93 protein-coding genes (1 of these 93 cut by a window edge) are annotated in these 97,166 nt (G+C 72.0%); 74 read left to right on the top strand and 19 right to left on the bottom strand.

Annotation, left to right across the window (positions count from 1 at the left end):
• Positions 1-607 precede the first annotated feature (607 nt).
• The 3 genes from BM051_RS25585 to BM051_RS25575 are packed head-to-tail and all read left to right on the top strand — an operon-like array spanning position 608 to position 1,924.
• Positions 608-1,132, top strand: coding sequence for a hypothetical protein (locus BM051_RS25585; protein WP_092535704.1), 525 nt, complete (start codon positions 608-610; stop codon positions 1,130-1,132).
• Positions 1,129-1,584 (top strand): DUF3093 family protein, encoded by a 456-nt coding sequence (locus tag BM051_RS25580; protein WP_092535701.1) that lies wholly within the window; start codon positions 1,129-1,131, stop codon positions 1,582-1,584. The genes BM051_RS25585 and BM051_RS25580 overlap by 4 nt, the downstream gene beginning before the upstream one ends.
• The gene (locus tag BM051_RS25575) at positions 1,577-1,924 is read left to right on the top strand and encodes a hypothetical protein (protein WP_092535698.1); all 348 of its coding nucleotides are present in this window, start codon (positions 1,577-1,579) and stop codon (positions 1,922-1,924) included. The genes BM051_RS25580 and BM051_RS25575 overlap by 8 nt, the downstream gene beginning before the upstream one ends.
• On the opposite strand, the gene BM051_RS25570 is transcribed toward BM051_RS25575, so the two are convergent.
• A complete protein-coding gene (locus BM051_RS25570) occupies positions 1,908-2,813 on the bottom strand; it encodes a LysR family transcriptional regulator (RefSeq protein ID WP_092535694.1) in 906 nt (301 codons plus the stop codon). The two genes, BM051_RS25575 and BM051_RS25570, sit on opposite strands and share 17 nt — an antisense overlap.
• A 107-nt stretch (positions 2,814-2,920) precedes the next feature.
• Between BM051_RS25570 and BM051_RS25565 the strand changes: the two genes are divergently transcribed.
• Positions 2,921-3,271: a DoxX family protein gene (locus BM051_RS25565; RefSeq protein WP_092535691.1), complete on the top strand. Its 351-nt coding sequence runs from the start codon at positions 2,921-2,923 to the stop codon at positions 3,269-3,271.
• 30 nt (positions 3,272-3,301) lie between these two features.
• Here the strand turns inward: BM051_RS25565 and BM051_RS25560 are convergent, their stop codons facing one another.
• From BM051_RS25560 to BM051_RS25550, 3 genes are read right to left on the bottom strand one after another with little or no spacing between them, the layout of a single operon-like run.
• Positions 3,302-3,667 carry an SDR family oxidoreductase gene (locus tag BM051_RS25560; protein ID WP_092535688.1) on the bottom strand — a complete coding sequence of 122 codons (366 nt, stop codon included), beginning with the start codon at positions 3,665-3,667 and terminating at the stop codon, positions 3,302-3,304.
• Position 3,668: 1 nt separating this feature from the next.
• Positions 3,669-4,487: an SRPBCC family protein gene (locus BM051_RS25555; RefSeq protein WP_092535685.1), complete on the bottom strand. Its 819-nt coding sequence runs from the start codon at positions 4,485-4,487 to the stop codon at positions 3,669-3,671.
• Positions 4,484-5,107, bottom strand: a complete 624-nt coding sequence (locus BM051_RS25550; RefSeq protein ID WP_092535682.1) for a winged helix-turn-helix domain-containing protein — start codon at positions 5,105-5,107, stop codon at positions 4,484-4,486. The genes BM051_RS25555 and BM051_RS25550 overlap by 4 nt, the downstream gene beginning before the upstream one ends.
• Before the next feature lie 137 nt (positions 5,108-5,244).
• On the opposite strand from BM051_RS25550, the gene hemL reads away from it, so the two are divergent.
• The 8 genes from hemL (at position 5,245) to BM051_RS25510 (ending at position 13,278) form a co-directional block, all read left to right on the top strand.
• The gene (gene hemL, locus BM051_RS25545) at positions 5,245-6,552 is read left to right on the top strand and encodes a glutamate-1-semialdehyde 2,1-aminomutase (RefSeq protein WP_092535679.1); all 1,308 of its coding nucleotides are present in this window, start codon (positions 5,245-5,247) and stop codon (positions 6,550-6,552) included.
• Complete coding sequence (locus BM051_RS25540) at positions 6,549-7,181, top strand: histidine phosphatase family protein (protein WP_092535676.1); 633 nt, start codon at positions 6,549-6,551, stop codon at positions 7,179-7,181. Before hemL ends, BM051_RS25540 begins: the two co-directional genes overlap by 4 nt.
• A complete protein-coding gene (locus BM051_RS25535) occupies positions 7,178-7,753 on the top strand; it encodes a TlpA family protein disulfide reductase (RefSeq protein WP_092535673.1) in 576 nt (191 codons plus the stop codon). The genes BM051_RS25540 and BM051_RS25535 overlap by 4 nt, the downstream gene beginning before the upstream one ends.
• Before the next feature lie 84 nt (positions 7,754-7,837).
• Positions 7,838-8,245 carry a DUF2267 domain-containing protein gene (locus BM051_RS25530; protein WP_092535670.1) on the top strand — a complete coding sequence of 136 codons (408 nt, stop codon included), beginning with the start codon at positions 7,838-7,840 and terminating at the stop codon, positions 8,243-8,245.
• A 202-nt stretch (positions 8,246-8,447) separates the two neighbouring features.
• Positions 8,448-9,221 (top strand): cytochrome c biogenesis CcdA family protein, encoded by a 774-nt coding sequence (locus BM051_RS25525; protein WP_092535667.1) that lies wholly within the window; start codon positions 8,448-8,450, stop codon positions 9,219-9,221.
• Positions 9,218-10,834, top strand: coding sequence for a cytochrome c biogenesis protein ResB (gene resB, locus BM051_RS25520; protein ID WP_243859799.1), 1,617 nt, complete (start codon positions 9,218-9,220; stop codon positions 10,832-10,834). The genes BM051_RS25525 and resB overlap by 4 nt, the downstream gene beginning before the upstream one ends.
• The gene (ccsB, locus tag BM051_RS25515; protein ID WP_092535664.1) at positions 10,834-11,826 is read left to right on the top strand and encodes a c-type cytochrome biogenesis protein CcsB; all 993 of its coding nucleotides are present in this window, start codon (positions 10,834-10,836) and stop codon (positions 11,824-11,826) included. The genes resB and ccsB overlap by 1 nt, the downstream gene beginning before the upstream one ends.
• 69 nt (positions 11,827-11,895) lie before the next feature.
• Positions 11,896-13,278, top strand: a complete 1,383-nt coding sequence (locus BM051_RS25510) for a MinD/ParA family ATP-binding protein (protein ID WP_092535661.1) — start codon at positions 11,896-11,898, stop codon at positions 13,276-13,278.
• Between the two features lie 28 nt (positions 13,279-13,306).
• Here BM051_RS25510 and BM051_RS25505 read toward each other — a convergent pair whose 3' ends face one another.
• Both BM051_RS25505 and BM051_RS25500 read right to left on the bottom strand, forming a co-directional pair.
• On the bottom strand, positions 13,307-13,489 hold the full coding sequence (locus BM051_RS25505; RefSeq protein ID WP_092535658.1) for a hypothetical protein: 183 nt from the start codon (positions 13,487-13,489) through the stop codon (positions 13,307-13,309).
• 199 nt (positions 13,490-13,688) lie between these two features.
• The gene (locus tag BM051_RS25500) at positions 13,689-13,898 is read right to left on the bottom strand and encodes a BldC family transcriptional regulator (protein ID WP_092535655.1); all 210 of its coding nucleotides are present in this window, start codon (positions 13,896-13,898) and stop codon (positions 13,689-13,691) included.
• Positions 13,899-14,179: 281 nt separating this feature from the next.
• Here BM051_RS25500 and BM051_RS25495 point away from each other — a divergent pair, with 281 nt between their 5' ends.
• From BM051_RS25495 to cds1, 3 genes are all read left to right on the top strand, one after another.
• Entirely contained in the window at positions 14,180-14,662 is a 483-nt protein-coding gene (locus BM051_RS25495) for an Lrp/AsnC family transcriptional regulator (protein ID WP_092535652.1), read from the top strand.
• 106 nt (positions 14,663-14,768) lie between these two features.
• The gene (locus BM051_RS25490) at positions 14,769-15,290 is read left to right on the top strand and encodes a DUF4229 domain-containing protein (RefSeq protein WP_092535649.1); all 522 of its coding nucleotides are present in this window, start codon (positions 14,769-14,771) and stop codon (positions 15,288-15,290) included.
• Positions 15,287-16,360, top strand: a complete 1,074-nt coding sequence (gene cds1 / locus BM051_RS25485) for an L-cysteine desulfhydrase Cds1 (protein WP_092535646.1) — start codon at positions 15,287-15,289, stop codon at positions 16,358-16,360. Before BM051_RS25490 ends, cds1 begins: the two co-directional genes overlap by 4 nt.
• 21 nt (positions 16,361-16,381) lie before the next feature.
• Here the strand turns inward: cds1 and BM051_RS25480 are convergent, their stop codons facing one another.
• On the bottom strand, positions 16,382-17,269 hold the full coding sequence (locus tag BM051_RS25480) for a 1,4-dihydroxy-2-naphthoate polyprenyltransferase (RefSeq protein WP_092535752.1): 888 nt from the start codon (positions 17,267-17,269) through the stop codon (positions 16,382-16,384).
• A 120-nt stretch (positions 17,270-17,389) separates the two neighbouring features.
• Between BM051_RS25480 and BM051_RS25475 the strand changes: the two genes are divergently transcribed.
• Complete coding sequence (locus BM051_RS25475) at positions 17,390-17,665, top strand: hypothetical protein (RefSeq protein ID WP_092535643.1); 276 nt, start codon at positions 17,390-17,392, stop codon at positions 17,663-17,665.
• Here the strand turns inward: BM051_RS25475 and BM051_RS25470 are convergent.
• Positions 17,623-19,203 carry an FAD-dependent oxidoreductase gene (locus BM051_RS25470; protein WP_092535640.1) on the bottom strand — a complete coding sequence of 527 codons (1,581 nt, stop codon included), beginning with the start codon at positions 19,201-19,203 and terminating at the stop codon, positions 17,623-17,625. The genes BM051_RS25475 and BM051_RS25470 overlap by 43 nt on opposite strands.
• 137 nt (positions 19,204-19,340) lie before the next feature.
• Here BM051_RS25470 and BM051_RS25465 point away from each other — a divergent pair, with 137 nt between their 5' ends.
• Genes BM051_RS25465 through BM051_RS25415 form a run of 11 tightly spaced genes read left to right on the top strand, consistent with a single transcriptional unit; the run spans position 19,341 to position 33,638 of the window.
• A complete protein-coding gene (locus BM051_RS25465) occupies positions 19,341-20,831 on the top strand; it encodes a peptide MFS transporter (protein WP_092535637.1) in 1,491 nt (496 codons plus the stop codon).
• A gap of 22 nt (positions 20,832-20,853) precedes the next feature.
• A complete protein-coding gene (locus tag BM051_RS25460) occupies positions 20,854-21,780 on the top strand; it encodes an NAD(P)-dependent oxidoreductase (RefSeq protein WP_243859801.1) in 927 nt (308 codons plus the stop codon).
• A gap of 53 nt (positions 21,781-21,833) precedes the next feature.
• Positions 21,834-23,696: an asparagine synthase (glutamine-hydrolyzing) gene (gene asnB, locus BM051_RS25455; protein WP_092535634.1), complete on the top strand. Its 1,863-nt coding sequence runs from the start codon at positions 21,834-21,836 to the stop codon at positions 23,694-23,696.
• Positions 23,696-24,448, top strand: a complete 753-nt coding sequence (locus BM051_RS25450) for an SDR family NAD(P)-dependent oxidoreductase (protein ID WP_092535631.1) — start codon at positions 23,696-23,698, stop codon at positions 24,446-24,448. The genes asnB and BM051_RS25450 overlap by 1 nt, the downstream gene beginning before the upstream one ends.
• Positions 24,449-24,472: 24 nt before the next feature.
• Positions 24,473-24,862: a SchA/CurD-like domain-containing protein gene (locus BM051_RS25445; RefSeq protein WP_092535628.1), complete on the top strand. Its 390-nt coding sequence runs from the start codon at positions 24,473-24,475 to the stop codon at positions 24,860-24,862.
• 53 nt (positions 24,863-24,915) lie between these two features.
• The gene (locus tag BM051_RS25440) at positions 24,916-27,066 is read left to right on the top strand and encodes a multicopper oxidase family protein (protein WP_243859821.1); all 2,151 of its coding nucleotides are present in this window, start codon (positions 24,916-24,918) and stop codon (positions 27,064-27,066) included.
• Between the two features lie 6 nt (positions 27,067-27,072).
• Positions 27,073-28,614, top strand: a complete 1,542-nt coding sequence (locus tag BM051_RS25435) for an MFS transporter (RefSeq protein WP_092535622.1) — start codon at positions 27,073-27,075, stop codon at positions 28,612-28,614.
• A gap of 32 nt (positions 28,615-28,646) precedes the next feature.
• Positions 28,647-30,494, top strand: coding sequence for an asparagine synthetase B family protein (locus BM051_RS25430; RefSeq protein WP_092535619.1), 1,848 nt, complete (start codon positions 28,647-28,649; stop codon positions 30,492-30,494).
• 33 nt (positions 30,495-30,527) lie between these two features.
• The gene (locus BM051_RS25425; RefSeq protein ID WP_092535616.1) at positions 30,528-31,592 is read left to right on the top strand and encodes a PLP-dependent cysteine synthase family protein; all 1,065 of its coding nucleotides are present in this window, start codon (positions 30,528-30,530) and stop codon (positions 31,590-31,592) included.
• A gap of 26 nt (positions 31,593-31,618) precedes the next feature.
• Positions 31,619-32,821 (top strand): M24 family metallopeptidase, encoded by a 1,203-nt coding sequence (locus BM051_RS25420; RefSeq protein ID WP_092535613.1) that lies wholly within the window; start codon positions 31,619-31,621, stop codon positions 32,819-32,821.
• Between the two features lie 4 nt (positions 32,822-32,825).
• Positions 32,826-33,638 carry a putative hydro-lyase gene (locus BM051_RS25415; protein ID WP_092535610.1) on the top strand — a complete coding sequence of 271 codons (813 nt, stop codon included), beginning with the start codon at positions 32,826-32,828 and terminating at the stop codon, positions 33,636-33,638.
• Positions 33,639-33,740: 102 nt separating this feature from the next.
• Here the strand turns inward: BM051_RS25415 and BM051_RS25410 are convergent, their stop codons facing one another.
• Complete coding sequence (locus BM051_RS25410) at positions 33,741-35,180, bottom strand: multicopper oxidase family protein (RefSeq protein WP_243859806.1); 1,440 nt, start codon at positions 35,178-35,180, stop codon at positions 33,741-33,743.
• Between the two features lie 795 nt (positions 35,181-35,975).
• Here BM051_RS25410 and BM051_RS25405 point away from each other — a divergent pair.
• The 15 genes from BM051_RS25405 to BM051_RS25335 all read left to right on the top strand — a co-directional run bounded on the left by BM051_RS25405 (position 35,976) and on the right by BM051_RS25335 (position 50,410).
• Positions 35,976-36,758 (top strand): hypothetical protein, encoded by a 783-nt coding sequence (locus BM051_RS25405; protein ID WP_134046358.1) that lies wholly within the window; start codon positions 35,976-35,978, stop codon positions 36,756-36,758.
• A 173-nt stretch (positions 36,759-36,931) separates the two neighbouring features.
• Positions 36,932-37,927 (top strand): acetylserotonin O-methyltransferase, encoded by a 996-nt coding sequence (locus BM051_RS25400; protein WP_243859807.1) that lies wholly within the window; start codon positions 36,932-36,934, stop codon positions 37,925-37,927.
• A 310-nt stretch (positions 37,928-38,237) separates the two neighbouring features.
• Complete coding sequence (locus tag BM051_RS25395; RefSeq protein ID WP_092535601.1) at positions 38,238-40,184, top strand: AfsR/SARP family transcriptional regulator; 1,947 nt, start codon at positions 38,238-38,240, stop codon at positions 40,182-40,184.
• 323 nt (positions 40,185-40,507) lie between these two features.
• The gene (locus BM051_RS25390; protein ID WP_092535598.1) at positions 40,508-40,876 is read left to right on the top strand and encodes a TcmI family type II polyketide cyclase; all 369 of its coding nucleotides are present in this window, start codon (positions 40,508-40,510) and stop codon (positions 40,874-40,876) included.
• Between the two features lie 7 nt (positions 40,877-40,883).
• Positions 40,884-41,348: a cupin domain-containing protein gene (locus BM051_RS25385; protein WP_092535595.1), complete on the top strand. Its 465-nt coding sequence runs from the start codon at positions 40,884-40,886 to the stop codon at positions 41,346-41,348.
• On the top strand, positions 41,345-42,610 hold the full coding sequence (locus BM051_RS25380) for a beta-ketoacyl-[acyl-carrier-protein] synthase family protein (protein ID WP_092535592.1): 1,266 nt from the start codon (positions 41,345-41,347) through the stop codon (positions 42,608-42,610). The genes BM051_RS25385 and BM051_RS25380 overlap by 4 nt, the downstream gene beginning before the upstream one ends.
• A 61-nt stretch (positions 42,611-42,671) precedes the next feature.
• The gene (locus BM051_RS25375; RefSeq protein WP_092535589.1) at positions 42,672-43,973 is read left to right on the top strand and encodes a ketosynthase chain-length factor; all 1,302 of its coding nucleotides are present in this window, start codon (positions 42,672-42,674) and stop codon (positions 43,971-43,973) included.
• Entirely contained in the window at positions 43,970-44,230 is a 261-nt protein-coding gene (locus BM051_RS25370) for an acyl carrier protein (RefSeq protein WP_092535586.1), read from the top strand. Before BM051_RS25375 ends, BM051_RS25370 begins: the two co-directional genes overlap by 4 nt.
• A gap of 1 nt (position 44,231) precedes the next feature.
• Positions 44,232-44,699, top strand: a complete 468-nt coding sequence (locus tag BM051_RS25365) for an SRPBCC family protein (RefSeq protein WP_092535583.1) — start codon at positions 44,232-44,234, stop codon at positions 44,697-44,699.
• 53 nt (positions 44,700-44,752) lie between these two features.
• On the top strand, positions 44,753-45,217 hold the full coding sequence (locus tag BM051_RS25360; protein WP_092535743.1) for an anthrone oxygenase family protein: 465 nt from the start codon (positions 44,753-44,755) through the stop codon (positions 45,215-45,217).
• A 22-nt stretch (positions 45,218-45,239) separates the two neighbouring features.
• The gene (locus BM051_RS25355) at positions 45,240-46,004 is read left to right on the top strand and encodes an SDR family NAD(P)-dependent oxidoreductase (RefSeq protein WP_424923311.1); all 765 of its coding nucleotides are present in this window, start codon (positions 45,240-45,242) and stop codon (positions 46,002-46,004) included.
• Entirely contained in the window at positions 46,001-46,627 is a 627-nt protein-coding gene (locus BM051_RS30090; RefSeq protein ID WP_243859809.1) for an antibiotic biosynthesis monooxygenase family protein, read from the top strand. Before BM051_RS25355 ends, BM051_RS30090 begins: the two co-directional genes overlap by 4 nt.
• Before the next feature lie 136 nt (positions 46,628-46,763).
• Positions 46,764-48,500, top strand: a complete 1,737-nt coding sequence (gene accD / locus BM051_RS25345; RefSeq protein ID WP_092535577.1) for an acetyl-CoA carboxylase, carboxyltransferase subunit beta — start codon at positions 46,764-46,766, stop codon at positions 48,498-48,500.
• Complete coding sequence (gene accB, locus BM051_RS25340; RefSeq protein ID WP_208326022.1) at positions 48,497-49,030, top strand: acetyl-CoA carboxylase biotin carboxyl carrier protein; 534 nt, start codon at positions 48,497-48,499, stop codon at positions 49,028-49,030. The genes accD and accB overlap by 4 nt, the downstream gene beginning before the upstream one ends.
• Before the next feature lie 6 nt (positions 49,031-49,036).
• Positions 49,037-50,410, top strand: a complete 1,374-nt coding sequence (locus tag BM051_RS25335) for an acetyl-CoA carboxylase biotin carboxylase subunit (RefSeq protein ID WP_092535573.1) — start codon at positions 49,037-49,039, stop codon at positions 50,408-50,410.
• A 144-nt stretch (positions 50,411-50,554) separates the two neighbouring features.
• Here BM051_RS25335 and BM051_RS25330 read toward each other — a convergent pair whose 3' ends face one another.
• Both BM051_RS25330 and BM051_RS25325 read right to left on the bottom strand, forming a co-directional pair.
• The gene (locus BM051_RS25330; RefSeq protein WP_092535570.1) at positions 50,555-52,099 is read right to left on the bottom strand and encodes a multicopper oxidase family protein; all 1,545 of its coding nucleotides are present in this window, start codon (positions 52,097-52,099) and stop codon (positions 50,555-50,557) included.
• 2 nt (positions 52,100-52,101) lie between these two features.
• Positions 52,102-52,500, bottom strand: a complete 399-nt coding sequence (locus BM051_RS25325) for a hypothetical protein (RefSeq protein ID WP_092535567.1) — start codon at positions 52,498-52,500, stop codon at positions 52,102-52,104.
• A 220-nt stretch (positions 52,501-52,720) separates the two neighbouring features.
• On the opposite strand from BM051_RS25325, the gene BM051_RS25320 reads away from it, so the two are divergent.
• Positions 52,721-53,905, top strand: a complete 1,185-nt coding sequence (locus BM051_RS25320; RefSeq protein ID WP_134046360.1) for a sensor histidine kinase — start codon at positions 52,721-52,723, stop codon at positions 53,903-53,905.
• Complete coding sequence (locus tag BM051_RS25315) at positions 53,902-54,570, top strand: response regulator (protein WP_092535561.1); 669 nt, start codon at positions 53,902-53,904, stop codon at positions 54,568-54,570. The genes BM051_RS25320 and BM051_RS25315 overlap by 4 nt, the downstream gene beginning before the upstream one ends.
• Before the next feature lie 66 nt (positions 54,571-54,636).
• Here the strand turns inward: BM051_RS25315 and BM051_RS29250 are convergent, their stop codons facing one another.
• Together BM051_RS29250 and BM051_RS29245 are read right to left on the bottom strand one after the other, a co-directional pair.
• The gene (locus BM051_RS29250; protein WP_166677844.1) at positions 54,637-55,500 is read right to left on the bottom strand and encodes an NAD(P)-dependent oxidoreductase; all 864 of its coding nucleotides are present in this window, start codon (positions 55,498-55,500) and stop codon (positions 54,637-54,639) included.
• Positions 55,501-55,535: 35 nt separating this feature from the next.
• A complete protein-coding gene (locus BM051_RS29245) occupies positions 55,536-56,423 on the bottom strand; it encodes a DUF6410 domain-containing protein (RefSeq protein ID WP_166677845.1) in 888 nt (295 codons plus the stop codon).
• 223 nt (positions 56,424-56,646) lie between these two features.
• Between BM051_RS29245 and BM051_RS25300 the strand changes: the two genes are divergently transcribed.
• Genes BM051_RS25300 through BM051_RS25290 form a run of 3 tightly spaced genes read left to right on the top strand, consistent with a single transcriptional unit; the run spans position 56,647 to position 58,732 of the window.
• Positions 56,647-57,009, top strand: a complete 363-nt coding sequence (locus tag BM051_RS25300) for a SchA/CurD-like domain-containing protein (protein ID WP_092535555.1) — start codon at positions 56,647-56,649, stop codon at positions 57,007-57,009.
• A gap of 3 nt (positions 57,010-57,012) precedes the next feature.
• Positions 57,013-57,468 carry an anthrone oxygenase family protein gene (locus tag BM051_RS25295; RefSeq protein ID WP_243859811.1) on the top strand — a complete coding sequence of 152 codons (456 nt, stop codon included), beginning with the start codon at positions 57,013-57,015 and terminating at the stop codon, positions 57,466-57,468.
• Between the two features lie 40 nt (positions 57,469-57,508).
• The gene (locus BM051_RS25290) at positions 57,509-58,732 is read left to right on the top strand and encodes a cytochrome P450 (RefSeq protein ID WP_092535552.1); all 1,224 of its coding nucleotides are present in this window, start codon (positions 57,509-57,511) and stop codon (positions 58,730-58,732) included.
• 95 nt (positions 58,733-58,827) lie between these two features.
• Here BM051_RS25290 and BM051_RS25285 read toward each other — a convergent pair whose 3' ends face one another.
• The 3 genes from BM051_RS25285 to BM051_RS25275 form a co-directional block, all read right to left on the bottom strand.
• On the bottom strand, positions 58,828-60,021 hold the full coding sequence (locus tag BM051_RS25285) for a hypothetical protein (protein WP_092535549.1): 1,194 nt from the start codon (positions 60,019-60,021) through the stop codon (positions 58,828-58,830).
• 202 nt (positions 60,022-60,223) lie between these two features.
• Positions 60,224-61,501 carry an AMP-binding protein gene (locus BM051_RS25280; protein WP_092535546.1) on the bottom strand — a complete coding sequence of 426 codons (1,278 nt, stop codon included), beginning with the start codon at positions 61,499-61,501 and terminating at the stop codon, positions 60,224-60,226.
• A 24-nt stretch (positions 61,502-61,525) separates the two neighbouring features.
• Positions 61,526-62,449, bottom strand: coding sequence for a 1,4-dihydroxy-2-naphthoyl-CoA synthase (locus tag BM051_RS25275; RefSeq protein WP_092535543.1), 924 nt, complete (start codon positions 62,447-62,449; stop codon positions 61,526-61,528).
• 114 nt (positions 62,450-62,563) lie between these two features.
• On the opposite strand from BM051_RS25275, the gene menD reads away from it, so the two are divergent.
• The 3 genes from menD (at position 62,564) to BM051_RS25260 (ending at position 66,866) form a co-directional block, all read left to right on the top strand.
• A complete protein-coding gene (menD, locus tag BM051_RS25270) occupies positions 62,564-64,234 on the top strand; it encodes a 2-succinyl-5-enolpyruvyl-6-hydroxy-3-cyclohexene-1-carboxylic-acid synthase (RefSeq protein ID WP_092535540.1) in 1,671 nt (556 codons plus the stop codon).
• A gap of 91 nt (positions 64,235-64,325) precedes the next feature.
• Positions 64,326-65,864 carry a M1 family metallopeptidase gene (locus tag BM051_RS25265; protein ID WP_092535537.1) on the top strand — a complete coding sequence of 513 codons (1,539 nt, stop codon included), beginning with the start codon at positions 64,326-64,328 and terminating at the stop codon, positions 65,862-65,864.
• A 477-nt stretch (positions 65,865-66,341) separates the two neighbouring features.
• On the top strand, positions 66,342-66,866 hold the full coding sequence (locus tag BM051_RS25260; RefSeq protein WP_243859824.1) for a DUF3592 domain-containing protein: 525 nt from the start codon (positions 66,342-66,344) through the stop codon (positions 66,864-66,866).
• Positions 66,867-67,898: 1,032 nt separating this feature from the next.
• Here the strand turns inward: BM051_RS25260 and BM051_RS25255 are convergent.
• Positions 67,899-68,735, bottom strand: a complete 837-nt coding sequence (locus BM051_RS25255) for an inositol monophosphatase family protein (protein WP_092535534.1) — start codon at positions 68,733-68,735, stop codon at positions 67,899-67,901.
• Between the two features lie 214 nt (positions 68,736-68,949).
• On the opposite strand from BM051_RS25255, the gene BM051_RS25250 reads away from it, so the two are divergent.
• From BM051_RS25250 to BM051_RS25240, 3 genes are read left to right on the top strand one after another with little or no spacing between them, the layout of a single operon-like run.
• Entirely contained in the window at positions 68,950-70,068 is a 1,119-nt protein-coding gene (locus BM051_RS25250) for a glycosyltransferase family 4 protein (RefSeq protein WP_177217003.1), read from the top strand.
• Positions 70,069-70,071: 3 nt separating this feature from the next.
• A complete protein-coding gene (locus BM051_RS25245) occupies positions 70,072-71,223 on the top strand; it encodes a glycosyltransferase (protein ID WP_092535529.1) in 1,152 nt (383 codons plus the stop codon).
• Between the two features lie 35 nt (positions 71,224-71,258).
• Complete coding sequence (locus BM051_RS25240; RefSeq protein WP_092535526.1) at positions 71,259-72,500, top strand: PucR family transcriptional regulator; 1,242 nt, start codon at positions 71,259-71,261, stop codon at positions 72,498-72,500.
• A 57-nt stretch (positions 72,501-72,557) separates the two neighbouring features.
• On the opposite strand, the gene BM051_RS25235 is transcribed toward BM051_RS25240, so the two are convergent.
• Together BM051_RS25235 and BM051_RS25230 are read right to left on the bottom strand one after the other, a co-directional pair.
• Complete coding sequence (locus tag BM051_RS25235; RefSeq protein WP_092535523.1) at positions 72,558-73,796, bottom strand: YncE family protein; 1,239 nt, start codon at positions 73,794-73,796, stop codon at positions 72,558-72,560.
• A gap of 142 nt (positions 73,797-73,938) precedes the next feature.
• Complete coding sequence (locus BM051_RS25230) at positions 73,939-74,610, bottom strand: GntR family transcriptional regulator (RefSeq protein WP_092535520.1); 672 nt, start codon at positions 74,608-74,610, stop codon at positions 73,939-73,941.
• Positions 74,611-74,655: 45 nt separating this feature from the next.
• On the opposite strand from BM051_RS25230, the gene BM051_RS25225 reads away from it, so the two are divergent.
• From BM051_RS25225 to BM051_RS25120, 21 genes are all read left to right on the top strand, one after another.
• Positions 74,656-75,609 carry a threonine ammonia-lyase gene (locus tag BM051_RS25225; protein WP_092535517.1) on the top strand — a complete coding sequence of 318 codons (954 nt, stop codon included), beginning with the start codon at positions 74,656-74,658 and terminating at the stop codon, positions 75,607-75,609.
• A 57-nt stretch (positions 75,610-75,666) separates the two neighbouring features.
• Positions 75,667-76,359 (top strand): demethylmenaquinone methyltransferase, encoded by a 693-nt coding sequence (locus tag BM051_RS25220; protein ID WP_092535514.1) that lies wholly within the window; start codon positions 75,667-75,669, stop codon positions 76,357-76,359.
• Between the two features lie 143 nt (positions 76,360-76,502).
• On the top strand, positions 76,503-77,792 hold the full coding sequence (locus tag BM051_RS25215; protein WP_092535511.1) for a geranylgeranyl reductase family protein: 1,290 nt from the start codon (positions 76,503-76,505) through the stop codon (positions 77,790-77,792).
• A gap of 555 nt (positions 77,793-78,347) precedes the next feature.
• Entirely contained in the window at positions 78,348-78,761 is a 414-nt protein-coding gene (locus BM051_RS25210; protein ID WP_092535731.1) for an NADH-quinone oxidoreductase subunit A, read from the top strand.
• A gap of 16 nt (positions 78,762-78,777) precedes the next feature.
• Positions 78,778-79,329, top strand: a complete 552-nt coding sequence (locus BM051_RS25205; protein ID WP_092535508.1) for a NuoB/complex I 20 kDa subunit family protein — start codon at positions 78,778-78,780, stop codon at positions 79,327-79,329.
• A gap of 6 nt (positions 79,330-79,335) precedes the next feature.
• Positions 79,336-80,097 carry an NADH-quinone oxidoreductase subunit C gene (locus tag BM051_RS25200; protein ID WP_092535505.1) on the top strand — a complete coding sequence of 254 codons (762 nt, stop codon included), beginning with the start codon at positions 79,336-79,338 and terminating at the stop codon, positions 80,095-80,097.
• Positions 80,094-81,476 (top strand): NADH-quinone oxidoreductase subunit D, encoded by a 1,383-nt coding sequence (locus tag BM051_RS25195; RefSeq protein ID WP_092535502.1) that lies wholly within the window; start codon positions 80,094-80,096, stop codon positions 81,474-81,476. The genes BM051_RS25200 and BM051_RS25195 overlap by 4 nt, the downstream gene beginning before the upstream one ends.
• Complete coding sequence (gene nuoE, locus BM051_RS25190) at positions 81,473-82,348, top strand: NADH-quinone oxidoreductase subunit NuoE (RefSeq protein ID WP_092535499.1); 876 nt, start codon at positions 81,473-81,475, stop codon at positions 82,346-82,348. Before BM051_RS25195 ends, nuoE begins: the two co-directional genes overlap by 4 nt.
• Position 82,349: 1 nt before the next feature.
• Positions 82,350-83,651, top strand: a complete 1,302-nt coding sequence (gene nuoF, locus BM051_RS25185; protein WP_092535496.1) for an NADH-quinone oxidoreductase subunit NuoF — start codon at positions 82,350-82,352, stop codon at positions 83,649-83,651.
• Positions 83,648-86,146, top strand: a complete 2,499-nt coding sequence (locus BM051_RS25180) for an NADH-quinone oxidoreductase subunit G (protein WP_092535493.1) — start codon at positions 83,648-83,650, stop codon at positions 86,144-86,146. The genes nuoF and BM051_RS25180 overlap by 4 nt, the downstream gene beginning before the upstream one ends.
• Before the next feature lie 29 nt (positions 86,147-86,175).
• Positions 86,176-87,504 carry an NADH-quinone oxidoreductase subunit NuoH gene (nuoH, locus tag BM051_RS25175; RefSeq protein ID WP_092535728.1) on the top strand — a complete coding sequence of 443 codons (1,329 nt, stop codon included), beginning with the start codon at positions 86,176-86,178 and terminating at the stop codon, positions 87,502-87,504.
• A 44-nt stretch (positions 87,505-87,548) separates the two neighbouring features.
• Positions 87,549-88,187, top strand: a complete 639-nt coding sequence (gene nuoI, locus BM051_RS25170) for an NADH-quinone oxidoreductase subunit NuoI (RefSeq protein WP_243859813.1) — start codon at positions 87,549-87,551, stop codon at positions 88,185-88,187.
• Complete coding sequence (locus BM051_RS25165) at positions 88,184-89,041, top strand: NADH-quinone oxidoreductase subunit J (RefSeq protein WP_092535490.1); 858 nt, start codon at positions 88,184-88,186, stop codon at positions 89,039-89,041. The genes nuoI and BM051_RS25165 overlap by 4 nt, the downstream gene beginning before the upstream one ends.
• Positions 89,038-89,337: an NADH-quinone oxidoreductase subunit NuoK gene (gene nuoK / locus BM051_RS25160; RefSeq protein WP_092535487.1), complete on the top strand. Its 300-nt coding sequence runs from the start codon at positions 89,038-89,040 to the stop codon at positions 89,335-89,337. The genes BM051_RS25165 and nuoK overlap by 4 nt, the downstream gene beginning before the upstream one ends.
• A 20-nt stretch (positions 89,338-89,357) precedes the next feature.
• Positions 89,358-91,253 carry an NADH-quinone oxidoreductase subunit L gene (gene nuoL, locus BM051_RS25155; RefSeq protein ID WP_092535484.1) on the top strand — a complete coding sequence of 632 codons (1,896 nt, stop codon included), beginning with the start codon at positions 89,358-89,360 and terminating at the stop codon, positions 91,251-91,253.
• Complete coding sequence (locus BM051_RS25150; RefSeq protein ID WP_092535481.1) at positions 91,254-92,804, top strand: NADH-quinone oxidoreductase subunit M; 1,551 nt, start codon at positions 91,254-91,256, stop codon at positions 92,802-92,804. It begins immediately after the preceding gene.
• A gap of 4 nt (positions 92,805-92,808) precedes the next feature.
• Positions 92,809-94,377 (top strand): NADH-quinone oxidoreductase subunit NuoN, encoded by a 1,569-nt coding sequence (gene nuoN / locus BM051_RS25145; RefSeq protein ID WP_092535478.1) that lies wholly within the window; start codon positions 92,809-92,811, stop codon positions 94,375-94,377.
• Between the two features lie 181 nt (positions 94,378-94,558).
• A complete protein-coding gene (locus tag BM051_RS28720) occupies positions 94,559-94,873 on the top strand; it encodes a hypothetical protein (protein WP_134046363.1) in 315 nt (104 codons plus the stop codon).
• Entirely contained in the window at positions 94,873-96,171 is a 1,299-nt protein-coding gene (locus BM051_RS28715) for a methyl-accepting chemotaxis protein (protein ID WP_134046365.1), read from the top strand. The genes BM051_RS28720 and BM051_RS28715 overlap by 1 nt, the downstream gene beginning before the upstream one ends.
• Before the next feature lie 157 nt (positions 96,172-96,328).
• Positions 96,329-96,724 carry a hypothetical protein gene (locus BM051_RS25125; protein WP_134046367.1) on the top strand — a complete coding sequence of 132 codons (396 nt, stop codon included), beginning with the start codon at positions 96,329-96,331 and terminating at the stop codon, positions 96,722-96,724.
• Between the two features lie 235 nt (positions 96,725-96,959).
• A protein-coding gene (locus BM051_RS25120) for a polyprenyl synthetase family protein (RefSeq protein WP_092535725.1) crosses the window boundary here: on the top strand, positions 96,960-97,166 show its 5' portion. The gene runs 792 nt beyond the window's last position; only the first 207 of its 999 coding nucleotides appear in the window; the start codon lies at positions 96,960-96,962; its stop codon lies beyond the right edge, outside the window.

The raw sequence follows: 97,166 nt of genomic DNA, 5'->3' as shown, positions 1-97,166 counted from the left end.
CCCCGCCCACCCCGGGGGTCGCCGAGCCGCTCCAGCGTATCGCCGCCCGGGAAGTTGGGACGGTGCGCGCGAAATCTGTGGATCCCTTTCGGGGGATGGGAACAACTCGACGGGTGCACGGCGCCGGGTGTCGCGCCGCGGGCACATCTCGCATCCCCGCTGCGGGTGCATCCCGTGCCGGGGTTACCGCGTCATCGGGTGTTGCGGTCCGCACCTCGTCCCAGGTGTGGTCCCCACCCCGAAGCCTGATTGTGTTGACGGTCGTCGGCACCGTGTCAAGGCGGGAAAGCGTGCCTTGACACGGCACCGCCGACCGCACAGCGGCTTCGGATCGGGGTGGGGAGAGGGAGTGGCTGCAGCCTGCAACCCGTGGGGTGGGGGCGTGCCCCGACCCGGGTGGGAACAGCGGGTGCCTCCGCGCCTCATAGCGTGCCTCGACCCGGGTGGGAACGACGGATGGTGCCCCGCGCTGGGTGAGGCGCGCCTCGTCGAGGTGTTCCTCCGGAGCGGCCTCGCGTCCTGTCGGGAACCTCCGCGGGTGACGGCCGCGCCTCGGTGGAACGCGGGGTGGGTCGGTGGTGTTGCGGTCGCCGGTAGGCTCCCGCGGGTGAGCACACCCGAGGAGTCCGACGACGAGCGCCGCGCGCGGGGCCGCGCGCCCGAGCCACGGCTGCCCGGTGACCCGCCCGCCACGGTCGACCCGCCCACGCCGGTCAACGTCGCGTTCGGCCTGTGGATCGCGTCCGGGCTGGTGATGGTCATCGGCTACCTGGTGGTGCTGATGAACAAGGAAGCGGTGATCGCCGAGCTGGTCCGGCAGACCCGGGACGCGCGGATCACCGAGGAGCAGATCGCCTCCGGCACCACGACCTTCCTCTGGGCGATCTTCATCGGGGCCATGGCGTTCGCCGGGCTGTTCGCGCTGTTCGGCTACAAGGCGCGCGAGGGCACCCGCTCCGCCCGGACCGTCCTCACCGTGCTCGCCGCGGTGACGATCGTCTTCCAGTTCACCCTTTTCGGGCACCGGCTGATCGCTTCGCTGTCGGCGCTGCTGGCGATCATCGCGCTGGTGCTGATGTACCTGCCGAGCGTCCGCGACTACTTCCCCAAGGTGCCGAAGTCGCTGCCGTGAGCGAGACCGTGCTGTACGACGAGCCGGGGTCCGGCGGCGCGCCGCTGCTGTGGGGACCCGGCTTCGCGCTGGCCGGCTTCCTGCTCGAGCTGGCCCTCGGCGGGCCGACGCACGTGGTGGCGTGGGCCGTCATCGGGGTGGGCTTGTTCCTGGCCAGCGCGCTGTGGGTGTACGCCCGGCGGCGGTTCCTCTCCGTGCGGGTGACGGACATGGTCCTGTGGCAGGGGCGCGAGGCGTTGCCGGTGGAACGGATCGCCGAGGTGCGCGACGGGGACCCGCCCGCTCGGGCGAAGCCGCTCGGCGGCGGCTACACCGTGCCGCGCAAGTACCAGGAGGTCCCGCTCACCCTGGACGACGGCCGGGCGGTGCTGGCCTGGGCCCGCGACGCCGAGGCGTTGCGCGCCGCGCTCCGCCGGGCGCTGGACGCGTGGGAAAATCGCCGGCATGAGTGACGTCGCGGGGGCACCCGCCTGGCCAGGGGCCGCGCCCAACCGGGACCGGCTGCACCAGCCGTGGCGGTCGGCCGTCGCGCTGGTGGAGGTCGTGCTCGCCGCGGGGGCCGGGTGGCTGGCCACGGTGTCCTGGTCGACCGCCGTCACCCCGGTGGTCACGCGGCTCGCCGACGGCACCGAGTTGGCGTCCACCCACTACGCGGGCAACTGGGTGGCCATGGCCATCGGCCTGGGCACCCTCGCCGGCCTGCTCGTCATCGACGCCGTGCGGCAGCTCCTGCTCGCCGTCCGCGCGCCGCGCCGCTCGCGGCGCCGGCGCCACCTCAAGAAGAGGGACTGAGCCGCGTCGCCGCCAGACAGCAGCGGACGAAGTCCCGGACCGCCGGGTTCGCGTCGGCGTCCGGTGGCCACGCGACGCCGACCCTGCTGGGGCTGATGCCGGTGACCGGCCGGTAGGCGACGCCGGGCCGGGCGTAGAACCGCGCCGCGGATGCGGGGGCGAGCGCGACGCCGTAGCCGTTGGCGATGGCCTGGAGCCAGGCGTCCGGCTGGTCGGTGACCGCGCCGATCCGCGGCGGGCGGCCGTCGCGCTCGTCGGTGCCCAGCCAGTAGTCGCGCCACCAGCCGGTCTCCGCCGGCGCGGCCACGAACGGCTCGTCCGCCAGCTCCCGAAAGGCGATCTCGGCGCGGGCCGCGAGCGGGTGGGTGGCGGGCAGCGCCACCCACCGCGGCTCGGTGAGCAGCTCCTCGACGCGCAGGGTGTCCTGGCCGGGGAACGGCAACCGCAGCAGCGCGGCGTCGACCTCCCCTTCGGTCAGCCCGGCGGTCGGGTCGGACCACGTCGCCTGCCGCATGTCCACCCGCCAGCCCGGCCGGGCACGGCCGAACCTGGCGATGATGTCGGGGGTCGCCTCGTTGGCCGCGCTGGCGAGGAACCCGACGCGCAGCACCCGCGCCGCCCGGCTCGCCGCGCTCTTCGCCTTCCGCAACGCCTGGTCGCAGATCGCCAGCGGGCCCGGTGCCCGCTCGGCCAGCGCCCGCCCCGCCGCGGTGGGCGCCATTCCAGCGCGGGACCGGGTGAACAGGCGCACCCCGAGCTGGGTCTCCAGGCGGTGGATCTGCTTGGTCAGCGCCGGTTGGGAGACGAAGAGGCGCTGGGCGGCGCGGGTGAGGCTGCCCTCGTCGGCGACCGCGAGGAAGTAGCGCACCAGCCGGGTGTCGACATCCATTCCCCGAGGTTATAGGCGCAGGTATTGGACGCCAGCCGGCCGCTCGGTCAGGGTTGGGTCGTCGATCGTTCGGGCCGAGCTCGGGCCGGGTCGGAAGGGAGCGTCCGGTGTTCGCCGCCTATGTCGTCGTCACGGTGCTGACCGCGGTGGCCAATCTCGCGGCCGCCGTCGCCGACTTCGTCCGTGTCCAGTGGATCCTCGACAACATGTCCCGGTACGGGATCCCGCACTCGTGGATCCTTCCGCTGGGCGTGGCGAAGGCGGTGGGCGCGCTCGGCCTACTGGTGGGCTTCGCCGTCCCGGCGATCGGGGTCGCGGCCGCGGTGGGCCTCGTCGGGTACTTCGTCCGCGCCGTCGGCTCCGTCACGCGCGCTCGCTGCTACGCCGACCTGCGCTACCCGGCGTCGTTCCTCGTGCTGGCCGTCGCCGCGCTCGCCCTGCGCCTCGCCACGCTGTGAACCCGCGGGGCGGCCGGTGATGGCGCCGGTTCAGTCCATGATCGCGCCGCAGGTGATGTTCATCTCCGCGCCGGTGATCGACGCGGCCCGGTCCGAAGCGGCGAACGCGGTGACGTTCCCGACGTCCTCGAGGGTCGCCGCCCTGCCGAGCATGGTCGGCTCCACGAGCATCTCCACGAGCGCGTCCCGGCCCGCGAAGTCCTCGGGAACGCTCTCGGGCACGCCGCCGGTCTTCACCCCGACGACCCGGATGCCGTGCGGGCCGAGCGCGTCCATGCGCTCGGGACCACGGCTCGCCAGGTGCACCTTCGCGCCCTCGCGGGCGAAGCCGAGCGCGACCGCCCGCCCGATCGCACCGGCGCCGTACACGATCGCGTTCTTGTTCCGCAGCAGCATCTCATCCTCCCAGGTCGAGTTCTCGCCGGAACCCGGCGAGCCAGGTTCGCCACGTCGCCTGCTCCCGCGCGGCGGCCCCCGCCGGCGCTCCGTACAACCGGGCCAGCACGTTCGCCGACAGCGGTGCGCCGTCGGCCATCGGGAAGCACGAGATCGCGTACAACCCGGGGCACGGCTCGGCGGCGCGCAGCAGCACGTAGCCCTCGCTGACGTGCTCGGCCGTCCCGGCGAGGTCGGGCGCGCCCGCCGCCGTGCGGAACGCGTCCCCGGGCGCCAGTCCGGCCAGGCCGAGCGAGCCGAGCAGGACGGCGGCCGCCCGAGCCCGGTCCGGCGCGGCAAGGCCGAGGTCGACGCTCGCGTCGAGGTTCGCCACCGGCCGCCCGGCGAAGTGCCGCAGGTACGCCCGCAGGACGGTCAACGACATCCGCCAGCCTTCGGCGGCACCCTCGACGAGGTCCTCCCAGCCGTCGCCGCCGTCCCGGAAGCCGCAGACGACGCGGACGACGCAGTGGCCGCCGCGCTTCGCCTCCACGAGGAACTCGGTCGTCAGCGGCCCGGTGGCCGGCTCGACCGGCTCGTCGTAGGCGAACCGGCGCGGTGGTTCCCATGCCGTCACGACGGCGGTCACGTCGTGGCCGTAGGGCTCGCGGTGGATCACCACCGCGCCGCCCTCGCCCGGTTCGATGTCGGCCGGGAACAGCCAGGCCGCGTGCCCGGGGCCGGTGGCGATCGTGCGCCACACCGCGTCGGGCGTGCCCGGGACCTCGATCTCGTTGTTCCGGAACCGGGTGGACGGATCGGGGGATTCGGCGTCGCTCATCGGAACTCCCCACCGTCCTCTCGTGGCGCACCGGGATCGACACCCTTGGGCACGGGATGGACCGAGAGCGTCAACCGTTGCCAGCGGCCGTCCGGTGCGCGCTCGTCGTGGTACTTCGAGACCAGCCGGTTCACCGCGGTGGTGAGCTCGTCGGCGAACGCGGCCCGGTCGGCCGGCGAGCCGAACCGGATCGCGGCGTCCAACCCGAAGACCGGCAGCCGGGTGCGCCGGCGCGCGGCGTTGCGGGCCATTCCGCCGACCTCGGCGACCACGCGGGCGGCGAGTGCGACGACGTACGCGGCCGACATTCGGTCGGCCGACGGCCGCGGCGTGCTGGCCGCGGCGCCGAGCGCCTCGGGCGAGACGACGTACCCGGCGGCGGTGGCGACCAGTTGGCGTTCGGTCAGCCCGCCCCAGGCGCGGGTGGCCGCGACCTCCACCAGCCCGTGCTTCTCCAGCAGGCGCAGGTGGTAGTTGATCCGCTGCCGGGGCACGCCGAGCCGGCTCGCCAGCGCGGACGCGGAGGCCGGCTCGCGCAGCTCGGCCAGCAGCCTGGCGCGCACCGGGTCCAGCGCGGCCGCGGCCGAAGCCGGGTCCGCGATCACGTCGACGTCTCGCATGCGGTCGAGCGAACCATTGACAAATTAATTTGTCAATCGCCTCGTGCGGTGGCGCCATGGCGCGAGGCCGGCCCGGCTTTCCGCTCCGGGCCGGCCCGTGCCCGGCAGGGGTGGGCCGGTTTGCCAGACTGGAGGTCGTGACACAGCGAGTCGAGCAGTCCCAGGCATGGTTCGAGCGGGCGACCACGGTCACCCCCGGAGGGGTGAACTCGCCGGTGCGCGCCTTCAGCGCGGTGGGGGGCACGCCGCGGTTCATGGTGCGTGGCGAGGGCGCCTACCTGACCGACGCCGACGGCAGTCGCTATGTCGACCTCGTGTCGTCCTGGGGGCCGATGATCCTCGGTCACGCCCACCCGGACGTCGTCGCGGCCGTGCGCGAGGCGGCCACCTCCGGCCTGTCCTTCGGCACCCCCACCACCGGCGAGGTCGAGCTCGCCGAGGAGATCATCGCCAGGGTCGAGCCGGTGGAGCAGATCCGCCTGGTCAACTCCGGCACCGAGGCCACGATGAGCGCCATCCGCCTCGCCCGGGGCCACACCGGTCGCGGCAAGATCATCAAGTTCGCCGGCTGCTACCACGGCCACGTCGACGCCCTGCTCGCCCAGGCCGGCTCCGGCGTCGCCACCCTCGGCCTGCCCACCTCGCCCGGTGTGACCGGCGCGCAGGCCGCCGACACCATCGTCCTGCCCTACAACGACCTCGACGCCGTGCGGCGGGCCTTCGCCGAGAACCCCGACTCCATCGCCGCGATCATCACCGAGGCCGCCCCCGGCAACATGGGCGCCATCCCGCCGCGCCAGGACTTCAACGCCGGCCTGCGCGACCTCGCCCACGAGCACGGCGCCCTGCTGATCGTCGACGAGGTGATGACCGGCTTCCGCGTCTCCGCCAGCGGCTGGTTCGGCGTCGAGGCGGTGCCCGGCGACCTCTACACCTTCGGCAAGGTCATGTCCGGTGGCCTGCCCGCCGCCGCGTTCGGCGGGCGCGCCGAGGTGATGGCCCGGCTCGCCCCGAACGGCCCCGTCTACCAGGCCGGCACGCTCTCCGGCAACCCCGTCGCGGTCGCCGCCGGGCTGGCCACCCTCCGCGCCGCCGACGACGCGGTGTACCGCGCCCTCGACGCCAACTCCCAGCGACTCGGCGCGCTGCTCGGCGAGGCGCTGACCGCCGCCGGCGTCGCGCACACCGTGTCCTACGCCGGCAACCTGCTCAGCGTCTTCTTCACCGAGGCGCCGGTGCACGACTACGCCGGCGCCACCGCCGCCGAGTCCTGGCGGTTCCCCGCGTTCTTCCACGCCCTGCTCGACCACGGCGTCTACGCCCCGCCGAGCGCGTTCGAGGCGTGGTTCGTCAACGCGGCGATGGACGACGCCGCGTTCGAGACCATCGAGGCCGCCCTGCCGCACGCGGCTCGGGCGGCCGCCGCGGCGGAGAGGCCGGCGTGACCACTCGCACCATCGTTCACCTGCTCCGGCACGGCGAGGTGCACAACCCGGACGGTGTGCTCTACGGCCGGCTCGACGGCTACGGCCTGTCCGAGCGCGGCCGGCGGCAGGCACTCACCGTCGCCGAGGCCCTCGCCGGCCACGCGGTCGTGCACGTCGTCGCCTCGCCGCTGCAGCGCGCCCAGGAGACCGCCGCGCCCATCGCCGCGGCCCACCGGCTCGACGTCGCCACCGACGAGCGGCTGATCGAGGCCGCCAACGCGTTCGAGGGGCTGCGGGTCAGCGTCGGCGACGGCGCGCTGCGCCAACCCCGGCACTGGCCGAAGCTGCGCAACCCGCTGCGGCCGTCGTGGGGCGAGCCCTACGTCGAGCTCGCGCACCGGATGCTCGCCGCCGTGCACCGTGCGCGCGAGCGGGCCGCCGGCTACGAGGCGGTGTGCGTCTCGCATCAGCTGCCGATCTGGACGCTGCGCCGCTTCCTCGAGGGCCGCCGGCTGTGGCACCACCCGCGCCGCCGGCAGTGCTCGCTGGCGTCACTGACCAGCCTGGTCTTCGCCGACGAGGAGCTGGTCGACCTCGTCTACTGCGAGCCGGCCGGCGCGACGGACCCGATGGTGACCGGCGCATGAGGCGGGCTCTCGGGCTGGTGCTGGCCGTGCTGCTCGCCGGCACCGCGTGCACCACCGGCGACGACGCGGTGGCCACGGGCAGCAGCTTCGAGTTCGTCTCACCCAACGGCCAGAGCGACATCTACTACGAGGGCGCGGACCGCCAGCCGATCCCCGAGCTGGCCGGCCCTGACCTCTTCGACGAGTCCAAGCGCATCTCGGTGGCCGACTTCGCCGGCAAGGTCGTCGTGATCAACCTCTGGGGCCAGTGGTGCGGTCCGTGCCGCGCCGAGGTGCCGGAGCTGCAGGAGGTGCAGGACCGGCACGGCGACGACGTGCAGGTGCTCGGCATCGACGTCCGCGAGCCGAACCGCCAGCTGCCGCAGGACTTCCTGCGGGCCCGCGGCATCACCTACCCGTCGATCTACGACGAGTCGGGGCGGGTGTTGCTGCCCCTGTCCGGCTACCCGCGCAACATCGTGCCGTCGACGATCGTGGTGGACGAGCGGCAGCGGGTGGCCGCGGTGTTCCTGCGCCCGTTGCTGGCCGAGGACCTCGACCCGCTGATCGAGCGGCTGAAGGCCGAGTCGTAGCGTCCTTCCCGTCCCCACCGACGGTTGCGGTGGCGCGAACCCGGGTAGTGCAGGACCCAGGGACCGACAACGACAGGAGGGGCGATGAAGGAGCACGACATCGTGGCGAAGGTCCGCGAGATCGCCGGCCTGGAGGACAACGACCACGCCGCCGCCGCGACCCGCGCCACCCTGGAGGTTCTCGCCCAGCGACTGGCCGGGCGGGAACCCCACGACCTGGCCGCACAGCTGCCTCCCGCCATCGCCGAGGCGCTCCCGGACACCGGTAGTGGCGAGGAGTTCGGACTCGGGGAGTTCTACCGGCGGGTGGCCGCCGCCGAAGGTCGGGACTGCACCCTCGACGGTGCCCGAGAGCACGCGCGCGCCGTCGTCGCCGTCATCCGGCAGACCGTGACCGAGGGCGAGCTCGACGACCTGGTCGCCCAACTGCCCCAGGAGTACCGCCACGACCTGCTCGCCACCGCCCCGGTCCACGAGCAACGACGAACCTGACCGGAGCCACCGGCGCACGGAGTGCGCCCCGATCAGGCCCGCCACCGTGGTGACGGTCGGGGCACGGTGAGCCGCGTGTCTGGTCGCCGGCGACGGCTCCACGGGCACGAGGCGGCTGGCGGGGTGAGCCGCGCCACTCGCACGTCGCGGTCCTCCGGCGGCCGGTCGACTTGACGAGAACCTCATTCCTTACCCTGATCGGGTGGACACCGTGACCGAGCTGGCGACCTCAGGGCCGCTGTTGCTCGCGGCGGGGGTGGCCCTGCTGGCCGGGGCGATCTCGTTCGCCTCGCCGTGCGTGGTGCCGCTGGTTCCCGGCTACCTCGCCTACCTCGCGGCGCTGGTCGGCGCCGACGCGCCGGCCGTCGACGCCGGCGAGGAGCGCAAGAAGGGCCGCTTCGCCATGGCGGGCGCGGCCGGGCTGTTCGTGCTCGGCTTCACCGTCGTGTTCGTCGCCGGGCTGGGCAGCCTCGTCTGGCTCGCCGATGCCCTGCTCCTCAACGAGGAGTTGCTGCAACGGATCGGCGGGGTGGTCACCATCGCCATGGCGCTGGTCTTCCTCGGCTGGTTCCCGTTCCTGCAGCGGGAGGTCCGCCTCCACCGGGTGCCGCGGCACGGGCTGTGGGGCGCCCCGCTGCTCGGCGCGGTCTTCGGGCTCGGCTGGACCCCGTGCCTCGGCCCGACCCTGGCCGGGGTGATCACCCTCGCCACCGCCAGCGGCGGCAGCGCGGCCCGTGGCTTCCTGCTCCTGCTCGTCTACAGCGTCGGCCTCGGCGTGCCGTTCCTGCTGCTCGCGTTCGGCGCGGGGTGGGCGGTGCGGGCCACCGGCTGGCTGCGCCGCAACGGCGGGAAGGTGCGGATCGCCGGCGGCGCGCTGCTGCTCGTCGTCGGGGTGCTGCTGGTCACCGGCGTGTGGGGCGACTTCGTGGGCTGGCTGCGCAACGGCGTGGTCGCGGACACGGAACTGCCGCTGTGAGCACCACCTACCGCGTCACGCCGGTGCGCAGGGCGCTCGCCTTCGCCCGCAACACCTGGCGCGGACTGACCTCGATGCGCACCGCGCTCATCCTGCTGTTCCTGCTCGCGCTGGCCGCGCTGCCCGGTGCGCTGCTGCCGCAGCGGCAGCTGAACCCGCCCAAGACCGAGGAGTACATCGCCGCGCACGGCTGGTGGGGCCGGCTGCTCGACCGCCTGCAGTTCTTCGACGTCTACTCCAGCGTCTGGTTCTCCGCGATCTACCTGCTGCTGATGGTGTCGCTGGTCGGCTGCCTGACCCCGCGCACGTTCGAGTACGTCCGCGCGATGCGGGCCCGGCCGGTGCTCACCCCGCGCAACCTGTCCCGGATGCCGCACCACCGGCGGGCGATCGCCGACTCGGATCCCGACGCGGTGCTGGCCTCGACCCGGCAGCGGCTGCGCGGCTGGCGGGTGGAGCGGCGGATCGAGCCGGACGGCGCGGTCAGCCTCAGCGCCGAGCGCGGCTACCTGCGGGAGACCGGCAACCTGGTGTTCCACTTCGCCATGCTCGGGCTGATCGTGGCGTTCGCGCTGGGCAAGCTGTACTCCTACGAGGGCCAGGTCATCGTCCGCGCCGACGGGCAGGCCTTCTGCAACGCGGGGATCTACAACTACGACTCCTTCGACCCCGGGCTGCGGGTGGACGGCACCGGGCTGAACCCGTTCTGCGTCCGGGTCAACGGCTTCCGCGCCGAGTTCAGCGAGACCAACCAGCCAGTGCACTACGAGGCCGACCTGGAGTACCAGTCCGGAGCCGACCTGGAGACCGGCACCTGGCGGCCCTACGAGCTCAGGGTCAACGAGCCGCTGCGCACCGCGGGCGACCGGGTCTACCTGCTCGGGCACGGCTACGCGCCGACGTTCACGGTCACCTTCCCGGACGGCAGCGTGCGCACGCAGACGATCCAGTGGCGGCCGACGGACCAGACCACGCTGTTGTCCGAGGGGGCGACGAAGTTCGAGCCGCCGGGGATCACCGACTCGGCGGAGCGGCGGACCCGGCAGCTGGCGATCACCGGGCTGTTCGCGCCGACCAAGTTCCTGCACGGCAGCGTGCTCAGCTCGGCGGGACCCGAGCTGGCCGACCCGGCGGTGGCGGTCGACGTCCTGCGCGGGGACCTCGGCGTCGACTCCGGCCGCGGCCAGTCCATCTTCACCGTCGACCGGTCCATGGTGGACAGTGGCAGGCTGGTCCGGGTGGCCAGGGAGAACCTCGACCTCGGCGAGTCACTGACCCTCGACGACGGCACGAAGGTCGAGTTCTCCGGTGTGGAGCGGTTCGTGTCGCTGCAGGTGTCGCACGACCCCACGCAGGGCTGGGTGCTCGGCTTCGCCGTCGCGATGATGGTCGGTCTGGTGGGGTCGCTGCTGGTCAAGCGGCGCCGGCTGTGGGTACGGGTGCGTCCCGAGGCCGGTTCCGCTAATCTACGACCCGTTGTAGTAGAAGTGGCCGGTCTGGCCCGCACCGACCAGGCCGGATACGGCGAGGAGTTCACCCGACTCGCCGACCAGATCCTCGGCGCCGCGGGCACGCAGGAGAAGGTGGAGATCACCGAGAAAGGGCGCACCTGATGCCGGTCAACGAGACGCTGTCGCAGTACAGCGACTGGTCCTACACCACGGCCGTGGCCATCTACGTGGCTGCGATGGTCTTCTTCCTGGTGGAGCAGTCCTTCGGGCGCAAGGGCCGGCAGGCGGCCCAGCGGACCCGGGAGCGCAGCCGCGAGCTGGTCGGCGCGGGGGCCCCGGTGGAGACCTCGGCGACCGCGCCGGCCGGCCCGCCCCCGGCCACGCCGGCCCGCCCGATCGGCAGGGCCGAGCGGATCGGGCGGATGGGCGTGGCGCTGACCGTGCTGGCCGCGCTGCTGCACCTCGCCTCGCTCGTGCTGCGCGGGTTGGCCACCAGCCGGGTGCCGTGGGGCAACATGTACGAGTACATCTCGGCGGTCTGCCTGGTCGCGGTGGTCACCTGGCTGGTCGTGCTGCGCCGCTCGCCGGTGCGCCACCTCTCGGCGTTCGTGCTGCTGCCGGTGGTGATCCTGATGTTCGTCGGCGGCACGATGCTCTACACCGCGGCCGCACCGGTGCAGCCGGCCCTGCAGTCGTACTGGCTGGTCATCCACGTCTCGGCCGCGGCGGGGGCGTCCGGGATCTTCCTCGTGCCCGGCGTGGCCAGCATCCTGTACCTGGTCCGCACCAGCCACGACAACGACCCGGCGCGCTTCGCCCGGCTCGGTCACCGGCTCCCCGCGGCCGACGTGCTCGACCGAATCGCCTACCGCACCACCGTGTTCGCGTTCCCGGTGTTCACCTTCGGCGTGCTCTGCGGCGCGATCTGGGCGGAGTCGGCGTGGGGCCGGTTCTGGGGCTGGGACCCGAAGGAGACGGTCGCGTTCATCGCGTGGGTCATCTACGCGGCGTATCTGCACTCCCGGGCGACCGCCGGCTGGCGGGGTCGCCGGGCGGCGACCATCAACGTCCTCGGGTTCGCCGCGACCGTGTTCAACCTGTTCTTCGTCAACCTGGTCACCGTCGGGTTGCACTCCTACGCCGGGGTGGGCTGAGTTCGACCCGCGCCGCCGGTGCGGCTACCGTCGGCGGATGACGGGGAGGCGATCGGAGGAGCTGAGAGCGTGACCGGACCCAACGAGGAACCGGCTCCCGGCCACGGCGAGCACCACGAGGACCTGGCGGCCGAGGCGCCCACGCAGTGGCAGCCGGCGCCCGCCGAGGGCCCTCCTCCCGCCGAGCAGCCGGCGCTGTACACCGAGCGGAGCACCGACTCGACACCGCACCCGGCGACGAACCCGCCCCCGCCTCCGGCGACCCAGCCGGGCCGGCACGCCCCACCGGGCCCCGCCGGGCCGTACCCGGGACAGCACCCAGGACAGCAGTACGCCCCGCCCCACTACACCGAGACCACGCCGACCGGCGGGCAGTACCAGGCCGGCTACGACCCCAACCTGCCGCCGCTGGCGCCGCAGCCCGGCGCACCACAGCACGGCATGCCGCAGGGCCAGCCGTACCCGCCGCCACCGCCGATGCCCCAGCCGGGCCAGCAGCCCTACGGCCGGCACGCGCTCACCGGTGGTGCCGACCTGACCTCGGCGCACCTGGTGAAGCGGATGAAGCGGCGGCCGCAGTCCGGGTGGCGCAAGGCGGTGTACACCGTCAGCGGCGGGTTGATCAACCCGGGGGAGAGCCCCGTCGACCGGCGGCGCCGCGAGCTGATCTCCCGGGTGAACCAGCCGCTGCGCGGGTGCTACAAGATCGCGATGCTGAGCCTGAAGGGCGGTGTCGGCAAGACCACGACCACCACCACGCTCGGGTCGACGTTCGCGTCGTTGCGCGGCGACCGGGTGGTGGCCGTCGACGCCAACCCCGACCGCGGCACGCTGTCGCAGAAGATCCCGATCGAGACGACCGCCACCGTGCGGCACCTGCTGCGGGACGCGGACAAGATCACCCGCTACAGCGATGTCCGGTCCTACACGTCACAGGGGGCGAGCCGGCTGGAGATCCTCGCCAGCGAGCAGGACCCGGCGGTGTCCGAGGCGTTCTCCGAGGACGACTACCGGCGCACCATCACCCTGCTGGAGCACTTCTACAACATCGTGCTCACCGACTGCGGGACCGGGCTCATGCACTCGGCCATGAAGGGCGTGCTGGACATCGCCGACGCCCTCGTGGTGGTGTCGTCGGCGTCGGTGGACGGGGCCCGCAGCGCGTCGGCCACGTTGGACTGGCTGGACGCGCACGGCTACGGCGACCTGGTGAAACGCTCGGTAGCGGTGATCAACTCGGTGCGCCCGAAGGCCGGCTCGGTGGACCTGGACAAGCTGGCCGCGCACTTCGCGGCCCGGACCAGCGGCGTCTGCCGGATCCCGTTCGACCCGCACCTCGAGGAGGGCGCGGAGATCGAGCTGGAGCGGCTGCACCCGGACACCCGGCTGGCGCTGCTGGAGCTGGCCGCCACGGTCGCCGACGGCTTCCCGAACGACCGCCCGCTGCGCTGACGGCCCTGCCGGGGAGTGCGCGGAGGGGCTAACCGTCCTCGTTCTTCTTCCGCTTGCGCTGTTCCTCGGCGAGCTTGCGCAGGAAGTCGGGGTCGTCGTCGGGGGCGATCGGGGCCTGCCGGGAGGCCACGCCCACCCGCTCGGATCCGAACGCCCTCCACAACAGCACGGCGATGGTCAACGCGCCGATCGCGGCGAGCAAGTACAGCATGCCCGCTCCCTTCCGTCGTGGTGGGCGTTGCGTCGTACCACTGAGGTTAACCTTTTTGCCGGGATTTGGGAGCCACCGGGTCCCGGTGACACGAGTGGATACGAGTTGACACGAACGGGTCGAGCGTCCGGGCGGTCTCGCCCGTCCACTCGACCCGTCACGCTGTCGCTGCTGATCCGCTGCTGTGCCTGCAGTGTCGCTAGTGCTGCTTCGGCTCGTTCGCGTCGCTGGTGAGCTCGGCGAGGAGCTGGTTGACCTCGGCCTCGCGGAACCGGCGGTGCCCGCCCGGTGTGCGAATGGAGCCGATCCGGCCCGCGGTGGCCCAGCGGGTCACGGTCTTCGGGTCGACTCGGAACAACGCGGCGACCTCACCCGGTGTGAGCAGCCGTCCTCCCACGGTCGCTGACACTTTCCGCCTCCTTCACGGCCGAACTGGTGAACCGGGCTGGCCCAGCGCTGGGTGGCGGGCGTGCCCCCGGTGTCCAACGGCGCAATCGTGGCATCTCACCCGCCGGGTACTCGAACGGTTGTCAGAGAGTAAAGAGGTAGTAATGGGACAAACCGGGCCACTTCCCCGACCCCGGTGAACGCCATGAAGGTGGCCTTCATGGCACCCGACGCGAACATGGTGGCCTTCATGGCGTGGCTGTGGTGGGGCGGGTGGCGGGCGGGGCTCGTAGGGTTGCTCGAATGGACCACCTCGATCGCAAGATCATCGCCGAGCTGCGGGTGAACGGCAGGGCCACCTACGCCGAGCTGGGCCGGCTGGTCGGGTTGTCGCCGTCGTCGGTGCACGAGCGGGTCGGCAAGCTCGAGGCGGCCGGCGTGATCACCGGCTACCACGCGGTGGTCGACCCGCGGTCGGTCGGCCTCGGGGTCACCGCGCTCGTCGGCATCCTGCCCTCCGACACCGCGGACGACGACGAGGTCGCCGACTCCCTCGCCGAGCTGCCCGAGGTGGAGAGCTGCTACGGCGTGGCCGGCGACGACGCGTTCGTGGTGAAGGTCCGCGTTCCCACGGTCGACGAGCTCGAGCTCACCCTCGGCCGGCTGCGCCGCATCCCCGGGGTGGCGCGGACGCACACCACGGTCGTGCTGTCCACCCGGTTCGAGGGCCGGCCGAATAACAACCGGCTCGACCTGCCCGCCGGCGACCGGCGCGGCGGCGCATAGCCTTGTACCAGCCGCACCCGCCGCGCGAGGAAGGAGCGCGGCCGAACGATACGGTGGAGGGAGTGCGCGCGTGGCGCGCGGAGGAGAACGAGGCAGGTCCGACACCGTGAGTGACGCTCCGGAGAACCGCACGACGCTCGCCCGCGACCTCACGCTGTACCTGCTGGCCCGGTTCGCGCTGGTCGCCGTGGTCGCCGCCGGGCTCGTGCTGGTGAAGGTGCCGCTACTGGTCGCGCTGGCCATCGGGCTCGTCGTCGGGCTGCCGCTGGGGCTGCTGCTCCTGCGCGGCCTCAACGCCAGGGTCACCGCCGGCCTGGCGGCCCGGTTCGAGCGGAGGGCTCGGGAGCGGGCCCGGCTGCGCGCCCAGCTCCGCGGCGACGAGGTCACCACCGAGGACACCGAAGACACAGTCGACAGCGCCGACAGCGCCGACTCCGGCGACACGGCCGATTCCGGCGACACGGGCGTTTCCGGTGATGCGGGCGTTTCCGGTGATGCGGGCGATTCCGGTGATGCGGGCGATTCCGGTGATACGGGCGATTCCGGCGAGGCGGGCGATTCCGACCGCACGGCCGGCTCCGACCACACGGCCGACTCCGGCGACGTCGGGCGTGGCGGCTCGCGGTGAGCCGGCACGACGAGTGGGTCCGGGAGGCGATCCGCCGGCTCGAGGCCGACGCCAACCGCAGCGCCGACACCCACCTGCACGTCTTCCCGCTGCCCGAGGACTGGGGCATCGACCTGTACCTGAAGGACGAGTCGGTGCACCCCACCGGCTCGCTCAAGCACCGGCTGGCCCGCTCGCTGCTGCTCTACGGGCTGGTGAACGGGCAGATCGGCCCGGACACCGTGCTGATCGAGGCGTCCAGCGGGTCCACCGCGGTGTCGGAGGCGTACTTCGCGCGAATGCTGGGTCTGCGGTTCGTCACGGTGGTACCACGCACGACCAGCCCGGAGAAGATCGAGCTGATCGAGTTCTACGGCGGGCGGTGCCACTTCGTCGATCGGCCGCCGGACATGTACACCGAGGCCGAGCGTCTCGCCGCCGAATGCAACGGGCACTTCCTCGACCAGTTCACCTATGCCGAACGCGCCACCGACTGGCGGGGCAACAACAACATCGCGGAGTCGGTGTTCACCCAGATGCGCTCCGAGCGGCACCCGGTGCCCGCGTGGATCGTGGTGGGCGCCGGCACCGGCGGCACGAGCGCGACGTTCGGCCGGTACGTGCGGTACCGCCGGCACCGAACCAGGATCGCGGTGGTGGACCCGGAGAACTCGTCGTTCTACGGCGCGTGGCGGACCGGGGCGCTCGACTACACGACGGGGATGCCGTCGCGAATCGAGGGGATCGGCCGGCCGCGGGTGGAGCCGTCGTTCGTGCCGGGGGTGATCGACGAGATGTTCCAGGTGCCCGACGCGGCGTCGCTGGCGGCGATCCGGCTGCTGCGGGAGCGCACCGGACACTGGGCGGGCGGATCCACCGGCACCAACCTCTACGGCGCGTTCCGACTCGTCGCGCGGATGCGGGCGACGGGAGAGACCGGGAGCGTGGTCACCCTGGTCTGCGACGGCGGTGAGCGGTACGCGCACACCTACTACGACGACGGGTGGATCGCCGAGCGGGGGCTGAACCTCGCGCCATACCGGGCGGTGATGGAGGAGTTCCTGGCGACCGGGGACTGGCCGGAGGGCTAGGAGCGTTCCCCGGTTCCGGGCTCAGCCCTGGAGGAGTGCCGTCGCGGTGAGGGCCGCCGTGACCAGCGCCGACCACGCGAGCATGGCCATGCCGGTGTCCCGCAGCACCGGGACGAGCGCGGGCCCGGCGCCGCCGCCGATGACGGTACGCACCGGGCGGGGCAGCAGTGCCGCGGCGAGCAGGGCGAGCAGCACCGGCGGGGTGGCCACGGCCATGGCGAGCGTGACGGCGAACGGGACGGTCACCAGCGCGAGGTAGAGGCGGCGGGTGCCGGCGTCGCCGAGGCGGACCGCGAGGGTGCGCTTGCCGGCGGCGCGGTCGGTGGGGATGTCGCGCAGGTTGTTGGCGGTGAGCACGGCCGTGGAGAAGGAGCCGACCGCGACGGCGCAGCCCAGCGCCGTGGCGTTGACCGTCCCGGCCTGGACGTAGACGGTGCCGAGCACCGCGACCAGGCCGAAGAAGACGAAGACGGCGACCTCGCCGAGTCCGGCGTAGCCGTAGGGGCGGCGGCCACCGGTGTAGAACCAGGCGGCGGCGAGGCAGGCGGCGCCGGCGGCGAGCAGCCACCAGTGCCCGGTGCTGGCGACCAGGGCGAGGCCGAACAGGGCGGCGGTCCCGAGCGCGGTGAACGCGGCCGCGCGGACCGCGCCGGGGGCGGCGGCGCCGGAGCCGACCAGCCGCAGCGGGCCGACGCGGTCGGTGTCGGTGCCGCGGATGCCGTCGGAGTAGTCGTTGGCGTAGTTCACCCCGACGATCAGCGCGAGGGCGAGCAGCAGCGCGAGGAGCCACCGCCACCAGGAGAACGCGCCCAGCTGCACCGCGACGCCCGCGCCGGCGAGCACCGGCGCGACGGCGTTGGGCAGCGTGCGCGGGCGGGCACCCTCGATCCACTGCGCGACCGTCGCCATGACGATCATTCTCCGCCATGGCCGAACACCACCGACACGCGGACGGCTGGTCGTGGTTGGGCCGGGGCGGCGGGCCGCCACCCGCGCCCGGGGCGGGGTGGCGGCCGGGCCGGGAGGCCGATGGGCGGCATGGCACCGGCCGCCGGCGGGGGCGGTAAGGACAGCGACTCCGACCACCAGCGCAAGTACGTCCAGCCCAGCGACGAGCACTTCGTCCTGGTCACCGACGGCGAGAAGCCGCGCGACCCGGAGACCGGCATGGCCGTCACCCCACCCACCCTCGGCCGGCCGGGACCGGCGCCCTCCCCGACATGCGATAGCGGGACCGATCGGGCGACGGAGATCGACACCCGTCATTCCCGGGCCAGCGCCGTGCGGAGCACGGTGGCGAGGTGATCCCCGTTGCCGTCGAGCCCGCGATCCCACCGGGCGCTGACGAACCCGTCGGGTCGGCTGAGGATGGCCCCCTCGGGACCGAGGCCGGTGGCCTTCTCCCAGCGTCCGTCCACATCGGCCGGCCCGGCGACGCCGTCCAGCACGTGTGCGTGGACGGGCAGGTTCAGCCGGGTGGCCGCCGCCCGCGCCGCCCCGGCCCACGCCGTGCCGCCCGGGCCGGCGACGACCGTCCAGGCTCCGTCGACGAGGTCGACGGTGGAGCGCTCGCCCGAGCGTTCGCCCACCCACAGGTGCGGCAGCCGCACGCCGGGCTCGGCGACGAGGTCCGCGGGGTCGGCGAACAGCGGGGCCGGCGAGTCGTCAACCGGGTAGCGGTAGCCCAGCGTCACGTGCGTGGTCTCCAGCAGCGCCGCCTTCTGCTCCGGAGTGGCATAGCCCGCGCGCACGGCCAGGCGCATCGTTGCCTGCTCGACCACGCCCTGGGCCACCGGCCTGCGCTCGTGCTCATAGGTGTCCAACAGCGCCGGCCCCGCCTGGTCGGAGAGCACCGCGGCGAGCTTCCAGGCGAGGTTGTGCGCGTCCTGCACGCCGGTGTTGGCGCCGTACCCGCCCACCGGTGGGATCACGTGTGCCGCGTCGCCGACGAAGAACACCCGGCCCGCGCGGTAGCGCTCGGCCACGGTGGCTCCCATCTCCCAGGGCAGCACGCTCCGGATCGTCACCGGCACATCCGTGGTGCCCAGTGCGGCGGTCGCCAGCCGCGCGCAGCGCTCGTGGTCGTAGTCGGCCGGCGTCTCGCCCCGGTCCGGGTGGTAGGTCACGATCAGCGTGGCCTGGCCGAGGGTGTCGTCGTGGCCGAGTACGCCGCTCACCTCGGGGTTCTCGATCTGACAGATGGCGAAGCGGCGGCCGCCCAGCACCGTGGCCAGATCGGCGTTGAACAGGATGCTGAGTTGGTGTCGCAGTGCCTCCCGGCCCACCACCCCGACCGCGAGCCGGGCGCGTAGCGGGCTGCGGGCACCGTCGGCGGCGACGACGTAGTCCGCCGTGAGTGTCGTTGTCGTACCGCTGGTGCGGTCCAGGAGCACGGCACGCGCTCCGTCCTCGACCTCCGCCAGGTCGACCAGCTCGGTGGAGAAGCGTAGGTCGGCGCCCTCGTCGGCGGCCGCGGCCCGCACGATCGGCTCCAGCCGGTCCTGGCTCAACGAGATCTGCGGTGACGGGCTGAGGTGCCCGAGGTCCTCGCCGGCGGGCGACACCGTCGAGTGCAACACCTCTCCGGAGAGCGAGGTGACCTTCGCGATCAGGTTGTGGTCGGCGAAGCCGGCCGCTTCGGCCAGTACGGCGTCCTCGATGCCGAGTTCACGCCACAGCTCCATCGTGCGTGGGTACCACCCCCACGCGCGCGGGTGCACCGAGGTGCCGGGGTGCCGCTCGACGAGCGTCACCGGCACCCCGTGCCTGGCGAGGAACGCGGCCGCGGTGAGTCCGACAATCCCGCCGCCCACCACGAGCACCGAGGTTCGTGCGTCGTCCATGACCTTCCCTCCGCGAAGTCGGTTGGTCACGAGAGTCGCCGATCGTGGTGGAGACACGCTTGAAGGTCGCGCCGGTGCGCGCGCCCCAGCCGTCCTCCAGCCTTTCTCGTCTTCCGCCGCACACGCTGGACCGCGTGATGACAACGACCCGGGCGGCCGGCGATCCGATGGGACGAACCTTCTTGGGGCGCCCCCGATGGTTCGCGACCCTGTTCATGGTCGACATCTGGGAGCGGTTCAGCTTCTACGGAATGACGGCGATCCTCTACCTGTACCTCGCCGCACCCACCGAGGGCGGCGGGTTCGGCATGGACGGTGGCGCCGCGGCGGCGGTCTTCGGCCTCTACATGGCGTCGATGTTCCTCGCCGCGCTGCCCGGCGGATGGCTGGCCGACCGGGTGCTCGGCCCGCGACGTGCGGTGGCCGTCGGCGCGGTGACGATCGCGCTGGGCCACTACGCCATGGCGGTCCCGGCGCGTCCGTTCCTGTTCGTCGGGCTGGTGCTGGTCGTCACGGGCACCGGACTGGTGAAACCGGCGATCTCCTGGCTGGTGAGCCAACCCGACCGCGGCGACGCGGAACGGCGTGAGGCGACGTTCTCGCTGTTCTACATGAGCATCCAGGTCAGCGCACTGATCGCGCCGCTGGTCACCGGGTTCCTCGGCGAGCGGGTGAACTGGCACCTCGGCTTCGGAGCCGCGGCGTTGGGCATGACCTTCGGTGTGGCGCAGTACCTGGCGGGCGCGCGCCGGATGGGCGACCTGGGCGTGGCCCCGCCCGACCCGGTGGATCCGCTCGTGCTGCGGCGCGTGCTGCGGCGCACCGCGCTCTGGACCGGCGTCCCGGTCGCGTTGGTGGCGGTCGACGTGCTGAGCGGGCTGTTCGTGCCCCAGCACCTGCTGATGCTGCTCGGCCTCGCGCTGGTCGCGGTACCGGTCGTGGCCGTGTTCCGGCTGCGCCGCAACCCGGCCCTGGATGCCGGCGACCGGCGCCGGCTGCGCACCTTCGTCTGGTTGATGCTCGCCTCCGCGGTGTTCTGGGCGCTGTACGCGCAGAGCGGCTCGGTGCTCAGCGGCTTCGCCAGGGACGACATCGACAGGGTCGTGTTCGGCCTGGAAGTGCCGGCCAGCTGGTTCCAGTCCACGCACCCGCTGTTCGTGCTGTTCCTGGCACCAGTGTTCGCCTGGCTGTGGCCGCGGCTGGGCGAACGTGCCTCCGCGCCGGTGAAGTTCGGTGGTGCGCTGGTCGTCGGCGGGATCAGCTGGCTGATCCTCGGATCGGCGGTGGCCGCCGAGGTCGACCGCGTCCACATGGGCTGGTTGCTGCTGGCCTACGCGTTGCTGGCGATGGGGGAGCTGACGATCGGCCCGGTCGGGCTGGCACTGGCCGCGCGGGTGGCCCCCGAGGGCATGACCAACCGGTACCTGGGTCTGTTCTGGGTGTTCGCCGCGGTCGGGGCCGGCCTGGGTGGGCAACTCGCCCAGGCCGCCTCGGCGCTGCCCCTCGCGCAGTACTTCCTGCTGGTGGGCGTCGCCGTCGGCGCCGTGGGTTGCGTGCTGCTGGCCGTCGCGCGGTCGCTGCGCGCTGGTCTCCACGCGCCCAACAGAAGAACCGCCACTGTCCGATGAGGACCGACGAGAGGATCCTGCCGTGAACGTGACCCGACCGGTGGCGTGCCTGGGCCTGGGTGGCATGGGCGCCGGCCTCGCCGGCCTGCTCCGCGACCGTGGCGCCCCACTCACCGTCTACAACCGCACGGTGGAGCGGGTCGCACCGCTGGTCGCGCAGGGGGCGAGATCGGCGGCGACGCCGTTCGCCGCCGTCGCGGACGCCGAGGTCGTTCTGATGAGCCTGGCCGACGAGACCGCGGTCGAGGCGGTGCTGTTCGGTCCCGCCGGGGCGGCGGGCGGCATCGGTCCTGACGCCGTGCTGGTGGACACCTCGACGGTGTCGCCCAGTTACTCCCGCGACCTCAGCGCGCGACTCGCCGCCTACGGGGTACGGCGCGTGGAGGCGTGTCTGGTCGGCAACCCGTCGCAGGCCCGCACGGGGTGGCTGCAGGTGCTCGCCGCGGGCCCCGGGCCCGCCCTGGACGAGGTCGCCGACGTGCTCGCCGTGATCGGGCAGCGCGAGATCGTCCGGCTGGGCGAGATCGGCGAGGCCAGCACGATGAAGCTCGCGCTCAACACACTGCTCGGTGCCCAGCTCGTCTCCCTGGCCGAGGCCGTCAGCTACGGCGTGCGGGCCGGGATCGACCGCGACCTCATGCTCGCGACGATCGAGGGCAGCGGCTTCAGCTCACTGGTCATGGCCTTCCGCTGCGCGCTCATGCGGGAACGGCGGTACGAGCCGGCCGCGTTCCGGTCGGTGCTGATGGAGAAGGACCTCCGACTCGCCGTGCACGAGGCGAAGGAGCACGGCGTCGACATCCCGGTGACCGAGGCGGCGGCCGGGCGGTTCACCGAGCTGGTCCGCACCGGCGCCGCCGACCTCGACGCCGCCGCTGTGCTCGAACTGCAGACGCGGGACCTGGGCGGCGAGCCGGACAGCCGGTTGGTCGGCTGGCGGACGCGCTGACGAGGGCCGGGACATGGATTGCCGGGATTGTCGAACACGAAAGGGGGCACACGGTGTCCGGTGTAGTGGGCTGGGTTGACTTCTCCCGCGACCTCACGGGGTGGCGGTCGGCGGTCACCACCATGACAGGAGCACTCGCGACTCGCGGCCCGGATGGCGAAACGATGTGGGTGTCGGCGAAGGCCGCACTGGGCCACCGCCGGTTCGCGGTGCCGTCGGGCGGCGAGGAGGCCATCGCCGTGCTGGAGCGTGGCGGCGAGCCCGTGGCCGCCGCCGTCACCGGCTTCCTCACCGAGCGCGACGCGCTACGGGAGGCCCTGCGCGTGGCGGGCAGCCCCGCACCGGCCGACGCCGCCGACGCCACCCTCGTGGCACTGGCCCACCTCGCGTGGGGCCCCGACGCCGCGAGCAGGCTGGAGGGTGGCTTCGCCGCGGCCGTGTGGGACGGACGCACCGAGGAACTGGTGCTGCTGCGGGACCGGCTGGGGAACCAACCGCTGTACTACCACCAGCCCGCCGGGGGCGGGCTGCTGTTCGGCTCCGAGCGCAAGGCACTGCTGGCTCACCCGCTCGTCGACGCGCGGGTGGACGCCGACGGCCTGCGCGAGCTGTTCACCTACGCCGGAACCCCGGGGCACGGCATCCTGGTCGGCGTCCACCAGGTGCGGCCGGGGCACGTGCTGCGCTTCGGGCGCGGCGGGGTCACCGAGCAGGAGTACTGGGGGCTGCGCACCGCCGCGCACACCGACGACCTGGAGACCACCGTCGCCACGGTCCGCGAGCTGCTGGCGCGCAGTGTGCGGTCGCAGCTCGACGACGGCGACTCGGTGTGCGCGCTGCTCTCCGGCGGCATCGACTCCTCGGCGGTGGTCGCACTCGCCGGGCAGGCCCTCGCCGAGCGGGGTGCCGACCCGCTGATGACGTTCACGGTCTCGTTCCGGAACGAACGCGAGTTCCGCCCGGACGAGGTGTGGGGCACCGAGGACGCCCCGTTCGTCGCCGACGTGGTGGCCCACGTCGGTACCGAGCACAAGGACCTCGTGCTCGACACGGCGGCGATCATGGACCCGGTCGCGCGGGCGATGGCGCTGCGTGCCAAGGACGTGCCGAGCCCGCTAGGCAACATGAACACCTCACTGCTCCTGCTGTGCAGCGAGGTCGGCAGGTACGCCCGGGTGGCGCTGCTCGGCGAGATCGCCGACGCCGTCTTCGGCGGGTTCAACTGGGTGCACAACCCGGAGCTGGCGCGGGCCAGGACGTTGCCGTGGCTGGCGATGGCCCGCCACGGCGGCGGCGAGCACGGCATGGGCGGCGACCTGCTCGACCGCGACCTGCTCACCAAGCTCGACCTCAACGGCTACGCGCACGCGCAGTACGCGAACTCGATCGCCGAGGTGGAACACCTGCCCGGCGAGGACGAGCAGGAGCGGCTGATGCGCCGCATCACCTACCTGCACCTCACCCGCTGGCTGGAGACCCTGCTCCCGCACGACGAGCAGATCGGGCTGGTCGGCGGCCTGCAGACGCGGATGCCGTTCTGCGACCACCGGCTCGTGCAGTACGTCTACAACGTCCCGTGGTCGATGAAGACGTTCGACGGCAGGGAGAAGAGCCTGCTGCGCGCCGCGGTCGCCGACCTGCTGCCCGAGTCGGTCGTCAACCGGGCCAAGAGCCCCTACCCGGTGACGCAGGACCCGGCGTACGGCCACGCGCTGTGCGACGCGCTCGGTGCGCTCGTCGCCGATCCGGCCGCGCCCGCGCACGACCTCGTCGACAAGCGCGCGGTGCGGGCGCTGCTCGACGACCGGTCGGTTCTCGACAGCGGTCCGCGTGCCTGGGTGGCGCGGGCGAACGTGGAGATCGTGCTCGGCCTGGATCGCTGGCTGCGCGAGTACGGCGTTCGGACGGTGCTGTGATGAGCGACGTTCGGCAACCGGTCCTCGAACCCGGCCTCGCCGGGGCCCGCGTCCTCGTCACCGGTGGCAGCCGGGGCATCGGGCGCGCGATCTGCCGGCGCTTCGCCGCGGCCGGCGCCACGGTGGTGACCACCTACCGCGTCGACGACGACGCCGCGCGGCGGCTGCGCGGCGAGCTGGGTGAGAGCTGCCACGTGCTGCGCGCCGACGTCACTCGGCGCGCGGACCTCGACGCGCTGATGGAGCGGGTCGGTGATCTGCTCGGCGGGCTCGACGTGCTGGTCAACAACGTCGGGGTGGACGGCCACGCCCCACTCGCCGCGCTCGACACCGACGAGTGGGACCGGGTGCTCGACACCAACCTGACCGGCGCCTTCGACGTGACCAGGGCCGCCGCGCCGCTGCTGGTCGACGGCGCGTCCGTGGTCAACATCGGGGCGTCCGTCGTCATCCGCGGGCTGCCCGGCAAGGCGCACTACTGCGCGTCCAAGGCCGGGTTGACCGGGATGGGCCGCTCGCTGGCCAAGGAGCTCGGCGGGCGCGCGATCCGGGTCAACACCGTCGCGCCCGGCGTGGTGGAGACCGAGCCGGGCGCGGGCCTGCCCCCGGTGCTCTACGAGCGGCTCACCGCCTCGACCGCGCTGGGCAGGCTCGCCGACCCCGACGACGTCGCGTGCGTCGTCACCTACCTCGCGGGGCCCGCCGCCTCGTACGTGACCGGCGCGACCGTCCGGGTCGACGGCGGAATCTGATCACCCACAGGGAAAGGAAGCGACATGCCGTACGCGGCCATCACCTATCAGGTCAAGCCCGGCCACGAGGAGGAGATCGCCGACATCTTCGCCCGCTTCAAGCGCGTCGACTCGCCGATCCTGCGGGACTCCGAGGGCAACGAAGTCGGCAAGCTGCTGGGCACGGCAGTGTTCATCCACGGCGAGGTCATGGTCCGGGTCATTCACTTCGAGGGCGACGACTTCTCCGCCGTCGGCAGACACATGGCCACCCAGCAGGGCGTGCACAACGTCGAGGCCGAGCTGGCGCCGTACCTGAAGACGCCGCGCGACACGTCCACCGTGGAGGCGTTCGAGGCACACATGCGCCGCAGCGTCATGCGCTGCGTCTCCCAGCTCTCGCTCGCCGACCTGCCCGCCTCGCCCGGTTCGTGACCAGCACGCGGTCCGCCCGACGGCACCGATGAGGAGGAACCGACGTGTACGAGATGGGACTCAATCTGGACATCGTGGTGTCCGCGCTGCTGGCGATCGTGTGGACGCTGGTCGCGGTCGCGGTCACCGGGCTGGTCCACGCCACCCGGCGCCCCCGTAGGCTCCGCCGCCGATCCCGATCCGGGCTGGCGCTGGTCGCGCTGGGCACGCTCGTGGTGCTGGCGAAGCTCGGCACCACCGCGGCGCTGGGCAGCGCCGGCTGGGAGTACATGGCGGACCGGGTGCTGGTGGTGCTGCCGCCGGTCCTGCTGATCCTGGTCGCCGTCCTGCGGTCGACGGTGCCCGCGTTGCGGCGCGGCGCTCGCACGCCACGCGCGGACAGCGGGCCGATACCGGGGCACGTCGGCTACCTGCGGCCCGCCGTGGTGCTGCCGCCGTCGCTACTGGCCGTCGCGGGGCTGCTGGCGTTCTGGGCCTCCTTCGTCGCGCCCCCCGTCCCGCCCTACAGCGGCGAGTTGCTGGTGGTCTGGGGTGTGCTGGCGCTGTGGGCGATGGTGCACGCCCTGCTGCTGGCTCGCCGGAGCTCGGCATGGGCCGCGGCGCCGCCGGCGCGGGCGTGGCCGCGCCGGCTCCGCACCACCTCCGCGGTCGCCACCGCGATCGCGCTGTTCGCCGGCGTCGTCGTGGTCGCCCAGAGCTCCAGCGTGCTGCCCGGCAGCTACTCCATGCTCGACCACGGCGAGGAGATGGCCGCGGGCGCTGGCCACCACGCCGGCGGCGGGCACGGTGCGGTCGCCGTGGCGTCCGCGCGGCCCCAGCGGCAGATCAGCGTCACCGAGCTGACCGGGCCGCGCGACGAGCCACCCGACGTGCGGTACACACTGACCGCCTCGCGGACGCGCGTCCCACTCGCCTCCGGTGAGGTGTCCGAGGCCTGGACGTTCAACGGGCAGGCCCCCGGTCCGCTGCTGCGCGCGACCCAGGGCGAGCTGGTCGAGGTGACGGTGGTGAACCAGGACATCGAGGCCGGGATCACCGTGCACTGGCACGGCATCGACGTGCCCAACGCCGAGGACGGCGTGCCGGGCATGACCCAGAACGCGGTCGCTCCCGGGCAGTCGCATGTCTACCGCTTCCGGCCGCCGGACGCGGGCACGTTCTGGTACCACTCCCACCAGGTGTCGTCCGAACAGGTCGAGCGCGGCCTGTTCGGGATGTTCATCATCGACCCAGCCGACCCAGCTGACCCAGCCGACCCAGCCGACCCAGCCGACCCAGCCGACCCAGCCGGCACAGCCGAGCCGGCCGACCCGGGCGACCCGGGCGTCGTCGACATCCCGGTGATCCAGCACAGCTGGCCGGTCGGCGACCGCGCCGTGCGCGCGTTCGGTGTCGACGACAGGCTGACGCGGACGGCCGTCGCGCCCGGCACGCCGGTGCGCCTCCGGCTGCTCAACACCGACTCCGCCGCGCGCAGCTTCGCCGTGACCGGTACCCCGTTCCGGGTGACCGCCATCGACGGCACCGCGGTGAACGGGCCGTCCGAGATCCGCGACCAGTTGCTCTACCTGGGCGGCGGTGCCCGCCACCTCGTCGAGTTCACCATGCCCGACGGGCCGGTCCGCATCACCGAGACCCAGCGGCCCGACGCCGGGATGCTGCTGAGCCCGGACGGCACCGGCGAGCTCGAGCCACGGATCGACACACCGGAGTTCGACCTGTCCTCCTACGGCGAGCCCGCCCCGACCCCGTTCGGTCCCGACAGCGACTTCACCCAGAGCCACACCTACTACCTGGACAACCGGCTCGGCTTCTTCGACGGGTCCCTCGGTCTGCTGTGGACGATGAACGGAGACGTCTTCCCGCACATCCCCCCGATCACCGTCCGGGAGGGCGACACGGTACGGGTTCGCTTCGTCAACCGCAGCCACCAGGAACACCCCATGCACCTGCACGGCCACCACGCGCTCCTGCTCTCCCGCAACGGCGAGCCGGTCACCGGCAGTCCGGTGTGGCTGGATACGGTGACCGTGCCCCAAGGGGAGGACTGGGTGATCGGTTTCGTCGCCGACAACCCCGGGCTGTGGATGGACCACTGCCACAACCTCGACCACGCGGCGATCGGCATGGTCATGCACCTCACCTACGAGGGGGTGACCACCCCGTACATGGCGGGTGAGGACACTCCGAACCAACCGGAGTGACGGCACGTGACCGAGGTCGCGGGGGCCGCGGCACGGGGCGGTCACGTCGGAGGGGACCAGCGGGAGCGGGTCCCCCGGCGCGCCTGGGGCGCGCTGGCCGCGGTGCTGCTGGCCTGCTTCCTGCACCAGTTCGACCTGACGGTGATCAGCGTGGCGGTGCCGTCGCTGCAGGCGGACCTGGCCGCGTCGCCGTCGTCGGTGCAGTGGCTGGTGGCCGGCTACACACTGACGTTCGCGGTGCTGCTGGTACCCGCCGGGCGCCTCGGCGACGCGGTGGGCAGGCGGGTCCTGGTGATCGCCGGCGTCGTCGGGTTCACCCTGGCCTCGCTGGCCTGCGCGCTCGCGCCGAACGAGGGCGTGCTGGTGGCGGCCAGGGTGGCGCAGGGCGGCTCGGCGGCCCTGCTCGCGCCGCAGGTGATGCCGGTGGTCATGCTGATGTTCCCGGCCGCCCGCCGCGGCGCGGCCATGGGCGCCTTCGCCGCCTCGGTGGCGCTGGCCACCACCAGTGGCCCCCTGCTGGGCGGGCTGCTGGTCGGCGCCGACCTGTTCGGCCTCGGCTGGCGGGCGATCTTCGTGGTGAACGTGCCGGTCGGTGCGGCGGCGCTGGTGCTCGCGCTGGCCTGCCTGCCCCGCGCCGAGAACACCGGCAGGGCGGCCGACCCGGCGCTGAACGGCTGGCGGCGGGCCCGGATCGACGTGTTCAGTGTCGCGCTGGCCCTCGTCGGCCTGTTGCTGCTCATCGCGCCGCTCGTGCAGGGCCGGGAGCTGGGCTGGCCATGGTGGGCGATCGTGCTGCCGGTGGCGTCCGTGCCGGTGCTCGCCGCGCTGGTCCCGGCGCAGCGCCGCACGCTCCGCGCCGGTGGCCTGCCGTTGATCGCGCCGGAACTGTTCCAGCAGCGTGCCTACCTGGCGGGTGCCGCGGTGAACTTCCTCGTCGTCGGTGGGGTGACGGCGTTCTTCCTGGTGTTCGTGGTGTACCTGCAGGTGCCCCTCGGCCGCTCGCCCGCGGCCACCGGGCTGACGGTGGCGCCGTGGGCGCTGGCCTCGGCCGTGGCGTCGGCCGCGGCGATCCCGCTGGCCGGCCGGTTCGGCCGCCGAATGCTGGAGACCGGGGCGGTGCTCATGGTCGCGGGCATGGTGCTGCTGCTGGGTTTCGTCGTGGCGCAGGGCACGGCGCTGGACACGGCGGCCGTCGTGGTCAGCCTCGTCATCGTCGGCGTCGGCATGGGAATGCTCAGTCCGCCGCTCTACTCGATCACCCTGATGTCGATGTCACGCCAGGACATCGGCTCGGCCAGCGGCGTGTTCTCCGCGGTCGGGCAGGCGGGCGGCGCGTTCGGCGTCGCGACGGGCGGAACGATCTTCTACGGCGTCGTGGCCGGTGGCGGGCCCGACGTGGCACCCGGCGGGTGGACCGCGGCGATCGGCTGGGCACTGGTCCACCAGGTGGTCGTGTACGTGGTGGCCGTGGTGGTGCTGCGACGGTGCCTGCCCGCGGCGGGGTCAAGTGGTCCTCCACGCGCTCCCGAGCCGGGTCGATCACCGTAGGCATGAGCAGTCCGGAGTGGAGGGATGAGGAGATGTCAGGAGTCGTCGGCTGGATCGACTTCACCAGGGACCTGGTCAGGGACCGGGGCACCCTGCTCGACCTGACGGCCACACTGGCCCGCCGCGGCCCTGACGCCGAGGCGCTGTGGATCGGCGGTCCGGCCGCGCTCGGTGTTCGTGCCGTGCGGACCGGCCGCGCCGAGAGCGCGCAGCCGTTCGCGCTGACACCGGACGGTCCGGGCACACCACCCGTCGTCGCCGTGGTGGTCGGCTGGCCGCTGGGCCTTGCCGCGCTGCGCGGCCGGCTGCGCTCCGCCGGGGTCGCGGTCGCGCCCGACGCCGGTGCCGCCGAGCTCGCCGCCCGTGCCTACGTGCGGTGGGGCGCGGAGTTCGTGCCGGAGCTGGCGGGCTCGTTCGCGGTGGTGGTGTGGGACGGACGCCACCAGGAACTGCTGCTGGCCCGTGACCAGACCGGTGCGGGGCAGAACTTGTTCTACGCGCACACCGCGAGCGGGATGGTCTTCGCCTCGGAGCGCAAGACGTTGCTGGCGCATCCGGAGATCTCCGCCGTGCTCGACGTCTCCGGGCTGCGGGAGGCGATCTCCCACGCGTTGCCCGCCGGCCCGCTGTTCGCCGGGTTCTCCCAGATAGAGCCCGCGGAGATCGCCCGCTACGGCCGGTCCGGCTGGGCACGGCACCGCTACTGGCAGCTGGAGACCCGCCCGCACACCGACGATCTGGACACCACCGTCGCCACCGTGCGGGGGATCCTCGAGGACAGCGTCCGTGAGCACTTGCCCGAGGACACCAGCTCGTTGATCGTCACGCTGTCGGGCGGCATCGACTCCTCCGCCGTCGCGGCGCTGACCGCCGCCGAGATGGCCCGCCAGGGCCGCGGCGCGCTGCGTACGTTCACCGTCGACTTCGTGGACACCGAGTTCCAGGCCGATGTCATGCGGGGCAGCAAGGACGAGCCGTACGCGCGGGCGGTGGCCGAGCGGATCGGTGCCGACTACGGCCTCGTGACGCTGGAGCCCACCGACATCCTCGACCCCGTGGTGCGGGTGGGCATGCTGCGCTCGAAGGACTACCCGACCCGAATCTACGACATGGACAGCTCGCAGTACCTGTTCCTCGCGGAGGCCGCCGCCCAGGGCGGCAAGCTGGTGCTCGGCGGCGGTGCGGGAGATCAGGTGTTCCTGGGCAACAAGTTTTGCACCGATCAGGGCCTGGTGCGCTCGGGCACGTTTCCCTGGATCGCGCTGGCGCAGCGCTTCGGCGCGACCAACGGGTTCGGTACCGGGCTGCTGAGCCAGGACCTGCTGCGTGAGCTGGACTTCCCGACCTACTACCGGGACACCTACGCGACGGTGGTCGCCGGCGTGGAGCATCTACCCGAGGACGACGAGGAACGCCGCCGTGCCCGGATCAGCTCGCACCTGATGCTCAACTACTTCCGGGTGGACGGTGGCGCGTTCACCGCGGCGGGCCTCGTCGCGGGGTCGCCGATCAACCACCACCGGCTGCTGCAATACGCCTACAACATCCCGCCGGAGTTGCACACCCACGGCGGCGTCGAGAAGGGCCTGCTGCGCTCCGCCGTGGCCGACCTGCTGCCCGAGCAGGTGCTCGCGCGCAGGCAGAGCGCGACACCGGTGAGCCATCATCCGCAGTACCCGCAACGCCTGGGGGTCGAGCTGAAGGCGGTGCTGGCCAACTCGCGCTCCCCGGTACTGCCGCTCATCGACGTCTCCGCGGCCGCCGAGCTCGCGGCACAACCAGACCGGCTGGTCAGTGACCGGTTGGCCAGGGCGGACGCCGAGATGGTCCTGCAGCTCGACCTGTGGTTCGACCGGTACGGCATCACGCCCGCCTGGTGATCAGGGCCGACATTCACCCCGAAGGGCGAGACGTTGATTCACGACACGATTCTCGACACCATTGGCCGGACCCCCGTGGTCCGACTCCACCACGTCAGGGCGGCCAGCGACTCGGAGATCCTGGTCAAGTTGGAGTCGTTCAACCCCGGCGGCAGCATCAAGGACCGTGCGGCCTACGCCATGGTGCGTCAGGCCGAGCGCGACGGCGCGCTCCGGCCCGGCGGCACGATCATCGAGTCGACCTCCGGCAACCTCGGCAAGTCGCTCGCGCTGATCGGGGCCACTCGTGGCTACCGGGTCATTCTGGTGATCGACCCGAAGGCGCCTCGATCCATGGTCGAGTTCGTCACCGCGCTCGGCGCGGAGATCGACATGGTGGACACGCCCGACGAGGACGGCGGCTACCAGCGTCCTCGGGTCAACCGGGTGCGGCACCTGCTCGAGGTGATGCCGGACGCCTTCTCACCGGACCAGTACAACAACCCGGCCAACCCGCGCACGCACGCCGAGGTCACCGCCCGCGAGCTGCTCGACGACGTGCCCGAGTTCGATGTGCTGGTCACCGCGGTGAGCACGGGTGGCCACGCCAGCGGGCTCGCGCGCACGGTGAAGCAGGTACTGCCACGGGTCACGACAGTGGGAGTGGACGCACTGGGCTCCGGCGCCTTCGGCTTCCCGTTCACCGGCTACGCGATGCGCGGGCTCGGGCTGGCCTGGCCGCCGGGAAACCTGGACCAGAGCCTGGTGGACAGGGTGCATCTGGTGGCCGACCACGAGGGCATCGCGACCGCGCACCTGCTCGCCCGCCACGAAGGCGTGCTGGTCGGCGAGTCATCAGGGGCGGCGGTGTTCGCCGCGCTGCACCACGCCCACCACCACCGCGGCCGCCGGATCGTGGTCGTCGCGGCCGACGGAGGGGTGAACTATCTCGGGGAGTCCTTCGATCCGGAGTGGATGCGCGCTCGGGGCCTCACCGAGCTGATCGAGGCGGCCGGTATCACCACGCTGTACGGCCTCATCGAGGCGGCCGCCAACCCGGCCCACTCCGCCGTCGCCGTCTCCGGTTCCGCCGCGGACAGCAGGTTGGTTTCGCACTAGGTCCATCCACCCAGGGAGGACGGCCGATGACGGCCCATTTCGGACGGTTGCGCAGTCGCATGGCATCCCTCGACGTCGACGGCCTGGTGGCCACGACGATCGAGAACATCCGCTATCTCACCGGGATTTCCAGCGTGGCGCTGGAGATGTTCCCGCACACCGGCCAGTGTTTCGCGGTGGTGACCAGGGATCGGCCGGACAACCCGTGGTTCGTCTCGTCGCGCTGCGAGGCCGACCAGTTCCTCGACGCGGGTCCCGAGCTGGCCGGGGTGACCGCCTACGGCACCTTCTTCCGAGAGCCGGCCGTGGAGGGGGTCGCACTGACCCCGGCCGAGGAGCGGCTGCGCGCGGTCAACGGCGACGGGATCTCCCCGGCCACCGCGGCGGAGGCGTTGGTCGCCACGGTGCGCGCGGCCGGCTTGGCCGAGAGCCGCATCGGCGTCGACGAGGACGGGCTGCGGCCCGACGTGCTGGAGGCGCTTCGCGCCGCGCTGCCCCGCGCGGCGTTCCTCCCCGCGGCGGGGGCGATCCGGCAGGTCCGCAAGGTCAAGACCGACGCCGAGCTGGAGCTGGTGGCCCGCTCGGCCGCGGTGATGGAGACGGCGATCCGGGCCACGGTGAGCATCGCTCGCCCCGGTGTCACCGAGCGGCAGCTGGTACGCGAGTTCGAGCGAACGGTGGCCGGTGCGGGCGGGCGCTCCCGGTTCACCCTGATCAAGATCGGGCGCTCGGCCGTGGCGGGCCAGTCCGCGCCCTCCGACGAGCCGCTGCGTCGTGGCGACGCGATCTGGTTCGACGTGGGCGGCACGGTGGACGGCTACTGGTCCGACATCGCCCGGGTGCACTGTGTGGGAGAGCCTTCGCCACGGCTCGAGAAGTACTACAACGCGATGCTCGCCGGCGAGGACGCGGCGCTGGCCGCGGCCCGGCCGGGCATGACCGGCCGGGAACTGTTCGAGATCACCGTGAACGCGGTCCGCGCGGCCGGCGTGCCGCACTACCGGCGCCAGCACGTGGGGCACGGCATCGGCGTCGAGGTCTACGATCCGGTGCTGATCACCCCGGACAGCGAGGACGTCATCGAGGACGGCACGGTGGTGAACATCGAGACGCCGTACTACGAGTTCGGTCTCGGCGCCGTTCACGTGGAGGATCCGTTCGTGGTGCGAGCGGGCGGCAACGCCCTGCTCACCACTCTCGACCGTGACCTCGGCGTCGGCGAGGGGTGATCGCATGGCAACCATCGAGGAGATCCCGGCCGTTCCCCCCACCGACCCCGGCGCCCTCTCCGGAAGGCGTGCCCGCGGCCTGTTCCGAGCCGGTCTACGGGCCCACACCGCGGGCTGGGCCGCGGGCTACGCACAGGCAAACCTGGTGGCCGTGCCCCGCGAGGTGGCCTACGACCTGCTGCTGTTCGCCCAGCGTAACCCGAAAGCGGTGCCGGTCCTCGACGTCGGCGATCCGGGCGGGGTGACCACCACGCTGGCCCCGGACGCCGACCTGCGTACCGACCTGCCCGCCTACCAGGTCTGGCGCGACGGCGAGCCGGTCGACGAGATCACCGATGCCACCCCACACTGGCGCGACGACCTGGTGGCCTTCCTCGTCGGGTGCAGCTTCACCTTCGAACGCGGCCTGCTCGAGGCCGGCGTGCCCGTGCGGCACCTGGAGGAAGGCGTCAACGACCCGATGTACGTCACCACCGTGCCGTGCCGGCCGGCCGGGCGGCTGGCCGGCCCACTGGTGGTCTCCATGCGCCCCGTCCCCGCCCCGCTGGTGGCCAGGGCCGTGCAGATCACCGCGCGCTTCCCGGCGGTGCACGGCGCCCCGGTGCATGTCGGTGATCCGGCGGCGCTGGGCATTTCCGACCTCGCCGTACCCGACTTCGGCGACGCGGTCACCGTCGGCTCCGACGTGCCGATGTTCTGGGCCTGCGGGGTCACGGTCCAGGCCGTCGTCCGTGCGTCGCGACTGGAGTTCGCCATCACCCACTCACCGGGCCACATGTTCGTCACCGACACGCCCGACGCCACCTTCCAAACCTGACTCCGAAACCTGACTCCGGGCCCGCTTCGACGGGACGCGGACCCGGAGCCGCTCGCCGGTGTGGGCGCTCGCCCTCCCCGACCGAGCCCGGTCGGGGAGGGCTCACGGGCGCAGCATGTAGTTCGCCATCATCGCCACGTCCTCGTGCTCGAGGTTGTGGCAGTGGAAGACATACTTTCCGGGGTAACCGTCGAAGCGGACCAGCACCCGTGCCACGTCCCCGGGGGCGAGGTCGACCGTGTCCTTCCAACCGATGTCGGTGGGTCGTAGATCCTCCGGCTCCGGCAGCCCGATCACCTGGAACATCACCTCGTGGATGTGGATGGGGTGGTGCACGTCGCCGGAGAACTGCCACATCTCGATGTCGCCGATCTTCGGGTCGGCGTGGATGTAGTCCACCTCGAAGGGGTGATTCTCGACCAGCCAGACCATCCTGCCCTCGTCGTTGCGGTCGCCCTGGAACGAGAACTTGCGCTTGCGCACGGCCGCGTTCGGGTCGAGCTGCTCGAAGTCGCTGAGGCGCTCGGGGATCTTCGGGCTGTCCTGCGCCTGCCCGGTGACGCGAAACTCCATGACGTCGGCCATCGCGCCCTCGCCGGCATCGTTGCGCATTCGCACCGTGGTGCCCGGCGCGAAGCCGCTGAAGTCGATGACCACGTCGAAGCGCTCGGCGGGCGAGATCGCGATCTTCTCCTGCCGAACCGGCTTTCCGAGCAGCCCGCCCTCACTGCCGATCTGGATGAACGGGCCGTCGTCGGGTGCCGGGTCGAGCGAGAGCAGGTAGCGCCGCGCGTTGCACGCGTTGAGCAGTCGGAACCGGTACTTCACCGGCGCCACCTCGAGGTAGGGCCACGGGGTGCCGTTGACGAGCGTGACGTCACCGAGCACGCCTTCGGTGAACTCCTCGGTGACACCTCGCTCGCCGCGCAGTTGGGGGTCCCGGGAGGGGTACTGAAGGCTGCCGTCCTCGGCGAACGACCGGTCGGCGATCATCAGTGGGATCTCGCGATCACCGCTCGGCAACGGCAGCGCGGCTTCCTCCTCGTCGCTGTGGAGGTGCATTCCGGCGAGGCCACGCCACACGGCCGGGCCGGTGAAGTCCATCCGGTGGTCGTGGTACCAGAGCGTGGCGGCCCGCTGGTCGAGCGGGTAGTGGTACTCGAACACCTGGTCGTAGCGCGCGCCGGGATGCTCGTGCGGTGACGACCAGCCCCCCGCCGGCAGGATCATGTCGGTCGGGTAGCCGTCGAACTCGGGGGGCGTGCGGCCGCCGTGCAGGTGCGTCACGATCGGCACCGGGAGCTCGTTACGGTAACGCACCCGCACCTTGCGCCCCCGGGTGGAACGGATCGTCGGCCCGGGAAACGTCCCGTTGTAGCCCCAGATCTGGGTGCGCAGCCCCGGAAGAATCCGCGCGCTGGCGACCGAGGCGGTCACCTCGTAGAAGTCGGTGTCGCCCTCGGTCGAGTACGGCGACAGCACTTCGGGTACGGCCAGCGGGTTGGTGAACGGCTGGGGCAGCGGTGCCGTGCTGGGCAGCACCCTCCCGGTGAGGTCTTCGTTGAAATGGCCCTCATGGCCGTTCGCGTCCGATCCGGATTCCCCGTCCCCGGATCCGCCGTCTCCGGATCCGCCGTCGCAGGCGGCGAGGGCCAGGCCCGCTCCGCCGACGGTGACAAGGAAACGGCGACGCGAGTATGGCGTCGATGACCGTGAGATCCCCAATTCGTCCCTCCAGAGCACGCCCCCAGCGAGCGCGCCGATCGTAGAAAAACTTTTCCGATTGACGACTCGAACTCGGCCCACCTTACTCGTTCCGCGTGGGGCCGGCAAAGCTCGTACCGTTCATGTCCGAACTCGGGTCGTCGCGCCGATGCCCTTGCCCGCCACCGGACCCGTCCGCTACCCCTACCAGCGCGGTTTCACTACGTGTTCACCTCCAGGAGAGCCAGCACTCACCTGATCACCGAGTCGTGTTCGCGTCAAGCCACCGCGGCCCCGTGCCGGACTCTTGATCCGTTCCATTTTATGGGTCGCCGTGGTATGTTTCGAGACGATTCTCCGCATCGTCGCTTAAGTGGCCTTCTAGGTGGGCTCTAGTGCGGGCCACCAGCATGGGAGGGGAAGACCGGTCCGAAAAGCACCGGTCCGTGCCGAGAAAGGTTGACTGGGGTGCAGGCCACTAAGCGATTAATCCGTTCTGCTTTGCCCATCACATTCGCGGTAGCGATCGCGGTACCGCTGATCGCCTCGTGCTCGAGTCCGGCGCCGGCCGCGTCCGACGCCGCGGCGACGTCCTCCCGAGGTCCCGACGCGGCGGCGCGGCACGCCATCACGGTGGAGGCAGGCCAGGGCGGCCTGGACGTCACCGGCGCCGACGCGCTCACCGCGGGCCCGGCGACGTTCCAGGTCTCGACTCCGGACGAGAGGTCGCGCTGGGTGGGCTTGGTGGACCTCTCGCCGGAGGTCGACCTCGCCACGTTCCTCGCGGAGATGGGCAAGGTCTTCGTCGAGGATCCGGAGGTCTCCGTTCCCGCCGGCCAGAAGGTCACCAACATGGCGACGCTGCGCGGCGGTGTCTCGGTGAACAAGACGACACCGCTGGGCTTCTCGGTGCACCTCGCTCAAGGTACCTACCACCTGGTCGACTACTCCACCCTCGGCGAGCCGGACGCGCTCGACCGGGTACGGACGATCGAGGTGGGGCGGGCCGAGGGCGCCCCTACCGGGGCCCCGCGCGTGGACGGCGTGGTCGCCCAGTTCGGCCAGGGTGCCGAGCAGCGCTTCCTGGCGCCGGACACCGTCGCGCCGGACGCGCAACTGCTGGTGAGCAACGCGACCGGGCAGAACAACGAGGCGATCATCGCTCCGGTCAAGCCGGGTGTCACCGACGAGCAGGTGCAGGCATTCTTCGACTCGTTCGGCGGCGGGCAGCCCGCTGAGAGCCCGTTCGCCAGCGAGGAGACCTACGGACTGCTGCCCCTGGGACCTGGCCAGTCCGCGGTGCTGCGGCTGAACCTGCAGCCGGGCCGGTACGTGCTCATGTCCTGGGTCGGCGAGTACGAGACAGGGAAGTCCAACGTTCAGAACGGCATGCACCACGTGTTCACCGTGGCCTGACGAGACGTCAGGGCCACTGTCCGACTCGTCAGCGTGGATCCGAGCTCGGACAGATCAGGTTTCGCCGCCGCGGCCACCCTGCTGTGCGGTGGTGGTGTGCGGATCAGGGTCTCGGGTGCTCGTTGTGGTGCTCGCGGGACCGTTTCCTCTGGGAGGGGATCACGATGACAACCATGTCATATCGCACGATCCAGGAAGTCCTGCGGCTGGGATCGGCGTTCTGGGAAGCGAAGACGCTCCTGACGGCGGTGCAGTTGGACGTGTTCACGTCGTTGGCCGCCCAGCCGGCCACCGAAGCGGAACTGGTCGCTCGCCTGGGGCTGGCCCGGCAGGCCGGAAGCCATTTCGTGAACGGTTTGTGCCATATGGGCCTGCTCGAACGGGACGGCGAGGTACTGCGCAACTCCGCCGTCGCGGAGACCTACCTGGATTCCGCGAAGCCGAGCTTTCGCGGCGGCTGGTTCCAGATGATGAACTGGCAGTTCAACCTGTGGACGCGACTGGAGGACCTGCTGCGCTCCGGGGACCGGCAGACCCCGGAGCAGAGCGAGTTCGACTTCTACTCCGATGTGGAGGCCGTCGAGCGGTTCATGGCCTGGATGGACGCCGCGAACGCGGCGCTCGGCCCCGCACTGGCGCGCGTCCTCGACTGGTCGCGGCACCGCTCGTTCGTCGACCTCGGCGGGGCGCGCGGCAACGTCTCGGCCGAGCTGGTGAAGGCGCACCGCCACCTGCGCGGACACGTCTTCGACCTGCCCGCCGTTCGCCCCGCGTTCGACCGGCACATGGAGCGGCTCGGAATGGCCGACAAGGTGACCTTCCACGCCGGCGACTTCTTCACCGACGAGCTACCGCCCGCCGACGCCTACATCTTCGGCCACGTCCTGCACGACTGGGACTCCGAACGGTGCGGCACGCTCGTGCGGCGGGCGGCGGACGCGCTCCGACCCGGTGGCTCGCTGCTCGTCTACGACGCCATGATCGACGAATCGCGTCCCGAGACGGGGCGCAACTGGTTGCTCAGCCTGAACATGCAGCTCATCACGCCCGGTGGACGGGAGTACCCGGCGAGCGAGTGTGTGGAGTGGATGGAGCGTGCCGGCCTGACCGAGATCAGTGTGCTGCCGCTGGCGGACATGGACTCGGTCGTGACCGGCAGGAAGGCCTAGAGCCCTTCCGATACTCCAAGGTTCGCGCAGACGGCTTTCGGCACAGGGAAGAACGCCCGGTGGGAGCTCGTCGACCGGTTACGTGAACGGCCGGCCGAGCGCGGCGTGCCGTCCCCCACGTGCCTTCCGCGTGGTTGCCGCTCGTACCGGCTGAACGGTTCCCGAGCGGCCGCGTCACCAGCCACGGGGCCGCGGCGACGGATCTTCGGTCCGCGGACGGTGCTGCCCTCCAGCAGGTCAACGAGAACATCGTCCTCGGCGAGCGCGGGGTGTGAGACGGGTCAGTTCACATGGGAGAGGTAAATTCGGGATGAGGTTCAGGCTACTCGGTCCGTTCGACGTCACAGTGGGGCTAGCGTCGATAGCCCCTTCCGCACCCAAACTCAGACAGGTCCTCGCGTTGCTGGTTCTCCAGGCCGACGCCGTCACCCACGTCGACCAGTTGGTGGAGGAGCTCTGGGGCGACGCTCCACCCCGCAGCGCGTTGACCACCCTGCAGACCTACATCCACCAACTGCGCCGGCTCCTCAAGGCGTCCGAGACGTCCGACCTGCCGGGGCAGCAGGACATGTCCGACATGGACCCCGCGTCCCTGCTGGTCACCCGGGCCGGGGGCTACCTGCTCCGGCCGGGGCCCAACGACACGATCGACGTCCGCGAGTTCGAGCAGTTGGTCGCCCGTGGCCGGGAGCAGCTGGCGAACGGCGACACCGAGTCCGCGGCGGGGACACTGCGCCAGGCGCTGTCGCTCAGGCAGGGCATCGCGCTCGGCGGCGTCGTCTCCGGCAGGCACCTCTACGTGCACCTGACACGGTTGGAGGAGATGCACCGCAGCGCGCTGAGCCTGCGCATCGACACCGACATGCAGCTCGGCCGTCACCGCGAGCTGGCCAGCGAGCTGGCCGGCCTGGTCACCCAGGACCCCACGAACGAGGACTTCTCGGTGAAGTTCATGCGCGCGCTGTCCCTGGGCGGACGGCGGGTGGACGCGCTGGCGGAGTACCGGCGGTTGCGGGAGGTCCTGGTCGCGGAGCTCGGAATCGAGCCGTCCGCCGAGGCGCGGGCAATGCAGCAGTCGCTGCTCGCCGCCGACGACGCGTCCCCCGCCGTGACCGGGCAGCGGCCCGCTCACGCACCGACGATCGTGCCGGCCCAGCTACCACCCGACATCGTGCACCTGGTGGGGCGTGCAACGGAGCAGCGGGAGCTGGCAAGGCTGCTGGTGTCGCCGGAGTCGGGATCCGGACGGCACGCGGTGGCCGAGGTCACCGGCCAGCCAGGGGTGGGCAAGACCGCGCTGGCGATCCGGGTGGCACACCAGGTGCGCGACCAATTCCCGGACGGCCAGCTGTGGGCATCGCTGAGGGGCAGCAGCGACAAGCCCGCCGACCCGGGCGAGGTGCTCGCGTCGTTCCTGCGCAGCTGCGGGATCGCGAGCTCGGCGCTTCCGGAGTCGACCGAGGACCGCAGCCAGCTCTTCCGCAGCTACCTCGCCGACCGGCGCATGCTGGTGGTGCTCGACGACGTGGCCGACGCCGCGCAGCTCGCGCCGCTGCTGCCCGCGGCCGACGGCAGCACCGTGCTGGTCACCAGTACCGCGCTGGTCGATCCGGCGCACGCGTCGGCGCGCCTGGACCTCGGACCACTGGCGCACCGCGAGGCCGTGGAGCTGTTGGCACTCGTGGCCGGCGCCGAGCGCGTCCGCCGGGACCCCGCGGCGGCCGATCGGCTGGTGGAGAAGTGCGAGTGGCTGCCCGTCGCGGTGCGGGTGCTGGCCAACCGGGTGGCCGCCCGGCCGCGCTACACCCTCGCCGAGATCGAGGCATGGCTGGCCCGTGACGAGCGCAGCCTGATCGAGCTCTGGCGCACCGAGATGAACCTGATCAACCAGATCCGCACTCGTTACCAGCGGCTGCACGCACTGCAACAGCGGGTGTTCCGGCAGCTGGTGGACATGTCGTCCCGGTCGGTCAGTGTGGTCGAGGTGGCGTTGGCCGCCGGCCTTGACCGCGCTCCCGTCGAGGACGCGCTCGAGGACCTGGTCGCCGAGCACCTGGTCGTGCCGCACACCTCCGGGGAGTGCGGGAGCCTGGAGCTGCGTTACCGGCTGCACGGGCTGCTCCGGTTGACCGTCCCCGTCCTCAACCTCCAACCGGCAACCGACCCGCTACCCGGCAGGGCGGTTCTGCTGAACCGACGGCATCCCGCCACCCGGCTGGATGCGGCTCCGTGCTGCACACAGTCGCCAGGGGGCTGAGGCGCGCCGGCATCGGTGGCACCCTCTGGAACACCCGCGCGGGAGGTCCCCATTCCGCCGGCCGTACGGCCTTGGCCCGAATGGCCGGCCGGCGGTCCTCCTCGGTGTGCGCGTTCCCGCCGCTGTGTCATGCAACTGAGTCACGTAACTGAGTCAGGCAACTGATTTGTGCAACCGATCCCAGACAACTGATTCGGGCCACCGCGCCAGGCGTTCGCGCGCTTCCCGCAAGCGCTGGACTCGGTCTACAGCACCATCCGAGTCCAGCCGGGAAGCCTGAGAACCAGAAAAGCACCGCTCGTGTCTCGTCAATGGAGGGAAACGTGCATCGAACGCTCATCGTGGCGAACCTGAAACCCGGCCACGCCAACCACATCGCGGACCTTTTCGCGGAGTCCGACTCGACCGACCTGCCGAGGATGGTCGGGGTGACCAGGCGGACCCTGTTGCAGTTCCACAACCTGTACTTCCACCTGGTGGAGGCGGACGAGGACATCACGCCGAACCTCTACAAGGTGCGCGACAACGAGCTCTACCAGGAGCTCAGCACACGGCTGGCCGAGCACGTCACCCCGTACGACCCGAACTGGCGGGAGCCCAAGGACGCCATGGCGCAGCCGTTCTACATCTGGACCCCGCAGGACGGCGTACAGCGCCCGAACGGCACGAGCCCGACCGAGCTGGGCAAGTGAGGACACGATGAGTACACAGCACACCGACCGCCCGGTCGCGCCGCTTGCCGGGCCGACCGCCGTCACCAAGGTCCACGTCGACTCGGTGGCGGCCAACCGCCGGCGCGGCGGGGACATCCGCGTCATGCTCAGCCCGAAGACCGTCGGGGCGACCTCCGGATTTGGCGGAATGCTCGAGCTCGCGCCCGACGAGTTCGTCGCCGAGCACTACCACCCGTACTCCGAGGAGTTCCTCTACCTCGTCAGCGGCAGCGTGGAGATGACGATCGACGGTGCCGTCCACCGGCTGGAGCCCGGAGACTCGATCATGGTCCCGATCGGGGCCAGGCACCGCCTGGTCAACGTCGGCGAGGAGAACGCGCGCGGGGTGTTCCACCTGTCGCCGCTGGCACCGGAGCCACGGTTGGGTCACATCGACACCGAGCCGTTGCCCAACCCGGCCGAGTCCGGCCCTTCGGTCGGTGGACCATGACCGGACCGGTAGCGATCACCGGTGTCGACGTGGTCGCCCCCGGCGGCATCGGCAAGGACGCGTTCTGGGACCTGCTGTCGTCGGGTCGCACCGCGACCCGTCCGATCACCGCCTTCGACCCGTCGAGGTTCCGCTCCCGGATGGCCGCGGAGTGCGACTTCGATGCCGAGGCATGCGGGCTCACCCCGCAGGAGATCCGGCGGATGGATCGGGCCGCCCAGTTCGCCGTGGTCAGTGCCAGAGGGGCGGTGGCCGACGCCGGGCTCGACCTGCCCGCCATCCCGCCGGAGCGGATCGGGGTCAGTGTGGGTAGCGCGGTGGGCTGCACGGTCGGACTGGAGGAGGAGTACGTCGTCCTGTCCGACGGGGGCAGGAAGTGGCTGGTCGACTCCGAGTACGCGGTGCCGCACCTCTACGGGTACATGGTGCCCAGCACACTGGCGGTGGAAACCGCATGGCAGGTGGGCGCCGAGGGGCCGGTGTCGCTCACCTCGACGGGGTGCACGTCGGGCCTCGACGCGGTGGGCCACGGGGCCCAGCTCGTCGCCGAGGGGAGCGCCGACGTGGTGCTCGCCGGCGCCACCGACGCGCCCCTGTCGCCGATCACCTCGGCCTGCTTCGACGCGATCCGCGCCACCTCCTCACGCAACGACGACCCCGAGCACGCCTCGCGGCCCTTCGACGCCACCAGAGACGGGTTCGTGTTGGGTGAGGGGGCGGCGATGATGGTGCTGGAGAGCGCGGAGCGCGCCCACCGGCGCGGCGCCAGGGTCTACGGCTACCTCGCCGGATTCGCCGGGCGCAGCAACGCCTTCCACATGACCGGGCTCAAGCCGGACGGCCGCGAGATGGCCGAGGCCATCCGGGCGGCGCTGGACCAGGCCAGGGTCGACCCTGGCGACGTCGACTACGTCAACGCCCACGGATCCGGCACCAAGCAGAACGACCGGCACGAGACCGCGGCGTTCAAGCGCAGCCTCGGGCAACGGGCCTGGGAGATTCCGGTGAGCTCGGTGAAGTCGATGGTCGGGCACTCCCTGGGCGCGATCGGGTCCATCGAGGTCGCGGCGTGCGCGCTCGCGCTGCACCACCAGGTGGTGCCGCCGACGGCGAACCTGCACCACGCCGATCCGGAATGCGATCTCGACTATGTGCCGATCACCGCCCGCGATCACGCGATGGACGTGGTGCTCAGTGTCGGCAGCGGGTTCGGCGGCTTCCAGAGCGCACTGGTGATGACCCGCACGCCCGTGCCGCGTTGATCCCCAGCGCTTCTCAAGCGGGGCCGAATCCGGCTCGGGCACGATCGAGTGACAGTACACGATGGCCAAGGAGAAAGCCGTGACAGCGTTTCCGCGACCGAAAGGTCCGGCCGTCACCGGGATCGGTGTTCTCGCACCGACCGGTCTGTCCACAGCGGAGCATTGGGACTCGGTGCTCGCGGGGAAGAGCGGAATCGGCCGCATCACTCGGTTCGACCCTTCGGGATATCCGGTACAGCTGGCCGGGGAGCTCCCGGGCTTCGAGAAGGGGACCGTGCCCGGCAGGCTGGTGCCGCAGACCGACCGGTGGACCCACATCGGTCTCACCGCGGCCCAGCAGGCTCTCGCCGACGCGGGCGTCGACCCCGCGCGGCGCCCCGAGTACGAGATGGCGGTGGTGACGTCCAGCTCGTCCGGTGGCACCGAGTTCGGCCAACACGAGATGACCAAGCTCTACACCGGCGGGCCCTCCCACGTGGGCGCCTACCAGTCGATCGCCTGGTTCTACGCGGCCACCACGGGACAGATCTCGATCCTGCACGGGATGCGGGGCCCCTGCGGGGTGGTCGCCTGCGAGCAGGCCGGCGGGCTGGAGAGCCTCAGGCAGGCCGGCAGGCTGCTGAGCCAGGGGATCGGACTGGTGGTCGCGGGCGGGACCGACGGCTCGCTGTGTCCCTACGGCCTCACCGCGCAGATCGCGAACGGGATGGTCAGTGAGGCCACCGACCCCACCAAGGCCTACGCGCCCTTCGACGCCGAGGCTTCCGGCTACCTCCCTGGCGAGGGCGGCGCCATATTCGTACTGGAGGACTACGACTCCGCGCTGGCGCGTGGTGCCCCGGTGTACGGGACGGTGGCCGGTTACGGCGCGGGGTTCGACCCGCCGCCCGGCTCACCGCGCCCGCCCGCGCTCCGCCGCGTCATCGAGCTGGCGTTGGCCGACGCCGGGATCCAGGCCGCGGACATCGACGTCGTGTTCGCCGACGCGATGGGGGTGCCCGCGGCCGACCGCGCGGAGGCGCGGGCACTCACGGAGGTGTTCGGTCCACACGGGACACCGGTGACCGCGCCCAAGACGCTCACCGGCCGCCTCTACGGCGGTGGCTCGTCGCTCGACGTGGCCACCGCGCTGCTGGCGCTGCGGGACGACACGGTGCCCGCCACCGCCGCGACCAGTCAGCTCGCGCCAGGCTGCGAGGACCTGGACATCGTGCTGGGTGAGCCGCGGTGCCGGCCACTGCACACCGCGCTGGTGGTCGCGCGCGGCTACGGCGGGTTCACCGCGGCCGTCGTCCTGCGGTCATCCGGACCTGGCTCCGCACCGGTCACCGCGGAGTCCGAGCAGAAAGGGAAGAACGAATGACACAGTTCACGGCGGACGAGCTCAGAGAGATCATGGTCCGCAGTGCCGGCGAGGACGAGTCGATCGACCTCGACGGGCCGTTCCTGGACACCTCGTTCGATGATCTGGGGTACGACTCGCTCGCGGTGCTGGACATCGCGGTCCAGGTGCAACGCGCCCACGGCGTCGCCCTCGACGAGGACGACCTGCCCCAGATGTCCACCCCGCGCGACGTCCTGGACCTCGTCCGCTCGCGGCAGCGCACGGCGGGGGTGTGACGTGGCGGGACACACGGACAACTCGGTGTTCATCGACGCACCGCTCGACTTCGTCTGGAAGCGCACCAACGACATCGAGTCCTGGACCGAGCTCTACAGCGAGTACGCGGCCGCAGAGGTTCTGGAGACCAACGGGAACCGGATCGTGTTCCGGTTGACGTTGCATCCGGACGAGAACGGCGTCTCCTGGAGCTGGGTGTCGGAGCGGATTCTCGACGAGGCCGCCCACGTGACCCGCTCGACGAGGCTCGAGACCGGCCCCTTCAAGTACATGCACCTGTTCTGGGAGTACCTGGAGGAAGACGGCGGCGTGCGGCTGCGCTGGGTGCAGGACTTCGAGATGAAGCCGCAGGCGCCCCTCGACGACGCCGGGATGACGGAGCGGCTCAACCGGAACACGGCCACCCAGATGTCGCTGTTCAAGTCACGGCTGGAGGCGGAGGCGGCCGCGATGCGGCGGTCCGCCTGACCGGATCGACCGCCCCGAGTGTCGCCGCCGGCTGACCGGAAGGAGGAGATGTGGTGCTCGGACTGCTCGTCGCCACGGTGCTGACGACCAGCGGGGTGTCGGCGGGTGTGCTGGTCGGGACCGTGCTCGGCGGGATGCCGCTGCTGCGGACGCTGCCACTGGAGCGCTACGTGCACGCCCACGGCTTCTTCGCCACGCGCTACGACCCCTTCATGCCGATCTGCCTGGTGGTGACCGCGGTGGGAGACGTGGTCCTGGCCGTCGTCGCCCCGGTGCTCGCCGCCGCCGTGCTGTTCGGCGCGGGCGCCGTGGGGGCGGCCGCCGTGTCGGTCATCTCGCTGCTGCGCAACGCCCCCGTCAACCGTCGCATGGCCGCGATGGACCCGGAGAACCTGCCGGCGGACTTCGTCGACCCTCGGGACGACTGGTGCCGCTGGAACACCGTGCGCACCGCGTGCGGCGTGGCGGCGCTGCTGCTCACCGCGGCCGGCGCCGCCGTGCTCGTCGGAACATCCTGATCTACAACACTGGAGGAAGACCGTGCCAGATCTCGTGTTTCCCGCGGTGCGCGGGAAGAAGGTCCTGATCACCGGAGGTGCTCGTGGCATCGGGCGCGGCCTCGTGCTGGCGGCGGCCAGCGCCGGGGCGAACGTCGTCACCTGCTACCGCACGCCGAGCGACGCCGTGGACAGCCTGGCGATGGAGTTGAAGGAGACCGGCGGCGAACACCACGTGCTGCGGGCCGACGTCTCCGATCCCGCTCAGGCGCGGCAGCTCGTCGCCGACGCCGTGGAGCGCCTCGGCGGTCTCGACGCGGTGGTCAACAACGCGGGCACCATCAGCCACGTGCCCTATGCCGAGCTCGAGCTCGCGGAATGGCAGCGGATAGTCGACACCAACCTCACCGCCGTGCACGTCGTCATCCAGGAATCGCTCAAGCACCTCACCGAGGGGGCCTCGATCATCAGCATCGGCTCCCGCTCGTCCGAGGCGGGCATTCCGTTGCGCGCGCACTACACGGCCACGAAGGCGGCCCTGGTCGGCCTGACCAGGTCGCTGGCCAAGGAGTTCGGTCCACGCGGGATTCGCGTCAACGTCGTCGCCCCCGGAGTGATCGCCACCGAGGCGATGGACGCGATGACCGAGGAGCAGCGCACGCTGATGACCGAGCGGTACTCGGCCAAGACGGCGCTGGCCCGCCTCGGCCGGCCGGAGGAGGTCGCCGGAGCCGTGCTGTTCCTGATCAGCGACCTGTCCCGCTACGTCACGGGGGAGACCCTCAACGTCGACGGGGGGATCTCGTGAGTGACGCGCCGTTCCGAGTCATCCTCCGGATGGAGATCAAGCCCGGCATGGAGGCCGACTTCGAGCGCACCTGGCTGGAGATCGGCGACGCCGTCATCAGTCACCCGGCCAACCTCGGGCAGTGGCTGTGCCGCGGCACCGAGGACACCTCGATCTACTACATCGTGAGTGACTGGGTCGACGAGGAGTTGTTCCGGGAGTTCGAGCACAGTGACGGCCACCTGGAGCACCGTAAGAAGCTGCACCCGTTCCGGTCCGGCGGCTCCATGGACACGATGACCGTGGTGGCGCACCTTCCGGGGCAGCACCCGGGCCGGGTCGCGCCGGAACGGATCCGGGTGCTGCTGTTCCACCGGGCCGCCGACCGGGACGCGATCGCCGCGGCGTACCACCAGGTCAGCGAGGACCTGGCGGGCACGCCCGGGCTGGTGTCCAACGAGTTCCTCGGCTCGGTGCACGACTCCACCGAGTTCCTCGTCATGAGCGAGTGGACCGACCAGGCCGCGTTCGACCGCTGGGAGCAGGGCGCGAGCCACAAGGACAGCACCGCGGCGCTCCGCCCGTTCCAGGACAGCCGCCGCGAGCCGTCGTTCGGCGTCTACCGCGTGCAGGCCCGCTACTGACGCGACCCCGCCGGGAATGGGACTACCGGACGACCACGTGGCGGGCGATCGCGGGCCACCGGGCCCGCTGAACCAGGTGCCCGCCGAACACCGGCGCCCGCCGAACACCGAAGGATCGAGCGCGAGGGGATGACTGATGACCGAGGTCGTGACCGCGACCGCCGTTGACTCCGACGAGCAACCGGACTGGACCCGCTGCCAGTCCTGCGGTGAGCTGCTGTACCTGCGCCGCTTCCTGCGGGACATGTCGGTGTGCCCCGGGTGCGGCTGGCACGCACCCCTTGATCCGACCTGCCGGATCAGCCAGCTGCTCGACGAGGGATCCGGCAAGGAGGTGCCGGTCGCGGCCACCGTGCGCGACCCGCTCGGCTTCGCCGACCTGCGCAGCTACGCCGACCGCTTCGCCGAGGCGCGCCGCCGCAGCGGCGCCGAGCGCGGAGTGGTGGCGGTGCGGGGCACCATCGAGGGCCAGCCGCTGGTGCTCGCCGTCATGGACTTCCGCTTCCTCGGCGGCAGCCTCGGCAGCGCCGAGGGTGAGGCGGTCACGGCCGCGGCCGAGGCGGCGCTGGCCGATCGGGTGCCGCTGGTCATCGTCACCGCGTCGGGCGGGGCTCGGATGCAGGAGGGGATGCTGTCGCTGATGCAGATGGCGAAGACCAGCGGCGCCATCCAGCAGCTCGATGACGCCGGGCTGTTGACGGTCACGGTCCTGACCGACCCGACCTATGGCGGCGTCGCGGCGTCGTTCGCGACACTCAGCGACGTCGTGCTGGCCGAGCAGGGCGCTCGGATGGGCTTCGCGGGCCCTCGGGTGATCCAGCAGACCATCCGCCAGGAGCTGCCGCCGGGATTCCAGACCGCCGAGTTCCTGATGGAACGCGGCCTGGTCGACGGTGTCGTGCGGCGCACCGCCCTGCGCGGCGTGCTGGCCCGGCTGATCGCCGTGGCCGGGCACCGATTCGCCAGCCGCCCCGACGTGGCCGACCCCGTCGTGCGCGACGTGCGCGAGCTCTCCCCCGAGTCGCGGGAGCGCGACCCCGCCAACGTGGTGGGCCTCGCGCGGCAGTCCGGGCGGCCGACCGCGCTCGACCACGCGGAGCACTGGCTCGACGGGTTCTTCGAGCTGCACGGCGACCGGGCGGGCAACGACTGCCCCGCGATCGTCGGCGGGATCGGCTGGCTCGACGGGAAGCCGGTCGTGATGGTGGGCCACCAGAAGGGCCACACCACCGCCGACCTGATGCGCCGCAACTTCGGCATGCCCTCGCCCGCGGGCTACCGCAAGTCCGCGCGGCTGCTGCGGTTCGCCGCGAAGCTGGGGCTTCCCGTGGTCTCACTCATCGACACACCCGGTGCGCACCCGGGCCTGCAGGCCGAGGAGACGGGCCAGGCGCACGCGATAGCCGACAACCTGCGGCTGCTCAGCGGCCTGCCGGTGCCGGTGGTCGCGGTGGTCACCGGGGAGGGTGGCAGCGGCGGTGCGCTCGCGCTCGGCATCGCCGACGAGGTGTTGATGTGCGAGAACAGCATCTACTCCGTGATCAGTCCCGAAGGCTGCGCCGCGATCCTGTGGAAGCAACCGTCCGCGACCGCGGACGCGGCGAGGGCGCTGCGGCTGGACGCGGCGTCGCTGTTGGAACTGCGCGTCGTGGACGGCATCGTGCCGGAGCCACCCGGCGGCGCGCACACCGACCCGGTGGCCGCGGCGGACCTGGTGCGCCGCGCGCTCACCGCCGCCCTGAACAGGCTTGCCGGGCTCGACCCAGTGGAACTGCTGCGCGGCAGGCGGGCGCGCTTCCGCGTGTTCGGCCTGTCCACCGAGCCGGCCGAACCGACCGAGCCGCCGACCGATGTCGAGGAGTGCGGACTATGACAACACAGGACAGAGCTCTGCGAGACGCCACCGGCCAGGACTCCGGGCTGTTCGACGGTGTGGCACTGGGTTCCCTCGGCGCCGTCGAGGAGATGTGCCGCAACATCGGCAGGCTGGCCAATCTGGGCGACCGCGCCGTCCGAAGGGTGAGCATGACGGTGGGCCCCGCGAGCGTCGAGGTCGAGTGGCACGCCGATCCGACCGCGCCGGCCGGCGCCGCGGCCTCGACGCCGGGGACCGGTGCCGACGCCGAGGAGCGATCGGGCCAGGCGCCGGTCGAGGGCCACGAGATCCGCTCGCCACTCGTCGGCACCTTCTACGCCGCACCCGAGCCGGGAGCGCGGCCGTTCGTCGAGGTCGGGCAGTTCGTCACGGCTGGCCAGCAGGTCGGCATCGTGGAGGCGATGAAGCTGATGAACCCGGTGACCGCGGACGCCGAGGGACAGGTGCTGCAGATCCTGGTGGACAACGGGGAGGCGGTCGAGTTCGACCAGCCGCTTCTGCTGCTGTCCCCGGCCGAGCCGGAGTAGGCAGCCGTGTTCGACACCGTGCTCGTGGCCAACCGGGGTGAGATCGCGCTCCGGGTCCTCCGGACCTGCCAGGAGATGGGGATCCGCACGGTCGCCGTGTACTCCACCGCCGACGCCGACTCCGCCGTGGTGCGCGCGGCCGACGTCGCCGTCCAGATCGGACCGCCGCAGCCGCGTGGCAGCTACAACTCGGCGTCGGCGATCGTCGAGGCGGCACGACAAACCGGCGCACAGGCCGTCCATCCCGGCTACGGGTTCCTCTCCGAAGACCCCGACTTCGCCGAGATCTGCACCGCCAACGGACTGGTGTTCGTCGGTCCACCGCCGGACGTGATCGCCCGGCTGGGCGACAAGGCGGTGGCCAGGAAGCTGATGTCCGACGCGGGCCTGCCGCTGCTGCCCGGCAGCAGGCGGGTGGTGAACGAGCTCGGTGAGGCGCTGGCCCTCGCCGACGAGATCGGTTTCCCGGTGATCATCAAGGCGGTGGCGGGCGGCGGGGGACGCGGGATGACCGTCGTCCGTGACCGCAGGGAGCTGCCGGGGGCGTACCGGCGCACCCGGAGCACCGCGCAGGCCCTCTTCGGCAACAGCCGCGTCTACATCGAGCGATTCTGCGAGCAGGTGCGCCACGTCGAGGTGCAGGTGCTCGCCGACTCCCACGGCAACGTGCTGCATCTCGGTGAGCGGGACTGCTCGGTGCAGCGGCGCAACCAGAAGCTCGTGGAGGAAACGCCGGCGCCGGGGTTGGACCCGCGACTGCGGGCCGCGGTCGCGGACGCCGCGGTGCGTGGCGCCAGGGCCGTCGGCTACGTCGGCGCGGGCACCTTCGAGTTCCTCGTGGCCGACGGCGAGTTCTACTTCATGGAGATCAACTGCCGAATCCAGGTGGAGCACCCGGTGACCGAGATGGTCACCGGTGTCGACCTGGTCCGGGAGCAGCTGCGCGTCGCCGCCGGGGAGCCGTTGGACCTCACTCAGGACGAGATCCAGCCCCGTGGGGTGGCACTGGAGTGCCGAGTGAACGCCGAGGACCCCCTCCGGGACTTCGCCCCGACGCCGGGGCTCCTGGACGAGTTCCAGCCGCCGGCGGGCCCGTTCGTGCGCGTCGACACGCACGCCTTCCCCGGCTACCGCGTCCAGCCCCACTACGACTCGTTGCTGGCCAAGGTCATCACCTGGGCGCCGGATCGGCCCCAGGCCATCGCCAGGATGCAACGGGCGCTGCGCGAGCTCACCGTGTCGGGTGCCGGGGTGTGCAACACGGCCGACGTGCTCGGCGAGGTTCTCGCCCATCCGGACTTCCGGGCCGGCACCCACACGACCGCGCTGCTCGGCGCCATGCTCGCCGACCCGCCGGCGGCACCCGAGCGGGCGGGTTGACCCTGTCGCATCCCTGACGTCGAGGAGCAGCGCTGGTCGGGGCACGAGGCCGACTGGTTCTTCGGCGGGATGGGAGAGGTGAACCAGTCGGCCTCGTGGCTTGGGGGCGGCGCGGTCCGATCACGCCAGTCAGGTCAGGTCAGGTCAGGTCACGGTGAAGTTGGCCATCATGGCCATGTCCTCGTGCTCCAGGTTGTGGCAGTGGAACACGTAGCGGCCTCGGTAGCCGTCGAACCTGGTGAGCACCTCGCAGGTCTCGCCCGGTATCAGGTCCACGGTGTCCTTCCAGCCGCGGTCGTCCTTGCGCGGGTTCCCACCGTTGCGGGAGAGCACCTGCATGTGCACCAGGTGCAGGTGCACCGGGTGGTGCACGTCGGTGCTGAACCGCCAGATCTCGGTGTCCCCGAGTCCTGGCTCGGCCAGCGACACCTCGGGGTCGAAGACCTGGTCGTTGACCGTCCAGCGCATACCGCTGTCCTGGCTCGCGCCGTGGTGCCCCCCGTGCTGGCCCCCGCCGGGCGGGCGGGTCAGCCGGAACCTGATGTCCCGCACCGCGCTGACCTTGCCAGGGTCCAGCGGTTCGATGGTGGACAACCGCTGCGGTATCTCGGTGTCGTCCGGCTCGTGACGCACCACGTGGAACCGCATCACCTCCGCGGTGCCGCCGTCACCCAGCCGGTTGTGCATGGTGACCCTCGTGCCGACCGGTGCGGCGGAGAAGTCGACGATCACGTCGGCCCGTTCGGCCGGCGCCAGGGTGACGGTGCGCCGCTCCATCGGTTGTTCCAGCAGCCCGCCGTCGGTGCCGATCTGCACCATCGGCATTCCCAGGTCCAGCTCGTAGCGGCGCGCGTTGGACGCGTTCAGCAGCCGCAGCCGGTACCTGGTCGCGGAGACCTGGTGCTCCGGCCACGGGGCCCCGTTGACCAGGATCACGTCGCCGAGCACACCGCCCATGTAGGGCTCGGTGACCCCCGGCACCCGCCGTTCCGGAGAGATCGCCGGGTAGCGGAACTGGCCGTCGGCGTCGAACGCGCGGTCGCAGATCATCAACGGCAGCTCACGGTCGCCTCCGGGCAGCGGCAGCGCGTCCTCCTCGTCGTCGCCGATCAGGAAGAAGCCGGCCATGCCGAAGTAGACGTTCGGCGCCGTGTAGTCCATCGTGTGGTCGTGGTACCAGAGGGTGGCCGCGCGCTGGTCGAGCGGGTAGTGGTAGGTGCGCTGGCCCGTCGTGATGTCGCCGGCCATGAGGTGGTGCGGGACCTGGCCGCTCGGCGGCAGCACCACGTCGGTGGGGTAGCCGTCGCTCTCCGGGGGAGTGCGGCCGCCGTGGAGGTGGATCACCGTCTCCACGTCGAGCTCGTTGCGCAGCAGCAGGTCCAGCGGCTGCCCCCGGCGCGCCCTGATCGTGGGTGCTGGAAACGACCCGCCGTAGCTCAGGATCCTGGTGCGCCGACCGGGCAGGATCTCCCGTTCCACGGTGTGCGCGGTGAGCTCGTACCGCCCTCCGCTCGGCCGGGCCTCCGGCGGAACGGGCAACGGGCTGGCGAACTTCGGGGGTAGCGGCAGTTGGCTGGTCAACAGCGTCCCGGTCTGCCCCTTGGGGCCCGGCATCAGCAGGCCGAGCCCGCCGGTCACGCCCAGCGCGCCGATGGTCCCCGCCCCGGCGAGGAACCTCCGCCTGGACATGCTCATCGCGCACCCGCCACGGACATCTTCCCCCGGTCGGCCTTCCGCGGAGTCGGTTCCGGGTGCGGGAGCCACGCCCAGATCGCGAACCCGATTCCACCGGCGACCAGCGCCACGCCGAGCGGCAGGTGCAGGCCGAGCGCGCGGGAGTACCCGCCGACCATCTGGGTGACCTCGATCGCGAGCATCGCGACGGCCGCGGCCATCGGCCACTTGGCGCGCCTGCCCGGCCGCCACAGGGCGATCGACGCCAGGATCTGCAGGAGCGCGGCGACCATGATGAAGCTGGCCGTCGTGCGGTGAGCCGCGAGCATGGTGAACTCACCGCTGAGGAAACGACCGACGATGACCGGCTGCACGACCAGTAGCGCGGTGTGCAGGGTGACCACGCCTCGGAACACGCCGAGGCTGATTGCTTGGGCCGGGCTGGACACCAATCCCCCTAGTGAAGCGAGACTTCGACACCGGCGACGTTAACGAACGTCGGGTGCGGTGTCGTCAGCCCGGGAAACAGCACCCGTACGCGTTTCGACGTAGCCGGGGGCGCGCGCCGTACGTCCGTTGTCTGACGCCGACCCTGACGGGGCGAGCGGGACCGGCTCCGGAGGTTAGACTCGCCTGGTGCGGCAGACTGCGGGGGGAGGGCACGGGCGCCGGGCGTTCGTGGTGGACGGCGCCATCGGGCTGCTGGTGATGGTGGCGGTCGCCGCGGCGATCAACGGCAGCCTGGAGGCCCATGCCCGCAAGCCGGGACTGGTGGCCTACGCGTTCGCCGTCGGCATCGGCGCGGTGCTGCTGGTGCGCCGGAAGTATCCGGTGGTGACCCTGGTCGGCACGCTGCTGTTGCTGTTCGGCTACTACCTCCTGGGGTACTCCGCCATCGGGGTCGCCGTTCCCGCGGCCGCCGCGCTCTACTCGGCCGCGGAGTACGGGCGGTTGCGGCTGGCGATCGGTGCCGCCGTGTTCCTGGTGATCGGCTCGTCCGCGTACCGCGTGCTGGAAGGTGATGACCCGGCCTACCTGTTCGGCTACGAGCTGGTGTCCAACGTCGCGTTGCTGGCGGCGACGATCGCGCTCGCGGACAGCGTGCGGTCGCGGCGGAAGTGGCGCGCGGAGTTGGAGTTGCGCATGGCCGAGGCGGAACGGGAGCGCGAGCGGGAGCAGGCCCGAAGGCTGGAGCAGGAGCGGCTGCGGGTGGCCCGCGACCTGCACGACGTGCTGACCCACACCATCTCGGTGATCTCGTTGCACACCGACGTCGCGCGGGAGGTGTTGCGCACGGACCCGGACACCGCGGAGGACTCGCTGCGCGCGGTGCGCGCCGCGAGCAGCGACGCGGTGCGCGGATTGCAGTCCACCTTGGACCTGCTCCGGATGCGGGGCGGCGACGGCTCCGAGCCGGCCGATCGGCACCCGGTGGGTGGGCTCGACCGGCTGGACGCGATCGTCCGCTCGGCCACCGACGCCGGCCTCGACGTCAGCGTGCGCACCGAGGGGCAGCCGAGGCCGCTGCCCGTCGCCGTGGACACCGCCGCGTACTGGATCGTGCAGGAGTCGCTGACCAATGTGCTACGGCACGCCGGCGCGCGGCACGTCAGTGTCGAGTTGCGGTACGGACCCGACGAGCTGGCCGTGCGGATCGCCGACGACGGGCGGGGCGAGCGCGGCGGCCGAGCGCGGGACGGCTGGGGCATCGTCGGCATGCGAGAGCGGGCCGGCCTGGTCGGCGGTCAGCTGCGGGCAGGCGGCAACGGCGCCGGGGGATTCGTCGTGCAGGCACTGCTGCCGTTGGGGGAACGGCGGTGATCCGCGTGGTGCTGGTGGACGACCAGCCCCTGGTGCGTGCCGGGCTGCGCACCCTGCTCGAGCTCGCGCCGGACATCACCGTGGTCGCCGAGGCCGAGGACGGCGCGACCGGGTTCGACGCCGTGGCCCGGTACCGGCCCGACGTGGTGCTGATGGACGTCCGGATGCCGGGGACCGACGGACTGGTGGCCACCCGCCGGATCATGGCGGATCCTGGGCTGCGCGGGGCGCAGGTGGTGGTGCTGACCACCTTCGACAACGACGACTACCTTTTCGAGGCGATCCGGCTCGGGGCGGCCGGGTTCCTGCTGAAGGACACCTCGCCGGACGAGCTGCGCCGAGCGGTGCGTTTGGTGCACGGCGGTGACGCACTGCTCTCGCCCGCGGTCACTCGACGGGTGCTGGCCAGCGCGGCCACCGCGAACCCGACGCTGGCGCGGCATCGCCTCGACAAGCTGACCGAGCGAGAACGCGACGTGCTCCGTGCGGTCGGCACCGGTCGTTCCAACGACGAGATCGCGGCGGAGCTGTTCATCAGCTCGGCGACCGCGCGCACCCACGTCAGCCGGCTGCTCGCCAAGTTGGGTGCGCGGGACCGCGCGCAACTGGTGGTGCTGGCCTACGAGACCGGGCTCGTCGCACCCGGCCAGCAGCCGGCGGAGTGACCCTTCGGCACGCGAGCACGTCGAGACGGCGTGGCGTGGTGGGCGCCGGTGGCCGCTCGGGATCCGTTACGGGCGCAGGGCCACCGCGGCGTCGAGGTCGCCGTCCCCGGCGTCCACGATCGTGCCGAAGTGCTCGGCGGCGGCGGCGACGGCCGGGATGAGCATGCCGTGCTCAGCGGCGACCTCCACCGCCTGCCGCAGATCCTCGTGCAACATCGCGGAGGAGGCCGCCGGCTGGGTGAACCGGTTCTCGCGTAGCAACCCGATCCGGTAGGTCATGGCAGCCGAGGCGAAGTTGCTCGACGCGATGGCGCCGAGCAGCTGTTCGCGGTTCAGCCCGGCCCGCTCGCCGAAGCCCACCGCTTCGGCGAGCGACGCGAGCTGGGCACCGAGCAGCGCGTTGAACACCAGCTTCAGCGTCAGCGCCCCGCCGAGACCGCCGGCGGGGATCACGATGTCACCCCAGTGGCGCAGCAGGACCCGGCTCGCGGCGACGTGCTCGTCCTGGCCCGCCACGAGCATGCGCAGCTCGCCGGTCCTGGCCTGGTCCGGCCTGCCCAGCGGGCAGATCTCGACCCGCCGGAGACCGAGCTCGGCGAGTTCGGCGCCGAGCCGGCGGGAACCGGCGGGCGAGACCGGGGAGGTGTCCACGACGAGCGAGCCGGAGCGCAGCGCGGCGGCGGCGCCGTCGGGGCCGAACAGCGCGGACCGGACGGCGTCCTCGTCGTCGAGGCTGATCACGACGGCGTCGGCTGCCCCGACCGCGTCGGCGGGAGTGTCGGCGCGCACCGCGCCGTCGGCGACCAGTGGCTCGGCCCGCGGGGCCGCGGGATCGTGGACGACGATCCGGTGCCCGGTGTCGATCAGCCGGCCGGCGAGGCCAGCGCCCATCTCCCCGAGACCGAGGCAGGTGATGGAGGAGTACGTCATGACCGAGTGCCTTTCCTGGGAGTGCGTAGCAGGGTCTACGCCGCTGGACGGCGTCGGGCGAGCAGGCGTCGGACGCCGATGACGGCGCCGGCGAGGATGATCACCGCGTAGAGCGCGTCCGGCATCGCGCCGACCGGTGCGCCGATGCCGAACACCACGACGACGGCGCCCAGCGGCCACCACCAGCGGCGGCCGGCGGCCGCGCGGCGATCGATCAGCAGCAGGAGCAGCCCGGCCAGGACGATCGCGGCGGCGGCGAAGGGGGCGACGGCGGCCGGGACTTCCGGAACCCGTGCGTCGGGCGAGCCGGTGACGAACTCGGGAACGGTGGTGAACCAGAACTGCATGGTCCAGAACCAGGCGAACCCGAGCACCCCCAGCACGCCGGCGAGCACCGCGAGCGGGGACCTCCCCGAGGTCAGCGTCCGCCGCTCCACCAGGTCGACCATGTTGTACTGGCTGTACAGCACCGGGCGGTGGCCCAGTACGAGGGAGGGCAGGGCGGCCATCTCCAGCCCGCCGTAGCCGATGAGCCCGGACAGGGTGACCGAGAAGTCGGTGTAGAGCCGCAGGCCGATCGTGGGTGCCTCCGGCAACAGCCCCATCGGGTACGCGGCCATCGGCAGCAGCAGGATCGCGCTGCCGACGAAACCGGTCAGGCCGCCGCTCTCGCGGCCGGCCAACCACGGGCGCATCAGGGCGAGCGCGGCGACGACGACCGCGGCGACCACGACGAACCAGACGAGACCGACGACCACCTCGGTGGTGCTCAGGCCGCGCAGGATGATGAAGACCGGCAGGAAGCCGACGAGACCCGTGATGACGCGGAACACCCTGCCGACCGGGCCGGCGTGGCGGCCGATGACCGGGTCGCCGCGGTCCGCCGCACGCTCCGGATTCCCGATGGGATTCGCCTGAACCATCCATCCTCCACAGCCACCGTTGGGAGCGCCCGAGGCGCGTCGGGCACCTGAACGCCCGTCAGTCTCGGCGGCGGCGCTGGAGTATCGCGCGACGACCGGTAGAGCCCGGCGGCCGGGTGAGTTGTCCGGCGCCTCGCGGGGCCGGCTCAAGCGATCGCCTAGTGCCCGTCCAACGACCGGTTCCACCCTGGTGGGGACATCGACGGATTCCCGAGGAGCGGACATGCCGATCGCCGCGATCAGGTACGACATCAAGGCCGGGTGTGAGGAGGAGATCGCCGAGATCGTCAGCGGGTTCACCCGTCCTCGATCCTCCGTTGTGGTCGCCGACGACGGCGCCGAGGCCGCTCGCATCGTGTCGACCGCCGTGTTCATCAAGGACGACACCATGGTGCGGTTCATCGAGTACGAGGGCGACATCACCGCGGTCGCCCGGTTCATGGCGACGCAGCCGGGGGTTCAGGACTTCGAACGGCGGATCGTCCCCTACCTCGCCAGCCCGCGCGACACCGGCACGGTCGACGGGTTCGTCCGAACCTTCCAGGACAGCGTCATGCGCTGCCTCGCCCAGTTCGGTCGGAGGTGAGTGGTGCTGAGCACCGTCTTCGGCATCGTCGCGGTGATGGCCAGTGGGATCGTGGCGGGTGTGCTGTTCGCCGTCGCGATCAGCACGGTGCCCGCGTTGCTGGCGATGCCGCCCGGGCAGTACATCTACGCGCACAAGCTGCTCGGCCGGAACTGGGATCCGACGATGCCGGTGATCGTGCTGACCGCGACCGCCCTCGACGTCGTGCTGGCGATCCTCGCGCCGAACGGGCTCGGCGCGCTGCTGTTCGGTGTCGGTGCCGCCCTGCTGGTCATGGTCGCGGTGGTGTCCCACTGGTGCAACGTGCCGATCAACCGCCAACTCCGGACGCTGGACCCGGATCGAATGCCCGCCGAATGGCAGGACCCGCGCCCGCTGTGGCGGCGCTGGCACCTGCTGCGTAGCACGCTGGCCGCGCTCGCGCTCGCGCTCAACGCCTCGGCGGTCGCGCTCAGCTGAAACAGCCCACGAGGCGCCAGGGAAAGGAAGCACCAGGACCATGACCGAGACCGCGGCGGCACGCGACGAGAACCCCGTGATCGACTTCGACCCGTTCGACAGGGCCTACCGGGCCGATCCCTATCCGTACTTCCGGCGGCTGAGGGAGCTGGCCCCGATCTACCGCAGCCCGCGCGGGCACTGGCTGATCAGCAGGCACCGTGACGTCGCCGCGGTGTTCCGCGACTCCCGCTTCGGGCACGGATCCGACGAGGTGCTGGGCCAGAACAACTTCCGTCGCCCGGTGCGGGGGAGGGCGAAGCCGTTCATCCTGCTCGACCCGCCCGAGCACACCCGGCTGCGGTCGCTGGTGAACAAGGCGTTCACCCCGCGGATCGTGGAGCGGCTGACACCGCGGATCCAGCGGATCGTGGACGACCTGCTGGATCAGGTCATGCAGCACGACGAGGTCGACCTGATCGACGGGTTCGCCTACGCGCTGCCGGTGATGGTGATCAGCGAGCTGCTCGGGGTGCCGGCCGAGGACATGAACGCGGTCAAGGAGCTCTCCCACGTGGTGGCGCGCGGCGTCGACCCGGACTTCGAGCACTCGCCGGAGGAGATGAAACGGCGCGGGCAGGCTTTCGCGCAGTTCGACGAGTATTTCCGCGGCCTGCTCCGGCAGCGCCGGGAACACCCGCGCGACGACCTGCTGAGCGGGCTCGTCGCGGTGCGGGAGCGCGGCTCCACCCTCACCGAGGCCGAGATGCTCACCACCTGCATCCTGCTCTACGTCGCCGGCCACGAGACCACGATGGACTTGATCGGCAACGGTGTGTTGGCACTCCTGCGCAACCCCGAGCAGCTGCGCCGGCTGCACGACGATCCGGCGCTCGTCGCGTCCGCCGTGGAGGAGTTCCTCCGCTACGACCCACCGACCCAGCTGACCCGCCGCACCGCACTGACGGATCTGGAGCTCGACGGCCACGCGATCGCCCGCGGGGAGCAAGTGGTGTTGATGCGCGGTGCCGCCAACCGCGATCCGGAGGTCTTCGATCGGCCCGACGAACTCGACATCTCCCGTCGGGACAACCGCCACCTCGCCTTCGACGGCGGTATCCACTTCTGCCTGGGGGCACCCCTGGCCAGGCTGGAGGGCCAGATCGCCTTCGGCGCGCTGGTCCGCAGGGCACCGAACATGCGGTTGGCCACCACCGAGCTGCGCTACCGTGACAACCTGGTCATCCGTGGCCTGGTCGAACTCCCGATCCGGCCGCGCGGTTGAGTGGTACGTCCCTCCCACACCTCTCACGTCGGTGTTCTCGCGCCGAAGGGGGTCGGGTGCCTGGCCCGCGGCACCCGACCCCGCGGCGGGACCGGTCAGCAGTTGCCGGGCGCCACGCCCACCTTCACGTACGCCCGCGCCACGTACTTGCCGCTCGCCAGGCGGTACCAGAGGTTCGACGTGCCCTGCGTGCCGCTGACCGAGTCCCCGGTCACCTGGCACTCGATGCGTACCTGCGCGTGCCTGGCGGCCAGGCCCACCTGCGCCGCCGATGCGCGCGGCCCCGACCGCACGTTCAGCGGGTCGGTGGCGGTCGCGATCGTGCCCCACGGCCCCGAGCCGGTCCACTCGTAGGTCACGTTCACCCACGCGTTGTCGGACAGCTTGAGCCCGTCCCAGAACGTCCCGTCCGCCAGGTCGATCCCGGCCGGGTTCGCCACCCGACGGCCGAACTGGTCCTTCCCGCCGTTGTACCCGTCCTGGTACGCCGCCTGCGCCTGTGGCTTGCCCCTCGGCAGGTCCTTCCACATCTCGCGGTTGGCGTTCCAGTAGTCGTCCTTGGTGTTCCACGGCCCGACGTCCCACACCGGCGCCCACTCGCACCGCGAGTTCGTCGACGTGCACACCTGCACCGTGTAGTTGCCGCTGTTCCGGTTGGCCAACCCGCGTCGCGACGGCAACGCCACGAAATGGTCCCGTGGCTTGATCACGTGCCCGTTCGCGGTGGTACCACCCACCAGGCCCTCCCTGGTGGCGAAGACCCGGTACGTCTGCGCGGCCAGGATCCGCGGTGTCGCCGCGGCGCCCGGCGCGTTCCACGCCGTCACGTCGACCCGCCGCACCTCCGCCGCCCGCTCGCCGGCGACCACCAGCCGCGCCTGCACGGTCGCGCTGCTCTCCGCCAGCACCGCGGGCGCGCCCGGCACGGCCTCGGTCCACTCGGTCCACATCCCGTCGGCGCGCAGCCCGCGCACGTCCAGCGCCGCCTCGGTCCCCTCGGGCACCGTCGCGTCCACGTCCACCGCGACGGTGTTCACCGGCGCTTCCAGCCGCTTCGGGGTGAACTCGCGGATCGTGGTCGTGTCCCGTCGCCCGGCGCTGGCCGCCGTGCCGTGCGCGGCGATGCCGGCCTCCGTCCCCGGCGTGATCGACCAGGTCAGGGTTCCGCTCGCGGGCACCGCGGGGTCGGCGGCCGCGGGCGGGGCGAGCACGCCCAGCGCGATCGCCGCACCCACCCCCAGCGCCGCCCAGCCGCGGCGAGATCTTCCTCCGGTTCCACCAGCCGTCATGGTCGAACTCCTCCCACCCGGGCATCGCGGAGCGACGTCCCACCGCCGCTGCAGGGCCGCGTGCCCGTCGGCAGCAGAGCCAAATCCGCAATTCGTGGAAAGTCAACCAATTGGGTGGAAAATTAGGAAAAATATGGACAAGAGTGTGGCGATCGGATTACCGAGTGAGCGGAGATTACGCCGTTCGGCGGTGTCCTGAACGTCACCACTCGAACATCGCGCGCACGGCCACCCGATCGGGTTTACCTGGTCCCCGCGTCGGCAGTTCGCGCACGAACTCCAATCGCTTGGGCACCCCGGCCGCGCCCACCGCCGTCCGGACGGCCGCCCGCAGCTCGTCCCGCACCCGATCACCCATCGGCCCGGCCGTGCTCGCCGCCGACTCCGGCTCGTCCGTCCCGGCCGTGGTCCTCGCCGAGCTGTCGTCCGCGCGCGACTCGCCCGGCATCGTCCCCTCACCGGCTCCGCCGCCGAGGACCACGGCCGCGGCCACCGCCTCGCCCCACTCCGGGTCGGGCACTCCCACCACGCACGCCGCCAGCACCGCGGGATGTCCGGTCAACGCCCGCTCGACCTCGGCCGCCGGCACCTTCACCCCCCCGGTGTTGATCACGTCGTCGACCCGGCCGAGCACCTCCAGCCGGCCGACGGCGTCGAGGCGGCCGAGGTCGTTGGTGCGCAGCCAGCCGTCCCGGAACGTGGCCGCGGACTCGTCGGGTCGCAGCCGGTAGCCGTGCGCGAGCACCGACCCGGCGATCTCGATCCGCCCGGCGACGCCCCCGGTACCCGCTCCGGTGCCGATCCGCACCCGCACGCCGTCCAGCGGGACGCCGTCGTACACGCACCCGCTGGCCGTCTCGCTCATCCCGTACGCCGAGCGCACCCGCAGCCCGGCCCGCTCCGCCCGCGCCCGCAGCCCCGGGTCCAACCGCGCACCACCGATCACGATCGCGGCGAACCCGGCGGCCGCCCGTGTCGCCGCGGGGTCGACGAGGATGCGGGTGAGCTGGGTCGGCACGAGTGCGGTGTAGTGCGGCCCCGGCCGGGTGAGCAGCTCCCCGGCCGCCGCGGCGAACGCGGTGGGGGAGAAACCGCTGGCGAGGTCGAGCACCACCGGCTCGGTGCCGGCCAGGTGCGCGCGGACCAGCACCTGCAGGCCGCCGATGTAGTGCACGGGTGTCGCCAGGAGCCACCGGCCCGGCCCGCCGAGCCGGCGGTGCGTCGCCTCGGCCGACGCGACCAGGGCGGACGCGGCGAGCAGCACCCCCTTGGGGGTCCCGGTCGATCCCGAGGTCGGCACGACCACCGCGGTGTTCGGCTCCACCGGTCGCTCCGGTGCCATCGCCGCGCGCAGCTCGTCCCCCCGGGGGTGCCGCGCGTCGACCGGGAGCACCGCGGGCCCGCCGTCCAGCGCGTCGAGCAGCGCCCGGCGCACCCGCTCCACCGCGGCCGGGCTCCCGTCACTCGGGACAGTGATCACGGCGCTTCACCGGAGCGGACGTGATCAGTAGTAGTACGGGTAGTCCGTCCAGTCGGGCTCGCGCTTCTGCAGGAACGCGTCCCGACCCTCCACGGCCTCGTCCCGCATGTACGCCAACCGCGTGGTCTCGCCGGCGAACAGCTGCTGCCCGACCAGGCCGTCGTCCACCAGGTTGAACGCGTACTTCAGCATCCGCTGCGCGGTCGGCGACTTGCCGACGATCTCCCACCCCCAGCGCAGCGCCTCGGCCTCCAGCTCGGCGTGCGGCACCACCGCGTTCACCGCGCCCATCGCGTGCATCTGCTCCGCCGTGTAGGTGCGGCCCAGGAAGAAGATCTCCCGTGCGAGCTTCTGCCCCACGTGCCGGGCCAGGTACGCCGAGCCGTAGCCGGCGTCGAACGAGCCCACGTCGGCGTCGGTCTGCCTGAACCGGCCGTGCTCGGCCGAGGCCAGCGTGAGGTCGCACACCACGTGCAGCGAGTGCCCGCCCCCGGCGGCCCACCCGGTCACCACCGCGATCACCGGCTTCGGGATGAACCGGATCAGCCGCTGCACCTCGAGGATGTGCAGCCGCCCCGCGCGCGCCGGGTCGATGGTGTCCGACGTCTCCCCACTGGCGTACTGATAGCCCGACCGGCCGCGAATACGCTGGTCACCACCGGAGCAGAACGCCCACCCGCCGTCCCTCGGCGAAGGGCCGTTGCCGGTGAGCAGGACGCAGCCGACGTCCGAGCTCATCCGCGCGTGGTCCAGCGCGCGGTACAGCTCGTCGACGGTGTGCGGACGAAACGCGTTGCGCACCTCGGGACGGTCGAACGCGATCCGCACGACGCGCTTGCCCGAGCGCTGTTCCGTCGAGCGGTGGTAGGTGATGTCGGTGAAGTCGAATCCCTCGATCTCACTCCATTGGGCCGGGTCGAACAGCTCTGAAACGCGATCGTCGTCCACGTTTGGGAGGATAGGGCGTGTGCGCGTGGTGACCGGCATCGAGGTGGTAGGCGACCAGGACCGGGATTCGGCTGGCCGCCCGCCGAGACGTCGAGTCGGGACGGGGGAACGCCGGTGAACCCTTCCACCGCGCAGGCCCGCGTCATCGTCGACGAGCTCGTCCGCAACACCGTCTCGCACGTCGTGCTCTGCCCCGGTTCCCGCAACGCGCCGCTGTCACTGGCGCTGTACGACGCCGCCTCGGCCGGCAAGCTCCGCCTGCACGTGCGCGTCGACGAGCGCAGCGCCGCGTTCCTCGCGCTCGGCATCGCCGCGCGCACCGGGCGCCCGGTGGCGGTGGCGTGCACGTCCGGCACGGCCGCGGCCAACTTCCACCCCGCCGTGCTCGAGGCCGACCGCGCCGGCGTCCCGCTGATCGTGCTCACCGCCGACCGCCCGCCCGAGCTGCGGGCCGCCGGCGCCAACCAGGTCATCGACCAGTACGAGCTCTACGGCAACGCCGTCCGCTACTTCGACGAGCTGGCCGTCGCGGAGAACAGGGCGGGGCAGAACGCGTACTGGCGCAGCCAGGTCTGCCGGGCGTGGAACGCCGCGTACGGCGAGTGGCGGTGCGGGCCGGTGCACCTCAACGTCCCCTTCCGCGAGCCGCTCGTGCCCGACGGCACCGGCGACTGGCACGAGTCGCTGGAGGGCCGGTCGGACGGCGCGCGCTGGACCGAGCTGCCCGACTTCGGGGCCCTGCCGGCGTTCGTCGTGCCCTCGGCACGGCAGGGGTTGGTGGTGGCCTGCGACGCCGGGGTCGGCGCGGCCAGCGAGTGGGCCGAGCAGCACGGGTGGCCGGTGGTGTCGGAGACCGGCGGGCTCGGCCTCGGCGGGGCCACCGCGATCGGCGCCGGCGCGTGGCTGCTGGCCGTCGAGGAGTTCATCGCCGCGCACCGGCCCGAGCAGGTGCTGTGCATCGGCCGGCCCACGGTGTTCCGGCAGGTGCAGGCCCTGCTGTCCGCTCCCGCGGTCGAGGTGCTGCTGGTGCGGCCGGACGCCGACTGGCCAGCGCCCGCGCACAACGTCCGCCAGGTGGGGCAGTGGTTCGCCGAGCCGACCAAGCCGGCCGACCCGGAGTGGCTGGCCCGGTGGCAGCGGGCCGACGCGGCCGCCACCCGTGCGGTGCGCGAGGCGCTGGCCGCCGAGCCGTGGCCCAGCGGGTTGCGGTTGGCCGCGGAGCTGGTGGACGCCCTGCCGCCGGACGCGCTGCTGGTCGTCGGCTCGTCGAACCCCACCCGGGACGTCGCGCTGGCCGGCGGCATCCGGCCGGACGTCCTGGTGCACCGCAACCGCGGCGTCGCCGGGATCGACGGCATGGTCTCCACCGCGATGGGTGCGGCGACCGTGCACCGCGGTCCCGCCTACGCGCTGCTCGGCGACCTGACGTTCCTGCACGACGTGAACGGCCTGCTCACCGGGCCGGCCGAGCAGCGGCCGGACCTCACCATCGTGGTGCTCAACGACGACGGCGGCGGCATCTTCACCCTGCTCGAGCAGGGCGCGCCCGAGCACAGCGCCGGGTTCGAGCGAGTGTTCGGCACCCCGCACGGCGCGGACCTCGCGGCGCTGTGCGCCGGCTACCACGTGCCGCACACCAGGGTCGACTCGCTGGCCGAGCTGCGCGCGGCGCTGCGCCCCGCGCCCGGGCTGCGGGTGGTGGAGGTGCGGGTGGACCGCGGCCGGCACCGGGACCTGCACGCCCGGTTGCGCGCGGCGGTCGCGGCCGCCGTTCGGCCCGAATAGCCGGGATTCTCCCTCCATTCGGCCGGTTCCGCGACCGCCGTCCCGGGGCTAGGTTTCCGGGGGCCGGATCGTGCGAACTGGGGAGGACGTCATGCGCTCGCGAACGCGGACCGGGTTCGGTGCGGTGGCCGCCGGGCTGGCGACGGTGCTGCTGTCGACCACGGCGAGCGCGGCACCGGCGCCCGGCTCGGCCGGCGTCGGCGACCCCTACTACCCGGGTGCCGGCAACGGCGGCTACGACGTCGCGCACTACGACATCCGGCTCACCTACCAGCCGGACACCGACCGGCTGGCCGGCACCACGACGATCCTGGCGACCACGACCCAGGAGCTGTCCAGCTTCAACCTCGACTTCGGTCTGGACGTGCGGTCGGTGCGTGTGAACAACGCGCCCGCCCGGTTCGCCACCGACCCGGCCGACCCGAGCGAGCTGGTCGTCACGCCCGCCCGGCCGCTGGCCCGGGGCCAGTTCCTCGCCGTGGTGGTCACCTACGCGGACACCCCGTCGCAGGTCGAGATCGGCGGTGTCACCGCCTGGAAGAAGACGCCCGACGGCGCGCTGGCGGTGGACGAGCCGCAGATCTCCGAGTGGTGGTTCCCGGCCAACGACCACCCGACCGACAAGGCGACGTACGACGTGTCGGTGGAGGTGCCCGACGACGTGGCCGCGCTGTCCAACGGCACGCTCGTGCGCACCAGCAAGCAGCGCGCCGGCTGGACCCGGTGGAACTGGCGGAGCACCGAGCCGCAGGCCACGTACCTGACGTTGCTCGCGGTCGGCCGGTTCGAGGTGCTGCGGTCGACCACGCCGAGCGGGCAGCCGTTCGTCACGGCCTACGACCCGGCGCTGGGGCCGAGCCTGCCGGCGGCGAAGGCCAGCATCGAGCGCACGCCCGAGGTGGTCAAGGCGCTCGAGGAGTTCTTCGGCCCGTATCCCTTCGAGGCGCAGGGCGGCGTGGCGTCCACCGGGCTCGGGTTCGCCCTGGAGAACCAGACCCGCTCGGTGTACGGCCGGGGCTTCTTCCGGGCCGGGACGAACATGTCCGTGGTGGCGCACGAGAACGCGCACCAGTGGTTCGGCGACTCGGTGTCGGTCGGGTCGTGGCGGGACATCTGGCTCAACGAGGGGTTCGCCAGCTACGCGGAGTTCCTCTGGTCCGAGCACGTGGGCGAGGGCACGGCCGACGAGCTGGCCGAGTACCTCTACAACTCCTACCCGGCCGACGACGCGTTCTGGCGGGTGCCGCCCGGCGATCCCGGCGCGGAGAACCAGTTCCACGTCGCGGTGTACGACCGGGGCGCGATGGCCGTGCACGCGCTGCGCGAGGCGGTGGGGGACGAGGCGTTCTTCCGGATCCTGCGCACGTGGCTGGAGACGAAGAAGGGTGGCCACGGGACGATCCCGGAGTTCGTGGCGCTGGCCGAGCGACTGTCCGGTGTGGACCTGGACGGGCTGATCCGGACGTGGCTGTACACGCCGGCCAAGCCGGCGGTGAGCCCGAACGGGCACGGCGCGGAGGTCGCCGCCGCGCGGGCACCGCGGACCGAGCGGGGTGCGCTGGTGGAGCCGAAGTCGTACCGGCAGATCCGGGCGACGCACGAGTTGCTACACGCGCCGCACGGGCACTGAGCTCGGCGCTGGTCACCGCGCGCCGCCACTGATCTTTGTGGCGAGCTCTGTGGCGGGCGGCTCCTTCTGGCGGGCGGCGCGGCTGGGCGCTCGCCGTCGCCAGCCCAGCCCGACGGACGCTGCCTCCGGAGACCGTGGTGGGGCGCGGTGCGGCCGGCACTTGTTCTTGCCGGGCCCAGCCGCCGGAGGCTGCCGTCGGGCGGGCCTGGTGCGGCCGGGCGCTTCGTTCGCCAGGGCCAGTCGCCGGAGGCTGTTACCGGGCGTTGTCGCGGGGCGCGGGCGCGGCCGGGCGCTTGTTGCCGCCGGGCCCAGTCGCGGGAGGCTGTTGTCGCCGGGGGATGCCGTCGCGGGCTGCCGGGTGGGGCGTGCTGCCGGAGCTGCGGGCGCTGCCGTGTCGCGAACCCTGGCTGGTGCGGCTTCGGTGGCCCCGCTGTGGCGGGTGTCGCGGCTTCGCCGGGTGCTCCGCCGGTGCTGGGTATGCTCGGCGGAGTGGTGGTCGACAGGGAGCGCGCGTGGCGGCTCGCCGGGCGGGTGGTGCTCGGTGTGGCCGGAGCGCTCACATTGCTGTGCGTGGCGTTGCTGTTCGCCGCCGTGCGGAACGACCGGGCGATCGCGGCGAACCTCGGGACCGCGAACGCGCGGGTGGAGCAGGTGAACTTCGACCGGACGATCATCCGGTACGAGACGCCCGACGGCGTGGCCCACATTCCTTCCAACGGGGTGCTCTACCCGGAGGGGCTCGAGACGGGCGACCTGGTGTGGATCGAGTACGACACCACGAACCCCGAACTGGCCAGGGTCGCCGGTCGCACGGCGGTGCTCACCCTGCTACCACTGGGGACGACGATCCTGTTCACGTGGCTGGTCGCGGGGCCGGCGCTGTGGTGGATCCGCCACCGGAGGCTGTCCGGTCCGCTGCTCCCCGTCGGCGCGCTCCGCCCGAAGCGGGCGGGCGAGAACGTTCGGGAGACTCCACCGGCCAAGACCCCCGCCGACGCCTGACACCGGCAGGAAACCACCGAGCCGAACCCGAGCCCAGCACCCCGAGTTCCAGCAGCACGACGAGCCCCAGAACGACCAGACGGAACCACTGGACTGAGAACGGCCGGCGAGAGCGGCTGGGCGAGAACGGCTGGGATTGGGAACGACTGGGCGAGAACGGCCGGGCCTAAGAGCGGCTGGGCGAGAACGGCTGGGATTGGGAACGACTGGGCGAGAACGGCCGGGCCTAAGAGCGGCTGGGCGAGAACGGCTGGGATCGGGAACGACTGGGCGAGGACCACTGGGAGCGAGAACGACGGGCCCGAGAACGACCGGGCCTCGGAACAACCAGCCCCCAGTACGTACCCACCCAACCCAAGGGGGCCATCCCCGGGTTCCATTCTACCCGTGAGGCCCGACGATTCCTCCGGAAAACGCTTGCAGCACCGAACTTGTCCACAGTCGCGGGGAGCTGTGGACAAGTCCGGTGCTGACGCTCGGAATGCGCATCGAGCAGGGGGTTTGCGCGGACGAACGACGGCCGCGCGGGTTGGCTGAACGGGTTGCCGCGCAAAACCCTGGGCCCTGCTGGGCAACGTCGCTGGAGGAACACGGTTGGACCGCTCGTCGCGCGGAACCGGCGGCCAGGGTCCGCGGGCTGAGATCGCGGCGGAGTGGCGCTGTCAGGCAGGGCGGTCGACCGGCCTGCCGAGTTCAGGCGGACCCGGGCTGGCGGCCAGGGCGGCGGAAGCGAGGAGGTCGCACGGGGCTGTGGCCATGGATCGTGGGGCACCCGGCAGCGCCGCCGGCAGCGACGGTCACGCAAGGCCGCCGGGCAGGCCGGTTGCCTCGACAGACAAGCGGGCGGGAACGGTGCGCGGGACCACGGCGCCGCCGGTAGAGCGGGTCGGGCGAGGACGCGGGGCTGGCGGGTCGCACCGGCCATTGGGCGGGAACGGTGCAGGAGACTACGGCGCCGCTGGTAGAGCGGGTCGGGCGAGGCCGTGGGGCTGGCGGGTCGCACCGGCCACTGGCCGGGAACGGCGCACGGGACTACAGCGCCGCCGCGGTCTCCTGCCACCAGGAGAGGACCTCGTCGGCCACGCTGGGGGCCGCGACCAGCAGCCCGTCGGCCGGCAGGGCGCTGCCCTCGCCCCTACGGTCCAGCACCACGGCACCCGCCTCGATGGCCAGCGCCACCGACCCCGCCACGTCCCACTCGTGGTAGCTGTGCAGCACCGCCGCCGCGGCGTGGCCCAGCGCCACCTGCGCGATCGACAGCGCCGCCGAGCCCAGCACCCGCACCCCCGCGTGCGCCGCCGCCGCGCGCTCGATGAACTCGCCCATCCCCGGCCACGGCCCGCTCCGGGACAGCTCCGTGCACACGATCGCCCCCGCGGTGCTGCCCCGGTCGAGCAGCCGCACCGGCGTGCCGTTCGCCCGCGCGCCCCGTCCCCGCGCCGCCGCGTAGATCTGCGCCCGGTAGGGGTCGGCGACCACCCCAACCACCGGCCCCGAGCTGTCGATCAACGCCAGGCTGTACGCGCACCACGGCACCCCGGCCACGTAGTTCGCCGTCCCGTCCACGGGATCGACCACCCACCGGTACTCCGCGACCTCCGCGCCGACGTCGGCGCCGAACTCCTCACCGACCACCGGCACCCCGGGGAACTCCGCGGTCAGCACCCGCCGGGTGTGCCGCTCCAACGTCCGGTCGGTGTCGGTCACCCAGTCGAACGGCGAGTCCTTCACGTCCGGCCGCGCTCCGCGCCCCGCCGTCGCGGTGATCACGTCGGTCGCGTCGTTGGCCAGCCGCCCGGCCACCTCGAGCGCCCGCGACACCAACCCGGGCTCCACCGGCCGCAGCGGACGGGACGACAACACCGTCATGACACCCACACAGGCAACGAGTACGGCAAGGTCAACACATCCCCCAGCGTGGGCACGCCCGGTGACCGGAACGCGACCACGAGGTGACGTCCCGCTCGCCATCCGACAACGAGTCGTCACCCGACCGGAGGACCGGGAATCTTCGCCGAGTGTTGGCCGGCCGGTCACGCGACCGCAGCCGTGCCCGCCGGAATCGGCTGCCACAGTCCGTCACGTGCGAGTCGCGATTGTCACCGAGAGCTTCCTTCCCCAGGTGAACGGCGTGACCAACTCCGTGCTCCGGGTGGTCGAGCACCTCCGCGAGCGCGCGCACGACGTGCTCGTCGTCGCCCCCGGCGCCGGTCCGGACCGGTACCGCGACGCCCCGGTCGTCCGCATCCCCGCGGTGGAGCTGCCGGTGGTGAACTCGCTGCCGATCGGTCTGCCCACCCGCACCGTGCTCACCGCGCTGACCCGCTTCCGCCCGGACGTGGTGCACCTCGCCTCGCCGTTCGTGGTCGGCGCACGCGGCCTCGCCGCCGCCCGGCGGCTGCGGGTGCCCTCGGTCGCCGTGTACCAGACCGACGTCGCCGGGTTCGCCGCCGCGTACGGCCTCGGCCTCGGCGCCCGCGCCGCGTGGCGCTGGGTGCGCCGGCTGCACGGCAGGGCCGACCGCACCCTCGCCCCGTCCACCTCCGCCATGGCCGAGCTGCGCCGCCACGGCGTGCCGCGGGTGCACCGCTGGGGTCGCGGCGTCGACGTCGAGCGGTTCTCCCCGGCCCACGCCGACCCCGCGCTGCGCGCCCGCCTGGCGCCGCGCGGCGAGCTGCTGGTCGGCTACGTCGGCCGGCTCGCCCCGGAGAAGGAGGTCGACCGGCTGGCCGCGCTGCACGGCGTCGACGGGGTGCGGCTCGTGGTGGTCGGCGACGGCCCCGACCTCGGCGCGCTGCGCGAGCGGCTGCCCGGTGCGGTGTTCCTCGGCTCGCGGTACGGCGCCGAGCTGGCCACCGCCTACGCCAGCCTCGACGTCTTCGTGCACACCGGCCCGCACGAGACCTTCTGCCAGGCCGTGCAGGAGGCCATGGCCTCCGGGCTGCCGGTGCTGGCACCGGACGCCGGCGGGCCGCGCGACCTCGTGACGCACGGCCGCACCGGCTACCTCCTCCCGACGGACCGGGCCGCGTTCGCCGCGCACCTGGTCGCCAGGGTCGCCGAGCTGGCCGATCCCGCCGCGCGGGCCCGACTCGGCGCCAACGCCAGGGCCGCGGTGCTGGGTCGCACCTGGCCGGCGGTGTGCCAGGAGCTGCTGGGCCACTACGCGGCGGTCCGCGACCCGGCCGTCCGCGCGGCATGAGAGATGCACATCGTCCAGCTGGCCAACTTCTACGGGCCACGTTCCGGCGGGCTGCGCACCGCGCTGCACCACCTCGGCGCCGGCTACGTCGCCAGCGGCCACCGGGTGACCCTCGTCGTGCCCGGTCCCCGCGCCGCCGACGAGGCGCTGCCCACCGGGGTGCGGCGGTTGACCCTGCCCGCGCCCCGGATCCCCGGCACCGGCGGCTACCGGGCGGTGGACCCGCACCGGGTGCGGGCGCTGCTCCGCCGGCTGCGGCCGGACCGGTTGGAGGTGTCCGACCGGCTGACGCTGCGCGGCATGGGCGCCTGGGCCCGCCGGCACGGCGTGCCCGGGGTGGTGATCTCGCACGAGCGACTGGACCGGCTGCTGGAGCAGTTCCTGCTGCCCGGCCCGCTCGCCCGCCGGGTCGCCGACGTCGCCAACCGGCGGATGGCCCGCGGCTACGACACCGTCGTGTGCACGACGGCGTTCGCCCGCGCGGAGTTCGACCGGATCGCCGCGCCCAACGTGTGCCGGGTGCCGCTCGGCGTGGACCTGCGCACCTTCCGGCCGACTCTGCGGGACGGCGCGTGGCGCCGGGAGCTGGCCGCCGGCGCGGACGCGCTGATCGTCCATTGTGGTCGGCTGTCGGCGGAGAAGCACGTGGAGCGCAGCGTGGACACGGTGGCCGAGCTGACCGAGTCGGGGGTCAGGGCCCGGCTGGTCGTCGCCGGTGACGGGCCGCGCCGGCGCGCGCTGGAGCGGAGGGCCCGGGGGCTGCCGGTGACCTTCCTCGGCTTCGTCAACGACCGGGCCGCCGTGGCCCGGTTGCTGGCCAGCGCGGACGTCTCGCTCGCGCCGGGGCCGCACGAGACGTTCGGCCTCGCCGCCCTCGAGGCGCTGGCCTCGGGCACCCCGGTGGTGGTGTCGGCGTCCTCGGCGCTGCGGGAGATCGTCCGGCCGGCGTGCGGCGCGGCGGTGGACGACTCCGCGCCCGCCTTCGCCTCGGCCGTGACCGGGCTGCTGGAGCGCCCCGAGCCGGTACGCAGGGCGGCGGCACGGGCCCGCGCCGAGGAGTTCAGCTGGAGCGCCTCGGTCCGCGGCATGCTGCGGGCGCTGGACGCCGACCACGACTGTCGGTCAGCATCTGACGTGCGAGTTCGTGACCGGTAACAGGTCCGGCGGGACGAGCGCGGCGGGAGGAGCCGGTGGCCGAGCGGCGGTCGTTGACGGTCGGCGGTCGCCCGGTGCACGAGCGGCTGGCCGAGGGCCTGCCCGAGCTCACCGGTGCGGTGCTGGCGACGGTCCTGGAGCACGTGCCGGTGTACGGGGGGCTGCCCGCAGAGGAGCTCACCGGCGAGATCGCCCCGGTCACCCGGCGGATCCTGGACGTGATCGTCGACGTGCTGCGCGACCGTGAGGTGCCCGAGCCCGCCGAGCTGGACTGGCTGGCCGGCTCCGTCGCCCGCCGCGCCGAGGAGGGCGTGCCGCTGGCGGCGGTGCTGGACGCCTACTGCGTGGGCGGCCAGGAGGCATGGCGCCGGATCGGCGCGGCCGCCGGCCCGGACGACGTCGCCGACCTGCGCGCGACGGCCGATCTGCTGATCGGCTACCTCCGCGTGATGCTGGCGGTGGTGACCGAGGCCTACGTCGCCGAGCTGCGGTCGATGCAGAGCCAGGAGCAGGGGGCGCGGCAGACGCTGCTGGCCGCGTTGCTGGCCGGCGAGCCCGCCGCGGCGGCCGCGGACCGGTCCGGCCTTCGGCTGCCCCCGGAGTACGTGGTGCTGGCGCTGCGGATCGGGCCGCACCCGGACGAACAGGACGGCGCGGCCGAGCGGGTCGCGACGGTCACCGCGGCCGTGGCCGCCCGCCGCAAGGTGCGCCGGATGCTGGCCGAGCTCGAGCGGTTCGGCACCGGGCCGGCGCTGGCGCAGCTGGACCCCGGCGGCGGGCTGGTGCTCCTGCCGAGCCCGCGGAGCCTGGACGACCGCTGGCCCGACGTCCGGGCGCTGGTCGAACGGGCGGCGAGCGCCGCGGGTGCCGAGCTGACCGCCGGGGTGGCCGGCGGCGCCCCGGGCGAGGTCCCCGCCTCTGTGGCGCGGGCCAGGGAGGTCCTGGACGTCGCGCGGCGCACCGGCCGGCCGCCGGGCGCATACCGGCTGGCCGACGTGCTGCTCGACTACCAGCTCAGTCGCGGCACCCCGGCGACGCCCGCGCTGGCCGCGCTGCTGGACCCGCTCGCGATCAACGCCGACCTGTTGCCCACCCTCGAGCTGCACCTGGCCAACGAGCTGAACCGTCGGCGCACCGCGCGGATGCTGCACATCCACCCGAACACGCTGGACTACCGGTTGCGCCGGGTCACCGCGCTGACCGGGCTCGACCCCGGGCGGCCCTCGCACCTTCCGGTGCTGTTCGCGGCGCTGGCCGCCCGGCGGGCCCTGTCCTGAACACTGCTCGGTCCAGGTCGGTCCAGGTCAGTCCAGGTCGGTCCAGGTCGGTCCAGGTCAGCCCAGGTCGGCCGGGACGACGCCGGTGCGGATGCGCTGCGGGTGGTCGCCGACGTCGATCCTGGCGACCTCCTCGGCGGTGTCGAAGGAGATCACCGAGACCTGGTCGGTGCCGCTCCACGACACGTAGCAGTGCCGGCCGTCCGCGCTGCGGGTCGCCCAGTACGGCTTGGCGTCCTCGCCGCCGGGGACGAGGGTGTGCCGGAACGTGGCCCTGTCGACGATCGCGGCGTAGTCCGACATCGTGCCGGCGACGCAGAGCGTCCGGTCGGTGCCGTCCATGGCGATGCCGTGGTGCGCGGAGTCGAGCAGGTACCGCTCGCGCGGCAGGTCCGGGACGAGGTTGGGCAGCGGCGCCACCCTGGTGACCCTGTCCTCGACCATGTCGTACTCGACGAAGCCGTGGAAGAACGAGACCTGCAGGTAGAAGTAGCGCTCGTCGGCGGTGTGCGCCATCGGCCGCACGGCCGAGCTCATGTTCGGGTAGCCCGCCTCGGCCAGCTTCTTCCCCATGTCGATCCGCCGGAGCACCGTCGCGGACTCGGCGTCGACCACCTGGAAGTACCGCTGCCCCTTGGTCGAGTCCAGCGCGGGGTGGTCCAGCGGGGTGTACACGAAGCCGATGCTGGCGTGGTAGATCCGCCGGCCGTCGCGCGAGTAGTTGTTCTCGTGCGGCGAGTCGCCGCTGGGGAAGCGGCCCACCTCGGCGCCGGTGCGGGTGTCGAGCAGGTGCACGACGTTGGCGGTGGACGCCGAGACCGCGACCGTGGCGCCGTCGGGGGAGACGGCCATGTGGTCGGCGCGCTGGCCGGCCACCCGGAACCGCCAGGCGATCCCGCGATCGCGCAGGTCGACCGCGACGACGTCGCCGAAGCTGGGCCGGGAGACGATCAGCAGGCGGCCGTCGGGGGTGCTGAACATGTCGTCGACGAGCTGGTCGTGACCCTCGCCGATCAGCGTCCGGATGCCGAGGAAGTACGCCAGCCGGACCGGGTCGGTGTGGATCTCCCGCATCCGCTCGGCGCGGTCGGGGACGATGTCGATCCTGGCCAGCCGCCGGTGGTCGTCGGGGTCGATGACGTCGGCGGTGCCGTCCCAGTTGTTGCCGACGAAGACCGCGGGGCGGGTGCCGCTCGCCGGCGCGGCGGCCGTGGTGCCGGCGGGGACGGCGGTGGTCGTGGTGGCCAGTGCTATCGCCGCGACCAGCGCCGCCGGCCGGGTCCGGGCTCGCCGCATGGTGGCCTCCTCGCTCCCGCGGCTACCGATGAGTAACCGTGCTCCCAGCATGCGGGTCGGTGGTGGCGGGCGACATTGGGAGGCGACGCAGGGTTCCCGCGGCGTTGTTGTGACGGATCACAACCCCGGGGGCTCCCGGGGGTCAGTCCTGGTCCAACCAGCCCAGCACCAACCGCAGCGAGTTCGACCAGTTCCGCTCGATCGCGGCGGCGGCGCGTTCCTGGTCCCTACCGGCCAGTGCGGCGATGATCTCCTCGTGCTGAGAGGCCGACGTGCCTTCGTCGCGCACCCGCATGTAGGCGATCTCGTACCGGGACAGCCGCACCCGCAGCGCGGAGACCAGCGCGCGCAGGCTCCGGTTGGGGCAGGCGGCCATGATCCGCTCGTGGAACTCGGTGTCCAGCCGCCACCGCCGCACCGGGTCCCGGGCGGCGACCAGCGCGGCGTCCACCTCCCGCAGCGCGGCCACGTCGACCTCGCCGGGCGGCGTGCTGGTCACCGCCAGCCGTTCGAGCGTGCCCAGGACGGGGTACAGCTCCGCGGCCTCGCCCGGGCTGAGCGGCCGCACGGTGAACCCCCTGGCCGGGGTGGACTCCAGCACACCCTCGGCCTCCAGCCGCAGCAGTGCCTCGCGGACCGGGGTCCGGGACACCCCGAGCGACCGGCTCAGCGCGGCCTCGGTCACCGGCCGGCCCGGCGCCAGCTCACCCGTGGAGACCAGCTCCACGACGCGCTCGTACACGGCCGACCGCAGTGGCTCGGGGCGGCGGAGCGGCGTACTCGCGACGGGCGTCGTCGGGCCGGGTGTGCTCATGGCCGCACATCCTACCGTGCCTCGAATATCGTATACGATGTGCACATGGATATCTCCGTGGACCGCATCAAGCAGGCCGCCGCCGACATCGACCCGGTGTTCCGGGACACGCCCCAGTACGTCGATCCCGACCTCCGCGCCGCGCTCGGCCGCGACGTGCTGATCAAGAACGAGACCCTCAACCCGCTGCGCAGCTTCAAGGGCCGCGGCGCCGACTTCCGGCTCGCCGAGCTCGCGGCCACCGGGGTGAACGGCACCGTGGTGTGTGCCTCCTCCGGCAACTTCGGGCAGGGCGTCGGCTACGCCGGCCGCGCCCGAGGAATGCCGGTCGAGGTATTCGTCCCCGAGGGGGTGAACCCCGGCAAGCTGGCCAGGATGCGCGCCCTCGGCGCCACGCTGATCCACGTCCAGGGCGGTGCCGACGAGCTCAACGAGGCCGCGAGGGAACGCGGCCGGCAACCCGGCGCCGTGCTGGTGGAGGACGGTCGCGACGTGGCCGTCGCCGAGGGTGCCGGCACCATCGCCGTCGAGCTGTTCGCCACCGAGACGCCGGACCTGCTGGTGATCCCGGTCGGCGACGGATCGTTGATCACCGGTGTCGCCCGCTGGGCCCGGCACGTCGTGCCGGATGTCCGGGTCATCGGCGTGTGCAGCACCGCGGCGCCCGCCATGGCGGAGAGCTTCCGCGCCGGGAAGCCGGTCGTCCGCCCGTCCACCACGATCGCCGACGGCATCAGCATCGGCGTCCCGATTCCCGAGTCGATGTCCAGGGTGCGCGCGCTGGTCGACGACATCGTCCTGGTCACCGACGACGACCTGCGCGCCGCGATGCGGCTGGTCGCCGGGACGCTCGGCCAGTTCGTCGAGCCGGCGGGCGTCGCGGGCATCGCCGCGCTGACCCGGCACGACCTGCCGGGCCGGCGCCCCGCGACCCTGCTGACCGGCGCCAACGTGCACCCCGACCTGCTCCGGGACACGGCGCGGGCGGTGGCCGGGTAGCCGCGCCCGGCGGGTTTGCCCGGCGCGGCCGGGGCGGCGCGTCGTAATGTGACGGCCATGTCCCGCGCCAGCCTCGACAAGGACCCGCGCGAGGTCGCCGCGATGTTCGACGACGTCGCGTCCGGCTACGACCGCGCGAACTCGGTGATGACCTTCGGCTTCGACCGCCGGTGGCGGGTGACCACGGCCCGCGTGCTGGACGCCCGCCCCGGCGAGAGGGTGCTCGACCTCGCCGCCGGCACCGGGGTGTCCACGGAGGAGTACGCCCAGGGCGGAGCGTGGTGCCTCGCCGCCGACTTCTCCCTCGGCATGCTGCGCGCCGGGCGGCACCGCGGCGTGCCCATGGTCGCGGCCGACGCGCTGCGCCTGCCGTTCGCCGACGGCAGCTTCGACGCCGCGACGATCTCGCTGGGCATCCGCAACTTCGTCGACACCAGGGCCGCGCTCGAGGAGATCCGCCGGGTGGTGCGGCCCGGCGGCCGGCTGGTGATCTGCGAGGTGTCCACCCCGCCGTTCGCCCCGATCCGGCTGGTGTACCGCAGGGTCGTCCTGCGGGCGCTGACCTGGCTCGGCCGCCGCTCCTCGTCCAATCCGGACGCCTACGGCTACCTGGCCGAGTCCATGCTGGCCTGGCCGAACCAGCGGGAGTTCGCCGAGATCATCGCCTCGGCCGGCTGGGCCAACGTGGAGTGGCTGAATCTCACCTTCGGCGTCGTCGCCATCCACCGGGCGCGCAAACCCGAGGCCTGAGCGCGCGATCCCGCAGGGTGATCGGGCGCATCGTCACTGTGCGGCACGGACCGTCCACACTGCGCGATGCGCCGGCGATCATCCTCGCTGGCGCTCGGTCGATGCTCGGCGGTCGTCGCGCGGCCGGACGTACACTGACCGCCATGAGCAGCGGGCGCGCGTCCGGGCAGGACGCCGAGGTCATCGTGGTCGGTGCCGGCCCGGCGGGGTCCACCGCCGCCACCTACCTGGCCCGCGCCGGTGTCGACGTGCTGGTGCTGGAGAAGACCACCTTCCCCCGGGAGAAGGTCTGTGGCGACGGGCTCACCCCGCGCGGGGTCAAGCAGCTCATCGACCTCGGCATCGACACCAGCCGGGAGGCCGGCTGGGTGCACAGCCGCGGCCTGCGGATCATCACCGGCGAGCTCACCCTCGAGCTGGACTGGCCCGAGCTCACCAGCTACCCGCCCTATGGCGTCGCGCGCACCCGGCAGGACTTCGACGACCTGCTGGCCAGGACCGCGGTCAAGGCCGGTGCCCGGCTGCAGGAAGGCACCACGGTCACCGGCGCGCTCACCGACGAGCGCACCGGGCGGGCCGTCGGCGTGCGGGCGAAAGTCGGCGAGGGCAGACGGCCGGAGACCTATCGCGCCCCGCTCGTGCTCGCCTGCGACGGTGTGTCCGCCCGGCTCGCGCTGAGCGCGGGCATCGACAAGGACGACCGGCGGCCGATGGGCGTGGCCGTGCGCCGCTACTACCGCAGCCCTCGGCACGACGACGACTTCATCGAGGGCCACCTGGAGCTGTGGGATCGCAGCGACCCCCGCCGGCCGACGCTGCTGCCCGGCTACGGCTGGGCCTTCCCGCTCGGCGACGGCACGGTCAACGTCGGCCTCGGCATGCTGTCCACCTCGAAGGCGTTCCGCGGCACCGACTACCGCGCGCTGCTGCGCACCTGGCTGGACTCGACCCCCGAGGAGTGGGGCTACCGCGAGGAGAACGCCGTCGGCCGGATCGGCGGGGCCGGCCTGCCGATGGGTTTCAACCGCACTCCGCACTACCGCGACGGGCTGCTCCTGCTCGGCGACGCGGGCGGCATGGTGAGCCCGTTCAACGGCGAGGGCATCGCCGCCGCGATGGAGTCGGCCCAGCTCGCCGCCGAGGTCGTGGTGCAGGCGCTGGCCCGGCCGGAGGGCCCGGCCCGGGAGCGGGCGCTGCAGGGCTACCCGCGCGCGCTGAAGGAGCTGATGGGCGGCTACTACCGGCTCGGCAACCTCTTCGCGCGGGCCATCGGCAAGCCGCTGGTCATGCGTGCGGCGACCCGGTACGGCCTGCGAATCAGCCCACTTCTCCCGCTGGTCTACAAAGGACTGTCCGGGTGCTACGACGCCCGCGGCGGCGACGCGGTGGACCGGCTGATCTCCCTCGCCGCCCGCCTCACCCCCAGCGCCTGACCCCCGTCGCCCCACCGCCACCAGGAGCCTTGGTGGCACCCAACGCAACCATGGGGGCTTGGTGGCACCCAACGCGCCCCACGCGATGAAGGCCACCTTCATGGCGTGGGGCGCGATCAAGGTGGCCTTCATGGCAGGGCAGCGCGGGTGGTGGCATACCTCACAGCGCCGGATGGGGGAGCGGGTTCGACCGGGGGCCGAGTGCTTCACCGCAGGTCTTCGGCGTGCGGGCGGCGAAAGCGGGCCGGAGCGAGGCGAAAAGTTAGGTGACCCTTATACCACGGGGGATGGCGACAACGGTGTGAGTCGCGTCCTACACTGGCCCCATGCTTTGTGAACGCCTTCACAACTTCGACCGGAGGATTGTGAATGTTTTCACAAGCGCCAGACCGTCCGTCCGGGGTCAGCGGGGTGGTGAGCACCGGGTGTAAGGCTGCCCTAACACTCGGCGGTGTGATGCAGCTCCCTTAAGGTTCGGCCGAGGTTGTCGCAACACACCGCGCCCGAAGTCCGAGCTCCCAGCCACTGCGGCGCGGAAAGGAAGGCAAGACCGTGCTGACGTTCCACGCGACCGACCACCTGGCGCAGGGGGTCGCCGCGCCCGACCTCGACCTGTACCTGCCCCTGGTCGTGCTGTTCGCCCTCGCCGCGGGGTTCGCGGTGTTCTCCGTGCTGCTCGGCCCGCTGGTCGGCCCGCGCCGGCACAACAGGGCGAAGCTGCAGGCCTACGAGTGCGGCATCGAGCCCTCCCCGCAGCCCATCATGGGCGCCGGCCGGATGCCGGTCGCCTACTACGTCACCGCGATGCTGTTCATCCTGTTCGACATCGAGATGGTGTTCCTCTTCCCGTACGCCGTCACGGCCGACGCGTTGGGCCTGTGGGGGGTCGTCGCGGTGGTGCTGTTCATCGCGACCTTCTTCATCGCCGACATCTACGTGTGGCTGCGCGGCGGGCTGGACTGGAACTGAGAGGGAGGGGCTCGCCATGGGGCTGGAAGAGAAGCTGCCCAACGGGATCCTGTTGGCCAACCTCGAGAAGCTGGTCAACTGGGGCCGCAAGAACTCGCTGTGGCCGGCCACGTTCGGGCTGGCCTGCTGCGCCATCGAGATGATGACCGTCGGCGGGTCGCGCTACGACATCGCCCGCTTCGGGATGGAGCGGTTCAGCGCCACGCCGCGGCAGGCCGACCTGATGATCGTCGCCGGCAGGGTGACCCAGAAGATGGCGCCGGTGCTGCGGCAGATCTACGACCAGATGGCCGAGCCCAAGTGGGTGCTGGCCATGGGTGTGTGCGCCTCGTCCGGCGGCATGTTCAACAACTACGCCGTGGTGCAGGGCGTCGACCACGTCGTGCCGGTGGACATGTACCTGCCCGGCTGCCCGCCGCGGCCGGAGATGCTGATCGACGCCATCCTCAAGCTGCACGCCAAGATCCAGGACGAGCCGCTGGGACCGCGCCGCGCCGCGCTGAAGGCGGCCCGCGGGGAGCAGACCGAGCTCGTCCCCTCGTCGATCAAGTACGCGAAGAAGCGGTGAGCACGGATGCCTGACGAGAAGCCCGAGACCGGCGGGGAGCTGTCCAGCGCCGAGCGGCCAGGCCCGGGGCTGCGGCCCGGTGGCGCGCGGCCGGCGGAGGCGCACGCGCCGGTGGTGGCCGGCCGGGAGCGCCAGGGCATGTTCGGCGTCTCCGACGCCGGCGACACCTCCGGCTACGGCGGCCTGCGGCTGCCCGCCTACACCCCGCCCGCCTCCGAGCGGCCCTACGGCGGCTGGTTCGACGACTTCGCCGACGAGTTCTTCGCGGCGCTCGGCGAGCGGGGCATCCCGGCCGAGGCGGTCCAGCAGGTGACCGTCGACCGCGGCGAGATCACCTTCTACGTGCGCCGCGAGCACCTGGTGGAGATCTGCCGCACGTTGCGCGACGACCCGGGGCTGCGCTTCGAGCTGTGCAGCTCGGTGTCCGGTGTGGACTACGGCGTCGACGTGCCGCAGCGGCTGCACTCGGTCTACCACCTGACGTCGATGACCTACCGGCGCCGGATTCGGCTCGAGGTCACCCTCGATGTCGACGACCCGCACGTGCCGTCCGTCGTGGAGGTCTACCCGACGGCGGACTGGCAGGAGCGCGAGGCCTGGGACATGTTCGGCATCGTCTACGACGGCCACCCCGGGCTCACCCGCATCCTCATGCCGGACGACTGGGACGGGCACCCGCAGCGCAAGGACTACCCGCTGGGCGGCATCCCGGTGGAGTACAAGGGCGCGGAGATCCCGCCGCCCGATCAGCGGAGGGCGTACTCGTGAGCAGCAGCGAGAAGATCGCCGAGAAGAGCACCGGCACCGACACCACCGCCGCCGGAGCGGACAGCACCGGCGACGTCGACTACGCCGAGGCGCGGGAGACCACCGAGGGCCGCGTCTACACGGTCAGCGGCGGCGACTGGGACGACCTCCTCGAGGACGCCCAGCACGACGAGCGCCTGGTCATCAACATGGGGCCACAGCACCCGTCCACGCACGGCGTGCTCCGGCTCGTGCTGGAGATGGAGGGCGAGACCGTCACCCAGCTCCGCTCGGTCATCGGCTACCTGCACACCGGGATCGAGAAGAACTGCGAGTACCGCACCTGGACCCAGGGCGTCACCTTCGTGACGCGGATGGACTACCTCGCGCCGCTGTTCAACGAGATGGGCCACTGCCTGGCGGTGGAGAAGCTGCTCGGCCTGGAGGTGCCGCGCCGGGCACAGCTGCTCCGGGTCATGCTCATGGAGATCAACCGGATCGCCTCGCACCTGGTCTACATCGCCACCGGCGGCATGGAGCTCGGCGCCACCACGGCGATGACGCTCGGCTTCCGTGAGCGCGAGGAGGTCCTGCACCTGCTGGAGCACCTCACCGGCCTGCGGATGAACCACGCGTTCATCCGGCCCGGCGGGCTCGCCCAGGACATGCCGGCCGACTTCTCCGAGGTCGTCACCCAGTTCTGCAAGGTGATGGACGAGCGGCTGCCGCTCTACGACAAGCTGTTCACCGGCCAGCCGATCTGGCGCAACCGGCTGCAGGGCGTCGGCTACCTTCCGGTGGACGCCTGCCTCGAGCTGGGGGTCACCGGCCCGGTGCTGCGCTCCGCCGGCCTGCCGTGGGACCTGCGCAAGACCGAGCCCTACTCCTGCTACGACGAGTTCGAGTTCGACGTCCCCACCTCCACCGACGCCGACTGCTGGGCCCGCTACCTGATCCGGGTCGAGGAGATGCACCAGTCGCTGCGGATCATCAAGCAGGCGCTCAAGAAGCTCGAGCCCGGCCCGGTGATGGTGGAGGACAGGAAGGTCGCCTGGCCGGCCCAGCTGTCCGTCTCCAGCGACGGGATGGGCAACTCGCTCGAGCACGTCCGCAAGATCATGGGCCAGTCGATGGAGGCGCTGATCCATCACTTCAAGCTGGTCACCGAGGGCTTCCGGGTGCCGCCCGGCCAGGTGTACGTGCCGGTCGAGTCGCCGCGCGGTGAGCTGGGCTACCACCTGGTCTCCGACGGCGGCACCCGGCCGCTGCGCGTGCACGTGCGGGAGCCGAGCTTCGTGAACCTGCAGTCGATGCCGGCGATGGCCGAGGGCGGTCTGGTGGCCGACGTGATCGCCGCGATCGCCTCGATCGACCCCGTGATGGGGGGAGTGGACCGATGACCGACACCACGCCCACGCCCGAGCCCGGCCCGCGGCAGAGCTGGGAGACCCACGCCGCGGCCAGCGGCGACACCGACGTCGTCGCCATCTCGCCGGTGCGCGAGGAGGGCATGCTCACCGACGAGCGGCCGGACACCTCGGTGTTCGGGCCGGACGTCGTCGCCAGGGCGCGCGAGCTGATCGCCCGCTACCCGCAAAGCCGCTCGGCGCTGCTGCCGATGCTGCACCTCGTGCAGTCCGTGCAGGGCTACGTCAGCCAGGCGGGCGTCACGTTCTGCGCCGAGCAGCTCGACCTCAGCGAGGCCGAGGTCAGCGCGGTGGTCACCTTCTACACGATGTACAAGCGCAAGCCGTGCGGCGAGCACCTGGTGAGCGTGTGCACCAACACGCTGTGCGCCGCGCTCGGCGGGGACGCCATCTACCGACGGCTGGCCGAGCACCTCGGCGAGGACGGCCGGCCGGTCGGGCACGAGGAGGTCGCCGGCGCCCCCGGCGAGCCCGGCTCGATCATGCTGGAGCACGCCGAGTGCCTCGCCGCCTGCGACCTCGCACCGGTGTTGCAGGTCAACTACGAGTACTACGACAAGCAGACCCCGGACAGCGCGGTCGAGCTGGTGGACGCGCTGCGCCGGGGCGAGAAGCCGGCGCCCACCCGGGGCGCGCCGCTGACCGACTTCAAGGCTGCCGAGCTGCAGCTGGCCGGGTTCTTCCCGGAGGACGACGCGACCTACCGGGCGGCCGTCGACGGCCCGTCCCAGGCGGTGGAGACGCTGCGCGGCGCGCAGCTGGCCGCCGACCGCGGCTGGACGGCGCCCGCGATGGCCGACGACGTCCCGCTTCCCGCCCTGGACAGCAAGAAGGAGGGGCGCTGACATGGCCGACCCCATCACGCCGGTGCTCACCAAGCGCTGGCTGTCGCCGAACTCGTGGCGGCTGGAAACCTACGAGCGGCTGGAGGGCTACACCGCGCTGCGCAAGGCGCTGCGCGGCACCCCGGAGCAGCTGGTGCAGCTCGTCAAGGACGCCGGGCTGCGCGGCCGCGGCGGCGCCGGCTTCCCGGCGGGCGTGAAGTGGAGCTTCATGCCAGCCAACGAGGACAAGCCGCACTACCTCGTGATCAACGCCGACGAGGGCGAGCCGGGCACCTGCAAGGACATCCCGCTGATGATGGCCGACCCGCACTCGCTCATCGAGGGCTGCGTCATCGCCGCCTACGCGATGCGCTCGCACCACTGCTTCATCTACGTCCGCGGTGAGGCGCTGCACTGCATCCGCCGGCTGGACGGCGCGGTGCGCGAGGCCTACGCCGCCGGGTACCTGGGCAGGGACATCCTCGGCACCGGCTACGACCTCGACATCACCGTGCACGCCGGCGCCGGCGCCTACATCTGCGGCGAGGAGACCGCGCTGCTCGACTCGCTGGAGGGCCGGCGCGGCCAGCCGCGGCTCAAGCCGCCGTTCCCCGCGGCCGCCGGGCTCTACGCGGCACCGACCACGGTGAACAACGTGGAGACCATCGCCAGCGTGCCCTACATCGTCAACGGCGGCGCCGACTGGTTCCGCGAGATGGGCACCGAGAAGTCGCCCGGCCCGAAGATCTACTCGATCTCCGGGCACGTGGAGCGGCCCGGCCAGTACGAGGCGCCGTTGGGCACCACGCTGCGCGAGCTGCTCGAGCTGTGCGGTGGGATGAAGGACGGGATCCCGCTCAAGTTCTGGACCCCGGGCGGGTCGTCCACGCCGCTGTTCACCGCCGAGCACCTCGACGTGCCGCTGGACTTCGAGGGCGCGGCCGAGGCCGGGTCGATGCTCGGCACCACCGCGGTGCAGGTCTTCAACGAGACCGTGTCGGTGCCGTGGGCGGTGATGAAGTGGACGCAGTTCTACGAGCACGAGTCGTGCGGCAAGTGCACGCCGTGCCGTGAGGGCACCTACTGGCTGGCGCAGATCCTGGAGCGGATGGTCGCCGGCAGGGGCACCGAGGAGGACATCGACACCCTGCTCGACGTCTGCGACAACATCCTCGGCCGCTCGTTCTGCGCGCTCGGTGACGGCGCGGTGAGCCCGATCACCAGCGGCATCGAGTACTTCAGGGACGAGTTCCTCGCCCTGTGCGAGAAGCAACACCCGAGCAAGGCCGAGCGGACGCCGGCGCTGGCTGGAGCGAACTCATGACCATCGCACCCGACAAGCCCGAGGTCGCGGAGACTCCGGTTCCCGAGGGGCACGTCAAGCTGACCATCGACGGCGAGGAGGTCATCGCGCCGAAGGGCGAGCTGCTGATCCGCACGGCGGAGCGGCTCGGCACGGTCATTCCGCGGTTCTGCGACCACCCGCTGCTCGACCCGGCCGGCGCGTGCCGGCAGTGCCTGGTCGAGGCGGAGATGAACGGCCGGCCGATGCCGAAGCCGCAGGCGTCCTGCACGATGACCGTCGCCGACGGCATGGTGGTGAAGACGCAGCTCACCTCGCCGGTGGCGGACAAGGCCCAGCAGGGCGTGATGGAGCTGCTGCTCATCAACCACCCGCTGGACTGCCCGGTCTGCGACAAGGGCGGCGAGTGCCCGCTGCAGAACCAGGCGATGGCGCACGGCCGATCGGACTCCCGGTTCCGGGACACCAAGCGCACGTTTCCCAAGCCGCTGCCCATCTCCACGCAGGTGCTGCTGGACCGGGAGCGGTGCGTGCTGTGCCAGCGGTGCACCCGGTTCTCCGACCAGATCGCCGGTGACCCGTTCATCGACCTGCTGGAGCGGGGCGCGCACCAGCAGATCGGCACCGCGGAGACCGCCGATGTCCTGCACCAGGCCTCGCACACCAGCGCGGGCAAGCCGTTCAACAGCTACTTCTCCGGCAACACCATCCAGATCTGCCCGGTGGGTGCGCTGACCAGCGCGCAGTACCGGTTCCGCTCCCGGCCGTTCGACCTGGTGTCCACGCCGAGCATGTGCGAGCACTGCGCGTCCGGCTGCGCGCAGCGCACCGACTTCCGACGGGGCAAGGTGATGCGCCGGCTGGCCGGCAACGACCCCGAGGTCAACGAGGAGTGGAACTGCGACAAGGGCCGGTTCGCCTTCCGCTACACCACGGCGGAGGACCGGCTGCGCCGGCCGCTGGTGCGCGACGCCGCCACCGGTGAGCTGCGGGAGGCGCCGTGGACCGAGGCGCTGCGGATGGCCGCCGAGGGGCTGGCGAGGGCCCGCGACGCCAGGGGGGTCGGCGTGCTGCCCGGCGGCCGGCTCACCGTTGAGGACGCCTACGCCTACGCCAAGTTCGCCCGGGTCGCGTTGCGCACCCACGACGTCGACTTCCGGGCTCGCGCGCACTCCGCCGAGGAGCTGGACTTCCTCGCCGCCAGGGTGGTCGGCCGGACGCCGGAGGCCGGCGTGACCTACGCCGATCTGGAGACCGCGCCGGTGGTGCTGTGCGTCGCCTTCGAGCCGGAGGAGGAGTCGCCGATCGTCTTCCTCCGGCTGCGCAAGGCCGCCCGCGAGCACGGCACCAAGGTCGTCCACATCGGACAGTGGACGACGCCGGCGGTGCGGAGGACCAGCGGCGAGCTGCTCGCCTGCCCGCCCGGCGGGGAGGCCGCCGCGGTGGAGGGCATCGCGGGCCACGCCGGCGACCTCGACGAGCGGCTTCGCCAGGACGGCGCCGTGGTGCTGGTCGGCGAGCGGGCCGCCGAGGTCCCCGGCCTGTTCTCCGCGCTGCACCGGCTGGCCGAGCGCACCGGTGCCCGGCTGGCCTGGGTGCCGCGCCGGGCCGGCGAGCGCGGCGCGGTCGAGGCCGGCGCGCTGCCCACGCTGCTGCCGGGTGGCCGGGCCGTGGTCGACGCCGACGCCCGCGCCGAGGTGGAGCGCGCCTGGGACCTTCCGGCCGGTGCGCTGCCCGCCGAGCCCGGCCGGGACACCCGCGGGATCATCGCCGCGGCCGCCGCCGGCGAGCTGTCCGGTCTGCTGGTCGGCGGGGTGGACCCGGACGACCTGCCCGACCCGGAGCTGGCCCGCGCGGCGCTGTCCGGCGACACCTTCGTGGTCAGCCTGGAGCTGCGGGCCAGCGCGGTCACCCAGCATGCCGACGTGGTGCTCCCGGTCGCCGCGGTGCCGGAGAAGTCGGGCACGTTCCTCAACTGGGAGGGCCGCCGCCGCGAGTTCGCCGAGACGCTGGGCGGCACCGGCGTGCTGCCGGACTGCCGGGTGCTGGACACGCTGGGCGTCGAGATGGACGCCGACCTGTTCACCCAGACCGCGGCCGCGGCCGCCGCCGACCTCGCCCGGCTCACCCCGGCCCCCGGCGGGGTGGCCGCAGCGCCGGACGTGCCGGCCGCCGTCCGGTCGACCCCGGGGCCCGGCCAGGCGCTGCTGGCCACCTGGCGGCAGTTGCTGGACAACGGGCGGCTGCAGGACGACGAGCCGCACCTCGCCGGCACCGCCCGCCCGGTGGTGGCCAGGATGTCCGCGGCCACCGCGCGCGGGATCGGCTCGACGGTCACCGTCTCCACCGACACCGGCGCGGTGACGCTGCCGGTGGAGGTCGCCGACCTGCCCGACGGCGTGGTGTGGCTGCCGGGCAACTCCGGCGGCAGCCGGGTCCGCGCGGTGCTGGGCGCCGGGCACGGTTCCGTGGTGTCCATCGCCCCAGCCTCGACGGCGCCGGGAGGTGACCAGTGACGGCGTTCCTCGCCCAGCTCGACGAGCCGATGACCCGGGCCGAGCTGCTCGCCGACGATCCACTGTGGCTGATCCTGCTCAAGGCCGTGGTGATCCTGCTGATCGGGCCAATCATGACGGTGTTCCTCATCGTCTGGGAGCGCAAGGCGATCGGCCGGATGCAGAACCGGCCCGGCCCGAACCGGGTCGGCCCGAACGGCTACTTCCAGTCGGTCGCGGACGCGATCAAGCTGCCGTTCAAGGAGCAGGTGATCCCGGACACCGCGGACCGGAAGGTGTACTTCCTGGCGCCGGTGATCTCCGCGGTGCCCGCGCTGATCGGGCTGTCGCCCATCCCGTTCGGCCCCGAGGTGACGATCTTCGGTGAGCGGACCCTGCTGCAGTTGGTCGAGCTGCCGGTGAGCGTGCTGGTCGTGCTCGCCACCTCCGCGATCGGGGTGTACGGCATCGTGCTGGCCGGCTGGTCGTCCGGCTCGCCGTACCCGCTGCTCGGCGGGCTCCGCTCGGCCGCGCAGGTGATCTCCTACGAGATCGCGATGGGCCTGTCGATCCTCGGCGTGGTGCTCTACGCGCAGTCGCTGTCCACCGGCGAGATCGTCGCCGCGCAGCAGAGCGGCTGGTACTTCTACCTGCTGCTGCCCAGCTTCGTGATCTTCCTGATCTCCATGGTCGGCGAGACCAACCGGGCGCCGTTCGACCTCCCGGAGGCCGAGTCGGAGCTGGTCGGCGGGTTCCACACCGAGTACAGCTCGATGAAGTTCGCGATGTTCTTCCTCGCCGAGTACGTCAACATGGTGATCGTCTCGGCGTTCGCGACCACGCTGTTCCTCGGTGGCTGGATGGCGCCGTGGCCGCTGTCCACGATCGGCGACGGCGTGCTGAACACTGGCTTCTGGCCGCTGCTGTGGTTCTTCGGCAAGGTGTTCCTGCTGCTGTTCGGGTTCATCTGGCTGCGCGGCACGCTGCCCCGGTTCCGCTACGACCAGTTCATGAAGCTGGGCTGGAAGGTGCTGGTGCCGGTCGGGCTGCTGTGGTTCATGGCGATCGCCGCGATCCGCGCCATCCGCAACGACGCCGAGATCACCACCGGCCAGATCCTCATCACCGGCGGCATCGTGCTGGTGCTGCTGGTGCTGCTCACGCTGCTGCTGCCGGACAAGGAGGTCCGGGACACCGAGGCGGTGCCGGTGGTCGGCAGCGGCTACCCGCTGCCGCCGCTGGACCTGAAGGTGCCGGAGACGACCCCGCGCAGGAAGGCGCTGAAGGCCAGGGCGAGGGCCGCGGCCCGGCAACAACCCGCGGCCGTGGGCTCGGGCAGGGACTCGGGTTCGGATTCCGGCGAGGACACCGATGGCTGAGCCCGCCGACCGCGCCCGCACCGCGCAGAGCAAGGAGAGTTCCCATGGGGCTGTTTGATCCGGTCAAGGGCTTCGGAGTCACCTTCGCGAACATGTTCAAGAAGGTGGCCACCGAGGAGTACCCGGAGATCGGGGCGCCCGCGGCGCCGCGCTACCACGGCCGGCACCAGCTCAACCGGCACCCGGACGGGCTGGAGAAGTGCGTCGGCTGCGAGCTGTGCGCGTGGGCGTGCCCGGCGGACGCGATCTTCGTCGAGGGCGGCGACAACACCGACGAGGAGCGGTACTCGCCGGGGGAGCGCTACGGCAAGGACTACCAGATCAACTACCTGCGCTGCATCGGCTGCGGCCTGTGCGTGGAGGCCTGCCCGACCCGCTCCCTCACCATGATCAACTTCTACGAGCTGGCCGACGACGACCGGCAGCGGCTGATCTACACCAAGGAGGACCTGCTCGCCCCGCTGTTGCCCGGCATGGAGGCGCCGCCGCACCCGATGCGATTGGGCGACACCGAGCAGGACTACTACGTGAAGGGCCCCGAGCTCGCCCTCGACCGTGGCGTCCCGTCCGGCAGCACGGTCGAGACCTCCGCGGAGCGGGCCATGCCCACACCCACCGGCATCGTCGGGGACTCGGGGATGGCGCTGAGCGAGCCCGACCGGCGAGTGAGGTCAGAACAGTGATCGTTCCCGTACTCACCCAGGCCACCGCCGAGGCGACCGTCAGCACCGGCGAGGCCGTGGCGTTCTGGGTGCTCGGCCCGGTCGCGCTCGCCGGCGCGCTGGGCATGATCTTCTCCCGCAACGCGGTGCACTCGGTGCTCTGGCTGGCGATGACCATGCTCTCGCTGGGCGTGCTCTACATCGTCCAGCAGGCGCCGTTCCTGGGCTTCACCCAGATCATCGTCTACACCGGCGCGGTGATGATGCTGTTCCTGTTCGTGCTGATGCTGGCCGGGCGGGACAGCTCCGACTCGGTGGTCGAGGCGTTGCGCGGGCAACGGCTGGCCGCGGCCGTCCTCGGCGTCGGCATGGCCGCGCTGCTGGCCACCGGGCTCACCCGCGCGCTGGCCGACGTAACCCCGGCCACGGTGCTCGACCCCGGCGATCCCGCCGGTGGCGGCGCGACCGGCCTCGGCCGGCTGATCTTCACCGACTACCTGTTCCCGTTCGAGCTCACCGCCGCGTTGCTGATCACCGCGGCCATGGGGTCGATGGTGCTGTCGTTCACCGACCGGCACGCCAAGCGCGGCAAGCGCTCGCAGCGGGACCTGGTGGAGGCGCGCTTCCGCGGGGAGTACGAGCGGCCATCGCCCAAGCCCGGCCCCGGCGTGTTCGCCACCTCGCACTCGGTGGCCACCCCCGCACTGCTGCCGGACGGCTCGGTGGCCCCCGAGTCGCTGTCCCACCTCATCGAGTCCACCTCGGCCGCCCGGCTCGAGGCGGAGCGCCGACAGGTGGCCGGGGACGTGCCGCCGCCGGACCCGCGCGCACTGGTGGCCGGTGACCGCGGCGAGAAGGGGGAGGAGCAGCCATGACACCGACCTACTACCTGCTGCTGTCGGCGCTGCTGTTCGCCATCGGCGCGGTCGGGGTGCTGGTGCGGCGCAACGCCGTCGTCGTGTTCATGTGCATCGAGCTGATGCTCAACGCGGTGAACCTGTCGCTGGTCACGTTCTCCCGGATCAACGGCTCGATCAACGGCCAGGTGATGGCGTTCTTCGTGATGGTCGTCGCGGCCGCCGAGGTGGTCGTCGGGCTGGCGATCATCATGGCGATCTTCCGCACCCGCCGGAGCTCGTCGATCGACGACACGAACCTGCTGAAGTACTGAGGCACCGAAGGTAGGAGACCTTGATCGCATCATCGTGGCTGCTGGTCGCGTTCCCCGCGCTCGGTGCCCTCGTCCTGCTGGTCGGCGGTAGCCGGACCAACGCATGGGGGCACCTGCTCGGCTGCGCCACCGTCATCGCGTCGTTCGCCTACGGCCTCGCCATGTTCTTCGGCGGCTCGTTCGACGAGGCTCGGGACGTCACGCTGTTCTCGTGGATCCCGGTGGAGGCCCTGCAGGTCGACTTCGGCCTGCGGATCGACCCGCTGTCGATGACGTTCGTGCTGCTGATCACCGGTGTCGGGTCGCTGATCCACGTGTACTCGATCGGCTACATGGCCGACGACGACGGCCGGCGGCGCTTCTTCGGTTACCTGAACCTGTTCGTGGCCGCGATGCTGGTGCTGGTGCTCGGCGACAGCTTCGTCACCCTCTACCTCGGCTGGGAGGGCGTCGGCCTGGCGTCGTACCTGCTGATCGGCTGGTACACCGGCCGGCCGGCGGCGGCCACCGCGGCGAAGAAGGCGTTCGTGATGAACCGGGTCGGCGACGTCGGCCTCGCCATCGCGATCTTCCTGATGTGGGCCAACATCGGCAGCACGTCCTACCGCGAGGTGTTCGCCGGGATCGGCGAGCTCTCGCCCGGCCTGATCACCGCGATCGCGCTGCTGCTCCTGCTCGGCGCGGTCGGCAAGTCCGGCCAGTTCCCGCTGCAGGCGTGGTTGCCGGACGCGATGGAGGGCCCCACCCCGGTCTCCGCGCTGATCCACGCCGCGACCATGGTCACCGCCGGCGTCTACCTGGTCGCCCGGTGCGCGCCGATCTACAACCTCACCGAGACCGGCCGGCTGGTGGTCACCCTGGTCGGCGCGTTCACCCTGCTGCTCGGCGCGGTGATCGGCTGCGCCTACGACGACATCAAGAAGGTGCTGGCCTACTCCACGGTCAGCCAGATCGGGTACATGATGCTGGCCGTCGGGCTCGGCCCGTTCGGCTACGCGCTGGGCATCATGCACCTGCTCACCCACGGCTTCTTCAAGGCGGGGCTCTTCCTCGGCGCCGGCTCGGTCATGCACGGCATGAACGACGAGGTCGACATGCGCAAGTTCGGCGGCCTGTACCGGACGATGCCGATCACGTTCGCCACCTTCGGGCTCGGCTACCTGGCGATCATCGGGTTCCCGTTCCTGTCCGGGTACTACTCGAAGGACGCGATCATCGAGGCCGCGTTCGGCCAGGAGGGCTGGCGCGGCTGGGTGTTCGGCGGCGCGGCACTGCTCGGCGCCGGGATCACCGGCTTCTACATGACCCGGCTGGTGCTGATGACGTTCTTCGGCAAGCAGCGCTGGCGGGAGCTGCGCTCGGCCGACGGGCGCGAGTTCCACCCGCACGAGTCGCCGCCGGTGATGACCGTGCCGATGATGGTGCTGGCCGTCGGCTCGGTGGGCGCCGGGTTGTTCTTCGCCCAGGGCGACGCGCTGGTCAACTGGCTGGTCCCGACGCTGGGCCCGCTGGCGGAGGCCGACCACGGCGCGATCCCGCACGCGCTGGTGCCGATCCTCACGGTCGGGTTGTCCCTGGTCGGCGCGGCGATCGCGTGGCTGCTGTTCGGCCGCGGGGACGTCCCGGTGGAGCGGCCGCGACACGTGTCGGCCGTGGTTCGGGCCGCCCGCAAGGACCTGTACGGCAACGCGCTGAACGAGACGCTGGTCGCTCGGCCGGGCATCTGGCTCACCCGCTTCGCCGTGTTCCTGGACAACCGCGGCGTGGACGGCGCGGTGAACGGGATCGCCGCCATGTTCGGTGGCGGCTCCGGCCGGCTGCGCCGGCTGCAGACCGGGTTCGTCCGTTCCTACGCGCTGTCCATGCTGGCCGGCTCGTTCCTGCTCGTCGCGGCACTGCTGCTGGTGAGGTTGTAGATGACTCTGTTGCTGGTACTCATCCTGCTGCCGCTGGCCGGCGCGCTCGCGCTCACCGGGCTGCGGTCCAACGACCGGCTGGCCACGCTCGTCGCGCTCGGCGTCTCGCTGGTCGAGCTGGCCCTCGTGATCCCACTGTGGATCGGCTACGCGCCGGCCGGCGACCGCCTGCAGCAGGTGTCCACGATGGACTGGATCCCGGCGTTCGGCATCCACGTCTCGTTCGGCATGGACGGCATCGCGCTGGTGATGATCGCGGTGATCGCGCTGCTGGTGCCGATCGTGATCGGCGCGCTGCGCTCCACCGACCGGCTGCCGGAGGGCCGCACCGCCGCGTCGTTCCTGGCGCTGGTGCTGCTGCAGGAGTCGCTCACCATCGCGGTGTTCGCCGCCACCGACGTGTTCCTGTTCTACGTGCTGTTCGAGATCATGCTGATCCCGATGTACTTCCTCATCGGCAGCTACGGCGGCCCGCGCCGGCAGTACGCGGCGGTGAAGTTCTTCCTCTACTCGTTCCTCGGCGGGCTGATCATGCTGGCCTCGGCGATCGGGGCCTACACCCTGGCCGCCGACGAGCTCGGGCAGGGCACGTTCGACTGGGCCACGCTGGTCACCGTGGTGTCGGACGCCCCACTCGGCACGCAGATCTGGCTGTTCCTCGGGTTCTTCCTGGCCTTCGCCATCAAGGCCCCGCTGGTGCCGTTCCACACCTGGCTGCCGGACGCCGCCGGGCAGGCGCCGATCGGCGTGACGGTGCTGCTGGTCGGCGTGCTGGACAAGGTCGGCACGTTCGGCTTCCTGCGCTACTGCCTGCCGATGTTCCCCGACGCCAGCGCCGAGCTCGCGTCGCTGGTGCTGGTGCTCGCCGTGGCCGGGGTGATCTACGGCTCGATCCTCGCCGCGGGCCAGCGGGACCTCAAGCGGTTCATCGCCTACGTCTCGATCGCCCACTTCGGCTTCATCGCGCTGGGCATCTTCGCGTTCACCGCGCGGGCGCAGGTCGGGTCGGTGTCGTACATGCTCAACCACAGCCTCGCCACCGGCATGCTGATCCTGGTGCTCGGCATGATCGCCCAGCGCGGCGGCTCCACCCGGATCTCCGACTACGGCGGCATGGCGAAGGTGACCCCGATCCTCGGCGGGATGCTGCTGATCGCCGGGCTGTCCACGCTGTCGCTGCCCGGCACGAACTCGTTCATCAGCGAGTTCCTGGTGCTGCTGGGCTCGTTCGAGACCCGGCCGGCGTTCGCCATCGTCGCCACGGTCGGCATGGTGCTGGCCGCGGTGTACGTGCTGTGGCTCTACCAGCGGATCATGACCGGTCCGGTGCGCGGCGACGCGATGCTCGGCGCCGGCTCGGGTCCGGGGACGGCGATGGCCCCCGAGCGCGGGGCGAAGCAGGCCATCCGGGACCTGTCGGTCCGGGAGATCGCGGTGCTCGCGCCGCTGGTGGTGCTGATCATCGGGCTCGGCTTCTACCCGAAGCCCGTGCTGGACACCATCACCCCGTCGGTGCAGGCCACCATGGCTTCGGTGCAGGAAGGCAACTGACAAGATGCTCGACGTCGTACTCGCCCAGCAGCCGGGCCAGCTCGAGGCGCCCGGCATCGACTGGGCGTCGGTGCTGCCGGTGCTGATCATCCTCGGCGCGGCGTGCGTGAGCGTGCTGCTCGAGGCGTTCCTGCCCCGGCACCAGCGTTGGTCCGCGCAGGTCGCGCTGTGCCTGGCCGCGCTGGCCGGCGCCGGGGTCGCGCTCGGGGCCTACGTGAGCAGCGCGCCGGACCGAGGGTCGCTGACCTTCGGCGGCACGCTGTCGGTGGACATGCCGGCGCTGTTCCTGTGGGGCACGCTGCTGGCCCTCGCGGTGGGCGCGGTGCTGCTGATCGCCGACCGGTCGGTGGAGCCGGGTGGCGCGTTCGTCGCGCAGGCCGGGATCCGGCCGGGCACCATCCAGGACCGCGCGCAGGTCGGGTCCACCGGTATGCAGACCGAGGTGTTCCCGCTGGCGCTGTTCGCGCTCGGCGGGATGATGACCTTCACCGCGGCGAACGACCTGCTCACCATGTTCATCGCGCTCGAGGTGCTGAGCCTGCCGCTGTACCTGATGTGCGGGCTGGCCCGGCGGCGCCGGCTGCTGTCCCAGGAGGCGGCGGTCAAGTACTTCCTGCTCGGGGCGTTCGCCAGCGCGTTCTTCTTCTACGGCCTCGCGCTGCTGTACGGCTACGCGGGCTCGGTGAAGCTGGCCGACATCGCCAACGCCGCGGCCGGCACCGACCGGTCCGACGCGCTGCTGTTCGCCGGGTTCGGGCTGCTCGTCGTCGGCCTGCTGTTCAAGGGCTCGGTCGGCCCGTTCCACGCGTGGACGCCGGACGTGTACCAGGGCGCGCCGACGCCGGTGACCGCGTTCATGGCGGCGTGCACCAAGGTGGCCGCGTTCGGCGGGATCCTGCGGGTGCTCTCGGTCGGGTTCGAGTCGACCAGCTGGGAGTGGCGGGGGGTGCTGTGGGGCGTGGCGATCGTGTCGATGGCGATCGGCGCGATCCTCGGACTCACCCAGACCGACGTGAAGCGGATGATCGCCTACTCCTCGATCGCGCACGCCGGGTTCCTGCTGATCGGGGCGATCGCGATGACCGAGGACGGGCGCACGGCGACGCTGTTCTACCTGCTGGCGTACGGGTTCACCACGCTGGCGGCGTTCGGCGTGCTCAGCCTCGTGCGGGACGCCGGCGGCGAGGCCACCCACCTGTCGGCGTGGGCCGGACTGGCGAAGCGGTCGCCGCTGGTGGCCGGGGTGTTCACGTTCCTCATGCTCGCCCTCGCCGGGATCCCGCTGACCAGTGGGTTCGTCGGGAAGTTCGTGGTGTTCTCCGCGGCGCTGGCCGACGGGATGGCCCCGCTGGTGGTGATCGCGTTGGTGGCCAGCGCCGTCGCGGCGTTCTTCTACCTGCGGGTGATCGTGCTGATGTACTTCTCCGAGCCGGCGACGGACGGGCCGACGGTGAGCGTGCCGGGCGCGTTCACGACGGCGGCCATCACCCTCGGCGTCGTGGTGACCCTGCTGCTCGGCGTCGCTCCGACCTTCGCCCTCGACTGGGCCGGCGCTGGCGGCTTCTCCTTCTGACCCCCGGCGCCCGATCGGGTGTCGCGCGTGTCACCCCTTCCGCCGAACATCGGGTGGCCGAGGTACGCCGTCTACGTCGAGTGACCGTTGGCTACGGCAACGGAGTGGCCCGAGCGCAAGCCGCCACCGGACGGGAGCACTCCAACGTATCCTTCGTCCCAGGTGGCACAGGGGGTTAGGTATGACGGGCTACAAGATCACGTTGGACGAACTCGCCGCAGCGGGGAAGGCTGCTAGCAGCCTGAGTGCACAGCTCGCCGCGATCGATCTGTCCGCAGGACTGCGACGAGTGGCCGAAGCAATGCCGGGCAGCCGGGCCGCGCAGGTCGCGGCCTCGCTGGCGGCCGCCTGGAAGGCGCAGGTCGACGAACTCGGCCAACGGGCTGGCGAACATGGTGAGAAGCTGCACGAAGCGCGTGAGCACTACATCACGAACGAGGAGGCAGCGGAGGCCGACATCCGGTTCGACCGAACCGGACAGGTGAGGCCCGTCTGATGGCCAGCTACGGAGAAGTCCGTGGGTGGCGATCAGGACCACTGGATGTTGCTGAACAAGAGCTCAAGGCGTGCAGTGACCAGATGTTCAGGCTTGCCAACGAACTGCTGAGTTCAGCTAATCCCGCGGGTTGGAGCGGTGACGCGGCGGAAGAAGCCCGACACCAGCTTGCTCAGTTGAGTGACCGAATCGAGCACAAGGTGAGCGAGGTCAGCGCGGTTCGAGCGGCGCTGGTGGAGGCTGCCGATGCTGTGATGGAACTGGAACGGCTGGTCAAGGACACTGACGGCCTCGCTGAGGCTCACAGCATGGTGATCAGCGACCACGGAAGCGTGGTAGACCCAGGACCGCCCGCGGAGGTGCCGTCCGGCCAGCGGGAGGCGATCAACGAGGAGCGTCGGCGGATCAAAGCTGAACTGTTGGACGGTGTCGAGAGCGTCGTCCGTAGAGCGAACGAAATCGACGACTCGCTCGCGAAGATACTGAGCACTGCTGAACGGGGTGGAATCGGTGACGGCGGTGCTACCACCCTGGCAGCCGCGGCTGCCGCTGGCGCCGCCTTCGGGAAGCCCGAGATACCTGGACCACCTCCCGATCCGCCTACCGATCCCGGTGCCGGACCCCATGGCGTCGATCCTTGGTACACCCGCGGCGATGACGAGGCCACGAAGCTCATGGCCATCAATGCAGCAGCCCTCGCGGATTCGATAGGGTGGACGCATGCGTCGAAACACCTGATGCACTACCTCGGAAACAGCGGAGAACGGTTATCGGTAGATCCGGACGAGATGATGCGTGATGTGCCGAGGTTCGAGGCTCAGGTTCATAAGACGACAGCGGCTGAACTTCGTCGCATTTCTGATGAGGTGGCCATTGCCGGTGACTACGGCAAGCCCGTGGCATTCAGTAGCGGGTGGAAGGGCGAATACATAGCACCTGAAGGCAGCAAGGACTGGTACTATGCGCTGGGCGGTGTGCAGTACTCTGTGACAGGAGTCGCTACCGTTCATCCACCAGAGGTGCCTGGCGGCCAGCCGCGTGTCGAGGTCGACTACAAGACGCACGTCTTCGACCGGTACAACTGGGATGGTGGCAAACAGACCGAGATAGGACCGATCACCATCACGGACGAAAAGATGGCAGAGATGCACCGCGCCGGCGTTGCCCAGGAGTTCGACGTATCTGGTTCCACGGACGTAAAGCACTATTCGGGCACGTTGCCCGAGCGTGGAGAGCGGCCGGACTTTCCGGAGGCTGCGGACAGTCGATCCGGAACCAGAACCGACCCCGGGAGGTAGAGCCTTGCGCTTGAAAGTGAGGCATGTCCACCGGGAGGAGCAGCGACGGTCAGTCGGGCGCGCTACGTTGCTCTGTCTCATCGTGATCGGCTTTCTCGCGACGGTCGTCACGGCTACGGTGTCGGGATGCGGGCCACAGCGGGAGGGAGGGAGTCGGTTGCCCAGCGACGCTGACCAGGCAACGACGGACGAGGCGACTGCGGCTGAGGCCATGCGGTTCGGCGGACTCGTCCTGCCAGACTCAGCCCGGGTGCTGGGGGTTCGGCACACGGGCGGCTTGGACCGGCTCTACACACTGGCTGTCGGCCTGCCGCCAGCCGACGTCGGCGAACTGCTCGAACGGTCCGGCGTCACGGAACCACTGACGCCGGACCCCGGGCCCTTCATGACACCGATCGACGGTTTCGATCTCGGCCAGGCCCAGTCGGTGGAGACGACGGAAGACGTGCTGCCGCCGAGCGGTGACCGGAAGTCCCAGGTCTTCCGGCGGATCGCGGTCGATCGGAGTGATCCGGTGTGGGTCGTCGTGCACATCTGGTTGTTCACCACTTGACCGCCTGCCGGCGCCCGATCGGGTGTCGCGCGTGTCACCCCTTCCGCCGAGCATCGGGTGGCCGACGTGCGGGGACGTGCCGTTAGGCTTTGCCGCGAGACCGTGCACCCTGGGCCCGAAAGGCGGAGCCGACGTGTCAGTGTCGCCCGATGGCGCCTCCCCGGCGGGACGTACGTCCGTGCGGCCCGGCGGTGCCGAGCCGGCGGCGAACGCCGCGACGCCGCGCGACCAGGCCATGGACCGCCTGCGGGAGGCGGTGGGCCTGCGGATCACCGACGAGGCGCTGCTGCGCGACCTCGCCGGCGGGTTGGAGCGGGTGGAACGGCTGCTGCGCGAGGTGGTCCGCAGCGACGTCCAGGCGGTCAACGACGCCGCGTTGCACCTGGTCGAGGCGGGGGGCAAACGCTTTCGCCCGCTGTTCACCCTGCTCGCCGCGCAGTTC

It is taken from the genome of Amycolatopsis arida, assembly GCF_900115565.1.
Lineage (GTDB): Bacteria > Actinomycetota > Actinomycetes > Mycobacteriales > Pseudonocardiaceae > Yuhushiella > Yuhushiella arida.
This window is presented reverse-complemented; position numbering and strand designations above follow the sequence as displayed.

Excerpts from the sequence above, each read along its gene's own strand:
- nuoK (WP_092535487.1), top strand. The coding sequence starts at position 89,038 with ATGACACCGACCTACTACCTGCTGCTGTCGGCGCTGCTGTTCGCCATC.
- BM051_RS25235 (WP_092535523.1), bottom strand. The coding sequence starts at position 73,796 with ATGCGGCGAGCCCGGACCCGGCCGGCGGCGCTGGTCGCGGCGATAGCA.
- BM051_RS25375 (WP_092535589.1), top strand. The coding sequence starts at position 42,672 with ATGGCCAAGGAGAAAGCCGTGACAGCGTTTCCGCGACCGAAAGGTCCG.
- BM051_RS28720 (WP_134046363.1), top strand. The coding sequence starts at position 94,559 with ATGACGGGCTACAAGATCACGTTGGACGAACTCGCCGCAGCGGGGAAG.
- BM051_RS25380 (WP_092535592.1), top strand. The coding sequence starts at position 41,345 with ATGACCGGACCGGTAGCGATCACCGGTGTCGACGTGGTCGCCCCCGGC.
- BM051_RS25480 (WP_092535752.1), bottom strand. The coding sequence starts at position 17,269 with ATGGCGACGGTCGCGCAGTGGATCGAGGGTGCCCGCCCGCGCACGCTG.
- BM051_RS25555 (WP_092535685.1), bottom strand. The coding sequence starts at position 4,487 with ATGAGCGACGCCGAATCCCCCGATCCGTCCACCCGGTTCCGGAACAAC.
- BM051_RS25225 (WP_092535517.1), top strand. The coding sequence starts at position 74,656 with ATGGATATCTCCGTGGACCGCATCAAGCAGGCCGCCGCCGACATCGAC.
- BM051_RS25200 (WP_092535505.1), top strand. The coding sequence starts at position 79,336 with ATGCCTGACGAGAAGCCCGAGACCGGCGGGGAGCTGTCCAGCGCCGAG.
- BM051_RS25205 (WP_092535508.1), top strand. The coding sequence starts at position 78,778 with ATGGGGCTGGAAGAGAAGCTGCCCAACGGGATCCTGTTGGCCAACCTC.
- BM051_RS25530 (WP_092535670.1), top strand. The coding sequence starts at position 7,838 with ATGAAGGAGCACGACATCGTGGCGAAGGTCCGCGAGATCGCCGGCCTG.
- nuoE (WP_092535499.1), top strand. The coding sequence starts at position 81,473 with ATGACCGACACCACGCCCACGCCCGAGCCCGGCCCGCGGCAGAGCTGG.
- BM051_RS25415 (WP_092535610.1), top strand. The coding sequence starts at position 32,826 with ATGGCAACCATCGAGGAGATCCCGGCCGTTCCCCCCACCGACCCCGGC.
- BM051_RS25245 (WP_092535529.1), top strand. The coding sequence starts at position 70,072 with ATGCACATCGTCCAGCTGGCCAACTTCTACGGGCCACGTTCCGGCGGG.
- BM051_RS25420 (WP_092535613.1), top strand. The coding sequence starts at position 31,619 with ATGACGGCCCATTTCGGACGGTTGCGCAGTCGCATGGCATCCCTCGAC.
- BM051_RS25150 (WP_092535481.1), top strand. The coding sequence starts at position 91,254 with ATGACTCTGTTGCTGGTACTCATCCTGCTGCCGCTGGCCGGCGCGCTC.
- BM051_RS25570 (WP_092535694.1), bottom strand. The coding sequence starts at position 2,813 with ATGGATGTCGACACCCGGCTGGTGCGCTACTTCCTCGCGGTCGCCGAC.
- BM051_RS25445 (WP_092535628.1), top strand. The coding sequence starts at position 24,473 with ATGCCGTACGCGGCCATCACCTATCAGGTCAAGCCCGGCCACGAGGAG.
- BM051_RS25220 (WP_092535514.1), top strand. The coding sequence starts at position 75,667 with ATGTCCCGCGCCAGCCTCGACAAGGACCCGCGCGAGGTCGCCGCGATG.
- BM051_RS25535 (WP_092535673.1), top strand. The coding sequence starts at position 7,178 with ATGAGGCGGGCTCTCGGGCTGGTGCTGGCCGTGCTGCTCGCCGGCACC.
- BM051_RS25370 (WP_092535586.1), top strand. The coding sequence starts at position 43,970 with ATGACACAGTTCACGGCGGACGAGCTCAGAGAGATCATGGTCCGCAGT.
- accB (WP_208326022.1), top strand. The coding sequence starts at position 48,497 with ATGACAACACAGGACAGAGCTCTGCGAGACGCCACCGGCCAGGACTCC.
- nuoN (WP_092535478.1), top strand. The coding sequence starts at position 92,809 with ATGCTCGACGTCGTACTCGCCCAGCAGCCGGGCCAGCTCGAGGCGCCC.
- BM051_RS25560 (WP_092535688.1), bottom strand. The coding sequence starts at position 3,667 with ATGCTGCTGCGGAACAAGAACGCGATCGTGTACGGCGCCGGTGCGATC.
- BM051_RS25475 (WP_092535643.1), top strand. The coding sequence starts at position 17,390 with ATGGGCGGCATGGCACCGGCCGCCGGCGGGGGCGGTAAGGACAGCGAC.
- BM051_RS29245 (WP_166677845.1), bottom strand. The coding sequence starts at position 56,423 with ATGGTTCAGGCGAATCCCATCGGGAATCCGGAGCGTGCGGCGGACCGC.
- BM051_RS25230 (WP_092535520.1), bottom strand. The coding sequence starts at position 74,610 with ATGAGCACACCCGGCCCGACGACGCCCGTCGCGAGTACGCCGCTCCGC.
- ccsB (WP_092535664.1), top strand. The coding sequence starts at position 10,834 with ATGCCGGTCAACGAGACGCTGTCGCAGTACAGCGACTGGTCCTACACC.
- BM051_RS25470 (WP_092535640.1), bottom strand. The coding sequence starts at position 19,203 with ATGGACGACGCACGAACCTCGGTGCTCGTGGTGGGCGGCGGGATTGTC.
- BM051_RS25180 (WP_092535493.1), top strand. The coding sequence starts at position 83,648 with ATGACCATCGCACCCGACAAGCCCGAGGTCGCGGAGACTCCGGTTCCC.
- BM051_RS25450 (WP_092535631.1), top strand. The coding sequence starts at position 23,696 with ATGAGCGACGTTCGGCAACCGGTCCTCGAACCCGGCCTCGCCGGGGCC.
- BM051_RS25395 (WP_092535601.1), top strand. The coding sequence starts at position 38,238 with ATGAGGTTCAGGCTACTCGGTCCGTTCGACGTCACAGTGGGGCTAGCG.
- BM051_RS29250 (WP_166677844.1), bottom strand. The coding sequence starts at position 55,500 with ATGACGTACTCCTCCATCACCTGCCTCGGTCTCGGGGAGATGGGCGCT.
- BM051_RS25400 (WP_243859807.1), top strand. The coding sequence starts at position 36,932 with ATGTCATATCGCACGATCCAGGAAGTCCTGCGGCTGGGATCGGCGTTC.
- nuoF (WP_092535496.1), top strand. The coding sequence starts at position 82,350 with ATGGCCGACCCCATCACGCCGGTGCTCACCAAGCGCTGGCTGTCGCCG.
- BM051_RS25495 (WP_092535652.1), top strand. The coding sequence starts at position 14,180 with ATGGACCACCTCGATCGCAAGATCATCGCCGAGCTGCGGGTGAACGGC.
- BM051_RS25285 (WP_092535549.1), bottom strand. The coding sequence starts at position 60,021 with ATGACGGCTGGTGGAACCGGAGGAAGATCTCGCCGCGGCTGGGCGGCG.
- BM051_RS25290 (WP_092535552.1), top strand. The coding sequence starts at position 57,509 with ATGACCGAGACCGCGGCGGCACGCGACGAGAACCCCGTGATCGACTTC.
- BM051_RS25440 (WP_243859821.1), top strand. The coding sequence starts at position 24,916 with ATGGGACTCAATCTGGACATCGTGGTGTCCGCGCTGCTGGCGATCGTG.
- BM051_RS25330 (WP_092535570.1), bottom strand. The coding sequence starts at position 52,099 with ATGTCCAGGCGGAGGTTCCTCGCCGGGGCGGGGACCATCGGCGCGCTG.
- accD (WP_092535577.1), top strand. The coding sequence starts at position 46,764 with ATGACCGAGGTCGTGACCGCGACCGCCGTTGACTCCGACGAGCAACCG.
- BM051_RS25575 (WP_092535698.1), top strand. The coding sequence starts at position 1,577 with ATGAGTGACGTCGCGGGGGCACCCGCCTGGCCAGGGGCCGCGCCCAAC.
- BM051_RS25255 (WP_092535534.1), bottom strand. The coding sequence starts at position 68,735 with ATGACGGTGTTGTCGTCCCGTCCGCTGCGGCCGGTGGAGCCCGGGTTG.
- nuoI (WP_243859813.1), top strand. The coding sequence starts at position 87,549 with ATGGGGCTGTTTGATCCGGTCAAGGGCTTCGGAGTCACCTTCGCGAAC.
- BM051_RS25265 (WP_092535537.1), top strand. The coding sequence starts at position 64,326 with ATGCGCTCGCGAACGCGGACCGGGTTCGGTGCGGTGGCCGCCGGGCTG.
- nuoH (WP_092535728.1), top strand. The coding sequence starts at position 86,176 with ATGACCCGGGCCGAGCTGCTCGCCGACGATCCACTGTGGCTGATCCTG.
- BM051_RS25550 (WP_092535682.1), bottom strand. The coding sequence starts at position 5,107 with ATGCGAGACGTCGACGTGATCGCGGACCCGGCTTCGGCCGCGGCCGCG.
- BM051_RS25505 (WP_092535658.1), bottom strand. The coding sequence starts at position 13,489 with ATGCTGTACTTGCTCGCCGCGATCGGCGCGTTGACCATCGCCGTGCTG.
- BM051_RS25215 (WP_092535511.1), top strand. The coding sequence starts at position 76,503 with ATGAGCAGCGGGCGCGCGTCCGGGCAGGACGCCGAGGTCATCGTGGTC.
- BM051_RS25260 (WP_243859824.1), top strand. The coding sequence starts at position 66,342 with ATGCTCGGCGGAGTGGTGGTCGACAGGGAGCGCGCGTGGCGGCTCGCC.
- BM051_RS25300 (WP_092535555.1), top strand. The coding sequence starts at position 56,647 with ATGCCGATCGCCGCGATCAGGTACGACATCAAGGCCGGGTGTGAGGAG.
- BM051_RS28715 (WP_134046365.1), top strand. The coding sequence starts at position 94,873 with ATGGCCAGCTACGGAGAAGTCCGTGGGTGGCGATCAGGACCACTGGAT.
- BM051_RS25465 (WP_092535637.1), top strand. The coding sequence starts at position 19,341 with ATGACAACGACCCGGGCGGCCGGCGATCCGATGGGACGAACCTTCTTG.
- BM051_RS25430 (WP_092535619.1), top strand. The coding sequence starts at position 28,647 with ATGTCAGGAGTCGTCGGCTGGATCGACTTCACCAGGGACCTGGTCAGG.
- BM051_RS25385 (WP_092535595.1), top strand. The coding sequence starts at position 40,884 with ATGAGTACACAGCACACCGACCGCCCGGTCGCGCCGCTTGCCGGGCCG.